Below are 115343 nucleotides of genomic sequence, written 5' to 3' on the forward strand. Positions count from 1 at the left end.
CACAGGCCATTGGTTAACCAATAAGTTCCAGTCGAATAGGAGCTAAGCCCTACCGACTATTTTTTCAGAATATTCAAACACAACTCACACCCGTCTCCCCAATGGATATTCCTACCTTCTTACACAAACTTCTTGACGCTACCCTGCTGAGGGCTAAAATGTCGGTTTTGACTGTATGTTTTCCACTCAAAAGTCGCTTAACAGGCGATTGGGGCCGAGTAGACTGTATGAAATACAGGCAAAACGTCATTTCAGTAGGAGAGGTCGGGTTGTGCTCAGGCTTTGGTGCCAGAGTGGCCAGTCCTGAAAGTGCCGTACGTTAGGAGCATCCCGATTATACACAAAGGACCTCAGCATTTCACTGTAAAGTGAAGGCGGAGGTCCTTTTTAATGAAACCATTTTTTGTGTCTTCCCTGTTTCTTACGCTAGCAGCTCTTGAACCGCTTTGAAGATCGTGTCATACAGTTCTTCCAAGTTTTCTTCCTCGATACAAGAGAACGCGACTCGCAGATCGGTCTCGCCAAGCGCGATTGTTCCGATGCCGTATTCGTCCAGCAGGCGGTTGCGAACAGCTTCAGCTGTAACACCGCTCAGCTTGAGGCACATGAAGTAACCGGAGTYGAACGGATAGTAGCTCAGCACATCGCCGTAACGGCCGCTGTCGAGCAGGGTCTTCACGGTATTGGCGCGGCCTTTCATAATATCGTATTTCTCGGCCCGCTGCTGCTCGAACTCCGGCGATTGCAGAGCGCGAAGCACGAAAGTCTGCGACGGATGCGGTCCGCTCGAAATCGTAGCGCGAATAATGCCGACCGTCTTCTGCTCAAGCGCTGCGAGCGCAGCAGCCGATGAAGATGCGTAGGTAATGAACCCTACGCGGAAGCCCCACACATACTCTTCTTTCGTAGCGCCGTCAACCTTGATCGCAAGCACGCGCGGGTGCAGTTCCGCAAGCTTGGAGAAAAGCGACTCGTGCAAGGAATCCTCGAAGAACAGTCCGAAATAAGCATCATCGGTAACAGCCACAACATTGATGCCAGCTTCCGCAGCATCGCGAATCGCAGCTACGATCTCGTCGCCTTCCTGAGGACCTGGCGTGTAGCCTGTTGGGTTGTTCGGGAAGTTAAGCACGACGATTGCTTTGCCTTTGTCCTTCTGAGCGAGCAACGCTTCGCGAAGACCTTGGCTGTTGAATTTCATTTCATTGTTGTATAAAGGATACTCGACGATCTCAGCGCCACGGCGTACGCCGAAGGTGAGCTCATAGTTTTCCCAGTTTTTATTTGGAATGACTACGGCATCTCCAGCATCGGCGAACAGGTCGGCAACAATGCTAAGGCCGTGCGTCAATGCATTCGTTACAACAGGCGTCCCGAAGCCCTTGGCTTCAAGAGACGGATTATCTTTAATCATCTTCGTGCGCCAAGCAGAGCGAAGCTCCGGCTTGCCGCCAGGAGGTGCATATTCGTAAAGATCCTTCGGATTATAAGCGGTCAGCGTCTCTTGAATCACTTTGAGATGCATAGGCACACCGCCCTCTGTTGCAATTCCGATCGTAGCGTTGAACTTCTTCGCCTTCGTCTTTGCTTCAGCGGATTGGCTGAGGATGCCCTCCTTCGGAAAATAAATCGCTTTGCCTAAAGCCGATAACATGGCGTAGACGTTCGGATTTTCCGTTTGCAACGTCTCATTTAACTGCTGTGCAAGTGGGTTCATTAGACTTCATTCCATCCTTCCGAGATGATTCGTATAAGTTATTATTGGCTAGAACTGCCGGTCTGTGACGCGTTACAGGCCTAATCTTCTTGTCGGGTGCTATTATAACATTTTTTCTAAGGTGCAAACCATTCTCATAGCAAATTTTTTGCGAAATCTAGTCACATTGTTGTACGGCTTGCACAAAACTTTATCGCTGTTGTATGATGACGACATATGTTTGGACGAGCAACAACGGTTGCTGCTCTGTAAGCGTTAGCTGCCTATTATGGGCCCGCGCGACAAATGCTGCTTCGAGATGGGAAGGAAAGCGGTTTGTTTCGCTGGCGGGGGAGGATTTTTATATGCTGCACGTATCGCCTGATTCTTTAGTTTTGCAGCCTGCCTTTGCCAAGATCGTCTGCGAGCCTGGATGGCGCTGGGCAAGACGCGAGAAGCCGATACCTAATTACGATCTATTCTATGTATGGAGCGGCGAAGGGGAAGTAGAAATTAACGGTTCGATCTATGAAGTAAGCAAGGGAAGCTGCTTCTTGTTCCGGCCCGGTGATCACACGAGCGCGACTCATAATCCCCAGAAACCTCTTGTATTGACATATATTCATTTTAAAGTGGATGAAGCTGTCGATTCAGTGCCAGAGCGTCATCGTGTGCTTACGGATACAGTGGATTTCGAATATATGTTATCGCGTTACGTTCGTTTATTTTTAGTACAAACGTATGCGGCGGAAGAAGAAGCGAAGCTTGTGCTTAAGCAGCTCATCATTCATTTGCTGCGCGAGGACAATGCGGCGCCGGTGGAGAAGAAAGCGAGCAATCAACTGACGGAAGCTATCCACGAGATCGCCAATTACGTTCGCCAAAATCCGAGCATCGCGCATCGCGTAGAAGATCTGGCGATGCGGGCGCAGCTTTCGCCGCGGTATTTTTCGATGAAATTCAAGGAAATGATCGGGATGTCTGTTCAGACGTATATGATTCGTACCCGGATCGAACGTGCGCAGCATTTGCTTATGCATGCGGGCATGAACGTCACCGAAGTAGCCGATGCGCTTGGCTATCGAGATATATTTTTCTTCAGCCGCCAATTCAAGCAATATACGGGCAGAAGTCCATCGGAAATACGTTGAGCCTTAATTCCATATTGAATCTTACAATAACGAAGACTTCTTACGATGCCGCCTAGGCTGTCATCATAAGAAGTCTTTTTATTGTTTCTACTCTCGGTTATAGTGGTTGCTTCGGCAATATACGCCCAAGACGTTCGCCCATCTTCACTTTCAGTCCGACCTCGATATCCTCGCGCGGAGCGAAGCTGTCATCTTCCATCAGCAGGACGACGGTAGAGCCGAAGGAAAAGTAGGCGAGCTCGTCACCTTTAGTAACCTCGTCTTGAAGCGGCTCAACGTACTTAATGCTGCTGACGTTCATAGCGCCGACCTTGACGACCGCCGTTTCCCAGAACTCGTTCCGTATGTAGGTAATAAGCCTTTCGTTGCGGCTTAACACTCTTCGCATATGGCGCAATCCGAAGTCGTTGACCGGATACACCTTGCCGGCTATGTGCTCCCGCTCTACGACCGTTCCGCTTACCGGTACATGGATGCGATGATAATCGGTAGGGCTTAAATATAAGACCATGTAATAGCCGCCCAGATAGGAAGAGGCGCGCGGAGAACGATTAAGCAATTCTTCTACGGTGTAGTCCTGTCCCTTGACGTTCATGATCGTCCCGTCCTGAATGCGGCCGGCTCCGGTGATCAGCGCATCTACGGGACTGGCCACCTGGTCTTCGCCGCCATCGATCTGTCTCATGCCGTGCTTAAGCCGGCGGGTGAAAAATTCATTTAACGTTCTATATTCAGAGAGGGGCTTTTCGGCCTCCTCCACCTTTATGCCATACATAGCTGCAAACCTTGCAATTAGATGGCGGCTGGCGGCTGACTGGGCGAATCCTCCGGTCATCCGGGAAATCCATTTGCGCGAGCTTAACTCAGTCATGGAACGAAGCAGCCATATCATCATGCTCTTACCGTCACGTCCTTTCCTTTCCTTTCATGCAGGGCTTTGGATCCGTTTCTTAAGCGCTTGCCCCCAAACAGTGTGACATATCCGAATCCAATTTACAATACACAGGTTCATTATTTGCGTAAGCGTTTATTTCTGAAAAATATCGACGATGCTGGTCAGTAAGAGGTGATCATAGATGATGGTAATGAGCGGAGTCGGACTCGCGGCTGGGGCGCTTCTGCTAGGCTGGATCAGCGGAAGAAACGCCGGCTTGCGGCGGCTGTGCGATGGACTGGCGGTTATTGCATTCTTCCTTTTTTTCGTCATCGCCTCAACGGCAGTGGCGACTACGATAATGAGGGACACCGTCTTTATGACGGAGGTTCATCGGGTGCTTATTAATCCTGTTTTTCTAGTAAGCGGAGCTTATATTGGACCGTATACGCTATGGAAGCTTGCAAGCGTCTTAGCGTTGAAAACGCCGAAAACTCCGTAAGCGGGTTGCGATGGTATTGGCCGCTCCAGTATGATAAGGGCAGCAATGGAACTGGACTACTGGAGGCGAACCTATATAATGAACGAGAAACAGCTTACAAAGCCGGAAGCGGTTATATTTGATATGGATGGAACGTTATTCGAAACGGAAACGCTGCTCGTACAAGTGCATAAACGGCTGTTCGAGACGCTTCGCGAAGAGAAGCTGTATATGAAGGAGACGCCGCCCGTAGACAAGCTGCTTAGCTGTCTCGGCATGTTGCTGGAAGATATATGGCGTCAGATCATGCCTGATAGCTCTGAAGCGGCCAGAAGGCGCGCAGATGAACTGATGCTCCAGTACGAGCTGGAAGGGCTCGAAGCGGGCGAGGGCGAGTTATATCCTTATGTGGAGCAGACACTTGTTTGGTTGAAGGAGCGGGATGTCAAGCTGTTCGTCGCAAGCAACGGGCTGGAGGCTTATGTGAAGGGTGTAGCGGAGTATAAGGGAATTGCCCCTTTATTCGAAGGCTTGTACAGCGCAGGCGAATACGGGACAGCCAGCAAGGTGGACCTAGTTGCCAGACTGCTGAGCGATCATGGCGTCCGGTCGGCATGGATGGTGGGAGATCGCTCCTCCGATGTGGAAGCAGGGAAGGGCAACGGCTTGTCAACAATCGGCTGCGCCTATGCGAGCTATGGCAAGCGCAACGAGCTCGAAGGCGCGGATATTCTTATTTCGGATTTTCGTGAATTGCGAGAATGGATTGAACGGTATTAAAGATATCATTAACGGCCGCCTAGGCTGCGCATCGACGCAGACTGGACGGCCGTTTTGTTCAAATATTCACACCTTGACCGGAGCTCCCAACTCTGCTGTTTTCTCGAAGCGCAGCGTAGGCTTGCCCGTGGGGCCGCGATGCATAGAGACAGCCTTCATACCGAGCTTGAAGCAGATCGCCATGCTTGCGGTATTGTCGACAGCGACATTGCAAGTCATAGAACCGAGACGTCCTATCATCGCTTCCACGATTTTGCCGCCAATGCCCAGTCCTCGAGCATCCGGATGCACGACGACTAGACTGCCCCCTTCGCCGCCATCGGCAGCGAAGCCGAAGCCGACGATGCGGCTGCCGTGGACAGCGACGGCAATGACTGCTGTATACACACCGCTAGCATCTGATTCAAGCGTTGAATCATCCAGCTTGCGCAGCGCATGCATCGTCGCGATAGCTAGCCGCTTATCGCCGAAGCGAAGGGCGAAGCCGATCAGTCTCTTCTTCTCGGTACGCCATCTATCCGGCGCAAGCAGCTCCACTTCCATCGTTACATGCCTCCCGCCGTGCTCGTTTTTTTCCTGGCTAGATAGGAGCTGTAATGAAAAATCCGCTCCAGCGATTTCTGTCTAATATGCGGCTCGTCGAATTTCATTGGCTTTGAGTTCGCTTCGAAAAACCAGATGCTGCCTTCGCTGTCGATACCCAGATCCATCGACATCTCGCCAAGCAGCTGCTTCGATGCCCGTTCAATCTGCTTGGCGATGAGAATCGCTGTCGCTTTCGCTTTTAATAACAGCTTACGCGCGTTATCCTCGTTAAATGTATACACAAGCAGTTTCTCGGGATCTTCAATCATGCCGCCTCGAGGCACATGTGTCGTGATGCTCGAGCTGCCTGCGATACGGGCGCCGATGCCGGTAATATCCCATTGCCCGCGGCTATTCTTCTGGACGAGCACGCGCAGGTCGTAATGGCGATCGTTGAAGGAAGCGAGCTTAATGCCTTGCTGCGCAATGTAAGCTTCTCCGGCGCTTTCCTTCTGGATACGAGTCCATAGCTTCGTAATCGAGCTGCAGCTGTAGGTGGAGCTCTTCTTGCGCTCTTGTATTTTCAACCGATAAGGAAGCTCTCTGGCCGCTTGGAACTTGATCGTCATAATGCCTTTGCCCGCTTTGCCGCTCTCCGGCTTCAAGTAGATAAAGGAATATTTATCCATCATCTGGCCCAGGCTCGACAGCGACATCAGCTTGCGGGTCGTAGGAATGAATGGTTTGGTGGACTTGGAGTCGCGCAGCCACTCGAACATCTCCCATTTGTTGAAGAAGGAAGGATTGAACAGCCTGACGCGAGGGTGCTTCTGGCAGGCAGCGATCTTCTGCTTAACGGCTGGAAGCATCTCATCCTCGCGCTGAGGAATCCGATTGTAGATAATATCAGGAAACGGCAGCAGCCGTGGCAACCAGCTTTCGGATTCCTCGTTGTATACGTAGCCATTCAGGTTGCTCCGGGTTAACAGCAAGTTTTTCACAGTCACGACGTAGACGATAAACCCCATACCTTGACCTACACGAATAATATCGATGAAGTTATTGCGGTTGCCCCGGAAAAGTTGAGTATCGTCATCGATGGTCAGTATAGCGAGTACTGTTCTGCCGGCGCGAAGCTCTCTGATGTCCGTCTCATCCGGAAGCAAGCTCTCCATTAGCCATTACCTCCTTGGAAGTGGCTAAGATACATACAGTGCTCCAAAATGTACGAAACGGAAGCACGACCCTCCGAACGAAGTGCAGGATGCTTGTAGATGGAACGGCCCGGCTTCGCGTTCGCCTCGAACATCCATACTTCACCGTCCTTGTCGATGCCAAGGTCGAGTCCGAGTTCGCCAAGACGATGAGGGTAATTTCGTTCAATCGCTTCAGACAACTTAATCGCGACACTCTTCGCTTTGTCCAGCACAGTATCCGCCTGCGCACCGAACGTCCGGCTAAGCGCCTGTTCCGGCGTCATCAGCTGTCCGCCGTTCTTCACATGGGTTGTCACGCTCCCGCGGCCGGCCTTCTTCGCTCCGATGCCTGCGGGAACCCATTCATTTTTGCCGTTCTTATGCATATGGAAGCGGAAGTCTAGCGGGCAGCTGTCGATCTCAACGAGTCGAATGCCCTGCTGAACGACGTATTGATTAAAGGTATTGCCGTGACGCGCTTGCAGCATGCGCATGAGACTGTTGAAGTTCGGGAAGCGAAGCAGAACGTTCTGCCTGCCCTTGCGATAACGTACGAAATAACCGCGCTTCGAGTGATAAGTCAGCCGATAGATGCCAACCCCAAGACTTCCTGCTGTCGGCTTGAAATATAAAAATTGATGCTTCTCAAGCATCTCCTTCATCTTCTCCGGTGTCGGATTCGATACCGATTCAGGCAAGTGATTCAGCGCCTCGGGATCGTTGTCGAGCAGCTTATACACGTCGGATTTATTGAAGAAGCTCCAGTTGAAAAAAGGGATTTTCCGCCGTACGAACTTCTCGCGCAGCGAGCTGATGGACGTCGAGAATTCGGCCTTGCGGTTCGGCAGGCGGTTGTAGACGACATCGGGCAGCGGAACGACTTTGCGATACCAGCCGCCTTGGGGGCTAAGGAAGTAGCCGTTGACGGTCTCTAGCTGCCAATTAATGTCGCTTGGCGTGAAGCCGAATAAATAAGCTTTATCCTCGCCCATGCGAATAATTTGTTTAATAAAGTTCGTGCGCCCTCCGAACGGATAGCTTTCGGAGTGCACGTTCGAGTCGCTAAGAATGCCTACGAGCGGCCCGATCTGGACTTCGTTCTCGCCGCTGGCGAGCACGTACACGTTGCCTGACTTCGGCACTTTAATCAATTGCCGTACGCCCGCGGACAGATAGAGATGGTTGCCCGGGCGCTTCAACGCCTTGAGCTCGGTCGTGATGACCTCATTGCCTAATTTGAGATGAATCGATTTTTTACCGGCCAGTTTAAGCTGCTTGAGCAACGGGCTCGACAAATAAATGACTTTATCGGACTGTGGAGAGAAGTGCACATTACACGTTGTCAAACTCATCAATGAACCTCCTGAACGTTGAAAGGCCGTAGTCGTTTCGGATCCTGCGCTTGTCGGCCGTTAGCGGATTCATGGACTGCAGCCGTAGCATATAATCGTCTCGCGATAAATCTAGCGTATAAGAGTGGGCGTTCAATGGAATGTCGCTCGGCGCTATCGTCACCGATGAGGCGGAACGAAGCGCGGCCGGGCTTCGAATTGACTTCAAGCAGCCATAGGCGGCCGCCCGGCTCAATGCCGTAATCGAAGCCAAGCTCAGCGAATCTTCCGTAGCGGCCCTCGAGATGCTCAGCTGCCTGCTCACTTATCATATGGATTTGGTCTAGCAAACGTTCGGATTGCGGCTTGCCATAGTTGATTTCAAGCAAGCTTTGCGGTAGCGTGGCGCCGCCTCCGCCGTGCAGGTTAGAGGTTAACGCGCCTTGAGCCCCTCGGCGGGCAGCTATGCCGGTCAAGCGCCAAAGGCCTTGCTCATTCTTCTGAAGCAAGACCCTGATGTCGAAGGGATATCCTTCTTTATCGTTAAGCGGGAAGTAGGGCTGAAGAATATAGGGAGTACGGGCAGTAACCCGATCCAACCAGTGCCACCAGTTGGTTGTTGCTAGGGTGAACGTCTTGGTGAAAATGCGATTGCTTCGCGTACGGCCATTCATGTGTACCGATTGTTCTTCTGTATTCAGCTTTATATGAATGACGCCGATCCCATGCATGCCTGCTCCCGGTTTAAGGACGAGCCCATCCGGATAGGACGCAAGCAGCGGTTCAATCTGAGAAGGGGAACTGTAGGGCAGCGTGGATGGGAGAAACGGCGCCAGCCTATTGTTTTGCTTAAGCGCGTCATAGACTTCGAGCTTGGATGGAAGGCTGCTGTTAAGAAGTATATGCGGCTTAGCTAGCTTTATTTGGGATAAGATATGACGGCTGTTTCGCCGGCTTACCGCATCAGTGCAAAAGCGGCGGTCGTAGACAACGTCGGGCAGCGGACAAGTCTGCTGCTGCCAACGTCCTTCTTGCCAGCGATAGCCGATCAGCTCGCGAGCACCAGGTTGCCACCCCTCTGCTGTGAATACATATAGCAGTATGCAGAGACGCTCCGCAGCAATGGCAAGCTGACGATAGAAGGATGGTTCAGGCAGCTCAGGCTCGAGGTCAGCATTGGCAGTTGGGATGATGGAAGCGACATAGATTCCGATAATAACATTAGGTAGTTTCATGGCAGCCTCCGTCAGAAGCCCGATAAGAAACGGGAATATTGGATTAGAGCAAGCACGGAAGGGCGTATTTTGTTGTCGTTAAGCGGAGTGTTGTCGTTTTTGGACGGCTTGGAGTTGACCTCCAACAGCCAAACTCGGCCATTCGTATCCATGGCCAGATCGATGCCAAGCTCTCCGAAATGCGCGGGAATTTGCGTATCGACGCCCTTGGCAATATGAAGCGCCGCCTGCCGCAGCCTTACGGAGGCTTCCTGCTTGTTGATTCCGTTCTGCAAATTCGATTTGCCGATCGCTTCGGCCGCCGTGCTGAGCGTTCCGCCTCGGGCCAGATTGGATACGAAATGCTGGTCGCCGGCCGTACGAGCGACGATCGAGGTAATCGCCCACGTGCCCTTGGCATTTTTCTGTACCAGCGCGCGGAAGTCGACGGGCCGCTTCTGAATTTCGATCAGTTGCAGACCTTGTTGAATCTGGTAACGAATCGTCTTCATCTTGGTAGAGATCGTCGAGAAGAGCTTCTCAAGATTAGTAAACAATTGCTTGCGGCTGCCGCTCGCAGTGGCGAACATAGCTAAATAGCCGTTATTCGATTCCCCGCGCGTAATGCGGATAATACCCTTGCCGAGGCTGCCTCGAATCGGCTTAAGGAAAACGCTGCTGTAGCGGGAGCACATGGCGTTCAGCATCGTGTAATTGCGCAGCAGATGCGATTCGGGCAAGTAGCGGGCGACGGTCTCGTCTTTTTTTAACGCATCGAATACTTCAGCTTTATCGAGAAACTTCTCGTTGAATACGACAGTAGTATGATGAAGTTTTACTTCATTCAGGAAATGTTGTACGCTGGGTCTGCTCTCCATTTTCCTCGATGTGATGCGGTTATTGACGACATCGGGCATCGGCATGGATGTTTTCATCCAGACGTTATTGAATACCCAGCCGCTGATGGCATTCATGCTGCCAAGCTGGTTCGGCGTGAAGAAGTAGACGAAAGCCCCATGCTCCGTACAAGCATCCACGAGTTCCCGGCAGAACATCGTAATCGAGCCGAACGGCTTATCCGGCATATTCGGATAATCACGGCTGATCAATACGCCGATCAGCGGACCAAGAACAAGGGATGACGTATCTTCCGTGTAACGCAGTCCCACGGAAGCGTTGTGGGAGAGGCCCATCTTCTTGGCGAGGCTCTGGCTCACGCGCATCCCTTCGAACTTAGGAATCGCGATTACTTTGATATTATGACGGAACGAGCCGAACCTTAGCGTAATATGCTGGCCCTGCGGAATTCGGAGACGCTTCATCTGCGCTTCGCCGAGCATGAGCGTATCCTCCGGCAGCATGCCGGAGCTTATGACCTGTACGGATACTTTCGATTTGAGCATCTTAGAGCTCCTTCCAAGCAGGAGATAACGGGTGGTTGGGAACGAAAATAGGTATTTAACACGAATTAATTTATCATATGAGGACATCTAGCCTTTGTGAATCGAAAAAAACGAACGAGGAGTCGATCCAATGAATGTATATGACAAAGCTTATGATCTAGCGAAAGCACTTAAGGATAGCAGCGAGGCGGAGCAGTTGAAGACAGTTAAACGGGCAATGGAGGCCGATCCTGAGGCTTCGCGGATCATGGAAGGCTTCCGGGAGCGCCAGATGGAGCTTCAGCAGAAAATGATGAGCGGCGAGGAACCGACCGAAGCGGAGATGGCGTCGATTACGAAGCTGTATGAAGAGATCGCGGGAAATCCGTTAATTGCCAGCGTCCTAGAGGCAGAGCGGCAGCTTGCGGTCGTATTCGAGGATATTAATCGATTACTGAATGACGTTCTGAAGGCAATCGCGGGATAGAGTCATATCCGGCCAAGCTTGTTCATACCCTAATAATGCGGACGAGGGTTACAGGTCGGACGCATATGAGGATGAAGGAGTTGAAGGCTATGTTTTCGGGGAGAGCCCGTCATGTGCTCTATTTGCTGCTTGCGCTAGCGATGCTCGTCTACGCGCTGCCGCGTCTTGAGCTCGGCGACCCGCTTAGCGTATCAAGCGTCTTCGGATACATCTGGGTAGCGCTCGCGCTGCTGGTCGTAACGGCGAACGTGAACGAATTGCTGCTGATGGACGAGGAGAAGCGCAAGGAGCTGGCGAGAATCAAGAGAGCGAAGTACGTGCTTATGGAGCGGAAGATGATGCAACGGAAATCAGTCGCGAAACAGTCGCGTTAACGGATAAGACATCTTGCGCAGAGCAGTGTCTCGCATGTGGACAAGAAGAAGACCTAGCAGCTCGCTAATAAGCGCTCTAGGTCTTCTTTTTGTTGCAGATATCGTTGTCGGCTTTGAATTTGGCTATCGTTACTATTTGGTATCTTTGAATTGAACGAGCTGCTTTACGAATTTGTATACCGCTTCCTGCTCTCGCGCAGTCAGACCGTTCAATTGAAGGGCGATCTTGTCCGCATAATCGCTGCCGCCATCTGCTGCTTGCGGCAAGGAGTCGTCGATATTAACGATATGCTCAAGCGGCGTCTGGAGCGCGGCTGCAATCTTGGCAAGCACATCGATGGTCGGATTTTTCTCGCCGCGTTCGACTTGTCCCATGTAAGAGGCGTTTATTTCGGCGCGAAGCGCAAGCTGCTCTTGGCTCAGCCCTTTTCTTCTGCGATGCGATCGTATATTTTCTCCGATAAGCTTCGAAATTCCACTCATTTAAGTCACCCCAGCCTAACGATAGTTCTTTCATGCAAGCACAACAACTGTCTATAGAATGTATTTAAAAAAGTGACTATAGTCATTGACGGAGGGAGGGACTCTTTACTATAATTGTGTAAAAAAGTATCACTCTATTATTATCATTGTCTGTTAAGGAGTAATTTACCAATTGAGTTAATAGTGGTAAGATAATGAAATAGGGCCGTTTGGTGGAGGGAGGCTAACAATGGTTGATGAATTCGAGTTTTTCAGAAAAGTACGGGCCTATTATTGCATGGTTCCCTTCGTTGTCAGCTTTAAGTATAAAATGTCGCACAAGGTCGAGAAGGCCGCAACAGCGTTAGGGTCGTTCAGTTGCCGTGTCAATCCACATACACAAATTGTCGAATACATTATGCAATTGAATTCTGATATGATTGCAAGGCCGCATAGCGAGCAAAGCTCATTCCTGTTCTCGAGCGTATGCGAGGAAATTCCGCCGCAGGCTGTTCGAGTCGATAATCACCTTATACATTCGGCTAGATACCCGATTCCTATTGAATATGATTGGCAGAAATTCGTTATGAACGGTGCCGAGGAGGCAATCAGCGTCCAATCGATGAATCAGCTGTTCAAGAAATGGAAGCTGCTCGGTGTGCACGGACAGCAGGTGAACGCGGATATTAAGGTCGAGCGGGTCGAGATCGAGTGGTATCATTAAGCCGACTCCGCTTTACATGACTTTTCACGGTCCTATCTCTTATAATGGAGGAAGACGATGAAAGGTTGGACGGAGGAATAGCAATGACTTCAAGCGGATCTAGCCATGACAACAGCACGAAACACGAGCAAGTGCTGCAATATATTCAGAATTTGAAGATCGGAACGAAATTGTCGGTGCGACCGATTGCGAAGGCGCTTGGCGTAAGCGAGGGCACAGCATACAAGGCGTTTAAGGAAGCAGAGGCTGCCGGTCTCGTCAGTACGAAGGAAAGAATAGGAACGGTGCGCATTGACCGCAAGCGGCGCGAAGCGCTCGATCAGTTGACTTTCGGTGAAGTGGCGGAGATTGTTGAGGGACGTCTGTACGGTGGGGCAGCGGGCCTTGAGAAGACGCTCCATAAATTCGTAATCGGCGCTATGGAGCTTGACGCGATGCTTCGTTATATCGATGAAGGTAGCCTGCTTATTGTCGGCAACCGCGTCGGTGCTCACAGGTGCGCGCTGGAAGAAGGGGCAGGCGTACTCATTACGGGCGGTTTCGAGCCCAGCGAGGAAGTTATTGCGCTAGCGGATGATCGCGCTTTGCCGATCATTTCATCGCGGCATGATACTTTCACTGTCGCTTCGATGATTAACCGCGCGATGTACGATCGATTAATCAAGCGCAAGATTATGCTGATCGAAGATATCGTTACGTTCAGCCGTCCGGCGGATGTACTGCGGGTAGGCGCTACCGTGTTCGATTATCATAAGCTGTCACGCGAGTGCGGCTATTCAAGATTTCCGGTTGTAGACGAGCGGGGCAAGGTAGTCGGCATGATGACGGCCAAGGATGCCGTCGGAGCTCCTGAAGAGGGTGAAGTGGAGCGTCTCATGACGAAACATCCGATCACGGCAGCGCCGAACATTACGGTACCGTCTGCCGCGCATACGATGGCTGCCGAAGGCATAGATCTGCTGCCGATCGTTGACCGGCATCGCAAGCTGCTGGGCGTTGTAACGAGACAAGAGGTGCTTGACGCTATGCGTTTCGCTGGCAAACAGCCGCAGTCGGGCGAGACGTTCGAAGATTTAATGTGGACGGGCTTCATGGCCTCGGCCGTTCAAGGGCAGCATGAGCTTGGCATCATGTATAAGGGTGCGATTACGCCTCAGATGTCGGGAGCGCTTGGCATGGTATCGGAAGGGGTGCTGGCGACGCTAATGACGCAAGCGGCCAGGAAGATGATTAGGGAGACGATCAAGCGGGACTATTCCATGGAGAGTATGACGACCTATTACGTAAGGCCTGTTCAGATCGATCGTGAAATTACGATCATTCCAAGAGCGCTCGAGATGAGCCGCAAGTTTACGAAGCTGGAGATTGAAGTGAACGACAATCAAGGACTGGCCGCCAAGGCGATGATGACGGCCCAGATGATTGATCCGTATTGACGGTCCATCCATGAGGATAGATGAACGCAGTACGGTGCGAGAGAAGGGCATTAGCCCTTCATCGTGCGATATACGCTTAGATTGCGCAAGCCTGCGAATAGATTGAATACGCCAAGCACCAGAAATAACGAGCCGATTACGATGCGCACGGTCGATTCATTCGACAGGAACAATTGAACCAGCGCAATAAACATTAGCATGACGCCCATGCTGATATTCATCTTGGCTGCGTTCATGCCGCGCAGCTTGGCGTCCGTTCCGCGCCGCGATTTGAGGCTGAATACGACGGATAAGACGAGAGTAATGAGAATGCAAGGCAATAACAGCCATTGCAGCAGTTGATCCATTTTGCAAGCCACTCCTTCAAACAAGTTCTTAAGCTACCTTCGATTGTACCACGAATGGCCAATCTATGCCTATGACGGTGATTTCGCCGAGTAGCGCAATTTTACCCATAAATGCAGGACGTTGTCGACGACGAGCATCGTCTTGACCTCAACCGAATAATTCTTCCCATACACATCGTTATAGTCAATTCGTCCGAGCAATCTGCGCGCGAATTGGGCGTCGGAGTCGATTTCATAAATGCTTTTGCCGATATAGGGGGTCAGATCCTCCTTAATGCGCTTAATGAGCTCGGCCTCGGCCACTTTGTCCAAGTTTGGCTTTGCTGAATTTTGCCCTGCCTCGGTCTCGATTCTCGGAATAATGCTCTTGATGACGGTATGCTGATTTTTGAACTCTTTCAAATGCTTAATATCCTGCTCGTATTGCTCCAACTGCACCTCAAGCTCACTCTTCAGGCTTACAATCCTCTCGAATTGCGCGATATAGAACGAATTATATACGATCGCCCCGATTAGCATGCCTAGCATAAGCACCCCGGCCAATTGAAGTCCCCTTACGAAACGGTCGAATGGAGGCAATCGCATCGGCTAAGCGGTCCCCCTGCATATTAAACGAACGAGCTCCGTAGCTAGATGAGCCCCCAGAAATGCAATGATGATGAAGCAAATTTGTTGGGCGGCAGGCGATAGCTGACCTTGTGCGATGTTGCTCTCGATGACGCGAACCGGATCGATTGAGCCGCCGATTGCGGCGACGATTGCCCATATTTTCAGCCTTGCTGCCGTATCCAGCATCGTTACCGCGGGAGGCAGCAACATGAACACGGAACCGATTCCCGCCAGCATCGAGCCTCCGATGACAACGCCGAATGCTATGAAGAAGTCTAGTCCAGCTTTGGACAAAAAGTAACTCATAAGCACGCACACCCTCCTGAAATGTTCTGTTGCAAATCTGCGATCTAAGCAGTCTATTCAACCCTTACATGCGGCCTGTCCTGCTCTTGCTACCATTCTATGGGCGTCTAGGTGTCTATTATGATAAAATAGAGCTAATGATTTCGATTTGGACGAGAGGGGGTGTGCGCGATGAACGAGGTGAGTTCCGCATCTTTCGTGCACTTGCATGTGCACAGCGAATACAGTTTGCTAGACGGAGCAGCGCGCATTCGCGATCTAGTCTCACGGGCGGCAGAGCTCGGAATGAAGGCACTTGCGTTAACGGATCACGGCGTCATGTACGGAGCGATACCGTTCTATCGCGCATGCCGTGCGCAAGGCATTAAGCCGATTATCGGCTGCGAGCTTTATTATACGGCAGGGCATCGGCAGGATAAGGGAACGCGTAAGGAAAATCCGAACTACCACTTGATTGTGCTGGCGAAGAACGAGACCGGCTATCGCAATCTGATGAAACTAAGCTCGATTGCCCACCTGGAAGGTTTTCACTATAAGCCGAGAGTCGATATGGAGTCGCTTCGCGAACATGCGGAAGGGCTTGTATGCCTAAGCTCATGCTTGCATGGCGAAGTCTCGCAGCATCTGCTGTATKACCGTCCCGAGGAAGCGAAGGCAGCAGCGCTGCGCTATCGCGATATATTCGGCGATGACTTCTATCTGGAGCTCCAGGACCACGGCATGCTTGAACAGAAGAAAGTAGCGGCCGCTATGATCGCTTTGTCGAAGGAGACGGGCATCAAGCTTGTAGCTACGAATGATGTACATTATTTGCGTCCGGAGGACGCTGAAGTGCAGGATGTGTTGCTCTGTATCGGCACAGGCAAGACGACCCAAGATACGGACCGGATGCGGATGCTGACGAATCAGCTCTACATGAAGAGCCCTGAGGAGATGGAGATGCTGTACCGCCATGTTCCGGAGGCGGTTGCCCACACGCTTGAAATCGCAGACAAATGCTCGCTCGAGCTGACGCTGGGCCGGGCGCCGCTGCCTGTATTTCGGCCGGTGCCGGCAGGGATGAGCTCGTCTGCTTACTTGGCTGCGTTATGCAGCGACGGGCTGCAAGCCCGCTATGCGGGATTGCCGGAATGGGCCAGTGATGCGGAATACCGCTCCAAGATAGAGAATCGCCTTGCTTATGAGCTGTCCGTCATCGAGAATATGGGCTTCAGCGATTACTTTCTAATCGTGTGGGATTTCATCCGATTCTCGCATGAACGAGGCATTCGGACAGGGCCTGGCCGGGGATCTTCGGCAGGCAGTCTTGTCGCCTATACGCTTCGTATTACGGATGTCGATCCTATCAAATACAAGCTGTTGTTCGAACGTTTCCTTAATCCCGAACGGATCACCATGCCGGATATTGATATCGACTTTAACGATGAGCGGCGTGACGAGGTTATTGCCTACGTGGCCGCTAAATATGGCGAAGAGCATGTCGCTCAGATCATTACATTCGGTACGATGGCAGCGAAGGCTGCGGTGCGCGACGTCGGCAGAGCGATGAGCGTTCCGCTTCATGAGGTAGACCGAGCTGCCAAGCTCATTCCGCAGCAGCTTGGCATTACGCTGGAGGAGGCGCTTCGGACGAGCACGGAGCTGCAAGAAGCTTGCGCGCGGCAGCCGAAGACGGATGCAATGCTCAAGATGGCGATGAAAGTAGAGGGCATGCCGCGTCACGCCTCAACCCATGCTGCTGGCGTTGTCATCTCACGCGAGCCATTGACGCATTATGCGCCGCTTCAGGAAGGCAGCGAGCAGATTCCTCTAACGCAATATTCCATGGAGCATCTGGAAGCGATCGGACTGCTGAAGATGGACTTCCTAGGACTTCGGACGCTGTCGATTCTGGAGCGTACGTTGTCCTGGATTAAGCAGCAGCACGGGAAGGAAATTGACTTCCGTAATGTGAACGACAATGATGAACTGACGTATGCAATGCTTGGTAGAGGTGATACAACGGGGATATTCCAGCTCGAGTCGACGGGCGTTAGACGCGTGCTGCGCGAGATGAAGCCTTCGGAATTCGAGGACATCGTATCGGTGCTGGCACTTTACCGTCCCGGTCCGATGGAGTTTATTCCGAAATATATTCAAGGCAAGCACGGACTTGTGCAGGTTCAATATCCGCATCCGTCTTTGGAGCCGATCTTAGCTGATACGTACGGCATCATTGTGTATCAAGAGCAGATTATGCAGATTGCCTCGCTAATGGCGGGTTTCTCGCTCGGCGAAGCCGATCTGCTTCGCCGAGCGGTATCGAAGAAGAAACGCGAGGTGCTGGACGAGGAGCGGGCGCATTTCGTGAAGGGAAGCTTGTCGCAGGGCTATTCGGAAGCGGAGGCGAACCTCGTATACGATATGATCGTTCGTTTCGCAGATTACGGCTTCCCGCGCGCGCATGCTGCCGCTTATGGCGTATTGGCCTTCCAAACGGCATGGCTGAAGGCGCATTATCCGGTTCCGTTCATGGCTTCCATGCTTGCTTCGGTTACCGGCAACCAGTGGAAAACAGCGGAATATGTCGACGAATGCCGGCGTATGGGCATTGAGGTGCTGCCGCCGGACGTGAACGAGAGCGGCGTTTCCTTCACGCCGGCCCTCCAGTCCGTTCGTTTCGGCTTGGCTTCGATTAAGAACGTAGGCACGCAAGCGATTGAAGCTTTATCGAAGGTGCGCGAGGAACGGCCATTCGACAGCTTGCTCGATTTATGTCGTCGCGTTGACCTGCGCGTTGTGAATAAGCGCGTGCTGGAGTCGCTCATTCAGTCAGGGGCGTGCGATTCGCTGCCCGGTCATCGGTCGCAGCAGCTTAGCGCGCTCGAGGAGACGGTGGAAGCCGCGCAGAAATGGCGCAAAGAGCGGGAAGAGCTCCAAATCGACATGTTCAGCTTCGGCTTCGACGAGGTGCAGAACTGGGATGTGGAAATGCCGGACGTCCCGCCGTATACGACGAGTCAGCAGCTCGATCTCGAGCGTGATCTGCTCGGCCTATACTTGTCGGGCCATCCGCTTGACGCGATGGATTCGCAGCTGGAGCCGCTCGGATTGGAGCGGCTTGTCGATCTGAGCGAGGCGAAGGACGGAGCGGCCGCCATTATTAGCGCAATGATCGTGTCGTTGAAGCCGTTCACGAATAAGAAAGGCAATGCGATGGGCTTCCTTGAGGTGGAGGACCGCATCATGCGGGTTGAGGCCGTCGTCTTCCCTGCCGTATGGAAGCGGTGCGAGAGCAAGCTTGAGAAGGGCGGACTCGTCATTATGCAAGCGACCGTGCAGCAGCAGGATGATGACTTCAAGCTGATCGTGGAAGATGTCGTTCCTCTGGGCCGCCCCGAGCTTAATCTTGCTTACGAGGTTCGGAAGCTGCAGGGACAGGCGGCAAGACGCGCGGCTCGGCCGTATGGGACCGCTCAGACGACAACGAGATCGAGTGCCGCGCCTAGCGTGAACAATAATGCGACCAACGAGAACACCGCTCAGGGTCCTGCTGTCGAACAGCATAAGGCTCAGCCTGCTGGAACTGCCGCAGTGAGCGCTAGCATTCCTGTTAAGCCTGCTCAAGAGCGCAAGAAGCAGCGGGTCTATATTAAAGTAACTGAGGCTAATGATCAGACCGGCACGCTGGATAAACTAAAGGCGGTGCTGACTGCGCACCATGGCACGCTCGATACGGTGCTGTTCTACGAACGCGACCAGAAGTCGCGAGCGCTCAGCGAGGCGTACAGCGTTAAGCCATCGCCGAAGCTTTTCAGCGAAATCGAAGCGCTGCTCGGCGAAGGTGCGATCGTAGTAAGGTAACAGGGTCGGAATGTAAGTTTTGTCCGAGAAATAACGACAGAAATTTTCGCTATTCCGTTGGATAGAGGTCGTATGTCGGAAATAGCGCAAGCTTATTGCGCTATTTTTTTATTTTCATGGCAACGAATCAGCACTTGTCATTTTATTGCTAAACTTTCCCGTCGCGGTATGCACGTAACGGCTTGTACCCGCATATGTTTAGAGATACAAGCGGATATGGCCTGCTATCTAGAACCGATTAGGAGCGGCTGGGCTGCTCGGATCAGCGAGGTTACGTACAAGCATACAAGCATCAGCGGGAGGGATAGCCGTATGACCGGAATAGAGAAATGGCTTCTGAAGCGTGGCGTGGCGGTTGCCGATATAACAGAAATAGTCTATATGCTGCAGCTTCCGTACAATTCCGATTTGACGATGGAAGATTGTGAAGAGAGCGTCAGAGCGGTTCTTGCAAAACGAGAAGTGCAATATGTGCTGTTCACGGGCATTGCGCTTGATGAGCTGGCGGAGAAGAAACTTCTGCCAGAGCCGCTCCAGGCAATTATGGAAACGGATGAGTCATTATTCGGCGTAGATGAGACACTGGCGCTGGGCATTACGAATGTATACGGCATGATTGGGTTGACGAGCTTCGGATATTTAGATAAAGTAAAACCCGGCATTATTCGTCAGTTGAACGTAAAAGGCGAGAAAATTCATGTGTTTTTGGACGATCTGGTTGCGGGATTAGCCGCCGCTGCATCTGCCAGAATCGCCCATCAGGACCCGAAGGCGCTTCGATATGATTTGCCGGATTCGCCATGACTATGGTATCATTGTGACATCATATGGCCTGTTACCGGGAATTAGCTAAGCTTACGAAGTGAACTTTGCGGGCTGCAAAGTTTTCAGGAGGTACCATGATGTGGACGGTCATCTATATCGCACAAACAGCAAAAATCGCAGATAACATCAAGAAGCGGCTGACGGAGGAAGGTTTCCTTGTGAAAATTCGCTCTGTAAATCTGTCCAAACAGCAATACGAGATATTGGTTCCGTCCGGCGAATTGGAAGAAGTGCAGGAAGTGCTTAATTCCATTATGCGTCTGTAACGGATTGCTCTATACTATTGCGCCTTGAGAGGTGTCACACGTGCAAATTAAAGATCTATTTACGAAGAAGAAGTATGCAACCGTTCCATCGGAACGGCCTTCAAAACGCGATATACCTGAAGGATTAATGAATAAGTGTTCGAAATGCGGCAATATTCAGTATAGCAAGGAACTTGAGAAGAACTTAAAGGTTTGTTCCTCCTGCGGGCATCACAATATGCTCAGCGCGTGGGAACGAGTCGCTATGACGCTTGATGACGGGCAATTGACCGAGTATGACGCCAATATGGAATCGGTTGACCCGCTTGGCTTCCCAGGTTATGCAAGCAAGCTGGAGCAGCAGAAGAGCAAGACGAATCTGCGCGACGGCGTCATTACCGGTGAAGGTACAATCGGTGGTTTTCCAGTCGTAATCTGCGTCATGAGCTTTGATTTCTTCACAGGCAGCATGGGCTCAGTCGTCGGGGAAAAAATTACACGCGCGATCGAAGCGGCTCATGCGAAGCAGTTGCCGCTTCTTATATTCTCGACCTCAAGCGGCGCGCGGATGCAAGAGAGTATTCTTAGCCTCATGCAAATGGCGAAAACAAGCGCGGCTTTGTCCCGGTTCCAAGGTGCAGGCGGCTTGTACATTTCGGTATTCACGGATCCGACAATGGGCGGCGTTTCCGCGAGCTTCGCAAGCTTGGGCGATTATATATTGGCCGAGCCTGGCGCGCGCGTTGGCTTTGCCGGACGCGTCGTCATCGAACAAACGATTCGCCAGAAGCTTCCTGACAACTTCCAAACGGCAGAATTCAATCTGCAGCACGGACAGCTCGACAAGGTTGTGCATCGCAAGGATATGAAATCAACGTTAACGAAGCTGCTCGATATGCATTGTGTAAGGGAGGGAGCATCCCATGGCGGGTGAGTTGCCTTTTGAGAAACCGATCTCTGATTTACGCCAGAAAGTAACTGAACTGAAGGCGCTTAGCGAGGAAAAGGGAATTGACTTCACCGATGAAATTCTTATTTTGGAGGAAAAGTGCAAACGGATGGAGCAAGAGCTGTACAGTGATCTGACTCCAGCTCAACGTATGCATATGGCGCGTCATCATCAGCGTCCGACCTCGCTAGATTTCATTAACGCAGTGTTCACCGATTTTATGGAGCTGCACGGTGACCGTCTGTTCGCAGACGATCTTGCGATTGTCGGCGGACTTGCGAAGCTGAACGGTATTCCGGTTACGGTTATTGGTCATCAACGGGGCAAGGATACGCGCGATAACATCGCTCGTTTCTTCGGCAGTCCGCATCCTGAGGGCTTCCGCAAAGCTTTGCGCTTCATGGAGCAGGCTAACAAGTTTAAGCGTCCGATCATTACGTTCATCGATACGAAGGGCGCATATCCGGGCAATACGGCAGAGGAGCGCGGACAATCCGAAGCGATTGCGCGCAATCTCCGCGAGATGGCAAGCTTCGGCGTTCCGATCATTTGTATCGTTATTGGCGAAGGCGGAAGCGGCGGCGCGCTGGCGCTTGGCGTCGGCAACCGGGTGCTCATGCTGGAAAATGCGATTTATTCGGCCATTTCTCCGAACGGAGCGGCATCGATCCTTTGGAAGGATGCCTCAAGAGCGGATGAAGCGGCTGCTGCTATGAGAATTACAGCCAATGATTTGCTGGAGCTCGGCATCATCGAAGATATTATTGCCGAACCGCAGGGCGGCGCTCACCGTGACTTGGCCTTCCAGGCAGAGCAAATTAAGGATAAGCTATGGAAGCATCTTGAACAGCTTCTTGCGCTTACTCCAGACGAGCTTGTCCTAGACCGTTACAATAAATTTAGAAAAGTCGGCCAGTTCCGCGTAAGCGAGCAGCCAGCCGGCGATGAGCCGAGTTTTGGCGGTGGACAAGAGCCTTCTGCGGAAGCGGCGGCGAGTGAATCGGATGATTCCGAGCAGCTCGCGATGCAGGAAGCGCCAACCGTACAATAAGAGGCTGTAAAGACATGATTTTTCACTGTACAAGCAGTAGTGAATCATGTCATTATAAATGAGGAAATAACAATGTATAAGCCAAGCTTATACGTTGTTCATTTTTGCCCATTTCTAAGCATTTATGAGGATTGCTCTTAAGATACTTAGAAACCATTAAGAAACAAACGGCTTGCTTCGCCAAATAAGTTGCTGGAGCGGCCGCATTTGCATGATATCGAATACTAGGCGTTAATCGGAGGAAAATGAACATGCGTAAAACTAAAATCGTTTGTACTATCGGACCGTCCAGCGAATCGTTGGAAAACACAAAGAAATTGATTAAAGCCGGCATGAATGTCGCTCGTCTTAACTTCTCGCACGGCGATTTCGAAGAGCATGGCAACCGTATTAAAAACATTCGTCTTGCCAACGCTGAGCTTGGAACATCCGTAGCCGTTCTGCTCGACACGAAAGGTCCGGAAATTCGTCTGGGCAAGCTGAAGGAAGAGCCGATCGAGCTCATTCAAGGCGACGCAATTACGCTGACGACAGAAGAAATCCTCGGCGACCGTACTCGTATTCCGATTACGTACAGCAATCTGCCGAACGATGTAACGGTTGGTTCCACGGTCCTGATCGACGACGGTCTGATTGGTCTAACGGTTGAATCGGTTGAAGGCACTGAGATTCATTGCCGTATCGTGAACAATGGCCCAATCAAGAGCAAGAAGGGCGTTAACGTTCCAGGCGTGAAAATTTCGTTGCCAGGTATTACGGAGAAGGATGCGAACGATATTATTTTCGGTATCGAACAAGGCATCGACTTCGTAGCGGCTTCCTTCGTGCGCAAAGCAAGCGACGTTCTTGAAATTCGCGAGCTGCTTGAGCGTCATAACGCAGGCCACATCCAAATCATCTCGAAGATCGAGAACCAAGAGGGCGTAGACAACCTCGACGAAATTCTTGAAGTATCCGACGGTCTTATGGTTGCTCGCGGCGACCTCGGCGTTGAGATTCCAGCCGAAGAAGTACCGCTCGTTCAGAAAAATATGATCAAAAAATGTAACCGCGTAGGCAAGCCTGTTATCACGGCTACGCAAATGCTCGATTCGATGCAACGCAATCCGCGTCCAACTCGCGCTGAAGCGAGCGACGTAGCGAACGCGATCTTCGACGGCACGGACGCGATCATGTTGTCCGGCGAGACGGCTGCCGGCAAATACCCGGTTGAATCGGTTCAAACGATGGCTCGTATTGCAGAGCGCGCTGAAGCGGCTCTTGAATACCGTGAGATCTTCACAAAACAAGCGAACGCTCAACAAACTACCGTTACGGAAGCTGTTAGCCAAGCTGTAGCGAACTCCGCTCTTGACCTTAGCGCGAAAGCGATCATCACTTCGACACAAAGCGGCTTTACGGCTCGCATGGTCTCGAAGTACCGTCCAAAATCGCCAATCGTTGCGGTAACGACGGACGAGCGCGTTATGCGTCGTCTTGCTCTTATCTGGGGTGTATTGCCGGTTAAAGGCGAAGACGCAGATACGACGGACGCAATGTTCGAAAATGCCGTAAAAGGCGGTATGAGCACAGGCCTTCTTAGCCTAGGCGACACCGTTATTATTACAGCAGGCGTTCCAGTTGGCCGCGCAGGCACTACGAACCTGATCAAGATTCACCATATTGGTGAGCTGCTTGCTCAAGGACAAGGCATCGGCAGCCAAACGGCTACCGGCAAAATCGTAATCGCGCGCACTGCTCAAGAAGCGATTGAGAAGACGACGAAAGGCTCCATTCTTGTTGCTGTAGCGACAGACAAAGAATATATGCCTGCAATCGAGCTTGCAGCCGCTGTTATTACGGAACAAGGCGGCATTACGAGCCATACGGCAGTTGTTGGTCTTAATGTAGGGATCCCGGTTATTCTAGGCGTTGCTGAAGCGACGGAGTTGCTCAAAGACGGCATGGAAGTAACGGTATACGCTGAGACTGGCGTTATCTACTCCGGTCAATCGAAAGTTCTTTAATGATAAAAGCTGCTTCTCGCGAAGCGGCATATAACGATACGGAAGCGACGGTGAATCTACCGTCGCTTTTTTCTCAATTTAGACGGAATGGAGCAGTAGCTATGAGTGCAGCAACTGGATGGTATATGCATCCGCTGAGGGTTCGTTACCAAGAAACGGATCAGATGGGAGTTGTTTTTCACGGCAATTATGTAACCTGGTTCGAAATTGGACGTACGGAATGGATAAGGAATGCCGGATACGATTATAAGTCGATCGAGGCGCGAGGCTTGCTGCTGCCCGTAATCGATCTGCAATGCCATTATGTACTGCCGGCCCGTTATGACGACATGGTAGTTGTGTGTACGAGAATTGCGGAATGTACGCCGCTGCGTGTTTCCTTCGAATCGCAGGTTCGAAGAGTAGACAAGGAGCATTTCGCTTCAGGCTTGCTGCCTGAAGGCGAAGATCTGCCTGGCGAGCTGCTCGTCCAGGGCGGTACTAAACATGTATGGGTCAATCCGGAATGGCAGCCTGCGCGGCTTAATAAAGTGATGCCTGAGCTGTACGAGCTTATTTGTGCGGGCATTAGCTCCGGCGTATAGGCGCAAAATGTGAACGAATAGGGAGGAATGAATGATGAATAAATGGCTGCTGGCGGCATTCATTGTCATACCGATCATCGAGCTATGGGGAATTTTGCAGGTAGGCGATCTTATTGGCGGTTGGACGACGTTTTTTGTGCTCATTCTGATGGGGCTCGTCGGTTCGTATATGGCCCGGGCAGAAGGGCGCAAAGTATGGGCGGAAGCGCAGCGGCAGATGCAAGCAGGACAAATCCCGGGACAGACGATGCTGGACGGACTATGCGTATTAATCGGCGGCTTGCTGCTGCTCATGCCTGGTTTTTTCTCCGACATCGTAGGGATCACGCTGCTCTTCCCGATAACTCGTCCCTTCTACAGAGCGTATATGCTCGGTTGGATTGAGAAAAGAATGCGGAACGGCAACTTCAAGATTGGCCGATTCTGACTTTCGTATGATTTACGTTAGCTTTACAATTGATTAACATGGAAATAATAGTCGTCGATTACAATAGAAGTAGTGCTAGGAGCACGTTAATGAATTACGGCTATGTTGGATTTTTGCAGGATAGAGTGCCGTTATTCGGCTGGGCTAGCTGCTATATTGGATTTTTGCATCAACTTCGGTCTTGAATGGTCTTAATGGGGCGTTTCGGAAGATAGTTAGTGCAAATATCCAACATAGGTGCTGGAAGGCCTCTAAACGGGCAAAAGTTAATGCAATTATCCATTATAGACGAGCTGTAGAGACGCTAGAGCACCATGATAAGTTTACGCTTACGATGTGAGTTTACTTTGTAAACTCTAAGATTACGCTTACGAAGTCACGCTATTCTACGAATAGCTTGTAGGAGGATCACCTTGACCAAACATTTATCGCAATATGTCAACCGGGATTTAAGCTGGATTGAGTTCAATCGGCGCGTGCTGCAGGAAGCGCAGGATGCAAGAAACCCGCTGCTGGAGCGAGCGAAGTTTCTAGCCATCGTAACGAGTAATTTGGATGAATTCATGAGCGTTCGCGTAGCCGGTATTCAGGATCAGATGCGGGCAGGACTGACGAAGACCGACTTCACCGGCTACACGCCAGGCGGCTTGTGGAAGCGTCTTATTAAACGGGCGACGCAAATGGTGCATGAGCAATATCGTACATATCGCGAAGTATTTCGCGGACTAAGCAAGGAAGGTATTTTTATTCGCTCGTTCGACGAATTGAACGCGACTCAAGCGAAAGTGATTACGGAATATTTTCATCAAATCGTATTTCCGGTGTTGACGCCGATGGCGGTTGACCAGAGCCGGCCATTCCCGCTCKTTCGTACGAAGGAGCTGTATTTGGCTGTGCTGCTGCAAAGAGAGGGCGGATCGGCCGATGAGGAGCCGTTATTTGCCATCGTGCAGGTTCCGTCTATCTTATCGCGCCTTGTGCCTGTTCCAGGCAGAACGAATAGCAAGAAGTCGGAGTTCGTCTTGCTGGAGGATCTGATTGAGCAATTCATCAATACGTTATTCAACGGCTACGAGCCGTTCTCGGTCCATCCGTTCCGTCTTACCCGCAACGCCGACTTAACGCTGGATGAAGAGGGCGCAGAGGACTTGCTCGAAGAGATCGAGAAGGAGCTTCGCCGTCGCCGCTGGGGGATTCCGGTCCGTCTAGAGATCGGCAAAGGGATGCATCCTTATGCGCTTGAGACGCTGCGAGAGGAACTTGAAATCGAGGATAACTTGTTCGAAATCGATGGACCGCTCGATCTGAGCTTCCTTATGAAGTTCGCGAACTCGCTTCCTGGATACGACAGTCTTAGATATGAGAAGATGGAGCCGGTCTATCCGCGTGAGTTCGATGAAACCGACGATATGTTCGAGGTTATTCGGCAGCGGGATGTCCTGATGTACCACCCGTATGAATCATTCGAAGCAGTCAACGACTTCGTCATGCAGGCAGCTTATGATCCAGATGTAATGGCGATCAAGATGACGTTGTACCGCGTCAGCGGCCAGTCTGCGCTCGTGCAAGCGTTAGCGAAGGCAGCAGAGTCAGGCAAGCAAGTCACAGTCGTTGTCGAGCTTAAGGCGCGATTCGACGAGGAGCGGAATATTGCTTGGGCGCGTCAGCTAGAGAAGGCCGGCTGCCATGTCGTCTACGGCCTTGTCGGATTAAAGACGCATGCGAAAATATTGCTCGTCGTCAGACGCGAGCAGAAGACGCTGCGCCGCTATGTCCATGTCGGAACGGGCAACTATAATGACAGCACGGCAATGTTGTACACCGATATTGGTCTATTCACTTCGCATCCGGTTATTGGCGGTGACGCTTCTGCATTGTTCAACGAGGTGACAGGGTATTCGTCCCCTTACGATTGGAAAGCGTTCGGTGTTGCTCCATCTGACCTGAAGGAGAAGTTGTATCGCCTTATCGACCGAGAGCGCGACAATGCGCTGGCAGGCAAACCGGCTCGTATTATTGCGAAGATGAATTCACTGTCGAATCAAGAAATGATCGACAAGCTGTATGAGGCGTCCCAGGCTGGGGTGAAGATCGAGTTGATCGTGCGCGGCGTATGCTGCTTGCGGCCTGGCGTTGCGGGGCGAAGCGAGAATATTCGCGTAATCAGCATCGTTGACCGCTTCCTGGAGCATGCGCGGATTATGTATTTCAACAACGGCGGCGAAGAAGAAATTTATTTGTCCAGTGCCGATTGGATGACGCGCAACCTGACGCGGAGAATCGAGCTGATGTGTCCGGTATTCGATGAATCGTTGCGACAAATATTAATCAATATGCTCAAGCTGAATTTGAATGACAATGTAAAAGCTAGAGAGCTGAAGCCGACTGGTTTATACGAGTCGATCGAGGAAGAGGGAAGAGAGCCGTTCCGAAGCCAGTTCGAAGCGAGGTTTATAAATTCGTGGAAAGGCCGCGCATAGCGCGGCCTCCGTTTTGACGGCGTTGTCAGTCATTAACACCTGTTAAGGAGAGCCCAGGCGATAAGCCCCAAAGCTTCTTGAATTCGGAAGCGAGCTCTTCGATCTCGCGCTGTTCCACTGCCAGTACGCCTCGAGGCTGAATCGGCCGAAGCTGAAGCGATGAACCCGACGCATGAATGAACAGCTGTCCGATCGCTTGTGTCTCGCTGCGGTCAAGCGCAATGGAAAGCTGCAGCAGCGTTCCGAGTTTATAGATAAGCTCAAGGTCGGTATCCTGCAGCAGCTCGCGATATTCGGACATTTGCTGCCTAGCGCGGCTCTTGCTCTTGTAGGAGGCAATGGCGGCAGTCATGATAATCTCCCGATGGGACAAGCCGTTCAGATGCGAATTCACGATTAAATAGAAGGAGTGCCGGGCATATTCGTAATAGTCGATCGAAGCGCCTATTCGGAACAGCTTTGCGGCCGAGTCGAGCAGAACACGGGCATCGTCAGGCAATTGATGCAAATATTGCAGCGAGTCATACAGCTCTACAGCAAGCCGCCCAACCTGCATCACATGCTGCCTTGGCGCTTCGGGATGGAGCGCGCTAAGGTTGTTTAAGCTGAATGCAAGCACGTCGTCTTGCCTAGAATGGTTAGGAAACCGTGTCGCATGGAATAAGCCGTCCCTGAGGCCTGCTCCGCATATCTGATAATGAGTTGCTTTAACAACACGGTACAGAACGCGTAAGATGGCTATTCCAGGTACGACAACGTCCGCTCGGTCCTTGGACAAGCCTGGCAGCTTGCGGCGCTTGTCAAGCGGCAGCTTGCGCATCTGATCGAAGAGCAGATCCGTCTCCTCGCTGTTGATCGTGTAATTATGGGTTTGCGGAAACGGATATTTGTAGGCCGCTTGATGCATTTTGCCGAGCGCCCGCACGGTACCGCCGACTCCGACGAGCGGCATGCCAGGCGACTTGCCTATCCATGGTTCCTGCTTAACCGCATCGCTTACGAAAGCTTCAAGGGACTTCAAGGCATCGTCTGTGAGCATGCCCTTCGGTCCGAACTGCTTGTTCAAGCTGACGCAGCCGAACGGGAACGAAACTGATTTCACTAGCGTGCGATTGCGGAATAAGCTTAGCTCGGTGCTCCCGCCGCCAATGTCGATGAGGAAGCCGTCTCGAATGCTCAGAGAGTTAATCATGCCTAGGAAGCCGTAAGACGCTTCTTCTTCACCGGAAAGCAGCTCGATGTCGAGTCCCGTCTCGTTCTTGATCCGTGATAATATTTCGGCGCAGTTGCTAGCGTTGCGTACTGCAGCCGTAGCGACGGCGCGGATTTGGCCGGTATGATGATGCGCACATATCATAGTGAAATGGCGAAGCGTGACGATAAGCTCATCCAGCGCTGCGTCGTTCAGTCTGCCGTTCTCATCGATTCGCTCGCTAAGGCGGGCAGCCCGCTTGCTTCCGTCCGAGACGCGATGAGCGCCATTCGCGGTTCTTTCGTATACGACGAGCCGGACGGAGTTCGAGCCGATGTCGATGATTCCGATGCGTTGTCCTGTCATGATGCGCCTCCGTTCCGGCAACTTTCGCCTGCCGATTCTCTTTTGGACATTTTACCATTATATACGACTGAATAAAAATAGTTTTCTAGGACGGCTAAAATGGGAGCAAATGGGGAAAAATGCAGCAGGAGCTAAAGAGAATAGGTACTGCGATAAAATATTTGATAATGCCGATAAAGCATTTTTATGTCCAATTTTGTTCACTTCACCCGCAAAATCATTTATGATTAAGAGCGACGGTAAAGAAACGAACGTTTTTTTATGAACCAATAGCAAATATTTGGTTAAAGGAGAGAGAACGATGACAGCAACTAAAGGTCTAGAAGGAATTGTCGCCGCGGCGTCGTCCATCAGTTCGATTATTGATGGAGTACTGACGTATCGCGGTATCGATATCGATGATCTAGCAGCAAACGCAACTTTTGAAGAGGTCGCATATCTGCTTTGGTACGGTAAGCTACCTAATCGTTCCGAGCTTGCAGGACTGCAGAAGCAATTGGACGAGTACGCAGCCGTGCCTGCAGCCGTTCTTGATCAAATCAAGCTGTATCCGAAGGATACGAATTCGATGGCCGCTCTCCGCACTGCTGTATCCAGCCTTGCTCTGTATGACAGCGCTGCTAACGAAATGACAGCGGAAGCTAATCAGTTGAAAGCGATTAAGCTTCAAGCTCAGCTTCCTACACTTATTGCTGCTTTTGCCCGCATCCGCGAAGGCAAAGAGCCGGTTGCTCCAAAGAAAGGCGTTTCTATCGCCTATAACTTCTTGTACATGCTAACAGGCAACGAGCCTGCTGAAGTAGCGATCAAAGCTTTGGATCAAGCGCTAGTGCTACACGCTGATCACGAGCTTAACGCTTCCACATTCGCTGCGCGCGTTACGGTTGCAACGCTTTCCGACATATACTCCGGCGTTACTTCCGCGATCGGCGCTTTGAAAGGCCCGTTGCACGGCGGTGCGAACGAAGCGGTTATGGTTATGCTTGAGGAGATCGGTTCTTTCGGCAACGTAGAGAGCTACATCAACAACGCGCTTGCGAACAAGCAAAAAATTATGGGATTCGGACACCGTGTATACAAAAACGGCGACCCGCGCGCGAAACATTTGCAAAAAATGTCCCGCGAGCTTGGCAAGCTGACCGGCAACATGGAATTGTACGAAATGTCCGTTAAGATCGAAGAATTGGTTACGGGTCAGAAGGGTCTTAAGCCTAACGTCGACTTCTATTCCGCTTCGGTGTACACGACGCTCGAAATTCCGCGCGATCTGTTCACGCCAATCTTCGCGATCAGCCGTGTATCCGGCTGGTGTGCGCATATTCTTGAGCAATACCAAGACAACCGCCTCATTCGTCCGCGTGCGGACTATGTTGGACCGGTTAATGCAAAATATATTCCAATTGACGAGCGCTAGAATCGTTAGCAGGGTATAATGGAGTGTGCGAGGACGGGCTATTACGTCAATATGTCCGTTCTCTTCGCTCAGTGTATAATCATATATAGGCTTCACACTAGGCTTGCTAAGCAGGCAACATTTTGAAGGAGGATTTTATTCATGGCTCAGTTCGAAAAATACGCGCTTCCAACAGAAGGCGACCAAATTACGATTGACAACGGCGTGCTTCAAGTGCCTAACAACCCTATTATTCCATTCATCGAAGGCGACGGCACGGGCCGCGACATTTGGCGCGCTTCGAAACGCGTACTTGATGCAGCTGTAGAGAAAGCTTACAGCGGCAGCAAACAAATCGCTTGGTACGAAGTATTTGCCGGCGAGAAAGCATTCAACACATACGGCGAGTGGCTTCCTGCCGACACGCTGACAGCAATTCGCGAATACATCGTGGCGATCAAAGGACCTTTGACTACGCCAATCGGCGGCGGTATCCGTTCCCTGAACGTAGCGCTTCGCCAAGAGCTTGACCTGTACACTTGCCTTCGTCCAGTTCGTTACTTCGCTGGCGTACCTTCCCCAGTTAAACGTCCTGAGCTGGTTGACATGGTTATCTTCCGTGAGAACACAGAGGACATCTACGCGGGTATCGAGTACCAAGAAGGTTCCGCAGAAGTGAAGAAAGTAATCGAGTTCTTGCAAAAAGAAATGGGCGTTAACAAAATCCGTTTCCCTGAAACTTCCGGTATCGGCATTAAGCCAGTATCCAAAGAAGGCTCCCAACGTCTTGCCCGCGCTGCGATCGAATATGCAATCAAACACGGCAAGAAAACAGTTACGCTTGTACACAAAGGCAACATCATGAAATATACAGAAGGCGCGTTCAAGAACTGGGGCTACGAAGTGGCTGAGCAAGAATTCGCTGAGCAAACCTTCACTTGGGGTCAATACGACCGCATTAAAGATGCTGAAGGCGCTGACGCTGCTAACAAAGCACAAGCAGAAGCTGAAGCTGCTGGCAAAATCGTCGTAAAAGACGCAATCGCCGACATCGCTTTGCAACAAGTATTGACTCGTCCAACTGACTTTGACGTTATCGCAACGCTTAACCTGAACGGCGACTACTTGTCCGACGCTCTGGCTGCACAAGTTGGCGGTATCGGTATCGCTCCAGGCGCGAACATCAACTACTTGACTGGCCACGCGATCTTCGAAGCTACGCATGGTACAGCTCCGAAATATGCGGACAAAGACGTTGTAAACCCAGGCTCGGTTATCTTGTCCGGCGTTATGATGCTTGAGCACCTTGGCTGGCAAGAAGCGGCTGACCTTATCTATAAAGGTATGGAAAAGTCGATTAATAACAAAACTGTAACGTATGACTTCGCTCGTCTGATGGAAGGCGCTACAGAAGTGAAATGCTCGGCATTCGCTGACGAAATCATCAAAAACATGTAGTCCAGAACGCTGGCCTACGCCTACAAAATAATATCATAGCTTGATTGAAAGGGGACTTTGGGGTCCCCTTTCGGTTTGCTATCAATCGGGAGGATTGATCTAATGGCTATCAAACGTAACAAGATTACAGTTGTTGGTGCAGGCTTTACTGGTGCGACTACAGCGCTTATGCTTGCTCAGAAAGAGCTTGGCGACATTGTTCTCGTTGACATCGCGCCGCTTGAGAACCCGACGAAAGGCAAAGCGCTCGACATGCTCGAAGCGACTCCTGTACTCGGCGTTGATGCTAACATCATCGGTACTTCCAGCTATGAGGATACGAAGGATTCCGACGTCGTTATTATTACGGCTGGCATCGCCCGCAAGCCAGGCATGAGCCGCGACGATCTCGTTAACACGAACGCCGGCATCGTCAAGTCCGTATGCGAGAACGTAAAGGCGACCAGCCCTAACGCTTACGTGATCATCCTTAGCAACCCGGTTGACGCTATGACTTATGCTGCATTCCAAACGCTTGGTTTCCCTAAAAACCGCGTAATCGGCCAATCCGGCGTGCTCGATACAGCTCGCTACTGCACGTTCATCGCGCAGGAGCTTAACGTTTCCGTTGAAGACGTACGCGGCTTCGTGCTTGGCGGCCATGGCGACGATATGGTGCCGCTCGTTCGATATTCGAACGTCGGCGGTATTCCAATCGAGAAGCTGATCTCCGCTGAACGCATTGAAGCGATCGTGCAGCGCGCCCGTGTTGGCGGCGGAGAGATCGTTAACCTGCTTGGCAACGGCAGCGCCTATTATGCGCCTGCAGCTTCGCTTGTCCAAATGACAGAGGCGATTCTGAAGGACAAGAAACGCATCCTTCCTGTTATTGCATTGCTGGAAGGCGAATACGGCTATAACAATCTGTTCATGGGCGTACCGACCATTATCGGAGGAGACGGCATCGAGAAAGTGCTTGAGCTCGAACTGACGTCTGAAGAGAAAGCAGCGCTTGATAAGTCTGCTGAATCCGTGCGCAACGTGATTCAAATCGTTACAGCAGGTTAATAAGGATTAGGCTAGCATATAACATTTCGTTCGGGAGGACCCTGACAGACAACTGCCAGGGTCTTTCTTTGCACATGTGGGGGAGGGATTCGGATTGGAAATGATCGAAGAAGCTAAGCAGGCGCTTAAGCGGGTATATGGATATGATACGTTCCGCAAGGGGCAGGAAGATATTATTGCAGGCATATTGAATGGGAGAGATACGCTTGCTATATTGCCGACTGGCGGAGGCAAGTCGATCTGCTACCAAATTCCGTCTATGCTGCTGCCGGGAACGTCGCTTGTCATATCGCCGCTCATCTCGCTAATGAAGGACCAGGTTGACGCGCTTCGCCGCGTAGGGGTTTCTGCGGCTTTCTTGAACAGCTCGCTTAGCGCGTCAGAATATAGGGATGTTATGCGCAGCGCCATGCAAGGCGAATACAAGCTGCTCTATGTAGCGCCGGAGCGGCTCGATGCGCCGATGTTCCAATCGTTATCGGAGCAGCTGGCTATTCCGCTCATCGCGATTGACGAAGCGCATTGCGTATCGCAATGGGGCCATGACTTCCGCCCGAGCTATCGGCAGCTAGCGGGCTGGATAGCCAGGATGGCGAATAGGCCGCTCGTAGCGGCCTTCACCGCTACCGCTACGACGGAAGTGGCGGAGGACATTTCGGCGATGCTGAAGCTGCGCGATCCGAGCGTCTTCGTTACCGGCTTCGCGAGACCGAATCTATCGTTGTCCGTCGTGACGGGCGTAGATAAGAAGAAGTTCCTAGAGAAGTTCCTTTCGGGTCGCAAGGAGCAGTCGGGTATCATCTATACGGCTACCCGCAAGGAAGCGGAGGAGGTATGTGCTTCCTTGATTCGCAGCGGTATCGCGGCCGGCAAGTACCACGGAGGACTATCCGATGCGGAGAGGGCAGATACGCAGGAGAAGTTCCGGTTCGACGAGCTGCGCGTCATGGTTGCAACGAACGCTTTCGGCATGGGTATCGACAAGCCTAACGTTAGATACGTACTTCATTGGCAAATGCCCGGCGATCTGGAGTCGTATTATCAGGAAGCAGGCAGAGCGGGACGCGATGGCGAGGAGAGCGAATGCATTTTGCTGTTCGAGCCTGCCGATATGCAAGTTCAGCGCTTCCTGATTGAACAGGGAACAGGCGATACCGATCGCAAGTCGATTCAGCTGTCGAAGCTGAACACGATGATGAATTACAGCCGGACGCAGCGCTGCTTGCAGCAGTTCATCGTCGATTACTTCGGCGAGACGGGCGTTGAAGCGTGCGGTAAGTGCAGCAGCTGTCTCGATAAGAGTGAACCGGTCAATCGCACGGAGGAAGCGAAGATGGCTCTCTCCTGCGTTGGCCGGATGAAAGGGCGCTTCGGCGTGATGATGGCCGCCAAAGTGCTTAAGGGCTCGCGTGACAAAAGACTGCTCGAATTCGGATTGGATCGACTCTCTACCTACGGCCTTATGCGGAATATGGCCGAGAAAGAAATTGCCGATTGGCTGTATTGGCTCGTAGCCGAAGGCTATTTGCGGCTTAGCGACGGACAATTTCCGACCGTCTCGCTTACAGCCAGCGCGCTCCCTGTGCTTGAAGGGCGCGAGATGATCATGCAGCGGATGCGGACGACGGTTCGTCAGACCGCTTCTGCGGACAGCTTCGCGGCATCGCCTCTATTCGATGCGCTCAAGCAATGGCGCAAGGAGCGGGCGTCAGCCGAAGGCGTGCCGCCGTTCATGCTGTTCTTCGACGCTACGCTGAAGGAGATTGCGGTCGCGCACCCGCTTAGCGTAGATGAATTGCTGAACGTCAAAGGAATCGGCGCCGCTAAAGCGGACAAGTACGGTGCGGAGCTGCTAGATATTCTTCAAAGCTTCGAAGGGGGCGTAGAGGGACAGACAGCAGCCCGAAGTGCGACGATATCAGCTGCACCTGCTCCTAAGCGTTCGCCGCAAGGCGATGACGAGCAGCCAAGCCATATCGCGACACTTGCGCTCTTCCAAGAGGGCTTGGAGCCGGACGCGATTGCGAAGGAACGTGGTCTCAGTAAGGTAACGGTGGAGGGTCATATTATCCGCTGCGCCGATGAAGGGCTGGAAGTAGACTGGAGCCGTATTATTCCTGAAACCTACGAGCAGCAGATCGTGGATGTGATCGGTGAGATTGGAACGGAGAAGTTACGTCCTATTAAAGACTTATTGCCCGAGGACGTGACCTACTTCGCGATTCATGGCGTCATGAGCAAGTACGGCTTCAAATCATAAGCGGATCGAAGCTAACCAGCTAACCTATGTATCCTCGCTCACGCTGCAACGGCATTTTGGGCAACTAATTGGTATGCTTCTTGTTGAAATGGCCCTATAGTTCGATTTCGGGCAGCTAAATCGCTATTTGAGTGATAGAACTTGATAAATGGTGAAATAGTTCTACGAAATGCCGCTATTGGAGCTTGTTCAGCATAGAGGTTGAATATAGTTCGACGAAATGCCGTTATGACAGTTTTCCGAGTGATGGAGCTGGGTTTCTTGGAATAACTAGGTCCGAGGCGACCTCAAAAACGGGCACCATGCGCGCTATGCATCGAAAGTTCGTTAATGTTTCACAAATGAAGTCAGAAAAGCTGTAATTCTGACCTTTATACCAGCGTATTTCTTTGAAAACAATCTCGTATCTGATAAACTACATGTTAGGTATAAGTTTGAAAGAAGCGGACAAAGACTGAAATATTACTCGCTTCGCGAACCATAAGAGGAGGAAAAATAATGTCTAATGTAATGTGGTTTATCCATTTGCTTGGCGCAATCGGAATGGGCTTCTATATCGTGCTTCCGATCATGCTGGGCAGAGCAACAAAACTGGCAGGAGCAGGGCAAGAGGGCCTTGCTGACGGGCTGCTGTCTGCGAACCGAATCGCGCAATATTTTCTCGTGATTCAACTGCTTACAGGCGGTTATATGATGTCCCAAGGCGATTATGCAGTTGTCTGGATGATCATCATCACGCTGTTGTTCTTAGGAATCGCTGCTATCGGAGGTATCGTAACGAAGCCGCTTAAGCTGATTGTTTCCTCGATCCAAGAGGGCAAGAGCGCAACGGCTCATATCCAAAAAGCGCGTGTGCTGAGCTTGATCGTACTCGTTCTGTACATTGTAATTATTTACTTCATGAGATTTCCGATTACTCCATAAGTATACCGCGAACATAAACGTGAATAAGCTGTAGGGGGATTGCACTATGCATGAATCATCACCGCAAATTGTTACGTTTGGCGAATCCATGGCCTTGTTCATGCCAGGAGAACATAAATCAATCGAAAGAGCTTCTTCGCTGGAGCAAAGCTTCGGAGGGGCTGAGAGCAATGTCGCGATTGGACTTGCTAGACTCGGCTCTTCCGTAGGCTGGTTCGGCGCGCTAGGCGATGATCCGTTCGGCAAGCTCATCTTGAAGACGCTCCGCGGAGAGGGCGTAGATATATCGCGTGCAAAGCTCGATGGCAGCGCTCCGACCGGCATGATGTTCCGCGAGCATGTGGCGGGCAAGCTTGCGGTACATTACTTCCGCAAGCATTCCGCAGCGAGCAAAATGACGCCGGACAAGCTTGACGAGCAATACATACGCGGAGCGGAGCTGCTCCATGTGACTGGCATTACTGCCGCTATAAGCGAAGAGAGCAGAAATACGCTTAAGCGCGCGGTAGCCGTTGCGAAGGAAGCAGGCGTGAAAATCAGCTTTGATCCGAATTTGCGGCTAAAGCTATGGTCGATCGAGGAAGCGCGCGAGACGCTGTTGCCGATTGCCGAAGACGCGGATTATTTCCTGCCAGGCTGGGATGAGCTGAAGCTGCTGTACGATACGAACGACTATGAATTTGTTAAAGGCAAGCTTAAGCAATTGAAAGCGATCAGTATTATCAAAGGCATGGGCGATACGACTGTTGTATTGAACGGCGATCAAGAGGACAGCCTTCCATTCTATCCGGCCGAGCAGGTCGTCGATACGGTTGGTGCGGGTGATGGGTTCTGTGCCGGTTTCCTTGCAGGCATTATGAAAGGCATGACGCCGGTTGAAGCGGTACGGCTTGCCAGCATTAACGGTTCGCTCGTCGTGCAAATGCGCGGTGACTGGGAAGCGCTGCCAGAGTGGGACATTGTGGAACAGCGATTATCGGCGAAAGCCTGGGTGGAACGCTAATAATGGCGAATACGAGCGGCTCCAAAGGACAGCGCCGGCGCGATGCGATCCTGCAGCATCTTAAGCAGCAGGGAAGGATCACGATTCAAGAGCTCGTAGAGCGGTTTGGTGTCTCGGAAGCGACTGCTAGGCGCGATCTGGAGCAGATGGAAGGCGACTATCCGGTGATTCGCACGATTGGCGGTGCCATGTATGACGGCATGCACACCGTTCGAGAGCTTCCTTTTGCCGAGAAAGAGGGCTTATCGATTCTAGAGAAGGAACGGATTGCCGAGCTGGCTACCTCGCTTATCGTCGAAGGAGACGTGATCGGCCTCTCCGGCGGTACGACGAACTTCCTTATGGCTAAGCTGCTCAAGTCACGGAAGGGCATAACGGTCGTTACGAACGCGGTCAATATCGCGATGGAACTGGCTGGGAGCCCGATTCAAGTCGTTGTGACCGGAGGGATCATGCGTCATAATAGCTTCGAGCTGTGCGGACCGCTTGGCGAAGGCATGGTCGGACATTTACATATTGGCAAAATGTTCATCGGCATCGATGGCATCTCGGCAGCTGGCGGCATTACGACGTATTCCGAGCAGGAAGCCCAAATTGCCAAAGCACTCATCAAACGATCCCATTCTACTTATGCGGTATTCGACCATACGAAGACGGATCGAACATCCTTGTTCTCCATTGCGCCCATTGCTGATCTTGGCGGCGTCATCACCGACGTTCCGCTCGAGGGCGAATTGGCAAAGCTGCTGGAAGAACAGCGTATAGCGGTATATGTGACCGGTTAATCTAGTAAAAACAGCCCGATAAGATCTAATGATCTTATCGGGCTGTTTATTATGTTACTCGTTACTTGCGAAAACCGATCTTCCCTGCACCCACGTCTGGCGCACGTTCAGCTCGGCGTCTGTCAGTACGAGGTCGGCTTGCTTGCCGATTGCAATCGAGCMTGTACGATCGTCGATGCGAAGCTGTCTTGCGGCGTTACCGCTCGCCATGACGCTGATCTGCGGTAGCGTCAGGCTCGTATTCGCGAGCATGAAGCGGATCGCGCCGATCATCGTCAGGCTGCTGCCTGCGAGCGCGCCGCCTTCTGCAAGGCGGGCGACGCCGTCCTTTACGACGACAGGCAGCTCGCCGAGCTCGTACTGGCCGTCAGGCATACCGGCTGCCGACATGGCATCGGTGATTAGAATGACTTTATCCTCGGGTTTTGCCGCGACAAGCAAGCGAATGGCAACGGGATGCACATGATGACCGTCGGCAATAAGCTCGGCATGGATCCGGTCGTCGGTTAATACGGCGCCCAGCGTGCCCGGCTCGCGGTGGTGAAGACCCCGCATCGCGTTATACGTATGCACCGCTTGGGACAAGCCGGCATTAGCCGCAGCTTCGATCTCCGTATACAGCGCATCCGTATGGCCGCATGCGGTTACGATGCCGTTCTGCGACGTCCATGCAATCGTCTCTACGGAGCCTTCTTTCTCCGGAGCTAGCGTTAGTTGGCTAATGAGGGCAGGCCAACGCTCCGCCCACTCTTGCAGCCAACTAAGCTGCGGCGTGCGAATATGGGCAGGGTTCTGCGCGCCCGGCCACTTCTCGCTAATGAACGGCCCTTCCAGATGAACGCCGTGCAAGGCTGCATATGGCATTTCAGCCGATCGGTATGCAGCTACAGCTTCAAGAACGGCGTCGATGGATGACTTAGAAGCCGTCATCGTCGTGGCCAGCATTGTCGTTGTGCCGTTCGCGGCGTGGAAACCGGTGATTTTGTCATAGCTGTCACGACTGGCGTCCATGAAGTCGGCGCCGAAGCCGCCGTGAACATGCATGTCGATGAAGCCCGGCAGCACGTAACCGCCTTCGCCGTCAATGACAGCACTGCCATTGACCGCTTCAGCATTGCTTCCAATTGCAATACTTTCAATAAGGCCGTCAGCGATAACGATGCTGCCTGCCTCAACGCTATCCTCTAAGACGATACGGACATTGCGTATAGTGAAGCGTTTTGTATCATCGTGTTCTTTCATTTAGTTCAACATCCTTCCTGCCTCTCGGTCGAGGAGAACAATGACGCGCGGATGTGTCTGAAGCAGGGAGGCGGGTACGCTAGTCGTAATAGGTCCGGTCAACGCATCCTTGACGATCTGCGCCTTGTCTGCACCGCGAACAGCCAAAATAATCGTATTGGCTTTCAGAATCGAGCCTACGCCCATCGTCACCGCATATTCAGGCACATCGTTCATGGAATCGAAGAACCGGGCATTCGCCTCGCGAGTTTCCTGCTTCAGCTTCACGACATGAGTGCCGCCGGAGAGGTTTTGATCGGGCTCGTTGAAGCCGATATGTCCATTATGTCCAAGGCCGAGCAGTTGTACATCGACGGGTTGTTCCGCCAGCATCTTGTCATATTGGATGCACTCGGCTTCAACGTCGTCGGCCATGCCGTTCGGCAGATGCGTCTGCTCAGCAACAATATCGATGCGGGAGAACAGATGACTGTTCATATAGTAGGCGTAGCTTTGATCGTTCTGCGGTTGCAGACCGACATATTCGTCGAGGTTATACGTCGTCACCTGCTTGAAGCTGACGCGCTCATCATTGTGTATTTGTACTATTTTGTCATAAATTCCGATCGGTGTCGATCCTGTGGCCAGTCCCAGCACAGCTTGCGGCTTTTCTTTAACCAGGTTCGTAATATATCGCGCTGCATAAGAGTCCAGCTCCTGCTGCGTATCGAATTGAATGATTTCCATCACGTAGCCTCCTTTAAAATAGGGGTTGAGCGTATTTGCTATTTTAAGTGTAAAACATTTTCGACGGATAAACAACAAAATTATGATTAAAAAAGTCAAAATAATGATTGTAAAGATCATATAAATAATAAACCAACGCATGTCCGCCAAATATCCCGATGCGGAAGCGCGAAACGAAAATGTATGCTATGCTAGTTCTATATGTCTAATTGGCGAAGAGGGCTGCTCGCTCTTAGCGGGGGGCAATAGCTTGCATAGATGAAGTTATGGCGTGGGAGGAAAGTCGTATGGCGGTGGAGCAGCAGGAGGCAACAGCAAGGCGGAAAGGTGAGCATATACGAATATGCTTGCAGGAGAAGGTGAACGGTGTCGGTATCGAGACAGGCTTCGAGCGTCTGCGCTTCAAGCATAACGCGATGCCGGAGCTGTCATTCCGAAGCATTAGCCTCGAGACAGAGTGGTTCGGCAAGAAGCTCGGAGCACCTTTGCTCGTCAGCTCCATGACCGGCGGCACGGATGAAGCGGGAGCGATTAATCGCCGTCTTGCGATTGCGGCGGAAGAGCGAGGCTKGGCCATTGGTCTAGGGTCGATGCGGGCGGCGATCGAGCAAGAGGAGCTTGCGGCCTCATTCAAGATCCGTAAGGAAGCGCCTACTGTACCGGTTATCGCCAATATTGGCGCGGTGCAGCTTAATTACGGATTCGGACCGGAAGCGTGCCAACGGGCGGTTGATCTATCGGAGGCTGATGCGCTCGTCCTGCATCTGAACAGTATGCAGGAGGTGTTCCAGCCGGAGGGTGATACGGACTTTAGTCACTTGTACGCCCGAATCGAGCAAGTGTGCCGGTCGGTCTCCGTACCTGTTGGAATTAAAGAGGTTGGTTGGGGCATCGACGGAGAGACAGCGTCCGCGCTTGCAGGCGTCGGCGTTGCATTCATTGATGCCGCAGGCGCAGGGGGCACGTCATGGAGTCAGGTGGAGAAGTTCCGCTCGAAGGACATGATGCGGCGCGAAGCGGCTGAAGCTTTCGCCGATTGGGGAATTCCTACGGCGCTCAGTATTGCTGAGATCCGCAGCGCTTTGCCTTCTATGAAGCTTGTCGCAAGCGGCGGCTTGCAGCATGGCGTTGATGCGGCTAAGTCGCTTGCGCTTGGCGCAAATATGGCAGGCTTCGGCCGGGTGCTGCTTCCGAAGGCAGCCGGCGGCAACAGCGAAGTATCGGTACGGGAACTGCTGGAGCAGTTCGAACGGATTGAATTCGAGCTCCGCACCGCCATGTTTGGTATTGGAGCCGGTACGATTGAGGAGCTTCGTAATACGAATCGACTTATTGCTATTTAATATACAAATAAGCGTAATCAAGAATAAAGCACGGCTAGGTAGTAACGACTTCACTCGTTGCTATTTAGCCGTGCTTTATTGAATTAACCCCGTGCCTTCAATATTTATTTTCGTATCGAATTTGAATTCGACGCCGGGATAAAGGGACAGCCATTTCTCGTATGCCTCATTTGGATTGTTAGTATGATGGTTCGCGCGATACCGAAGACCGAAGCCGAACGGATCGACGCCGGCGCGCTGAATTTTCAGAAGGAGCGCTTCCGATTGCTGCGAGAAGTCTTTGCTCAGCTTATTCTCAATTGTTTGCCATTCATGCTGATACAAGTTCTCTGGAGCGTCCTCGAGCACAATGCTTAATTTGACGTTGAACGTAATGACGACCTTATCATCTTCGCTTTTCATACGGTACTTCGAACGAATGTCGTTTACTGCTCCAACGATCTGAACGCCCTCGTAAGTTCCGTGAATCGATGATTTGGCAAAGCTTTGGTCAAGCTGATTGAACAGCTGCGTTTCTTCGGGCGATAGCAACGCGCTTATTTTGTTTTTATCGAGTAGAGCTGTTCGGTTGATAATGTAACTTTTTTTGGAATCGGAAACGATAATCGGTAGCAGCGGGTCTAATCCCTTCTCGAAAGCTCGCTTCGAAAATTCGGACAGCGGCTGGACGTACGAGAATGGCGAATCGGTCCCGTCAGCTCCGAAGCTTAGGAAAAGAGTATTACCCGGATAACGTTCGGATACGGGCGTAATGCCAAGCAGCGATTTAGCATCGGGTTTTGCCACGGCAATGTCGGCCACGCTCTGGATGTCCCTTCTTCGCCGCATCCACTGCAAGAGGCCGGTATAGTCGGTTCGGGCTAGGTTCTCCCCAAGCAGAAAAAGTTTGCAATGACCGAAATCGAGTTCTTTGTCAACATAGGACTTCAGCATTCGAACCCCTTCAGCTATGCTGCTGGCCTCGATCGTTTCCAGTTGTACTTTGGATGCGCCTGGCTCGATCTTGGGAGACGGAACGGCGAGCTGTAGGGTAATGCGATAGGGCTTTTGCTCGTTATCGGACTTATCGATCCCCGTCGCTACTACAAAGAAACGTTTGTCGATGTCTTTGAAGCCGCAACCACCTGCGAAGCAGAGAAGCACGAGCAGAATGAAGCACTGAATCAATTTTCTCATGCGGATCTCGGTCTCCTTCGACTTAACATAAACAGCCCGATGACAAGAGGGATTTCGACGAACAATCGGACAATAAACCAATACCTGGAAATGACCATGTTCATCTTCTCGTTCGTTATGAACATGTAGACGAAAGTAAGGGCGATGAATATGCCGACGATAACATAATTGGCGGTCGGCGCTTGCATGCTGTCCACCTCGGGCTTATGACTCGACATCGTACTCTTGACGAATTCCATAGCCTGATGCCAGCCGGACATCGTAAAGATGAGCGTAAGGTTCAAATATATGATGAGGAACAGAAACAATACACGCTCGATGAAGCCGTATTGCATGAGGAGCGCGTCGGCTGTAATACTCCAAATGTAAATGTAATGACCAACGGTCTCCGTGCCGTGAATGCCGATCGGGACGAAAAAAGTAGTAAGCATGATCAAAAAACCGACAAGCGGAAATATCCAGCGGTGCCGGAAGCGGAAGTTGGACGGCATTAATCGGTTGAACAGCGACATGCTAATGTATCCGGTGAAAATATAAGACGCAGCCGCGACGGACTGCAGCGTCGGCGTTTTCGTTACGTAGTTGGCTATAATACGTATCGCATCCCAGTTCAAGTGAGGGTTGCTGCCGGCTTTGAACAATACAAAAAAAATGATCGGCGCATTCACAATCAAGCCAATCTCGATGACGAGCATAACGGTCATCGTAGAACGGGTGGCCGCATACCCGCAAGCGAGAACGAGCATGCCCAATATAAGAGCGACATGCACGTCGGGATTGAAAAAACGGTTGATCATAATAGCAAAGGCGATGATTGCGATCGACGTTGCATATAGCCACAACAGAGCAAAAAAGATGATCAGCGTATTAGCGATCCATTTCGGCAAATGCAGCTTCAATATTTCTGGCAATCCTTTGCCAGGATACCTTGCCAGGGCGCTCGTATACATATACAGAAGGATCGTCCCGATCAATGCGCCTATAATAAGCGACATGACGGCGCCTTTATAACGATCAGCAACAAGAATATGCGGGACATACAGCATGAGATTAATGAAGCTTACGAGTATAAAGTTGTAGAAAAAGTAACGGTTCACTTATGCTTCACCTGCCCGATATCGCCTTCTGTCGGCTGAAGTTTGCCGAATACGCGGAAGTACGGCTTGCCGAAGCTGCGCAGATTGCATAAGTACGTCATGTAGACGAACATACCGACCGCAACGCCTGATATGCCGAAGAAAATCGCGATCACGATTAACGGATATTTCAAGAATCGAATCGCGAACGATAAGGAGCTGACCGGAACGACGAAGTTCGCTATCGCTACGACCGAAGTAACGATAATCATAATGCTGCTGACAAGGCCGGCTTGCTGCGCGGCTTGTCCTAGGATGAGACCGCCGACGGTCGTCGCCGTCGAGCCGATATACCTTGGCAACCGTATGCTCGCTTCAATAAGCGTCTCAATCATGAACAGCATGATGAATACTTCGATGAAGGAAGGATAAGGAACGGCCGAACGGCTGCCGGCGATCGAGAACGCAAGCTGGACGCGGAACAGCTCCGGATTGTAGGAGACGACGGAAATATAGAGGGCTGGCAGCGTGATTGTAAGCAAAATAGATGTATACCGCAGGAAAATAAGAAATCTCGTCATCCAGAATGCCTCGTAATTATCCTCGACCGCATGCATGAAGTCGAAAAAAGTAGCAGGCAATATAAGCGCGAACATGCTGCTTTTCATTAGTAGGATGACTTTGCCCTTGGCGATTGCTTTTGTAATCCGATCGGGACGTTCCGTTATGAGCACCGTCGGAAACAAATGCTTGCGCTTGCCGATAAGCAGCTTCTCCAGTTCGCCCGCCGCATTAACCATCTCCACGTGAAGGGTCGTTATTTTGTCGCGAACGCTGTCCAGAACGGAAGGGTCAACGCGCCGTTGGTCGAATACGACCATGATGGGTGTTTGGGATACATAGCCGATCGTATGCTCCTCTACGGATAAATCAGCCGATTGATACATGCTCCGAATGAGGTTCAACGACTTGCTTAAGTCTTCGCTTAAGGCAAGCTGCGGGCCTTGTATGGCGCTCTCTACCTGCGTCTGCGGGCTTTCGTTGCAGATGATGCGAGCGGTGTATAACGAATAGACGGTACCGTCCGCCTCGATAAGCACATTGCCGCGCAGCAGCAGACTACGCCATTTGGCTACGTCGTCAACAACCTTATATTCGGCAATCGTATGAAGCAGTTCGCGAAAAGGCTTTTCCTGCTTAGCGAACGGTATGAATATGTAATCGCTGATCATTTTCTCTTCGCACATCGGAGCGAGGTAGGCGACCTGAATGGTCATATCGCCATTGCTCAGCTCCTCGAGCTYCATGTCGACCGCTTCCGCGAACATCAGCCTTATGCGTTCGTTCATTACAGATTACCTCCCCTTTCGCAATTTGGATAAGCTACCATAGTTTGTGCAAGGGGACGTATATTATGCTATATGGCTGCCCGATGCATCGTTTTGCGAGGAGTAAAGAATTCAAGTACAATGAGTAATCATGACGATCCGCGTATAGCAGCAGGCGATAATGAAGGAGTAAGAGTGAATGAAACCTTGGTATGAGACAAGCTTCGGCAACGATTATATGCTCGTCTATAAGCATCGAGACATGGAGGCCGCTAGGAAGGAAATCGAGCGAATGATTCGCTTGCTTGGTTTGCCCCAAGGGTCCAAAGTGCTCGATATCGGCTGCGGAATGGGGAGGCATTCCGTTGCGTTGTCCGATCTGGGCTTCGCGGTTACGGGCGTTGACTTATCGGACGATCTGTTGGAGGAAGCAAGGCAGCATGATGCGAATGGAGAAGTCGAGTGGATACACGGGGATATGCGCGAGCTGCCTTTCGAGGATGGAAGCTTCGATGCGACCGTCAATTTGTTTACTTCCTTTGGTTATTTTGCGCGAGAGTCGGATAATATTGGCGTGCTGCGCAATATTAGGCGCGTACTCCGTTCAGGAGGGCTTTGCCTCATCGATTTCTTGAATCCAACCTACGTCGCGGAGCATCTCGTTCCCCATTCCGTAAGGGAGGATGAGGAAGAGGGCGTTCGGATCGAGGAGGTGCGGAGGATTGACGGCGAATGGGTGAAGAAGGAAATCACGATAACGGAGTTAGATTTCAAGGACGGCAAGGATGCGAAGCGGCAGTATGTGGAGCGTGTTCGGCTTTATGAGCTGGATTGGTTCAGGGATCACTTCACAAGCTCGGGTTTAGATCTGATAGGTGTATATGGCAATTATGACGGTACTCCCTACCGGGAGGCCGATTCTAATCGATTAGTCATGATAGGAAGGGCGATATAATGGGGGAATTACATATCTTAAAGCTTGCGAATGGGTGGCTGCAGGTGAAGGTGCCGCTGCCATTTTCACTGAGGTGGGTCAATAGCTATGTCATACCGGAGGAAGACGGTTATACGTTGATCGATCCAGGATTGCGGACAGATGAGGCGATTGCAGCTTGGGAAGCAGCGCTGACGGAGCATGAGCTCAAATGGACGGATGTTACGCGCATTTTATTAACGCATCAGCATCCTGATCACTACGGCCTCGCCGGTTACGTGCAGGAGAAAAGCGGCGCGCCGGTCTACATGTCGAGGAAGTCGCATGCCTATGCACAGCGGTTATGGGGCGAGGACAGCCGGTACGCAGAGGAGCTCCAATCGCTGTTCGCCGAGCACGGCATGCCGGCGGAGTTGATAGACGCGATTGGACATAATCTGTCCAGCTTCGTGAAGATGGTATCGCCGCAGCCGCAAGTCGCTTATATAGAAGCAGGCAGCACGATTGCATTAGGCGGCCTGGACTGGCTGCTCATAGACGCTCCTGGACATGCATCCGGTCAGTTATGCTTCTATCAACCGGAGCGCAAATGGATGATATGCGGCGATCAAGTATTGCCGCATATTACCCCTAATGTGAGCGTCGTGCCTGGCGAGGATGAGAAGCCTCTTAATTTATTTCTTACAAGTCTGAAGGAGCTTGCCGGCTATGAGGTGGAGATGGCATATCCCGGACATCGCGATCCATTCGGCGATTTCTCTGGACGAATAGCAGAGCTTATCTCCCATCATGGACGCCGACTCGAGCGGATGGCCGAGATGCTCGCAGAAGAGCCTCGCACAGCTTTCGACATGTGCGAGGCTCTATTCGGCAGCAGACTGCGAGACAATCCGCATAATCTGCGATTTGCGATGGCTGAGACGCTTGCCCATTTGTACGAGCTTGTTCAGCGGGGACATGCTACTTATAGTCCCGCGAACAGCTGTACCAGCGGCGTATACTATGCCGTAACTCCCTCGTAATAATATATGATTATCTGTCGCGGAATTCTTGAGGCGTAATGCCGTAACGATCCTTGAATACTTTGATGAAATAGCTTGTTTTCAAATAACCGATTTTGGCGGCGATCTCGTAGATCTTCTCGTTGGAGGAGCGAAGCAGATGAGCCGCCTTTTCCATCTTCAGCCTCGATAAGTAATCGCTTATGCCTTCCCCGGTCTCAAGCTTGTACACCTTTGACAGATAAGAGGGGTTCAGATAGACATTCGCCGCAATCGTCTGGAGAGAAGCGTCCTCGAGGTGATTCGAGACGTATTCCTGAACCTTCTGGACGATGCCGGAACGTGAGTCCCGATTTTTCGAACTCATCTGGCTACGGTAAGCGCCTAACACATCCTCGGTCCATGCCCGAAGCTGCTTAATCGTATGGAAATGCGGTCCGCCGAGCAGTTGGTTGAAGTTGTCCTTCATAATGTCGGCCATCCACAGCTTGTTTTTATGAATCGAAAAGCTGAGCGAACTTGCGATATTGAAATAAGTCTCCAAGATGTGCTCATGTGAATCGCCCCATTTATGCTCCAATTCCTCAAAAGCGCCGTTCAGCTTGTCGGTAATAGCGTCCCATTGTCCCGCCTCGAGCAAATGATGGAGAAGCGGCGGATTGTAAATTTGCGTCAGCGAATTGGCTTCGCCTTGGTCGCTTTCATCCGCAAGCGAGAACATAAAGCCGCGGTCGCTACCAATCCGCTGTCTGAAGCTGTAGAGACAACGCTCGTACGTATCTCTGACTTCATCGGGGAACAAGGCTTGCTTGCTCAGCACGAGCGAGATTGTCCCTTTCAAATAAAGGCTCACATAATGCTGAAGCTGAGCGACCTTAGATTCGACCTGCTGCAGGTTAAGCTGCTCGCCCGCGGTGTCGATCGTCTTGCTGCTCGTTTTGCGCACAATCAGGAAGACGAGATAACCGTGATCATCCTTCAAGTGCCACAATGTATACTCGTCGGCGAATATTTCTTCGGCGATGTTGCATACGGCGAACTCGAGCAAGGAATTATCCCGCTCTGACTGCTCATCGAAGTAGTCCTCCATGCGCAGCAGCATAATGCAAAACGGCGAGCCTGCCGTATGAGGCAGTTGGAACATGTCGAGCTTCTGCTGCAGCTCTTCGGATGCGGCAAAGGTTTTGCCATGCAGCAGCGAAGCGAGCAGATGCTTCCGCAAAACGGGCAAATTTTCTTTCATTGAGGTCAGCGACTTATGCTGCGAGGTTACCGCGCTCCAATGCTGCTCCAGCTCGGTGACCGCTTTCTTCACCGCTTCAAGCAGCTCCTCATCCTCCGCTGGCTTAAGCAAATAATCGGTCGCTTGCTGCTGCAGCGCCCGCTTGGCGTATTCGAAGTCGTTGTAGCCAGTAAGCAGAATACATCTTACATTGGTCCAAGTGCCGCGAATCTGTTCGATGAGTTCAAGCCCCGATAGACCGGGCATATGAATGTCGGTAATGACGATGTCAATCGGCGTTTCGTTCATGATGGCAATGGCGTCTTGCCCCGAATAGGCTTGATGCACGTTATCGATGCCTACCGTGCTCCACGGCAAGTTATGGGCCAGATCTTCAACCAGATCGGGCTGGTCGTCAACAATTAACAATTGATACAAGGCTGTGATGCACCTCCAATGGTGAAGTATGTGTCTGATCGTCTAACTGTTATGCGGCCAAGTGATCGATACGGCAAGTCCGCCTTCAGGCTGGACGCGGAAAGTCAGCGATGCCTCGGCGCCGAATTGGTATATCATCCGTTGTCGGATATTCCATAGCGCACATCCGGTACTATCGTTCGGCGGATTCATTACGCTCATCTCCAGCTTCCTCATCCCATCCTCGGTAACGCCTATGCCGTTATCCGCAATGGTGATCGTATAGTAACGATCATTGCTCTCTCCGGTAATCGTAATAATGCCATCGCCTTCGAAACGTTCAATGCCGTGAAGGACCGCGTTCTCGGCAAGCGGTTGAAGCAGCAGTCTAGGAATTTCTAGATGATGCATCGTTTCCGGTACGTGAATCTCATAGGACAAATGCTGAATATGGAATTGCTGAATTTCCAAGTAGCTCTCGATCAGATCAAGCTCTTCTTTAATAGTAGCGGTTTGCTTCTCTACCCTCGTCGTATAACGATAATATTTGGACAGATGCATCGCTAGCTTCATAACCGACTCTTTCTTGTCCAGTCTTGCCAAGCTGCGTATAAGCGCGAAGCAATTATACAGGAAATGCGGGTTGATTTGCGACTGCAACTGCTTCACATTGGCTTCGCGGGTTCGTATTTCTTCCGCATACAGCTTCTGAATCAATTGCTCCGTATTAGCTGCCATGTCGTTGAACCGATGGAATAGGTACGTAAATTCATTTTTTGGATTTGCTGTAATCCTCGTCGAATAGTTGCCGTCCTGCAGCCGCTTCACGCTGCGGATGAGCAGGCCGATCGGCCGCTGAACGTTCCGATAGAGCAAGTATCCGGCCAACAGGCTCATGACAAGGAGCAGACCCACAGATCCATAGAACAGGTTCTGGCTTTTGACGATCGGCTTGAGAATGTCGGCTAGCGGCACATAATCGACAAGATACCAGTCTAGCGTTTCTATATGCGCGGTCGTCACTAGGAAGTCGTTCCCGTGTACTTTTATGATGCTGTTGGCGGCAGTATCCGATGTGATGCTAGGGAGAAAGCTTTGAATCGAATCGGTCATCTCTTTGTCCGCGTTACGATTCTGAATGACCGCGCCGTCCTTATGGACGAGGAAGGGGTCTCCTTTGCCTGCAAGCTTGAACGTATCGAGGTCTTTAATGAGATGCTCCTCGGGAAAAGAGATTTCGACGATGATGCCGGCGTTCTCAAGGTCGTTTACTTTATTGTTCGGTTTAACAATATGGCGTACGAACCGCTTCTGTTTTATGTTCTGAATAATCATTTCTTCATATTTCCATTTTGGCGCATAAATTTGCTTGACGTAATCCAGATCGTAACCAAGGTATATGTTGGTTGATACGAACTCTTTGCTTGCGGGCGCTAGCACCGAATATTGCGTATCCCAGCGCTGGGATACGTTTAGCAGCCGAAGGCGCTCGATGATGCGCAGCTTCTCGTCATTGCGCACGTAGGCGCTTTCGATCAAATGCAAAGTTTGCAGCTGTTGAATATGGATATCCTCGCTAAGCAAAAAACCGAGCGACGAAAGCGTCGTTACACTCCGATCAATCTCGCTGGCTAAGAAGGCGACATCCTTCTGCTTCAAGGACTTCATCTCTTCCTTAATAACTTCGATGCTTGTCCGAATCGAAAGCGTATACAAGACGATTATCGGAATGAGGAGCAAAACGATTAACGTCATGATTTTGGTGAACGTATTTTCTCGTAAACGCATGGTCAACCTCACTTTTTTGTTTAAATAGCGATAGATAAGTCAACAAAGTGGCATGCTTCCAAAGAACGTGGTCTATAGCACAGGAGATACTGCTGATAAAATTAATCATACAGGAGAGCTGATAAAACACAAATCAATTTTTGTTTGGAAAGGGGCAACAGGAGTGGATAGCGCATTAAACAAACCGCTGCCGCAAGCAGAGAAACAACTGCAGAAGCGGGAGAACAAAGGTAGAGAGAAAATAAGACTCACTTGGCCCTTGCATCTGATGCTGCTGCCGGCAGTTATCGTAACGTTCATCTTCGCTTACGTGCCGATGAGCGGTCTCATCATGGCATTTCAGGATTTTAAGCCGTATGACGGCATTTCCGGATCGAAATTCGTCGGCCTGGAGCACTTCAGGTTTATGTTCGAATATCCGGACAGTAAGCAGGTTATATGGAACACGCTTATTATTTCAGGATTAAAAATCGTATTCGGTCTCATTGTACCGTTCACATTCGCAATATTGCTTAACGAGGTTCGCAAAATGCTGTTCAAGCGCGTTGTACAAACGCTTGTCTATCTGCCTCACTTTATTTCTTGGGTTATTCTCGGTGCGATATTGACCGATATGCTCGGCAACAAAGGTATCGTCAACCAGACGCTGAATGCGATCGGTTTGTCTAACGTATTCTGGCTTGGCGACGGGGACTGGTTCCGCTTTACGGTCGTTGTCAGCGATATTTGGCAAAACTTCGGCTTCAACACGATCGTCTTCCTGGCCGCGCTGTCCGGCGTTAACCCGTCTTTGTACGAAGCAGCGGAAGTCGACGGCGCAACGCGCTGGAAGCAAACGATTCATATCACGATCCCGTCGATGATTCCGATTGCGGTCGTTGTCGGCACGCTGTCGCTTGGTAACATCCTGAACGGCGGATTCGACCAAATCTTCAACCTTTATAATGCGCTTGTCTACGACAAAGGCGACATCATCGATACGTTCGTATACCGCACGGCTATCCTCAACGGTCAATACAGCTTTGGTACAGCGGTCGGCTTGTTCAAATCGATTATCGGCTTAATCATGATCGTATTCTCTTACCGGATGGCATACAAATTCGCTGGTTATCGAATTTTCTAATAAAGGATGAGATTTCATGTATCATAAAACAGCAGGCTACAAAACGTTTTCTGTATTCAATTACGTACTGCTCGCGATTATCTGCATTACTTGCGTCATACCGCTCATTCATATTCTCGCTGTCAGCTTCAGTGCAAGCTCGCCGGCGAACGCGAATCTAGTCAAGCTTTGGCCGATCGGATTCAATCTCGACGCTTACTCGAAGACGTTGAATAATGCGAACTTCTTCAATGCGCTAAAGGTCGGCTTATGGCGTACTGTGCTGGGTACTGTGGTCGGTATGAGCCTTATGATTCTTGCCGGCTACTCCTTGTCCAAGGACAATCGTGTTTTCCGCAGCCGGTCGATCTATACGTGGTTCTTCTTGTTCACGATGCTGTTCAGCGGCGGTATCGTACCGGGCTACATGCTGATCCGCAACTTGGATCTGATGAATTCAATCTGGGCGCTCGTCTTGCCAGGCGCGATCAATGTATTCAATATGGTATTGTTAATGAACTTCTTCCGCGCAGTTCCGAAGGAGCTGGAAGAGGCGGCAACGATCGACGGCGCAGGCCAGTTCCGGACGCTTTGGAGTGTCTTCCTTCCGATCTCCATGCCGGCCTTGGCGACGATCTCGTTGTTCACGATGGTGACGCACTGGAACTCCTGGTTTGATGGTTTGTTGTATATTACAGATTATAGAAAATATCCGTTATCAACATTTTTGCAAACGATAATTGTACAACAAGATTTCAATAAAATTAATCCGGATATCAATGAGCTCAAAAACATTTCTCAGCGTACGGTAAAGTCGGCCCAAATATTCATAGGGACACTCCCGATCCTACTTGTATATCCGTTTTTACAACGTTATTTCGTGAAAGGCATCATTTTGGGAGCAGTTAAAGAATAGGCGAGAAAATGGCATCGATAACAAAATAATGGTCTTTCGTAGTGATTAATATGGCATTATAGTTAAATTATAGCGATATGAAATATCGTTATAAATAACATAATATTACTTATGGGGGTAGAGCAATGAAAAAGTGGTTGTCTGTACTATTAATTCTTACTTTTATGCTGGCGATTGCGGCATGCTCGGGTAACAACAACGGCAACAATACGAATACGGGAACGAACGGCGGTAAAGCAAGCAACACGCCGAAAGAAACCGAAGCGGCAGCAGAGGAGAATTTTAAGGACGGTAAATACACGACTCCTATTACGCTGTCGACGGTTTGGGGACTTAACCAAAACGGTTCGGTCTTCAAAGAAGGCGAATCGATCGAAGATAACGTTCATACACGCCTTATCAAAGAACGTCTTGGCATTGACATTAAGTATGATTGGGTTGTAACGAACACGAATGACGCTTACAAAACAAAGCTTCGCCTGATGCTCTCCTCCGGTGAGAAAATGCCGGATGTCGTTGTATACCGCGGCGATCTTGAGACGGTCAACATGCTGATCGACTCCAACCAATTCATGCCGGTTGGCGATCTTGTTGACAAATACGCGAACGAAACATACAAAGCTGGTCTTGAGCTCGATCCGACGATCTGGCTGCCAATCAGCCGTGATGGCGAGAAAATGGCATTGCCGATTCTCGACTATGCATACAACGGTGACCATGTTATGTGGGTTCGCCAAGACTGGCTCGATAAGCTAGGTCTGAAAGCGCCTACGACGATTGCTGAATTGGAAACGGTTATGGATGCATTCACGAACCAAGATCCAGACGGCGACGGACAGAAAAATACGATCGGTCTGGCAACAGGCTTCAAGAACGGCTTCGCGAACTGGATGACGGACATCGGCTTCGTGTTCGGCGCTTACGGTTCCGTGCCAGGACAATGGAATCTGACTGCGGATGGCACTCTGGAGCACGGTTCGGTTAACCCTGCAACGAAAAACGCGCTTTCCAAGCTGAATGAATGGATGAACAAAGGCTACATCTCGAAAGACTCGGCATTGTTCGACGAAACGAAAGGTTCCGAGCTGTTCACGAAGGGCGAAGCGGGCATTATCTTTGGACCTAACTGGCTGCCGGCATGGCCTTTCCCGGATCTGAAAAACAATGTTCCAGGCGCTTCGTACAAAGCATACGGCGTACCTGCAGGTCCAGACGGCACGATCGGTTCGCAAGGCGGAAACCCGCCGGCTAACGGTTACATCTTCATCAACAAAGATTCGAAAAATCCGGAAGCGATTCTTCACTACTACAACTGGTTCTTCGATAACCTTGCTAACCCGCAACCGGGCAGCGAATTCGAGAAAGGTTTCGCGGAAGGTTATGACTATGCGACTCTTCCAGACGGATCGATCACAGCGGATATTGCCAAATACCCTGATCTGTTCCCTGGCTTGAAAGACCAAACGGCACCGCCGCTTTACTACACGCTGACTTATGAAGGCGCACGTATCCCTACGTTGTATGCTGATACGCATGTCAAGCTTGCAGGCGGCGCAGAGCCAGTAACGCCTTACGAGAAACAAGAATTCAATACTCGTCTGAAAGAAAATACAGACGCAATGAAAGTAGTTATGGACCAAGTATCGATTCGTAAGAAAAACTACTACATGGGTCCATTGACRGAAACGATGCAAAGCAAAAATGAGCTTCTGAACAAGCTGCTCAACGAAACGTACAGCAAAATCATTTACGGTCAACAACCAATCGACTCGTTCGACGAGATGGTTGAAAACTGGAAGAAATCCGGCGGGGAGCAAATTACGAAGGAAGTTAACGACTGGTACAACAGCGTTAAGTAATATTGCCTCCTAGAACTTACACCTAGAGCATGAACGTCGCACATCAGCCTGTTACCTGCAGTGTCATTATCGAACTGTAAGAGCAGGCTGATTTTTTATGCCTAATAACGGCTTAATCGATGGATTTGAACGAGAAAGGACGGAAAGTAATGACGAAAAAACTGATTTCGCTGGCACTCGTTTTCCTTATGCTTGCGTCATATATTCCTACAGTATCCGCACAGTCCGCAAGCAACGGGGAATCGGCGCATTGGGGTGAGGCTCTTCTAACCAAGTGGGTAGACAAAGGGCTGCTGACCGGGTATCCCGACGGCAGCCTGCAGCCGGATCGCAGCGTGACGCGGGCGGAGTTCGCCAAGCTGATTCAAGTTGTGTTCGGGTTGAAGGGAAGCGGGAAACTGCCGTTTGTCGATGTGCCAGAAAAAGCGTGGTACTACAACAGCATTGCATCCGTGTGGAAGGCAGGGGCGATCAATGGTTACCCGAGCGGATTATTTAAGCCGGATGCTCCGTTGACGCGACAGGATGCGGCGATGGTAGCTGCACCGTTGTTCAAGCTGCCTGAAGTTGCAGCAGGAGGTTTAGCCGGATTTAAAGACACTGATAAGGTAAGCGCTTACGCAAAAGCTTCGCTTGAGAAGATGATAGCCGGAGGGTATATGAAAGGATATCCGGACGGCAATTTGCGGCCGCTGCGTCCGATTACGAGAGCAGAGGTTGTAGCCGTACTGGATCGGCTTGCCACGGTTATTATTAATGAGGCAGGCACAGTGGATCGTTTTGATTCTACTGGCAATGCGGTTGTAAATACGGACGGCGTTACTTTGTCCGGCGGGACTATTGCGGGTGATCTCTTCTTGTCCGCGGGTATTGGTGAAGGAAGCGCCTATGTGAAGAATATGACGGTGAAAGGCACGGTATATGTAAATGGCGGCGGAATCAACAGTATTCATTTTACGAATTCGTTGGTGGGTTCGATCATTATTCATAAGCCGGATGGTCCGGTTCGTGTCGTAATCGACGGGCAATCCTCGGTTAATCGCGTTACAGTACAAACAGGAGCAAAAGTGGAGGTCGGAGAAGGCTCGACGATCTCGGAGCTGACGATTGGGGAAGAAGCATCTGATACGGAGCTAACGATTGATGGGTCTGTTGAACATATAGACAATAACGGCGACAATACGGAGCTTAATGGCGCCCCGTTAAATAAAGGTGAAGAGGCTTCCGTTAAGAATGGTGTTGTAACGAAAGGCAGCAATCAAGGAAGCGGCACTGGAGGCGGGGGAGGAACAGGCGGCGAGCAGCCGGATGAGTGGGAGCTCGTTTGGAATGACGAATTCGACGGCACAGGTAACATTGTCGATACGAATGGAGTCAATCTCGACAAATGGGCTTATCAGAACGGTACGGGTTCGGATTATGGTCTAGACGGTTGGGGCAATAACGAGCAGCAGTACTACCGTCCGGAGAACATTGAAGTGGTGGACGGCAAGCTGACGATTACTGCGGACGACGATGGTTACGGCGGCAAGCCATATACGTCGGGCAGGCTGTTCACGTCTCCGACGTTCACGAAGACATACGGCAAATTCGAAGCGAGCATCAAGATGCCAGTAGGCGAGGGCATATGGCCTGCGTTCTGGATGATGCCGCAGGACAGCGAGTACGGCGTATGGGCGTCATCGGGCGAGCTTGACATTATGGAAGCAAGAGGCAGACTGCCGGAGGAAGTGGGAGGTACGATTCACTACGGCCGCAATTGGCCGAACAACAAGTCCACCGGCGATGAATATCATTTCCCGGAAGGCGAAGACATTACGGGTTACCATACGTATGGCGTCGAGTGGGAACCGGGTGAGATTCGTTGGTACGTTGACGGCAATCTGTATCAGAAGCTGAACAACTGGGACAGCATCGGCGCGGATCAGCCGGCCAAGTATGCGTACCCTGCGCCGTTCGACAAGCCGTTTTATATGATTTTGAACTTGGCGGTAGGCGGGAATTACGACGGAGGACGCACGCCTGACCCGTCTCTGCTTCCGGCCAAGATGGAAGTCGATTACGTACGTGTATACGAATTGACGGGCAGGCCTTACAAGCAGCCGGTCGAGCCGAAGTTCGAAGCAGAGCCGTATCCAGATACATACAAGGAGCCGGTGAACGGCAACTTCGTATACGATGCGGCATTTAACCAGCCGTTCACGACAATAGCCGAGCCGAATGTGACGCTGAACGAGCAGTATTGGAATTTTGCCCATATCAGCACATTCCTCGGTAATGGCTCGATATCTGTCGATCCGATTGACGGTGTCAGGTACGCGAAGGCAGCCATAACTTCTGGAGGCAACGCGGCTCATGCCGTACAGCTGATCCAGAATGTTACCTTGGGCAAAGGCAGATGGTATAAGCTGTCGTTCGACGCGAAGTCGGACGCGAACCGGACGATGACCGTCAAGTTCGGCGGCGGGGAAAGCAGAGGGTGGACGACGTATTCCGATACGCTGGAAGCGAGATTGTCCGGCAGCCTGCAGTCCTATGAGATGACGTTCCAAATGGGAGCGGATACCGACCTGCTCGCGCGACTCGAGTTCAACATGGGTCTAAGCACGAATCCAATCTGGCTTGGCAACGTGAAGGTGGAAGAAACGACAGCGCCGGATCCTTACAATGAAACTTCGCCGAAAGAACCATTGGGCGGCAACCATGTGTATAACGGCAGCTTCGATCTCGGCCGGCTGGATCGGATGACGTATTGGAACTTGAAATCGGCATCAGGCGCGAATGCTTCTGCATCGGTTAATCCGAGCGCAAGAGAACTTCTCGTTGATGTGAAGACCAAAGGGAATTCGGCTGGCGCAGTCGAGCTGACGCAGCCAGGCATGAACTTGATTAAGGATAATGATTATAAAATCAGTTTCAAAGCACGCGGGACTGCCGCAAGGAATATAAGCGTAGCTGTTCGGAGTGCGGACGGGACGAATTATGCAGCTCCGCAATCCATTTCGCTTACGACATCGATGGATACGCATGAAGTGTTGTTCACGATGGCGAATGATACGGACGTGGCAGGGGTGCTCGTATTCCAGCTTGGCGGCGAGCAAGCCGATGTGTACATCGATGACGTATCCATGATAAGACTGACGAACAACAATGCGGGCGAGCTGTCCCTTAACGACCAGTTCCCGGTGAAGAACGGCGATTTCTCGAACGGCACGGCTGGCTGGGCGGAGCATGTGCAGGGGCGTTACGACGGATACGGCTCGAATGCAGCTTTCTCGGCCGCGGCTGGAGAATTGAAGATGGCAGTCACGAATGAAGGTACGGAGCCATGGCATGTCATGCTGATGCAGACCGACTTCGAGCTGTTCAAGGATCAGACGTATACCGTATCGATTGATGCGAGAGCGTCGGTGAACCGTGAGATCGAGATCGTGGTTGACGAGAGCAACAGCAACCGTCTGTTGTCGGAGAAGGTGCAATTGACGGGCGAAATGCAGACGTTCACGTTCGAAATGGCAATCGGGCAAAACACGACCGCATCCCTCAAGCTGCTTCTCGGCAAGCTTCAGGGTGCAGCTGCGATCGGCGCGCACGACATTTATTTCGACAATGTGCGGGTCGAACTGAAGGAATCGCGGAGTAAGGCGTTTCTCTTGCAGAACGGTTACTTCGATGAGGAGTTGACTGGCTGGAGCGCTCATATCCAAGGCGTATATGACGGACCGTCAAGCGCAGAGGTTACGGCGGACGAAGATGCGCTGAAAGTAAGCATTGCGCATTCGGGCATCAATGCGTGGGATGTTCTCGTTCAGCAGCTTTCCATGGCATTTGCCAAAGGCAAGACTTATATCTTGTCATTCGATGCACGCTCGACCGTGCCGCGTACAATTGAAGCGATCGTCGAGAACGGTACTTATTTCCGTTATTTCGAGACGGATGTGGAGCTTGACGAAATAACGAAGTCGTTCAGCTACGAATTCACGATGGCCGAGGAGGACATTGCCGGCCTGAAGTTCCTGCTTGGAAATCAAGACGGGGCACCGTCTCCCGATGCCGACCATCATATTCTGATCGATAATGTGCGGCTTGAGCTTAAAGGTGCGAAGGAAGCGACCGGCGAGAAGGTCAGATCGGGCAACGATATCAGATTGCCGGCTGCTCCGATTCTAACGCCAGATGCCGCTGACAACGCGATAGGCGAAGAGGTTGAGCTGACGTTCGCCAGCAATGCGGCTTGGGAAGCGGCCGTTCGCACGGTGTCTATTGACGGCGTGGCTTTGGCAGCCGGCGATTATTCGCTGGAGCCGGGCAAGCTGACAATCGATGCCGGCAAGTTCACTGCCGCGAAGACGTATGTGATAGCGATTCGGGCAACCGGCTTCGAGCCGGCCGAATTACGGCAGGAGATGCAGGCTGAGCTCATGTGGAGCTTAACCTGGTCGGATGAATTCAACGGATCGGGCGGCGGAAATCTCGATACGAATGGCGTCGACCTGAGCAAATGGGCGTACCAGGAAGGCAATGGCACGGAATATGGCGTTCCATCTTGGGGCAATAACGAGGAGCAGTACTACCGCAAGCAAAATATTAGTGTAGCCGATGGGCTGTTGTCGATCGAGGCCAAGAAAGAGAGCTTCGGCGGCAAAAACTATACGTCAGGCAGATTATGGACATCACCGACGTTCAGCCAGGCGCATGGGAAGTTCGAGGCGCGCATCAAAATGCCAGTAGGGCAAGGGATATGGCCGGCGTTCTGGTTAATGCCGAAGGATCAGGAATACGGAGGCTGGGCATCTTCAGGCGAGATTGACATTATGGAAGCKAGAGGCAGGCTGCCGGGCGAGGTGGACGGTACGATCCACTACGGCAAAGGCGCTCCGAACAATAAAGCGACAGGCGCGAAATACGAATTTCCCGAAGGAGAGAGCATTGCCGAATTCCATACGTACTCCGTGGAGTGGGAGCCTGGCGTAATCCGCTGGTACGTAGACGGCAATCTGTTCCAAGAAATTAATGATTGGCATAGCTGGGGAGTGGATCAGCCGGAGAAATACGCGTTCCCGGCTCCATTCGACAAAGAGTTCTATATCATTCTGAACCTAGCTCTCGGCGGCAATTACGACGGCCAACGAGCTCCCGACGATTCGAAGCTTCCTGCGAAGATGGAGGTCGATTACGTCAGAGCTTACGAGCTGACGGGTCGCCCATACCAGCAGCCGGCCGAGCCGCTGCTGGTGAAGGAGCCGTTCCCGCAAGGCGGCAAGCCGGCGGTTGGCGGCAATCTGGTCTATGACGCCGATTATGCGCACGGCATCAAGGATGTTAACGCTGCGTCTCCGGCGATGGATCCGCAGTATTGGAACTTCGTGCACGGTGCCGACTTCGGCGGAGCCGGAACGGCATCGGTGGAGCCGGTCGGCGGTGTTCCGCACGCGAAGCTCGACGTGACCAATGGCGGCAACGCGCCGCACGCCTTGCAGTTCATTCAGTATGTGACGCTCGTCAAAGGCCATGCGTATAAGCTTAGCTTCGACGCGAAGTCTGCCGCGGCTCGCAGTATTGCGGTCAAGCTGGGGGGAGACGAGGACAACGGTTGGTCCGCATACTCGGACAGCTTCGAGGCAGCGCTTACGACAGAGGCTGGACACTATGAATACCGCTTCCTGATGACGGCGGATACGGATAAGACAGCCCGGCTTGAGATTAATATGGGCTCGAATCCAAACGATGTATGGATTGGCGGCGTGAAGCTGGAAGAGATCGAGGTGCTGAACGATCCGAACGGTCCTAAATCTCCGCTCGGAAGCGGCAACCATGTGTACAACGGGGGCTTTGACCTTGGCACGATGGATCGGATGGTCTATTGGAATTCAGTAATTGGCGAGACGGCGGATGCGTTATTATCCGTTGATCCTGCCGAGCGTCAATTGTCGGCCGTCATCGAAGACGGTGGTTCAGATGCTGCACAGATCAAGTTGATCCAGCAAGGAATCAATTTGCTGCAACAGGATGAATATAAGCTGACCTTTGACGGTTCGGCAGAAGCGCCGCGTACGATCGGGATTGCTTTCGTCAGCAAGAACGGCAGCGTGACGTATTCCGGTCCGCATACGATTGCGCTGGATACGGTAAGTGACTCGCATTCGGTAAGCTTCACCATGCCTGCCGGAATCACCGACGAAGAGGCTCAGCTCGTCTTCCTGCTCGGCGGCGAGGATGCGGATGTAAGGCTTGATAATGTGAAGCTGCTAAGGCTTACGAACTTGAATGTCGATTTTACAGGCATTGATCTATTCCCGCTGAAAAACGGAGATTTCGCTTTCGGAATTGACGGCTGGGAGCCTTTCGTGCAAGGCGGCAACGCGCAATTCAGCGGAACGGACGGCGCGGCGAAAGTTGCGGTGGCAAGCCGCGGCAACGAGGCTTGGAATGTCATGCTTAACCAATCGGGACTGCAATTATCCAAAGGAATGACGTACACGCTGTCTTTTGACGCTAGCTCTACCGCCGCCCGTGATATCKAAGTCGCATTGGAGAATGCGGGTTATACGAGACGCTTCTACTCCGGTCCGTTAATGATAGGTCCGAGTATGCAGCGCTTCTCGTTCACGTTCCGAATGACGACGGACGATTCGCTCGCGCTGAAATTCCTGCTCGGCAAAACCGTACAAAGCCCAGACGGAGCGCATGACATCTTCATCGATAACGTCGTGCTTGAAGTACAAGGCGCGCCGGTCTTAAGACCGCCAACGCTTGCTGCGGACGCAACGAATAATCGCGTAGGCCAGCCGGTGGACATTCGATTCGCGGCTAACGAGACGTGGAGAGAGGCGATAACATCCATCGAAGTAGACGGAGAGACGCTTGATCCGGAACAATACGAGGTAGAATCAAGCAGCATCATGATAGGTTCGGATGTGTTCGCTGACGATAAGCTTTATGCGATTGTCATCAAAGCGGCTGGTTATGGCGATGCCGCGGTCAGTCAGCAGCTAATGCCAGGCGACGGCAATCTGGTATTGAACGGCGATTTGTCGAGCGGTTTTGCTTCTTGGGAGAATTGGGTTGGCGAGGGAGGCGTGGCCGACCTGACGGCCCACAACGAAACCGCCAAGATCGACGTCCACTATCCGGGCAATGCCAGTTGGGCGATCCAGCTTATGCAAAGCGGCATCATGCTGCAAGCAGGCAAAGCCTATGAGCTGAGCTTCAACGCTTGGTCGACGGCGAGCCGTCCTATTGAGCTCGAGCTTACCGGCTACAACAACAATCAGAAGATTAGCTACAATATTACAAGCGATTCTAATGCTGTATACAAGAGAAGCTTATTGCCCGGCGCAAATGTAAACCTAACACTGAAATATTTGCTCGGTAATGTAACGAATGCAGGTGGAACGACACCGATGCCGCCTCATACGATCTACATCGATAATGTATCGATCACGGAAGTGACGCCGGGTCCTGCATTAACGCCGGATACGACGGACAACAAGATCGGGCAGCCGATTGTCGTCACCTTCGCCGATAATACGGCGTGGCGAGCAGCAGTAACGGGCGTTACCGTTGACGGTATCGCTGTCGAGGCGGAACATTATTCGCTGACTGCAGGTCAGCTTACGCTGAACGCGAGCTTGTTCCCGTCGATCAAGACGTACACGATTGCTATAGAAGCGCTTGGTTACGGCGCAGTCATGGCTGAGCAGCGCGTATTGACGGCTGCGAACAATATTGCGCTTAACAAGTTAGCGGCATCGTCACTATCTAACGCGACGATGCCGGCTAGAAACGCGTTCGACGGGACGCTCGGAACCAGATGGGAATCTGCCTTCGACGATAACAGCTGGGTAGCGGTCGATCTTGGTGCGATCTATTCATTGGATAACGTTGTCTTAGCCTGGGAAGGGGCATATGCCTCATCCTACAAACTTCAAGTATCGAGTGCAGCGGTTCCAGGGGAAGCAGACTGGACCGACGTCCATGTCAATCCGAACGGTACAGGCGGCACGGAGAACATTCCGCTGGCCGTGGAGGAAGCTCGCCATATTCGTATGCTTGGCGTAGACAGAGCGACCCCATGGGGATACTCTCTGTAYGAATTTGAAGTGTACGGCGATTGGATACGTGATGTTGAAGGCGGAAGCGGGCCGGGCACGGACCCGGGTCCGGGTACCGATCCAGCGGGCGCGAACTACRCCCTGGATAAATCGGTTACCGCCTCGAGTATCGGTGAAGGCTTCACAGCCGACCTGTTGACCGACGGCGACCTGGGAACGCGTTGGTCGGCCGACTGGGCCGCCAATCAAGACGGGGCGATGCGTCCGGAATGGGTGTATGTCGATCTCGGTCAGTTGCGGACTATTGAAAAGTTTGTGCTTGCTTGGGAGACTGCATACGGCAAAGCCTTTGAGATTGCGGTGGCGCAAGAAGGTGACGATTTATCTGCTGTCAGCGAGGACTGGGTAGTCGTCCATGCCGATAATCGAACGCTTGCCGCAGATGAGCTGACGGAAACGATTGAACTGGATGAAAGCGTGCAAGGTCGTTATGTACGGTTGTATATGACGGAGAGAGGTTTCCAAATCTATGGCCCATCGTTAATCGAGCTGGAGATTTATTAGAATGAACGGGTGACAAAAGAGCCGGAGCGGCTGGAGTTCCGGCTCTTTTTGTCGTCTCAATAGAAGCGTGATGGAGTAAGTAAACGTTCTATTTGCTGATATTGTGGGATGATAATCTGTTTATGACGGTTAATGATCATTTAATGAACATAATCAATTATATATTGCGTCATATATAAATTTATGATACATATTAAATAACGGAAACAAAAATGGAGAGCCATACGCATGATTCCGTAACATTAGAGCAGGGGAGAAGAGTCGATTATGGAGAGAGAGTTAGCGCTTGAAATCGTACGTGTAACGGAATTGGCGGCTCTGGCGTCTGCGCCTTGGATGGGCAGAGGAGATAAGAATAGTGCGGATGGCGCAGCGACTTCCGCGATGCGCGCGATGTTCGACTCGGTATCTATTCGCGGAACGGTCGTTATCGGCGAAGGGGAAATGGACGAAGCGCCGATGCTCTATATCGGGGAAGAGGTCGGCAGCTTGAACGGACCGGAGGTCGACGTAGCGGTGGATCCGCTCGAAGGTACGGAAATCGTGGCTAAAGGGCTTAATAATGCAATGTCCGTCATCGCTGTAGCCCCCAAGGGGCAGTTGCTCCATGCGCCGGATATGTACATGGAGAAGCTTGCATTCGGTCCTGCATTAGTTGGCAAGCTTAGCATTACGGATCCGATGGAAGTAACGCTGGAGAAGGCGGCGGACGCACTGAATAAGAAAGTTTCCGATCTTACGGTTATGATTCTAGACCGCGAACGGCACGAGGAGCTCGTTAAGGTGCTTCGCAAGGTTGGGGTGCGCATTAAGTTCCTATCGGACGGGGACGTAGCAGGTGCTATGGCACCAGCATTTCCCGAGGCGGGCATCGATCTCTATGTAGGCTCTGGCGGAGCACCTGAAGGCGTGCTTGCCGCGGCTGCGCTCAAATGCTTGGACGGTGAGCTCCAAGCTAGACTTATGCCAGCTGATGATCAAGAGTATAACCGTTGTATCCAAATGGGCATCTCCGACCCTTACCGCGTCCTGACAATGGACGATATGATCGGTACGGGGGATGTCATATTCGCAGCAACAGGCGTTACGCCGGGCGAGTTCTTAGGCGGCGTTCGCTACTTGTCGGACCAGCGTGCCGAGACCCACTCCATTGTCATGCGCGCCAAGACGAAAACGATTCGTTTCGTCAAATCGCTCCATTACTTGCCGAACAAGCCGCTGCTCGATGCCGCTTTGGTGAATGTGGGCAATGAGCAGTCCATGCCGATAAGCGTTGGGGAGTAGTTGAACCTAAGGAAAGAAGACACCGGCGAGGTGTCTTCTCAGATTGTCCTATTGTCGCTGAAAGCATTGCGATTAAGCCTCAGGGATGGTTTCCTCTAGACTCGACACGACATCATGAAGCTCGGCTTGAACGCTATCGTACTTGGAAGCAAGCGTCCATGCAAATACTTGGTGGTAATGTGTATCGGTTTCGATCGTTGTAACAATGTACGCAATCTTCATACCGTCATACTCCGACTCGAAGCTGAGCTGGTAGGCAGGATAGTTGCCGATAAATGTCTCGGCGGTCGGATAATAGATCTTGTCGGATGCTGTAAGCTCTAGCGCAGCCTCCATATCTTGATGGTAGTCGGACAAGGTATAGCCTTCCTCAAAATCGCTTTTGCTCTCCGACAATACAAATAGGTATTTCTCTGAAAACAGGTTAGAGATTGAAATGTCGGCCTCGTCATTCAAGCTTGTGTCTTTGCGCCAATCCGCGGGAGCGGTTATTTGAAACTGCCCGTCCACGCTAAGAAATCGTTCTGGTTCTTTAGGCGTAGTATCGATGTTGGCTAAGGCCATAATAGTCAACACAAGCACCAAAACAGCGTAGACAGGGAAAGCAATCGTCATCACTATCGTTTTTTTTCTGCTAGTGGGAGGCAGGTCTTTCACTTTAACTACATAGGTATTGGCTGCCATATCGCCAATCCGTTGTTTCTTTCTTGTTGCAAGAACGCTAATGCCGGCAGGCAGTCCGCCAAACAGTACCGGATTAGTATCGACGAGGCGTAAAAGCGTTCTGATCAGTCCTTTGACGAAGCCAGGAGGTTGTCCATTTGCGTTTACCGCTTGAATTCGCAATGCGAATTTTCCTGCCGTGTATCCGGTTAAGCCTTCTAGCAGCAAATAATAACAGATGGCGATCAATAGCTGAGCAAGCACAAGCAACTGCGGAACTTCTTTGAATAAATAGGCAGCAGCGCCGGTTGTTAATGCGATGAGCAGGAAATCGATGATCGTAGCTGCCCATCTTCTAAAAAAGATAGACGAGCTGTAGGTCGAGCTGAGTTGCTCCATATTGCCCTTATTATCAAAGGCATATGGATTTACGTATGCATCATTCGCAGATGCGGTCGGAAATTTGTTCACTGGGATTTGTTCCATCAATTACACCTCATAAATAGTAAATGTAGTTAATTTTAAACATCCCATAATTCTCTTGTCAACCTTTATTTTCCTAATTATTAGGATGGAGAATATCCGTTTCACTATATATTTCCTTGATTAATATGGTTTTTAGTTGCTTGGTTGCGAAAAAAAAGGGACTGTTTACAAGGTCGAATATGACCTTTATAAACAGTCCCTTCTATCGTTGTTAGTCGAGCGGAGGCGTCGTTACGCCTTCGCGTTCCGCTTGTTTGCGGTGAGCGATGCGGCTGGCAGCCGATGCGGCAATCGCTCCGACGATATCGTCGAGGAACGTATGGCAATCCCCGTCCGACTTGTCGTTCAGCTTAACGAGAATGCCCGGCTTGAGCTTGTCGATATATCCAAAGTTCGTGAAGCCGATGCTGCCGTATACGTTGACGATCGACAACGCCAATATTTCGTCGCAGCCGTACAGTCCTTCGTCATGCTTGATCATATCCTGCAGCGGAGCCATCAGCTTGCCTTCTTCGGCAAGAATGTCCAACTGGATTCCCGTTAGTACGGCATTTTGCACCTCGCGCTTCGATAGGACGGCGTCAACGTGAACCATGCAATCCTCGGGCGTTAAGTCCGGGAAGTAATCCTTTTGCAGAAAATGAACGAGTTCGGCGATCGCTTCCTTCTTCACACCGCGCTTCAATAGCCATTCATTCGTCGCCTCGGCCACTTTGCGGCTGTTCAGGCTGTATTTCTCCGTATTGCTCATTCGTATATACCCCCTCAGAATTTGTGGACAAAACTGGTCTAAAACAGGGAAGGGCTCGTATACATAGTACTACAAATAAGGAGTTGTACAAAGCCGACAGGCAAAAAATGATTGGGGAGGAAAGGTTAATATGGTTCAAAAAAGTTGGATTCGTCGCACTGCGCTCACGGGTGTGTTGGTGCTGCCCATACTGACGGCGGGGTGCGGGCTGTTCTCGCAGGAGACAGGGAAATCGATTGATCCCCCGCAAGTGGAAGAGAATGCGAACGGCACAGACAACGGTCAGACGGGACAGGCTGATCCGCAGGGACAAGGTACGCATATGACTGTTTATTTGCAGGATCGGAACGGTTACTTGGCACCGGTATCGATTAGTACATCGCTTGCCGCGAACGAGGCGGCCGGACAGAGAGCGCTGGAGATGATGGTAGAGGACGGTACCTATGCTAATCTGCTGCCAGAAGAATTCCGCGCCATGATCCCGCAAGGCACTCAAATTAAGTCTTTCAAGGTGGACAAGGAAAACAAGCTTGCGCTGGTCGATTTCACCGAACCGTTCGCTAACTACAACCCGCAGGATGAGAGGGCGATCGTCGAAGCGATTACTTGGACGTTGACGGCAATTCCGGGAATTGAGAACGTCGAGCTCTCGCTTGAAGGCGAGAAGCTGTCCGAGATGCCTATGGATGCATTCCCGCTTGATCTGGCGCTTAATCGCGATATCGGTATCAACATCGAAACGGCTGATGGCGTGAACTATATGCAGTCAACGCCGGTTACGCTGTACTTCTCGGCTAAGACGCTCAGCGACGATCAATACTATGTACCGGTTACAAGGCTGATTAATAACGACAACGATATGCCGACTGCGGAAGCAGCCATGGAGCAATTAATCGCAGGCCCTCTTAATAAGAAGGAACTTACGAGCATCATCTTGCCAGAGGTTAAGGTAACGAGCGTCGAGACGAAGGACGACGTCGTTACGGTCGATCTGGAAGATGCAACGTACGAGGCGGGCCAACAGATGCCTTCCGAAATGCTGCAGGCCGTCGTTCTGTCCATCACGGAGAACACGGGGGCAGCCCAGGTTCAAATTCTAATCAACGGCGAAGCGAATGTCGTCGACGATCAGGAGAAATCCTATGTCACGCCGGTAGGCCGTCCAAACTACGTGAATGCCCTCAAATCTTAACACTGGTAAGAGTCGTGTAAAATAATCGCAAGACGGTACAGGAGGTTGCTCCTGTACCGTCTTTTTCTATTTCGAATAATGGTGAGCCATGCTACAATGGATGCATGAAGTAAACCGCTTAACCTAAAAATTCCACATCTATTTGATAGCGCTTACAGAATAGACGGTTACTGGCAGGAGGTTGTATATGCTTAAGCTTAACAACTGGTATTTCCGGTTGCTTGTATCTTATTTTCCGATTTTGGTGCTTACCGTATCGATGATCATCTTTTTGTCGTTCATCGCGGTCAATGAAATATCGCGCTCCGAGACGGCGAAGGCAGACAGCATAACGACTGGTTATGTAGTGGACAGCATCGAACGCGCCATCCGTGAAGTTGAGTTTAATGCGCTGAATGAAGCCGTGAAAAATAAGAGCTACACCGCGTATTTGAATGGCTCGTCCGATACAAACGACCGATACAATGTTGTCCATAGTTTGCGATCGCTTGTTGAGGATAGCGATTTGCTCGATTCCATCTATTTGTACAGGCAGTCCGATGACATCGTATTGACGTCAAGCGGGCAGACCGAGCTGGCGGATTTCGGAGACCGGGAGTTCATTTCCCGCGCGAAGGAAAACCGCAATTTTACGGGATGGTCGGCATCCCGGGAGTACCGGGAATATGATCAGCTTAAGCCGGTCAGGGTCATCACCATGTATAAACAGACGCCGCTTCCATTCGGGAAGGACGGTATCCTTGTCATTAATATCGATTTGTATGTAGTCGATCAATTGATTGGAAGCATGACGAATCACCAATTTTCGTTCATGCGGATAACCGACGGTGCCGACCAGCGGATTTATCCCGCATACAATGGCGATGAAGAAGAGGCAAGCGGCGATGTACTGACGACGATCACCTCGAGTTCACTTGGCTGGACCTTCGAGAGCGGCATCCAGGCTGGGCAATTGCTTGGCTGGGTATCCGTCGTTTCTTATGCATGGGTGATCATTGCGGTTTTAACATTTGCGGTCGCGATCATTTATATTATTTGGGTAACACGCCGCAACTATAAGCCGATCCGTCTTATGATGAATCGGATCCAGGCGCTCCAGCTGCGAAGCAGCGACGGGAAAGCGGTAAGGATGGATGACTTGACGGTTATTGACCGCGCGCTCGAGAATTTAATCGATCAGTCGCAAGACTATGAGAAGGGGCAGCGAGAGAGCGTTATGCTCCAGCGCAGGCAGCTGTTTAACGAGCTCATTAGCGGAGAACGAAGCCAGCAAACGATCGAGCGGATGCGTAAGCTGAACCTTCTTCCGAATGCCGGGCGGTATGCGGTTATGATCGTTAGGCTGAACAGGTACGATGATTTCCAAACCGAGAACAGTCTTAACGAGCAAAATGTATTGAAATTCGCGCTTAGCAATGTCATGCAGGAACTTGCCTCGGGCGAAGGGTTGATGGGATGGGGGGAATGGACGGCACCGGACCGGATCGCTTTTGTGTTCGCCGTACCCGATACCGATGCTCCGATGCTGGAGCAGCTTCACACGACAGCTTCCGTTGCAAGGCAATGGGTAAGGGAGCACTTGCGCTTCATATTGTCGTTCGGAATCGGATCGATTGTAGACGACTGGAGCCGAATTGGACAATCGTACCGCGACGCCTTGTCCGGTATGGAATATCAATTGTCAATCGGCAAAAGCGCGATCACGTTCAGCGGCGATATTCCGAAGAACAATCAGCCAGGGATGTTTAATTATATGCAGATGTGCACGGACTGCGTGCAGGAAATCAGACAGACGAACGAAAACTGGCAGCCAACGCTCGAGCAATTATTCAAGCAACTGGAGACGGATACGCTGAGGGATGAAGATATTCATTCGCTGATGCAATTATTCGTGCAGATGCTGACCCGCGAGCTGAAGGATTTATCAGCTGCGTTGAACGAATGTTTGGAGGACGATAAGACGTCTGCCCTGCTTGACAAGCTAAAGGCTTCGTCGTCCCTGACCGAGATGAAAGAGCTGCTGCTCGATTATTTGTTGTATGTCTATGAGACGTATGTGGCGATGAGCGAAACGAAAAGCTACAAAACGATGATAACCGAGATGAGAGTATATATTCAGGAAAACTTTGCGGATCCGGACTTGTCTCTCAAGCATTTGAGCGACCGGTTCCAAATATCGGGCAAGTATGCGAGCTATCTGTTCAAGCTGGAGTACGATATGAAGTTTGTCGATTTTCTTGTGCAACTGCGGATGCAGCAGGCGGAGCGTTTGCTGGCCGAGACGGATGAGACGGTGCAAAGCATTGCGCTTCAGGTTGGTTATGCGAACTCGATTACGTTCGGGCGGGTATTCAAACGTATCATTGGCGTTACGCCGGGTGAATTCCGTAAGCTTAAGATGCGGCCCTCCGCCCTGACATAGTTGTCTAGGGAGTGAAGTTGTTAGTAAGTAATATTATGATGAGTTGTTTACGGCAGCGGCAGTCCGAATAAGGAGCTACATTCGGACTGCCGCTGTATTTGTTTCCAATGATTATAGTTTATCGTCGGAATCCGCTTTATTACGGCCTTTTCGAACGCGTATGGAAAACGGTTTATGTAGGGAAAATAATCTATTCTAGTTGGATAAAGCCTTATACAACAAGGTTTTGGAGGAACGGTTTGCCACGCCGAAACTGGTTTATTGTCATTGATTTGCAAGTCGTGCCATACTGAGGCCACTTCCCAAACACGGGCCGCAAGCCACGATTGAAAGCGCGAACATTTCCGGGGGACAGGAAGCAAATTGATGGGGAAGAAAGAGGGGTTGGTATCAAATGGTAAAGGTTGCAAACGTAAAAAAGAAAGCCAGTACGCTCCTAGCACTCACACTCGCATCTACAATGATTCTAAGCGCATGCGGCAACAACAATGACAACAAAGGCAGCGAATCAACAGGGGGCGAAGGCGCCTCCGGCAAACCGGTAACGCTTAAGGTAGAAGTGTTCGACCGGGGCAATTCGCCTTCCGGATCGACCATTACGAAGAACTATCTAACAACCTACGCACAAGACAACTTCGGCACGCCGAACAACATCAACCTGGAATACGTACCAGTTCCGCGGTCGGAAGAGATTCAGAAGCTTAATGTACTGATGGCGAGCGGAAGCGACGTACCGGATATTGTATTCACGTATGATTCGCCAACCTTTTATCGTTACGCGCAGCAGGGCGGTCTGACCGAGCTCGGCGAGCTTCTCGATCAGTACGGTCCTAACCTGAAGAAATTTCTGGGTGAAGACACGATTGCTTACGGCCAATACGACGGCAAACAGTATGCGCTCCCGGCAAAGCGTGCGCATCTAGGCAAATACTCGTCGTTCATTCGTCAGGACTGGCTCGACAAGCTCAACCTTCCAGTGCCGCAAACAACAGATGAACTATACAGCACGTTAAAAGCGTTCAAGGAAAAAGACCCGGGTCAAACGGGGGGCAAAGTCATCCCGCTTGGTATGGCGCTTGCTTCGGCGCAATACGAACCGCTCATATGGTCGTTTATTCAGCCAACGACAGAAGAGCAGCGCTACACGTTGACGCAGCAGCTTGGCTCGAATGATTATCCTACGCTGCTTCCGGGGTTCAAGGATGCTTTGCAATTCATGAACAAGCTCTATAACGAAGGTCTGATGAGCACCGACTTCAGCCTTGATGAGGATAAGAAAAAGCTGGGTGAAGATGCAGCTAAAGGTCTGGTCGGGTTCTTCAGCGAAGACGATATGAACCCGTTCTATGCGGACGGCCTATACGCTACGCTTCAGAAGAACATTCCGGATGCGAAGCTCTCCTCGGTTGATGTGTATTCGAACTCAGAGGGCAAACATCCGAAACCGGAATATGCGCCGGTAGGTCTCTACCTGATGATTCCAAAAAGCAGCAAGAACGCCGTAGAAGCAATCAAATACTTGGATTGGATGGCTTCCGGCGACAACCTGCTGAACATGCAAAACGGTGTGGAAGGCGAGAACTACACGCTTCAAGACGGCGTTCCGGTTTCAAAAGCCGATGCTACCGAAGAAGCGAAAAACCGCATCTACAACTTTGGCGACATGGCCATCATCTCGAACGGCAAGCAGCTTGGCGAGACAGAGAAAAACGTTGAGGCTTACGTATTCGGCATGCCGGAACAATTCCGCGATGAGACGCGTAAGGCGTTAACGATCTCTAGAAGCGATACGATCAAGCCTGTCCAGTTCGATCGTCCGATTGAGTCACAGAGTAAATACGGTACGGCGCTGCGCGATAAGTTCCACGAAATGATCGTCAAAACAACGATGGTGAAGCCGGACCAATTCGAGAGCACGTTCGAAGCGATGTTGAAAGACTACATGGCGGGCGGCGGTCAAGCGATCTTGGATGAACGCACAAAAGCTTATGAGGCTATGAAATAAGCGTAAGCGACGACATCAAGCAGCTCGGAGACGAAAAGCCACGCGTGGCTCCCGTCTCCGGGCAACACCGTAAAGAGATAGGAGTGGATTGCATTGAACGCGATCGCGTATTTACGTAGATATTGGCAATTGTATGCGTTGCTCATTTTACCGGTCAGTTACTTCATTATTTTCAAATATGGACCGATGTACGGCATTATTATCGCGTTTAAAGATTTTAACTTTTTCCAGGGCATTAACGGAAGCGAATGGATCGGGTTCGACGCTTTCAAGGAAGTATTCGCGATGTCGGACTTTTACAAGACGCTGCGCAATACATTGATGCTTAATGGCTTGGATTTACTCGTATCGTTCCCGGCCCCTCTACTCTTGGCTATTATGCTCTATGAGCTGAATATCATCTGGTTCAAGAAGCTATCGCAAACGATCTTGTACATTCCGCATTTCATTTCATGGGTTATCATCGGCGGAATCGTCTACCAAGTGTTCGGTACGCAGTCCGGCATGATCAACAACATCATCACCTCATTAGGCTTCGACGCCATTCCTTTTCTGACGAATAAGAGCGATTGGCTCATTACGTATTTGGTCGTTGGCGTGTGGCAGAGCGCAGGCTGGGGAACGATCATTTATTTGGCGGCGTTAACCGGCATCAACCGGGAATTGTTCGAAGCGGCCGACGTTGACGGCGCGGGTCGACTGAGAAAGATTTGGAGCATTACGCTGCCATCCCTGAAGCCAACGATCGTTACGCTGCTCATTATCAATGTGGGCCACATGATTGCGATCGGATTTGAACGACCTTACATCATCGGCAATACGGCCGTTCGGGATTATTCGGATGTGCTCAGCACCTTTGTATACCGCATCGGCATCGAATCCGGCCAATATACGCTTGCTACGGTTGTCGGCTTGTTCCAAGCAGTTGTCGGACTTGTCTTCGTACTAGGCGCTAACTATTTTTCCAAAAAATTGGCGGACCAAAGCATTCTATAACAACAAAACAACCTTCTGTTCTCGAAAATTGGAAAGGAGCGATAGACATGAGGGATCGACAAGCAAGCCGATCATTCGATGTTATCAATGTGATCGCTATAATATTTTTCGTGCTGCTGTGTCTGGCTCCATTTCTTCATATACTGGCTATCTCCTTAAGCTCGTCGCGTGCCATTATGTCGGGCGAGGTCAGCCTTATTCCAGTCGAACTTAATTGGAGTTCCTACAAGCAGGTGTTCTCCGACGTTTCGATGATCCGCTCGCTTGGATTTACGATCATGATGACGCTGCTGTTCACCGTGTTATGCATGCTGATGACGATCGCGGCGGCTTATCCGCTTGCCAAGACGAAGCTCAAGGGACGCAAGATCGTCATGTTCATTATCGTCATTACGATGTTTTTCAGCGGCGGGATCATTCCTGAATATATGCTTGTGCGCAACTTGAACTTGCTTGACTCGATCTGGGCGCTTGTGCTGCCCGGGCTAATCAGCCCGTTCTACTTGATCATACTTATTACGTTCATGCAAAATATTCCCGATTCGCTGGAAGAATCCGCAGAGATCGATGGCAGCTCGTACTTCCGCACCTTGGTCAGCATTATCGTGCCGCTGTCGCTGCCTGTTATCGCAACGTTAAGCCTGTTCTACGGCGTCGGCCGTTGGAACGGATTTACCGATACGCTTATGTACATTACAAGTCCAGAGATGTACCCGCTGCAGTTGAAGCTCTATCAGCTTGTGCAGAACAACATGGTTAGCGAGCTMATGCAAATGGAAGGGGCAAGCGGGCAGTCCATGCTTCAGCCGGAAAGCTTGAAAGCAGCGAGCGTCATCTTCGCAACCGTGCCGATCTTGCTCGTCTATCCGTGGCTGCAGCGGTATTTCGTCAGCGGGGTGATGCTTGGAGCGGTGAAAGGTTAACGTACAGATCAGCAGGCATATTCACCGGTTCACGCCATTGCTCCAGCTCGTTCCCTACGAGCTGGAGAAGCGTGAGCCATTGTTCGTTTTCATGTGAAGAAGGAGGAAGAGGACGATGTACAAGAAGCTGGTTGCCGTCAACGATGGCTGGGTCGCGCAAGGAATGGACAATCAAATAATGGACAGCGGCAGCCGCTTTTATGGCGGAGTTGCCGATCATGACAACGGCATCGCTTGGGCGACCCATACGGGAACGACGGCGGTTATGTCGATATGGGCATGTGCGCTTGTATGCGAAGATTCGCGTTATTATCAAGACGAGCTGCTGCGGGAGCGTCTGGAGCTTGCTGCGGCGTTTATCGTTCGCGCGCAGCACGAGGACGGAAGCATATCGCCCGGCTGGACGAATATGCATTCTCCGCCGGATACCGCATTTGCGGTCGTCGGTCTTGCCCAGCAGCTAGAATTGTTGGAGAGGCATGATTGGTCGGCGCTGGAGGGCATTCGCGTCAACCTACGAACATTCCTGCAACGCTCGGCACAGGCGCTGCTGACAGGCGGTTGCCATACGCCGAACCATCGGTGGGTGCTGACGGCGGCGCTTGGCTTCGTGCACAGGCTGACCGGCAATGAGAAGCTAATCGCCCGCGCCGATCAATGGCTGGCCGAAGGGATCGACTGCACGGAGGACGGAGAATGGACGGAGCGCAGTAATGGCATCTACAACGGCGTTAGCGACATTATGCTGTTCCATACGGCGGAGCTGCTTGGGAGGCCTGAGCTGCTTGCGCCGGTTCGTCGCAACTTGAGGATGATGGCTTATCTGATTCATCCCGACGGGGAAGTCGTCACCGATTACTCCGGTCGGCAGGACTTCGGACATAAATTCGATATGTCGAGTTACTTTCAAGTATCCAGCATTATGGCGCATCGCGATCAGGATCCGTTGTTTGCCGCCATCGCAGCGCTCGGAGGAGAAGCATTGGACCGCCCGGACGCGAGTTCGAACAACGGTTTTATCGGATATTTGCTATATCCGGAGCTGCAAAAGTCCTCTGTCGAACGGGGCAGTCTGCCAGACCATTATCGGGTCGTTATTAACGGACAGTTTCCTCGGGCTCGCTATTTAAGCGGGATGGATGCCGCGGGTCACGGCGGCAAAATTTATCATAGCCGCCTTCATCCTGAGTTCGGCGCTCCCGTTGCCCGGCAGCGGGAAGGCAAGACGAGCGTTACGGTCATGACGGAAACCAATTCGTTCTTTGCGCTTCGGCATGGCAACGCGCGTCTGCTTGGCGTGCAGGTCAGCAGCTCGTTCGAGCCAGGTTTCGTTAAGATGAACGAGCTTGCGCAGCTTGAATCCGGCTACTTGTTGTCAGGGACCGAAACGAAAGGATATTACGGTCCGATTGCAGGCGATCGCTTACCCGTTACGGCCAGCGGTCCGGTCAGCCCTTGGTATTTGCTGCCGCATCAGCTGCGCGAAGTAACCCATTTGCAGGAGCATCATGTGCAAATCGAGCTGGCGGAATCGCAAGGCGGCTGGCAACTGCGCGTTAGATGCGACATGCCGGACGTGCTTTTGACCCAGATTTCGTTCGTGTTCGGGAAGGAAGGGGCGTTTGTAGGCGGCGAATTGGCTCCTGCCGAGACGGGTACGCAATTTTGGAAAGAAGGCACAGTACGGTATTCGGCAGGCAATGAGTGGATTGAGGTGGATGGCGGAGCGCATGAGCATAGAGCCCGTTCGATTCGCGGGGCTTCTTTCCCGCCAGACTGTCAGACGCTCGTCGTTAACGTGCTGACACCGTATGACAAAACGTTCGATATTCGGCTTTCGCCAACGAGATAATCATTGAAAGCGATCTCCATAGCGCGCATAATGGAAATGAAAGCGATAACAAGCGAATGGAGAACGTTGTCATGAAAGCGACCATATATGATGTTGCCAAAGAAGCAGGTGTATCCATTGCTACCGTATCTCTTGTCATCAACGGCAAGGGCAAGATCAGCAAACAACGCCGTGAGGAAATTAGGAGCATTATGGTGCGCATGGGCTATAAGCCTAGCATGATCGCTTCTGCGCTTACGGGCAAGAAGACATATGCGCTTGGCTTGTTAGTACCGGATATCTCTAATCCCTTCTTTGCCGAAATCGCGAGGGCGGTCGAGGATGAAGGACAGCGTCATGGCTACAGCGTCTTTATATGCAGCACGGATAATAAGGACGAGAAGGTAGGGCACTATGCCGATCTGCTGCAGCAAAAAAACGTGGACGGGGTAATTATCGGCACAGGCATCAAGGAGCTGTCGGTGCTGGAACCGCTGCTGAACGGCGGCGTACCGATTACGTTTCTTGCCCGTGAATTTCCTTCCGTTGAGGTGCCGTCCGTCGTTGTAAACGATTATGAGGGCGGATTTGCAGCGGCGGAACATTTGATTGCGCTTGGCCACCGCCGTCTTGCCGTATTAGCCGAACAGGATTCGATCAGCAGCAGCAGGGAAAGAGTGCGAGGATTCAGGCAAGCTGCTGAAGCCATGGGCCTGTCTCTCGATCCGGCGCTTGTGCTGAGCAGCAGCGTCAATGAAGGCAAGACAAAGGCTATGGAGCTGTTGCAACGACATGATCGTCCTACCGCCGTCTTCTGCTGCAACGACTTGCTTGCGATCGGCACTCTCCGGGCTGCCAAAGAAATAGGTCTTCGCATTCCGCAGGATTGCTCGATTATCGGGTTCGACGATACGGTGCTTGCTTCCGTTACGGATCCGCCGCTTACAACGATTGCCCAGCCGATCGAACAGATGGGGCAGATTGCCGTACAGCTTCTGGTCCGAAATATCGGACAGCGTGGTGAGCGTCCCGAGCGAATCGTGCTCCGTCCTGAATTATCGGTTCGACATTCGACGATGGCCCCCTGAGAAGATGTTTACTTTTAATTGAACCCCTGCTATTCGCTATATAGGCGGATAGCTGGGGTTTTTGTTTTATATATAAGAAGTTCCGACCTCTTACTGAGATTACGTTTTGTCTGTATTTCATACAGTCTAATCGATCCCAATCGCTATTAAGTGACTTTTGAGTGGAAAACATACAGGCAAAACGGGCATTTTAGCCCTCAGCAACCTTTTTTGATCCATTTGACTGCACAAAATCCAATCAAACTCTTATAAAAATGTAAGAGGTGCTTTTCACCATTCACTTTGGTAAAATAGGAAGGATTGCACGAAGAGGCATTCCATGAGTTGAAATATGAGAGCGGTTCAGGAGGAAGACACGAATGAGATTGGACGGACGTCAGACTAACCAGCTTCGGCCGGTAACGATAACGACAGGCATTAACAAACATGCAGAAGGCTCGGTGCTCATCGAGGTCGGCGACACGAAAGTGATTTGTACGGCGAGCGTAGAGGAACGCGTTCCTCCATTCATGAAAGGGCAAGGAAAAGGCTGGATTACGGCCGAATACGCGATGCTTCCGCGCGCAACGCATTCCCGCAACATTCGCGAAGCGGCAAAGGGCAAGTTGACCGGCAGAACGATGGAGATACAGCGTCTGATTGGGCGTGCGCTGCGTTCGGTTGTTGATTTGAAGGCGCTCGGCGAGCGCACGATAACACTCGACTGCGACGTTATTCAAGCGGATGGCGGTACAAGAACAACCTCGATTACCGGCGCGTTCGTTGCGCTTGCGATTGCAGTTAATAAGCTGGCTGAGAATAACGCCAAGTTCGATAAATATCCGATTACTGATTTTCTTGCATCCGTCAGCGTTGGCGTTATCCAGGAGCGAGCGCTGCTTGATCTGAACTACGAAGAGGATTCCAAAGCGAAGGTCGACATGAACGTCGTTATGACCGGCAGCGGCAAGTTCGTAGAGGTGCAAGGCACTGGCGAAGAAGCTCCGTTCACGCGCGAAGAGCTTAACCAGCTGCTGGCGCTGGGCGAAGAGGGTATTAGCGAGCTGATCGTGAAGCAGAAGGAAGTGCTGGGACCGATCGCAGCGCGTATCGGAGGCTGAGTACATATGGCTAATTCTTTTTTGGCGGCAAGCAACATTGTCGTCGTTGCTACGAAGAACGCAGGCAAAGTGAAGGAGTTCGCTCACGCGCTGAGCAAGCTGGATAAGGAAACGACAAGCTTGCTCGATTATGCCGATTTTCCTGATATCGTCGAGGACGGCGACACGTTCGCGGCCAATGCGCGAATTAAGGCGAAGACGGCAGGAGATACGCTCGGCGTGCCAGTGCTAGCCGACGATTCGGGGCTGCGCGTCCATGCGCTTGGCGGCGAACCGGGTGTTTATTCGGCGCGATATGCCGGCGAAGGAGCGACGGATGCGGACAACAATGAGAAGCTGCTTCGCGAGCTGTCACGGCTCGAGAGCGAAGGCGTCATCCAGGTCAACGAAACGCTTGCCGATGGCTCCAAGCTGCTGAGCGGTGCTCAGTTCGTCTGCGCGCTCGCGCTGTATGATCCGGCAACGGGGCAGTTTCTGGAGACGGAAGGGACGGTTGACGGCTGGATTACGGACAAGGCGCATGGCAACGGCGGCTTCGGTTATGATCCGCTGTTCTGGCTGACAAGCCTTGGCCGCGGGATGGCCGAGCTGTCGACGGAGGAGAAGCAGCAAATCAGTCATCGCGGCGATGCATTGAGGAAGCTCATTGCCTTGCTAGAGGAATAGCGAACGAACATATGAATGAACTAACCCCGCTTGCGCAATGCTTCGTAAACGAAGTGACGCGCGAGCGGGGTTTTTTAAATTGTAGTGCGGTCTGTACTGACCTTTAATGCTGGTTTATTCTCTTACCTCTCACCAATACGGACTCAGCGGACGCTGGCTGTGTCAAACAGCGCTAATAAGTATGGGGAAGGATCCAATAGAGTCTCTTCGGTCCGCAACCGCGCGTAATGATCGTAATACAGCCTATTAGCGTCGCTTGTGTCCATATTCGATAGGAACTGAGAGGGCGTGGCTTAGCCGATCACGACTTTATAATGCTTCAGCCACAGATTAACTTGATACAGATAGGCGAATAATTGAGGTCCGGACATGAGCTGGCCGAACCAAGGAATATTGGATCTCGCAGCATCGGATTCCGCAAGTTCTCTCACCTTCTTCACGTTGATAAGCGGGAGCAGCGGAGAGGAAGGATCATTCAACACATCAAGCAGCAGGCCTTTGACCGCGGCCAGATAGTTCGGGTTATGCGTCTTTGGATATGGGCTCTTCTTGCGCGTAATGACGTCATCCGGCAGTACGCCCTTCAGCGCTTTGCGCAGAATTCCTTTCTCCCGGTCGCCCGAAGTCTTGATTTCCCACGGAATGTTCCACACATATTCAACAAGCCGATGATCGCAGAAAGGGACGCGCACTTCCAGTCCTGCTGCCATGCTCATCCGGTCCTTGCGGTCGAGCAGCGTCGGCATGAAGCGGGTAATGTTCAAGTAGGACATCCTCCGCATCTTCTGCTTCTGCTCATCTTCGCCATCCAAATGCGGAACCTCCGCAATGGCTTGCTCGTAACGATCGCCGATGTAATCCAGCGGCTTTATCCACGCCGCTACATCGGGCGCGAGCAGATCCGCTCGCATATTCGAAGCGAGCGACCAAGGGAACGTGTTCGCGCTAAGCGCATCCTCGCGGTGGAACCACGGATAGCCGCCGAATATTTCGTCTGCGGCTTCGCCGGAAATCGCGACGGTAGCGCCTTTCTTAATCTCATGGCAGAAGAGGAGCAACGAAGCGTCGACGTCGGCCATACCAGGCAGGTCGCGTGCGAAGGTGGCGGCTTGCAGCGCGTCTACAAGCTCCGGCGTATCGAATTGAATCGGGTGGTGAATGGTGCCGAGATGGGACGTCATCCGCTCAATCCACGGCGCATCGCTATTCGGCTGGAACGCATGCGCCTGGAAGTGCTTGTCGTTATCGGTATAGTCGACCGAATACGTATGCACATTCCCTTGCCCGTTCGCATCGTAATAGCGGACAGCGAGTGTCGTCAGGGCGCTGGAATCGAGCCCGCCCGACAATAACGTACAGACGGGCACGTCCGAAACGAGCTGTCGTTCAACTGTATCCTTCAGCAGCTCGCTTACATGCTCTGCTGTTTCGGCGATATTTTGCAGATGAGGGCTGCTTTCCAGCTTCCAATACGTAATGGTCTTAACGCCGGCGTGGGTAACAGACATACAATGGCCTGGCTTCAGCTCGCTAATTTGTTTATATACGCCATGACCTGGTGTCCGCGCGGGGCCTAAAATGAAGATTTCGGCCAATCCCTCCGCGCCGACCTCTGGCTTCACTGCCGGATGGGCTAGAATAGCTTTCTGCTCCGATCCGAAAATAAACAAGCCGTCCTGCGTACTATAAAACAGCGGCTTCACGCCAAGTCTATCTCTTGCCAGAAACAGCTCCTGCTCGGCTGTATCCCATATGGCAAAAGCGAAAATACCGTTAAACCTTTCCAAGCATGACTTGCCCCATTCCATATAAGCGACGAGCAGCACCTCTGTATCGCAATTCGTCGTAAATGTTCGGCCTCTGCTCTCCAATTCCTTGCGCAGCTCCAGCGCGTTATATAACTCGCCGTTATAGACGATGACGTATTTGTCATCGCCGGTATGGCGAATCATGGGCTGAGCGCCGTTCTCGGGATCGATGACGGACAGACGCCGATGTCCCAAAGCGCAATGCGCCGAGATCCATGTGCCCGATGCGTCAGGTCCGCGGGGCGCTAGCGTGTCGGTCATCTTCTCCAGGCTAATGCTTTCCTTGGTCAGGTCACGGGTCCAATCGATCCAGCCGGTAATTCCACACATCCGTCTCATTCCTCTCTATTGCTGGACTCCAGTAGCGATAATAACAGTTATATGCTGAAAATAGGCATAAAATGTCTGTCCATAGGGGGAAGCTAGAGGAGGCTGATACAGCTTGTGCAAGGTAAGCATGAAGGAAGCGAGGCTGGGTAGGATGTGGAATGAGGAAAGCAATGAAGAAGAGCGAACGACATATTATGTGTCCGTTCAAGCGGGCCAAATATTAGCCGATCCGGAAGCGGCGGCCTACGAACTTGTCATACAAGCGAACGATGAGGAGATTGGAAAGCTTCACGAGCTGTTCAAGGAGCTTGCCGCAGCGGACAACGGAGGAGTAAGGACTATGGCTGCCAATCCTTATCAAGCGGATAGCGACGAGCAGAACAATTCGGATTATGATTATTGGCTGAAGCAGGTGTATAAGCAATTGTATGATTGCGGAACGGATACAACGAAGAATCATATTGAATCGATGCATTTATGGTAATGAGAAGAAGGGCTTACCTCGCTATCTGTCACGGTCAGTGACAGATAGGATGAGGTAAGCCCTTTGTTTCGCCTAATGAAGTCTGATGCTATTGCCCAATCTTGCTTATAAGCTGATCGATTCGTTCGGATAAGAGCAGCAATCTGGCGCAAGTGTCCGCAAGATGATCCGTCAACTCGACCTGCTTCTCCGTCAAGCGGCCGATGACCTTCGTTTCCTCCAGGGAGTCGACCGAGAATTGCGCCATCTCGTCCATCGTAAGGGAGACAAGACGTGTGCCGGCGGCAACTTGAGCCGAGGAAGCAGCCGCTTGAAGGACTTGCTCTTCGACGATATGAATCTGATTCACAATATGCTTGAATGAGGAGTTGGTCTGGCCAATGCTGTCTATCATAGTCCGCGTTCGTGCAACGCAGGCTTCTGTCCATTCCGCACATTCGCGAACGGAATGCTGAACGCCCTCAAGAACTTCTTTGATCGAATAGGCAGACTCACCAGACAGATTAGACAGTTTACGAATTTCCCCTGCAACGACTGCAAATCCTTTGCCTTGCTCCCCCGCTCTAGCTGCTTCAATAGAAGCATTCAGCGCGAGCAGCTTCGTCTGCTCGGCCATCGCGGATATGATGTCGACGAACGCTCCAATTTGATCCGATTTCCCGCTAAGCGCAATCACGCTGCTGCTCATGGAATCAAGAGCGCGGGTTACATCGTCCATTTGCTCAATCGTATGCTCGATATGCCGGCTGCCCTCATCCGCGGTATGGCGGGATAGTTTAGCGTTATGCGCCACGCTTTGGAACGCGCCGTTCATGCCGTTCATCTCGTCCGACATTTGATTCATATCGTTCATACTGCGACGGGAGTCTGCTGTCTGGGACGCCAGCCCGCTTGTCAGCTGATTGACAGCCGCGGCGATGCCGTTGATCGATTCCGCCGTATGGCCGCTTTTGTCGACAAGTCCTGCTGTCACTTCCCTCAGCTGTTTGGAGGTCTCCGTTAACTGCCCAACAATCGTCTCGAAGAGCTGTTTGCTTTCTTGGTTCTGTTCGTCAACGCCCTTCATAACCATCAACTTATTCGCAATTTGAAGAATCGTGGCCAAGGAGGTAAGCAACAGGAAAACAGCATGAATCGCAACCATGCCGATTGTATAATCTTTCGTTCCGAATACGTAGGTTGGAAATAAATAAAGCCCGGCGACGTGCTGTACGGCGAATAATACAGTCATCACAACAATAAGGCTTATTCGCTCATAATAAGCGACTATGGCAATGACCATGAATATAGAAAAATGGAACTCTACCGCTCCGCCTGCCCCTGCAATGACAGAGAAGCTGGACAACGTTAACGATAGTGCATTAAGGAGTGGAATTTGAACATGATTCCGATCGCGGCGATAAAGCAGGATAGCGATGATCCACGCCGCAAAGGGGAGAAAGGCTAGAAGATTCATAACCCAATCGTTCGTTTCCGGCATTGAAGGTTCATGGCCGTTCATATGATGACCGGCTATCGCGACTTGGAAGGAGCGTGTAAGCAGATGGATGATAGCGGCGAGAGAGGCTGCGGAAAGGCTCATTTGCAATATCAGTTTATTTTTTTGGTTCATGGTGTTGAATCACCTCGGTTGTTAGTAATAGGTTAATCATACCATCCTTATGCGCGAAACGAGCAAGGACTATTCTATGAAAACCTATGAAAAGATGATATAATGCATCAAAAAAGTAGTGGAGGCACATTTTTTTGCAAAAATTAATCTTCTTTGTAGGCGTAGCAGGCACAGGCAAAACAACGGTAGCAAGGAAGCTATCATCTCGAATTCCGGCAGCATTCCTGGATCGCGACACGATTGGCGGAAGATTCGTGGAGGCAATCCTCGAAATGAACGGTTTGGATAAGAATGATCGGGATTCCGATTACTATAAACGCAATTTGCGTGACCTTGAGTACGACACGGCTAAGGATGTATGCATCGAGAACCTTGCCGCAGGCCAAAATGTGTTCATGATTTCTCCTTTTACAGCTGAGCTCAGAAATGAACAATGGATCGAGGACGTCCTTCAAGCGGCCGGCCGCACCAAACAATCCGTTGACGTGAAAGTCGTCGTCGTTACTTTGTCTGACATCGCGATGCAAAAAAAACGGATTATCGGCAGACAGACCGTACGCGACCAGTGGAAGCTCGACAACTGGGGCGACTTCGAGAAAAGAGTCGACTTCGTGCCGCAGATTAATTGGAATATTCCGGCCTCATCCATCCTCGTCTTCGACAATAGCGGCGAGCTGACCGAGGAGAAGTCGGAGCTTCTCTTCCAGTTCGTGACAGAAAGTCAGGCATCGCTTTCGGTATAGCATAGCAGCAAATTCAGAGAGACCATATCCTTAACTAGGATAATGGTCTTTATTTGTGACTGAGAATATGCTGCAAATGTCCCGATCTAACACTTTTCAAAAACTTTATCCGATAAGCCGTCTAATTTATCACTTTTCAAATAACTTCCATGGAATTTTTCTAACAACTCTCATTTAGTATGGTGAATATAGAAGTTCGCCATTTCAGTCGGCTTAACCGATAAAGGAGGTCAGGGTCATTCCTAAGAAAAGATCGATGATTGTAGAGGTAATCACATCCAGGCAAACGACAGCTGTGGACCGACAAGAGAAACGGCATATTCGAATACTAATCGGCAAAGAGCTTGAATCCTGTGACCGATGCGAACATCGATTCAATTCTTTAAAGGGAGACCAGGTACCGGCGCCGTGCAGAGAGTGCCCGACAAGTCTTCGCATGCAGCAATTGGTATCGAAGCTTGAGACGGCAAACGTATAACCTATTCATAACCAATTCATAATGAGGTAGGAGGTAGTGTTCATATGTACATGCAAAGAACGGATGCCAAAGCCCGAATCGAAAGCCTTCGCAAACGGATGGTCGAACTCTATATGCAGTCAGGATCGTTGACATCATCGCAAGTGGTTAAGGCAAGCCAAGAGCTGGATGAGGCGCTTAACTACTACAGCAATAGCGCAGGGACATGGCAGATTTAGCAGCATATAAAAAAAGCCCCACCGCTTACAGCGGTTAGGCTTCGATTGCGTACATATAATGGCGTCCCAGAAGAGATTCGAACTCCCGACCGACGCCTTAGAAGGGCGTTGCTCTATCCAGCTGAGCTACTGGGACACGAGTAATAATATAACATGAACGTTTTTAGTATTGCAAGTCATTTTTTGGATTTTGTCGAAAAAATAGTTGGTTGCACCTGCCGAGCGGTCTTCTAGCAGCTTTTGTTTTTTTCTTTCCTCAGACCGTGGTATAATCTTACGCAAGCTTGCGAGAAGCATGAGATGGCGTATACGAAGGCGGTGTTAGCATTACAACTCCCATTGACCCACAAGGCGACAACAAGGATAACGTATATTTGTTCCCTAGCATGCTGGATCATTATCAAATTCATCTTACCCGAATGCTGGAATCGGAGCAGTACGGGGAGGCTAAGGAGCTATTGCGTTTCCTGCTGCAATGCCAAGGGGAGGACGAACGCCACTATGAGGAGTGGAACAGTCTTCTCACATGGCTCGATATGGCTTTTCCTGAAGGAGGAGGCGGAGACGACGGTACAGGCTATGTGCTCGCGATGCCCGAGAAGGAGCCGAGCGAGGATACGATTCGCGCGGAGCTGCTGAACCCGCCTGAGCAGGATGAGACATACATTAATCAAGTGATGTACATTATGCAGAATCATCCTATGATTGATCAGCAGATGCTTGCGCTTGAAAGAGCGGCATACATACAAAGCGAACAGGTGGACGCGACGATTGTGAATTGGCTCGTAACGAAGCCGGTTCATCCAGTCGTGCAATTCAAAGCGCTGCAATGCTTGCGAAAGCGCGGTGCTCAAGGCTCTTTGACAATTGAAAGGCTCGATGAGCAAGTTCAGCTGGAGCTCGACGAAACGCCGCTCTCTTTGGACGACTTTCCGAGTCAAATCAACCAAATTTTGGAGCGGGCTGAACAGGTGGCCGAAGTCGATGATCCGACGCTGCCTCATTTTGCCAAAGAGCTTTGGAAGGAAAGTCTGCAGTTCTTGTATGGGACGGCGGCTTACAAATGGATGCTTAGAGAAGATGAAGGAACCGTCGATTGCTTTGCTGCGGCGCTACATCTTACGCTATTGCTGACCGTATACGGATCGGCGAACGACGATGATATACGCGATACATACGGCATTACCGAATCGTTAAGATTTCAATATGAGCAAGCTTGCAGAGCGCTTAGGCAGGTTGCGGTATTGCAGCCGTCAGAGCCAGATGAACCTCAGCCTTGAAAAGCTCGTCCATCTTGTTTATAATGGAATGGTTTATGGAACGTGAAAATAAGCGAAGTACGTGCAATTTTGGAGGGGAAGGCATAAAATGAAAGCAACTTKGGAAAAAATAGACAAGAACATCGTGTCTATCGATGTTGAGGTTGAAGCGGAGCAAGTCGCAACAGCGCTGGATCAAGCGTTTAAGAAAGTCGTAAGTAAAGTGAATGTACCTGGATTCCGTAAAGGCAAAGTACCTCGCGGTATCTTCGAATCCCGCTTTGGCGTGGAGAGCCTGTACCAGGATGCAATCGACATCCTTCTTCCTGACGCTTACACAGCAGCAGTGAACGAGAACAATCTTCAGCCGGTTGACCGTCCGGAGATCGATGTTGAGCAATTCGCCAAAGGCCAATCGTTCAAATTCAAAGCGAAAGTAATCGTTAAGCCAGAAGTAACGCTTGGCGAATACAAAGGCCTTGAAGTTGAAGCAGCAGCGGCTGAAGTAACAGAAGAAGAGATTGCGGCCGAGCTTGAGCGTCTGCAACAACGCCACGCTGAATTGTCGGTTGTAGAAGAAGGCGCTACTCAGAACGGCGACATCACGGTTATCGACTTTGACGGTTCCGTTGACGGCGTTCCATTCGAAGGCGGCAAAGCAGAACGTTATTCCCTTGAGCTCGGATCGAACTCGTTCATCCCTGGCTTCGAGGATCAAGTAGTCGGCATGCAGCTTGGCGATTTCAAGGACGTTACCGTAACGTTCCCTGAAGACTACCATGCTGAGAACCTTGCAGGCAAAGCAGCGGTATTCGCTGTTAAACTGCACGAAATCAAGCGCAAGTCGCTTCCGGCTTTGGATGATGAGTTCGCGAAGGACGTTAGCGAGTTCGACACGCTTGACGAGTACAAAGCAGACTTGTCCAGCAAGCTGAAAGAGCGCAAAGAGAAAGAAGCTGAGCAAGCCCGCGAAGTTGCTGTCGTTGACAAAGCTACTGCGGCTGCCGAAGTTGAAATCCCTGAAGCGATGATCGTAACCGAGACGGACTACATGATCAAAGACTTCGAGAACCGTCTTCAAATGCAAGGCATGAACATGGATCTGTACTACCAGTTCTCTGGCCAGAACGAATCCGTGCTTCGCGAGCAAATGCGTTCCGACGCCGAGAAACGCGTTCGCAACAACTTGGTGCTTGACGCAATCGCGAAAGCTGAAGGCTTCTCCGTAAGCGAAGAAGATCTGACGGCTGAGCTTGAGACGTTATCCAAATCGTACAACCGCCCAGCAGAAGAGCTGCGCGACATCTTCACTCGCAACGGCAACATTGCGAACCTGCAAGAGGACGTATTGCTTCGCAAAACGATCAAATTCTTGCTTGATAACAGCAAAACGGTTTAATACGCATAATCAATCTACAACAACATAAGCAACACCCTCAGAATAAGGCGCGTAATATACGTGCCTTATTTTGACCCTACATATGAAAATGTGCTTGACTCGGAGGCTAATCTCCGTACATATCGAACGGCCGACATCGTATACTGTATTATTGGAAAAATGACATCACTACGATGACGTGTTACAATAAGGAAGTACTTAAAGCCATAAACGAAAAGAGGTTGGTCGCATGAATCTGGTACCTGTCGTAGTCGAACAAACAAACCGCGGGGAGCGTTCTTACGATATTTACTCCCGCTTGCTGAAGGACCGCATCATTTTCCTTGGGAGCGCAATTGATGATGACGTTGCAAACTCCGTTATTGCACAACTGCTGTTCCTGGCGGCCGACGATCCGGAGAAAGACATCCATCTGTACATTAACTCTCCTGGCGGATCTGTAACCGCTGGTATGGGTATTTTCGATACGATGCAATATATTAAGCCTGAAGTGTCCACGATCTGCATGGGCATGGCAGCAAGTATGGGTTCGCTTCTCCTGACTGCGGGAGCGAAGGGCAAGCGCTTCGCGCTTCCCAATGCGGAAGTCATGATTCACCAGCCGCTTGGCGGCGTTCGTGGTCAAGCGTCCGATATTAAGATTCACGCGGACTGGATCTTGAAGACAAAGCAGAAGCTTAACAATATTTACGTTGAACGTACGGGTCAACCTTATGACAAGATCGACCGCGATACCGACCGCGACAACTTTATGAGCGCGGAAGACGCACTCGCTTACGGTCTGATCGACAAAGTCATTACTTCGCCTGTAGTGTAACGATTTAATTGAAGGGGTGATTCCATGTTCAAATTCAACGACGAAAAAGGCCAGTTGAAATGTTCTTTCTGCGGCAAGTCGCAGGATCAAGTGCGCAAGCTGGTAGCCGGTCCCGGCGTATATATATGTGATGAGTGCATCGAGCTATGCACGGAAATCGTAGAAGAAGAGCTCGGTAACGAAGAAGAGCTTGATCTGAAGGATATTCCGAAGCCGAAAGACATTCGCGCTATTCTTGATTCGTATGTTATCGGTCAAGAGTTCGCTAAGAAATCGTTGTCCGTTGCGGTTTACAACCACTACAAGCGGATCAACTCCGGCAGCAAGATCGAGGATGTCGAGCTTCAGAAGAGTAATATTTTGCTTCTAGGCCCTACAGGCTCGGGTAAGACGCTATTGGCTCAAACAATGGCGAAAATTCTGAATGTTCCGTTCGCGATTGCGGATGCGACTTCGCTTACGGAAGCTGGTTATGTAGGCGAGGACGTAGAGAACATTTTGCTCAAGCTTATTCAAGCCGCCGACTATGATGTTGAGAAAGCGGAACGCGGTATTATTTATATCGACGAAATTGATAAAGTAGCCCGCAAATCGGAGAATCCGTCCATTACGCGCGACGTATCCGGTGAAGGCGTACAGCAAGCATTGCTGAAGATTCTAGAAGGTACGGTTGCATCCGTTCCGCCGCAAGGCGGACGCAAGCATCCGCATCAAGAGTTCATTCAGATCGATACGACGAACATTTTGTTCATTTGCGGCGGCGCGTTCGACGGCCTGGAGCAATTGATCAAACGCCGTATCGGCAAGAAGGTTATCGGCTTCAACTCCACTGGCGAATTGACAAAGGACTTGAAACCGGGCGAATACCTATCGATGGTATTGCCTGAAGACTTGCTCAAATTCGGGCTAATCCCTGAGTTTGTAGGACGTCTGCCGGTTATCTCTACTTTGGAGCCGCTTGATGAGCCGGCACTCGTTCGGATTCTGTCCGAACCGAAGAACGCGCTCGTGAAGCAGTACCAGAAGCTGCTTGAGATGGATAATGTGAAGCTCGACTTCGAACCGGCTGCGCTTGATGCGATCGCGAAGGAAGCGATTAAGCGTAATACCGGCGCGCGCGGCCTGCGTGCGATCATCGAGGGCATCATGCTGGAAGTGATGTATGAGGTTCCTTCCCGTGACGATGTGCAGAACTGCCTGATTACGGAGCAATCCGTGCAGGAAAAGATGATGCCTGAGTTGACGGCGAAGAAGGGCAAGAAAAAGGAAGAGAGCGCGTAAGCTACCTTTTCAAATAACAAACGTATGATATAGAGCGAGATTACCGTCATTGTTTCCACCTTGCTAGCTGCGGCTTTTTTCGCCATAAGCTTGCGGGGTGGACTTTGACGTTCATGGGAGAGATTGGTAATATGTACAAACGTCAAGATACGGTAGCGGTGAAGGTCGGCGATCTGACGATCGGCGGCAGCAATGAAGTCATCATTCAAAGCATGTGTACGACGAAGACCGCCGATGTGGAAGCGACTGTAGCTGAAATACTGCGTCTCGAGGAGGCTGGCTGCCAGGTTGTCCGGGTAACCGTCAATAACAAGGAAGCGGCGGATGCGATTAAGGAGATTAAGAAACGCATCCATATTCCGCTAGTTGCTGACATTCACTTCGATTACCGCTTGGCGCTTGCGGCGATCGAGAACGGCGTCGACAAGGTGCGTATTAACCCAGGCAATATCGGCCGCCGCGAGAAGGTTGAGGCGGTTGTTAAAGCGTGCAAGGAGAAGGGCATTCCGATCCGGATCGGCGTCAACGCCGGCTCGCTGGAGAACCATCTGCTAGAGAAGTATGGTTATCCAACGCCGGAAGCGATGGTCGAGAGCGCTTTGTTCCATATCGGCATTCTTGAAGAGCTCGATTTCCATGATATTATCGTGTCGCTTAAGGCGTCCGACGTACCGATGGCGATAGCGGCTTACTCGATGGCAGCAGAGAAGATCAAATATCCGCTGCATCTTGGCATTACCGAGGCGGGCACCCTGCACACGGGTACGATCAAGAGCTCGGCAGGCATCGGCGCATTGCTGGCGCTTGGCATCGGCAATACAGTTCGGATCAGCCTAAGCGCAGATCCGGTTGAAGAGGTTAAGGTCGCTCGCGAGCTGCTCAAGACCTTCGGTTTGATTACGAACGCAGCGACGCTGGTCTCTTGTCCAACCTGCGGCCGTCTTGATATCGACTTATTCTCGATCGCGAATGAGGTCGAGGACTATATCTCGAAGATCAAGGTGCCGATCAAGGTTTCGGTGCTCGGCTGCGCGGTTAACGGCCCAGGGGAAGCTCGTGAAGCGGACATAGGCATTGCCGGCGCTCGCGGCGAAGGGATGCTGTTCCGTTACGGGGAAATGATCCGTAAAGTACCGGAGGCAGAACTGCTGAACGAGCTCAAGAAGGAAATCGACGAAATCGTACGTGTATTCGAAGCGACCGGCGAGATCCCGGGCCGCAAACATCATACGCACGCTTAAATGTTATTGGGCCTATGCCGACTCTATTCGTCGGGTAGGCCCTTTATTTATGAGGTCAGCCAGAATGCTCTGGTTGGCCTCTTTTTATTTTGACGTCACTTCGAAAGCACGCAGTAAGTACACATATGCTCTTGGATGCGAATAATTTCCATGATTGGTGGCAAATTAAGGATTGCAGCTACGACAAACGCAAAAGGTGGGAGCGGGTTGGAGCGAATTAGTCTGAATCAGTTAGGATCGATGATCGTTTTGTTTCTAATCGGCAGCTCATCGTTGTTCTTGCTTGCAAGCGATGCGGGCAATGATGCATGGCTGGCCGTCTTCGTCGGTATGCTGGGCGGACTTGCCCTGCTCTGGGGCGTTAACCTTATGATTTTCCGTCATGCGCCGAATAGCAACCTTATCGAAATCATTAACGATCATTTTGGCAAATATATCGGTTTCCTGTTGTCGTTGGGATATGTCTTCTATTTCTGCTACAAATCCATAAGAAACGTCAGAGAGTTCGGAGATTTGACGTCGATGCTGCTTTTGCCGAACACCCCGATTAGTGTCCTCATGCTTATTATTTGTGCGATGGCTGCTTATACCGTCATGAGCGGGGTTGGCGTTTTTTTTCGCATGGCTGAGTTTATATTGCCGCTCATTATTGCGATCTACGTCATCCTGTTTCTCGTTATCGCCTATGCGGATCTGCTTCAGTTCGACAACTTGCTTCCGGTTCTGGACAAAGGGTTGAAGCCGATTCTCAAAGCTGCGTTCCCTGGGCTTATTTCATTTCCTTTCGGAGAATTGATTTTGTTTCTGATGTTCTGGAAATATGCCGAACAAGAAGGCCATCACATGGTAAGCATTACGATCAAATGTTATCTGTTCTCAGGTTTATTCATTATGACAACGAATCTGCTTATATGGGCTGGGCTTGGCAAGCTGGCTCCGGTTATCACGATACCGTTCATGCAAATGACGACGTTCATACAAATCGCCAAAATATTGGAGCGCATCGATCCTTTCGTAGCGTTGCTATTGTTCACGGGTGTTTTTTTCAAGCTGACTGCTTATTATATGGGCGCGGTGCTTGCCGTACGTTATATGACTAAGCTTTCAAAGGCGTATGCGGTGCTGATCGTAGGCGCAGCGATTTATTTGGGGTCGTGCTTCATATTCAAAAGCTACATGGAACAGGTGTCGTTTGGCTTCAACCTTAACGTGAAATACCATTTTCCTATTTTCCAGATTGCTTTTCCACTGTTGCTACTGATTGTTGTGCTCGTCAAAAAAAGATGGAATGAAAAGGTGCATAATCATGAAGAAACGGAGTAACGAAACAAGCTCTCAAGATACAGAGCAAGTGAAGCGGCTATCTAGCGATATCGAGGCTACTATTCGTTACGCGCAAGAGACACTCGGTACGGGGCCGGATATTTTAATACGGCGTATGCATCTATTCGAGTCGAGCGAAGCTGCTGTTATGTCAATTGCGGGCATATCGGATAAGACAAGCGTCAACCTGCTTATAGACAGCATGCTGTCGGAGCCTAGAGAGCAAGGCGCATTGGCAAGAGAGGGTGATCCCTTTCAAGCGCTCATCTACCGCACGCTGGCTGTAGGAAGCATTCGCAAGCTGGAGACGCTGGACGATATCGACGTCGCCATGCTGGAAGGGTATACAGTCGTTTTGCTTGACGGTTATGATCGAGCCATTGCGGTAGATACGAGCGGCGGAGAGCGGCGTGGCGTGGAGGAACCTAGTACACAAACCGTTGTCAGAGGGCCGAAAGAAGGCTTCACCGAGAGCATCTCGACGAACATCTCTCTTCTGCGCACGAGAATCAAATCGTCTAACCTGCGAATCGAGTACAAAATAATCGGTCGTGAGACACGGACAACGATTGCAATTGCTTATATGAAAGGAATTTCTGAGGAAAAGGTGGTGACAGAGATTCATCGCCGATTGGACGCAATCGATACCGACAGCATTCTGGAGAGCGGCTATATCGAAGAGTTCATTCAAGAGAGAAAATATTCGCCGTTTCCCATTGTCCAAAACTCCGAGCGGCCCGATGCGATCGCTGCCGGTTTGTTGGAAGGACAGGTAGCCATTATTGTCGACGGAACGCCCTTCGCCTTGCTTGCTCCCGTAACGTTCGTTAAGTTCTTTCAATCAAGCGAGGATTATTACCAAAGCTATGATATAGCGACTTTCCTTAGGATCATTCGTTTCGTTTCGTTCATTGTTTCTATGCTGCTGCCATCGCTGTATATCGCCATTACGACGTTTCATCAAGAAATGCTTCCGACTCCGCTGCTGATCAGCGTCGCCGCGCAGCGGGAGGGCGTTCCATTCCCGGCGATCATCGAGGCGCTGCTCATGGAGCTGACGTTCGAAATATTGCGCGAAGCGGGGGTTCGGATGCCGCGCATTATTGGACCCGCGATATCGATTGTCGGTGCGCTCGTTATCGGACAAGCAGCCGTACAGGCAGGCTTGATCTCAGCGGCCATGGTTATCGTCGTATCGTTTACAGCCATTGCCAGTTTCGTTATTCCCGCGGTCAATATGGGTACCTCGGCCAGGCTTATACGGTTCGCAATGATGATCTTGGCGGGCTCCTTCGGCGTATTTGGAATTATGGCCGGACTGATGGTCCTGTTGACGCATTTGTCGGGATTACGGTCATTCGGCGTTCCGTATCTGACGCCGCTCTCGCCGCTCGTGAAGAGCAACTTAAAGGATGTGTTCATAAGGGTGCCGTGGTGGGCGATGAATACGCGGCCTGCAATGTTCGGCAAAGAACCGAGCAGAAGACAAGGCCAACCTCAGAAACAGCATGAATCAGAGCCGCCAGGAACTTCAGGAACATCGGAGAAGGAGGAAGAGTGACAATGACGTCATCGACGCAGCGAATATCGACTGGCCAAGGGATTGCCATTGTTATCAATGCTATTGCGCCAAGCGCATTGCTGCAGCTGCCGGCTCATGTCGTCTCGATTACGAGACAGGACGGATGGTTGACCATTCTCCTTTCTCTGCTGCTAGGTTTGGTATACGCCTTGATTATCGGCAGAATCTGCTTGCTCGGTAACGGCAAGCCGTTATTGGAATGGCTCGAATCCCGATTTGGCAAGGCAGTCGCCCTATTGATCGGGGTTATATTGTGCGGTTATTTTTTTATGGGGGCAACAAGCGTAATTAGGCAGTTCACGAATTTCGTGCAGGAGCAATTGCTTAGGACGACACCAATACTTGCTATCGCCCTCGTCATTGCACTCGTTTCCGTCTATGCCGTATGGCAAGGGATAGAGGCGATTGGAAGAATTCATTTTATTGTATTTGCGTTTGGTTTGATGCTTATGATGCTTAATTTCGCCTTGTTATGGAGTCACTATAATTGGACAAATTTCATGCCGTTCTTCGAGATATCCGTACCTAAGCATATGTCGGCTGTGCTCCTTCCCGCGGGATGGCTATCTGAAATATCGATCGTTTTGTTCTTGCTGCCATATTTTGAGAAGCCGTCGCAAGCGGCGAAGTCCGCGATGTGGGGAACGGTTGTCTCAGGTGTGATGATTCTGACGATGGTCGTCATGATTATTGCGGTATTCGGCGTAAGAATCGTAAATGTGCTTTCTTATCCGAGCTTCGCCGCTCTCGGCATGGTGGAGGTTGGGAAGTTTTTGGAGCGAATCGATGTTTTTCTGCTGACGGCATGGATCGCATCGATGTTCACGAAGGTTTCTATTTATTTATTTTGCTTGTTCCAAGTCATGGACTATCTCTTCCGAATTCGGAGTCGCTCAAGCCCATTAAACGCATTTGCGATATCCGCGTTCATTAGCGCCTCGTCGATTTATTCCTGGTCACGAAATAGTAATTTCATTGAATACATCTTTACTTCGCTGTCTGCTTATCTGCTTATAAGCAACTACGGGTTATTTCTTCTTATATGGGGCGGGCTCAGCTTGACTCGAAGGAAGACGGATGCCATAGAGGGAGGGGGGGCTGTATGAAATCTTGGCGGATAAYGGCGGTAGCTATGCTGATTCTACCATGTGCGTTGTTATTGACAAGCTGCTGGAGCCGAGTAGAGTTGAACGAGCTTGCTATTACTTCCGCAACGTCAATTGATCGCGAAGGTGAAGACTGGGTGCTCACGTATCAAGTGCTTATCCCTTCCTCGATCTCCACGGGCATCGGAATTATGGGCGGAGCGAATACTTCTCCGGTCATCGTTTATTCGACCAAGGGAAGAACGATTCGTGAAGCGGTGCTGCATAGCGTATACGAAAGCCCGCGTAAGCTTTATTTTGCCCATAATCAAGTCATTATCATTAGCGAAGAAACGGCGCGCCGAGGTTTGAACCCACTCCTTGAAGTGTATTTACGCAACCCTGATGCCAGGGAGACTGTCGATGTGCTCATTACGTCGGGTAAATCTCGGAAAATTCTCGAACAGATGATGCAGATTCAGAAAATTCCAGGCGATGGCATGCGAGAGATCAATGCCATCGAAGCCCGGTATTCTTCGGCGCTGCCAGAAGTGAGAGTATACGAGCTCGCGATGGATCTTGCAAGCGATTCGGCCAGCGCCCTGCTTCCGGAAATAACTTTGTCGGGAAGTAAAGATACCTCCAAGCTCTCGKATTTCGAGAACACGACGCTTCCGTCCAAGCTGAGACTCGGTAGGGCAGCGGTCATCAAGAAGGACAAGATGGTGGGATGGCTTTCCCGCAAAGAGGCATTAGGCGTCGCTTATATGAAAGATACCGTTAAGAGCTCAATCGTCACGATCGCTTGTCCTGACGGAAGCGGAAACCATTCGACAATCAGTATCCAAAGCTCTTCATCAGAGCAAAAGCCGTCGATCATCGAAGGCAATCTAAGTGTGAAGGTAAATGTCAAAGCAAGAGGAGAACTGGTCCAGACCGATTGTCATTCTCAGGACCTCTATAAGCCAGAGGTCATCAAGCAGATGGAGAATGCTGCCGAGAAAGAAATTACGGGATTCATCATGTCGGGCTGGCAATCTCTGCAAAAGCTGAATGCAGATGCGGTAGGCTTCGCCGACCTCGCGCACCGAACCTACCGCAAGGAATGGCGGAGCTGGCAGAAGGATTGGGATGTGGTATTCGCGCGTATCCAGATTAAGCCTGTTGTACGTGTAACCTTATCCAATGTAGGTCTTAGCAATCAGCCTATGAATGTAGAGAAGCTGAACGAGGGCAAGAAATAAGGTGATAAAGAGAAAGAGGAGCAGATCGACTATGGAATTAAAAGAGGCAATCGGCGCGGCGCTGCTAATCGTTGTGTTAGGGTTAGGCGTCGCGAAGCTGTTAAAGAAAGGTTTGGTGCGCGAATATATCGTGTATGCTTCGGCCGTGCTATGGACGGGCTATCTCCTTGCCTCGCAGAGCTATAATTGGATCGTTGTATCGCCGGTTACGATCATCAGCGTAGCAATTAAGCCGCTAGGTTTATGGCTCAAATATACCGGGATACTTACGTGATGCGGCAAGGTAGAAATACTTGAGCCGAAGTTTTACCAAATGCGATTATTCCTATTGCCAAGAGGCAATACTGACATAATACGGATGCCTTCGAGAAACAGGCGGTATGAGAGGAGCGGAAATAAATGAGTTTAAGTGTCGTGTTAATGTTGATTCAAGTGTTTTTTGCCGTCGTTATCGGCTTGTATTTTTGGAATTTGCTGCGTAATCAGAAGACGAACCGCTCTGCGGTCGATCGGGAATCGCGCAAGGAAATGGATAAGCTGCGCAAGCTGCGCTCAGTTTCGCTTACGAAGCCGCTCGCGGAGAAGACGCGCCCGCAGGCCATGCAGGACATTGTCGGTCAGCGCGATGGGCTAAGGGCGCTTAAGGCTGCACTATGCAGCGCGAACCCGCAGCATGTTATTATCTATGGACCGCCTGGAGTCGGTAAGACGGCTGCCGCGCGTGTCGTATTGGAAGAAGCGAAGAAAAATCCAAGCTCGCCATTCCTTCCAGAGGCGAAGTTCACCGAGATCGATGCGACGACAGCGCGCTTCGATGAGCGGGGTATTGCCGATCCGCTGATCGGGTCTGTTCATGATCCGATCTACCAAGGCGCAGGAGCGATGGGGGTAGCGGGCATACCGCAGCCGAAACCCGGCGCGGTTACGAAAGCCCATGGCGGCATTCTGTTCATTGACGAAATCGGAGAATTGCATCCGATTCAAATGAATAAACTGTTAAAGGTGCTGGAAGACCGCAAAGTATTTCTCGAGAGCGCCTATTACAATTCTGAGGATGCGAACATTCCTGTCTATATTCATGATATATTCCAGAATGGGCTGCCGGCAGACTTCCGTCTCGTAGGCGCAACAACGCGTTCGCCTCAGGAAATTCCGCCGGCTATTCGCTCGCGCTGTATGGAGGTATTTTTCCGCCCGCTGCTGGCAGATGAAATTGCACTAGTCGCTGAGAATGCAGTGAAGAAGATCGGCTTCGCACCATGCCCGGAAGCGATCGAGGTCGTGAAGCGTTATGCGACAAACGGTCGCGAAGCGGTCAATGTTATACAGCTAGCAGCAGGAGTAGCCTTATCCGAGAAGCGGGATAGTATTTCGGCAGGTGATATCGAATGGGTTGTGAACAGCAGCCAAATCCCGCCGCGTCCGGACCGCAAGGTGCCTGCGGCGCCGCAGGTCGGCTTCGTGAACGGGCTTGCCGTATACGGACCGAATATGGGCACGCTGCTTGAGATCGAAGTTAGCGCCATTCCGGCAGCAGCAGGACGCGGCCAATTCACGATAACAGGTGTCGTGGAGGAAGAAGAGCTAGGAGGCGGCTCCAGGACGCTTCGCCGTAAGAGCATGGCGAAGGGCTCTGTCGAGAATGTGCTGACTGTATTGCGCCGTATCGGGCTTAATCCGCAAGACTTCGACCTTCATATCAACTTCCCTGGCGGAACGCCGATTGACGGCCCGTCAGCAGGTATTGCAATGGCAACGGCGATTACGTCTGCTATCAAAGGCTTGCCAATCGACAATAAGCTGGCGATGACCGGAGAAGTCGGCATACACGGCAATGTAAAGCCTGTAGGCGGCGTGCTGGCGAAGGTCGAGGCTGCTTTCCAAGCAGGCGCTGAGAAGGTTATTATACCGCGAGAGAACTGGCAGGCTATCTTCGCAGACTTGAACGGGCTTAAGGTGATACCTGTTGAGCGCGTCGAAGAAGTATTTGGCATTGTTTTCCCCGAGTCGACTATTGCGGAGAAGACCGTGGATGCGCCGATCGGCACAGAGCTGTTCATCGCATCGGGGGTTCCTTATTTGCAAGCTGAATCAGCCGAATAATAAGGAATTCGCCGGCATTTAGATTTTGTACTTTGCGATGTGGTAATATAGGGTAGACGTATACAATTGGAGGTGCTGGAATGGGACCTAATAAATCGAAAGGTCGTCGTCGGCTGCCCCTGCTTCCGTTACGGGGGCTACTCGTTTATCCCAGCATGGTTCTCCACCTTGATGTGGGCAGGGACAAATCGGTTCGGGCACTAGAGAGGGCAATGGTCGAGGAAAATATGATCTTGCTCTGCTCACAATCCGAAGTAAACATTGAGGAGCCGACGGAGGAAGATATATATAAGGTCGGTACGATCGCGAAAGTAAGGCAAATGATGAAGCTGCCGAACGGAACGATCCGTGTGCTGGTTGAAGGCGTTGTTCGCGCGGAGATACAGGAGTATCTGCCGAACGATGAATTTTACGAAGTAGCGGTGAAAGAGCTGCCGGAGCAGGAAACGGACGATCCTGAGGTCGACGCGCTTATGCGTACGGTGCTTAGCCAGTTCGAGCACTATATCTCGTTGTCGAAGAAGGTAACGCCGGAGACACATGCGGCCGTGTCCGACATTGACGAACCAGGCAGGCTCGCAGACGTCATCACGAGCCACCTCTCGCTGAAGATTAAGGATAAGCAAGATATCCTAGAGACGATCGGCGCCCGGGAGCGGCTGGAGAAGCTGCTCGACATCTTGAACAACGAGCGCGAGGTGCTGGAGCTGGAGCGCAAGATTAACCAGCGCGTCAAGAAGCAGATGGAGAAGACGCAGAAGGAATATTATTTGCGCGAGCAGATGAAGGCGATCCAGAAGGAGCTTGGCGAGAAGGAAGGCCGCGCCGGCGAGATCGAGGATTTGCGCAGTCAGCTTGCCGAATCCGGCGTGCCCGAGTCTGTGAAGGAGAAGATCGAGAAGGAGATCGATCGGCTCGAGAAGATGCCTGCCTCGTCCGCCGAAGGCGGCGTTATCCGCAATTATATCGATTGGCTGTTGTCGTTGCCTTGGGATAAGCAGACGGATGACGATCTCAGCATTAGCAAAGCTGAGGAAGTGCTGAACGACGATCATTACGGTCTCGAGAAGCCGAAGGAGCGTGTGCTGGAGTACTTAGCCGTACAGCAGCTCGTGAAGAAGCTCAAAGGGCCAATCCTCTGTCTAGTAGGACCTCCGGGTGTCGGCAAGACATCGCTTGCCAGGTCGATTGCGAAGTCGCTCGGACGCAAGTTCGTACGTATCTCGCTCGGCGGCGTACGCGACGAGGCTGAGATTCGCGGTCACAGGCGGACATACGTCGGCGCGATGCCGGGTCGTATTATCCAAGGAATGAAGACGGCCGGTTCGCTTAATCCGGTATTCCTGCTTGATGAAATCGACAAGATGGCGATGGACTTCCGCGGGGATCCTGCTTCTGCCTTGCTAGAGGTGCTTGATCCTGAGCAGAACAGCAACTTCAGCGACCACTTCATCGAAGTTCCATTTGATCTGTCTAACGTCATGTTCGTTACGACCGCGAATGCGATGCACAACATTCCGCGTCCATTGCTTGACCGGATGGAGGTACTCTACATTCCGGGCTATACGGAGCTAGAGAAGCTGCAGATCGGTACGCGGTATTTGCTGCCGAAGCAGAAGAAGGAACACGGTCTTACGGAAGAGCAGCTTCGCATATCTGAAGATACGCTGCTGCAATTGATACGTGGATATACCCGTGAATCCGGCGTGCGGAACCTGGAGCAGCAGATAGCGTCGATATGCCGCAAAGCAGCGAAGTTCTTCGTCTCGAATGAAGAGGCGGAGACGCTGGAGGTAACAAACGATAAGCTTACGGAATGGCTTGGACCTTCCAAGTTCCGTTACGGCTTAGCGGAAAGCGAGAATCAGATCGGCGCCGTTACAGGCCTCGCTTGGACGGAGGTCGGCGGCGATACGCTCGTCATCGAAGTGACCGTTATGCCGGGCGGCGGCAAGTTGACATTGACGGGCAAGCTCGGGGACGTAATGAAGGAATCCGCCCAAGCGGCATTCAGCTTCACGAGGTCGAAGGCGATCGAGCTTGGTATCGATCCAAGCTTCCACGAGAAAAACGATATTCATATTCATATTCCGGAGGGCGCTATTCCTAAGGATGGCCCTTCCGCAGGCATCACGATCGCGACAGCGCTGATCTCGGCGTTAACGAATCGGTATGTGAACAAGGAAGTGGCGATGACCGGCGAGATTACGCTCCGCGGCCGCGTGCTTCCGATTGGCGGATTGAAAGAAAAATCGTTGGCGGCGCATCGCGCGGGCATTAAGACCGTGCTGCTGCCAAAAGACAATGAACGGGACTTGCGGGATATTCCCGATAGCGTGCGCAATGATCTGCAATTTATTCCTGTCGCTCATATGGATGAGGTGCTGCAGCATGCGCTGCTTCCAGTTCTAACGGAACAGAAAGCAGGTACAACTATTTCATGAAGATTATGGATGCACAATTTATTATTAGCGCGGTTCAGCCTCACCAGTACCCGGAGGACGCCTTGCCAGAGATTGCTCTGGCAGGGCGTTCCAATGTCGGGAAATCGTCACTCATCAATAAGCTGATTATGCGCAAAAACTTAGCTAGAACGAGCTCGCAGCCGGGCAAGACGCAGCAGCTCAATTATTATCGCGTGAATGATATGGTCTACTTCGTCGATTATCCAGGCTACGGTTATGCGAAGGTGTCCAAAACACAGCGCGAGAAGTTCGGCACGATGATCGAGACCTATATTAGGGACCGCAAGCAGCTAAAGCTGCAGCTGCTCGTCATCGATATTCGCCATGAGCCGTCCAAGGACGATCAGCTTATGTACGACTGGCTTAAGCATTATGAAATACCTACATGCATCGTCTGCACGAAAGCGGACAAGATTCCAAGGTCGAAGTGGGACAAGCATGTGAAGATGGTCAAAACAACGCTTGGCGTCGACCCGCGAGATTCTATCATCTTATTCTCTTCGGAAACAGGGCTTGGCCGTGAGCAGCTCTGGGACGTTATTATGGAGACGATTGCTACTTAAGGTAGCAAGTGCAGCAACTTCTGCTCTAAAGCAGAGGATTTAGGGAGAAATGCGGCATTCCTCGTGAATTCCTGCGTTATTTTCAGTTATATGCAAGAATATCGCGTGCGGACGGCAGGAATATATTGACGGGATCACGTATAATATACTTAATCTAACGAACCGACGTGAACGATGAATCGCGCGGAGAGACGCGTCGATCGATTCGGGCAAGTCAAAGAATTGAGGAGATTTTTATGGCTAAGCGGCTAGCCACAGAGTATGTAAATGCCAAACTGCAGTTAACGGCCACGGAGATGGCGGGATTCATTCGATTGTTCGAAGAGCAGCAAATACACCTTCAGGTGCGCGTGCTCGAAGGCGGCAATCAGGAGCTCGTTCTCGAAGACGTAGCAGGGAGGGAAGAGGTCAGGTTGACGTTTGAGCGTCGACAAGACTATTACGTATGTGTTCTTTCTTGCCGACTTGTAGGACCTAGGCTGACAAATGCAATGCGCAAAGCGGTCTCCGCTTTCCGAGGCAACGCGATCGTMAACCGGATTTATAGTCATTATACGATGATCTATCATTATAGGAATGGTTCCGTCATGAGCATTGTGGAACAAACCGCTGCAGGCGAGCGTCTCGTATTTGAATACAAAGATACGGCTTTGCAGCTTGAGAACGTATACCGCAGCCGCTTAATCGAGCGAGAGATTGGATTGATTAACGGTGCAGTCAACGAGCTTCTTGACCTTCGCAATCAAGCGACGGCAGCCGAGGAGATCGGCAGAATTGACGAGCGCTTGGCGGATATGACCAAGAAGTTGTTTATTTTAGAAGCGTAATGTTTAATAAGGGATAAGCAGGAGGCCGCTTGCGCGGCTTCTTTTTTTATATCGGAAAAAACTGGATCATTCCGAGTAACTGTAACCTCATGACCGGTTTGATCGTCTAAGATTTGTCGCAAGTTTTTCATACGATTTCGATTAGCATCACAGAGATTACACAAAAGGAGCTGGAACAGAGATGAATCCTTCGAAAAATTTCAAAAAGTTTGCGGTCGGCATTACCTTTTCAGTCGCATTGGCGCTATCCGCTTGCAGCAATGCTAATAATGGAGAAAACGGCGAGCAGCCGGACCCAATCGTAAGCGAAGCTCCGTCCGAGGCTGAGCAGACAAGCCCTAGTCAAGACGTCGCTCCGAGCGCAGAGCCTTCAGAAACGCCGAATGGGACGGGCGAACAGAACGGCGGCAGCCATACTCCATCCGACGGTGATGAAGCAGCGGTAACGGTCGGATCTCTCGTCCAACTGGCCAAGAAGGGCAAAGTGCCGAATTGCCAATACGCGGCACATACGGACCTCTTCGACGATATCGAGAAAAAGTGGGGGAAACCGGACAGCAACAATGCAGCTGGAAAGGGTCTTTATGCGGAGTATAAGGATAAAGGCATCACCTTCGGTTACAACAAAGGCATGGTGGTGTTCGATGTCCGTTCCTATGCAAGCGAGCTGCGCACCATCGCTTTGAAAGATATCGAGAAGGCGCTTGGCAAAGCGGATGAACAAACAAAAAACGGTTCGGACGATATTTACACCTATGAAGTAAACGAGCAGTACCAGCTGAAATTCGTTGTATCTGAAAAGACCGGAAAGGTTGATCATATCTCGGTATTCAGCCCGCAGGACACCAAAAATAATATGGCTGGCTGACAAGCATTTCTGTTTCGCGACAAGCCTGACAGTCATACATTGAAAACGGGGCCGGCGACGATATTTTGGTCGAAAAAAACCTGTTGCATTTCTCCCGGATAGATGTTATTTTTAGATTCGTTGAAAACATTGTTGCAATTGAATAATAGGAACCAGGATTCACTCAGGACATGGTTATGTTGCGAGAGATTAATCCCTCGAGAAGTGAATGACGTAGGTCCTAGCGGATGAAATTTTTCAAACATTTTATTCCTAGGAAGGGGGAACCGAAGGATGGAATATTCAACTTTCGGAAGACACGTTKCTGTTGATACTTGGGGTGTAGATTTTGAACTGCTGAACAGCGCTGAATTTTTGCAAAACCACATGGTGGAGGCTGCCGAAGCTTGTGGTGCTACTGTACTTTCGGTGCAAGCGAAACAATTCGATCCTCAAGGCGCAACCGTTCTTGTCATGCTGTCGGAGAGTCATCTCTCGATTCATACGTATCCTGAGAGAGGATTTGCCGCGCTGGACTGCTATACCTGCGGTGATACTGTAGATCCACAACTTGCGATTGATTACATGCTCGCTGTGCTTAAGCCGAAGTCGACTTATGCGAAGAAGCTTGTACGCGGAATGGGCGAATTGCAAGTCGTTGAACAAAAAATGAAACAAATCGAGCTTGTCTAAGAGCTTTGGGCCGATTGGCATATCGAAATAACCATGGATCTAATCCATGGTTATTTCTTTGTATGAAAAGGGAATAATGGATAGGAGTTTTTCAAACATTATTCATAAATGAACATTTTCTGAAAGTCGAACTATGTTATAATAAGCGATAACATCAAGGTTATGACGGACAAGAGAAGGAGGCAGGTGATCGCGCATGCACATTATCGCAGTAGGACTCAATTATCGGACGGCTCCAGTTGAAGTGAGAGAAAGATTCGCATTCGCGGAACGGGAATTGCCGGGTGCGCTTAAGCAGCTCATTCAAACGAAGAGCATCATGGAGTGTGTCATTGTAGCAACCTGCAATCGTACGGAAATGTATGCAGTCGTTGACAGGCATCATCTATGCGGTCATTATATTCGCAGCTTTATGGAGAAGTGGTTCAATCTGCCGAGACAGCAGTTCACGAACCATTTATATATGTATGAAGATGACAAAGCGATTGAGCATTTATTACGAGTAACAAGCGGGCTTGATTCGATGATTATTGGCGAAACGCAAATCTTGGGTCAGGTGAGAGACGCGTTTCTGCAGGCTCAGCAGCTCAAGACGACGGGAACGCTGTTCAATCATCTGTTCAAACAAGCGCTAACGATGGCGAAGCGGGCGCATACCGAGACGACGATAGGCGAATCGGCTGTATCCGTCAGCTACGCAGCAGTAGAGCTTGGCAAGCGGATATTTGGACAATTCAACAAAAAGACGGTTATGGTGCTAGGTGCGGGCGAAACAGGCGAGCTGACAGCGAAGCATCTGTACGCGAACGGCGCTGAGAGAGTTATTGTAGTGAATCGGACTTACGAACGTGCTGTGCAGCTGGCGGACAAGTTCAACGGCGTGGCCTACTCGATGGAGGAAGCGGCGCAGCGGCTGCATGAAGCGGATATCGTCATTAGCTCCACCGGAGCTGAGAACTATGTCCTCACCCGCGGGCAGGTTGCTGAAGCGATGAAGCGCAGAAAGTCGAAGCCGCTTTTCATGATCGATATTGCTGTTCCGCGGGATCTTGAGCCGTCGATTGCGGCGGTAGACAACGTCTTTTTATATGATATTGACGATTTGGAGGGCATTGTGGAGAGTAATCTGGAGCAGCGCCGCCTTGAAGCAGCCAAGATCGAAACGATGATCGTCGAAGAAATCGGACTGTTCGAGCAATGGTACAAGACGCTGGGCGTCGTGCCGCTCATTCGTGCTCTTCAGACGAAGGCCGCCGATATTCACGAAGAAACGATGAACAGCTTGACGAACAAGCTGCCGGATCTCGATGAGCATCAGTTGAAGGTGATCCGCAAGCTGACGAAAAGCATCGTCAATCAAATGATGCAGGACCCGATCCTGCGCATTAAGGAAATGGCAGGCGAGAAGAAAGCGGACGAAGCGATGGATATGTTCGTCAAGCTGTTCGCGCTTGAGGAACAAATGACAAAAACGCGGCAAACAGAGCTTCAAGCGGCATCGGGGCCTGTGACTGCAACACAAACCAAAAACGTACAAGACCATGCACCTGCCGCGGCGCTGGCACCTGCTATTCAGTAAAGGATGCCCGCGAAATTTAGTTGAGGGCCGCAATATGGAGGCGCTATGGTTACACAAAATGTACTGTACGACGCGATACTTTATGTTTACGCCCTGAGCCTTCTGTTTTACTTCTCCGACTTCATGAATGCGAGCCGGAAAGCGAAGCGGATAGGTACAGGGCTGCTTATTTTTGTTTGGGTTTTGCAGACTGCTTACGTTACGGTAAGAACCGTATCGCATTTTCAGCTGACGCCCGTATCTACTTTCGAATATTGGCTTTGGTTCTCATGGCTGCTCGTTACGGTGTCGCTCGTTATAAGCCGGTTTTTCAAAATCGACTTTATCGTCTTTTTCGTAAATGTGATCGGATTCGCCGTACTTGCTCTTAATCTGTACAGCAGTACGAACAGCGGTCAGTCGTCCGAGCTGTGGCAGACAACAAGAGAGCTGCTCTATGTTCATATTAGTCTCGTATTATGCGCTTATGCGGTATTGACCTTCGGGGGTCTGTTTGCCGGCATGTACCTGTTTCTTCATAAACGTCTGAAGAGCAAGCAGTGGACCAAAGCGGTTCGCAGGCTGCCTAGCCTGGAAATGATGGAGCGATATATGGATCGTGCAGTGATCGTTGGCGTACCGCTGCTTGCAATGTCGCTTGCGATAGCGGCAGTGTCGTTAATCGTAGAAGGAAGATCCGCGCTGCTGCTGGACTTTAAGGTGCTGACATCTGTTGCGACGCTAGTTTTATTTATCATTTTCGTCTATCAACGTGCCGCGCAGAAGCGGCCGGGACCGCAGATGGCATGGCTTTATATTGCTTCATTCCTGATGTTGCTTATTAATTTGCTCTCCAATTACGTTTCAAGGTTTCATTAATGATCATTTCGGTCAATCCTATGGGGGATCAAGCATGAATGGCTATTACCCGGTCGTGCTCCAATTGCGCGGCAAAAAAATCGTCGTTATCGGCGGCGGCGGCGTAGCAGAGCGAAAGGTTATCGGCTTACTGGAAGCCGGGGCAGACGATGTAAGGATCGTCAGTCCAGCGGTTACGGAGCGACTGGCCGGTCTTGCCGAGGAAGGCAAGCTGCGGATTGAGCTTAGAGGGTACAAAGAGAGCGATGCAAGCGGAGCGTGGCTATTATTCGCGGCGTCAGGAAATAAGGAAGTTAACGCTGCTGTTGCAGCTGACGGCAAGCGTTATGGCGCGCTAGTGAATGCGGCGGATTCCTACGACGAAGGCGACTTTCTCGCACCATCCGTCATTCGCCGGGGCGAGCTGTTGCTGTCTGTGACGACAGCCGGCGCAAGTCCATCGCTAGCGGCAGCGATAAAGAAGGAGCTGGAAACGCAATACGGGGAAAGTTACATAGAAGCAGTGGACCGTCTGCGCCGTTTGCGAACAATTGTCATGAACAGTGAGATAGATCGAGTAGCTAAACAGGCTATACTGAAGCTAGCGGCGGAAGAGGCGGCTGAGGACGCGAAGAGCGGTGCTTCAGTCGCGGATAGCGGGGAAGAAGTAGAAGGCAGCGACGATGAATGGCTGAACAGCCTGCTGCGTCGCATCGGAATAACGGGAGGCATACATAATGAAGGAAACAGCTAATGCACATCGAGTGATCGTTGTAGGAACGAGACAGAGCGCGCTTGCGCTTACGCAGACAGGACAAGTGATCGATCAATTGCAGCAGCTCAGCGACGAGCAAGGCTTCTCTTATACGTTCGAGGTAAAGAAGATCGTGACGAAGGGCGACCGGATTCTCGATGTTACGTTGTCCAAGGTAGGCGGCAAAGGGTTGTTCGTTAAGGAAATTGAGCAAGCACTCATTGATGGCGATATCGACTTGGCGGTACACAGCATGAAGGACATGCCCTATGAATTGCCAGAAGGTTTAATGAACGGAGCCATTCCGCTGCGCGTCGATCCAAGGGACTGCTTGGTTATGAAGGACGGCCTGCATAGCCTGTCAGACTTGCCGATTGGAGCGCGTGTAGGAACGAGCAGCTTGCGCCGCTCTTGCCAGCTCAAGAACGCTAGACCGGACCTCAAGCTCGAGTCGATCAGAGGCAATATCGATTCCCGTATCCGTAAGCTGGAGACGGAAGGTTTCGATGCGGTTGTGTTGGCGACGGCTGGGTTGACAAGAATGGGCTGGCAGGATCGCATTTCGGCAGCCGTACCGGTTGATGTCTGTATCCCTGCGGTAGGCCAAGGGGCACTTGGCATCGAATGTCGGAGCGATGATGCACAGATCAGAGAGTTGCTTGCACTGTTGAACGATAGAGAAAGCGAGCTGGCCGTCCGCGCAGAGCGCAGTTTCCTTGGCGCGCTGAACGGAGGCTGCCAAGTGCCGATCGGCGCATATGCCGTATTGGTGGATGACGCTGGAAGCGAGCCGCTGTTGGAGCTGACCGGCATGGTTGGTTCGCCAGACGGAGAGACCTTGCTTAAGGAGCAGTTAAGGGGGACGAATCCCGAACAGCTTGGACGGGATGTGGCGGCAGCGCTTATCGCGCGCGGCGCTGATCGTATTTTAGCGGAAATTGGGGGATGACCGGTGAATAAGGGGAAAGTTTATTTGGTCGGGGCCGGTCCCGGCGATCCGAAGCTCATTACCGTTCGCGGGCGCGAATGTCTTGAGCTGTGCGATGTCGTCGTGTATGATCGGCTTGCCAGCCCTCGGCTGCTGCGTCATGTGAAGCCGGGCACGGAGAAAATTTATGTAGGCAAGCTGCCTGACCGACACACGATGAAGCAAGAGGAAATCAATCAATTGCTCGTCGATTTGGCGCTTCAAGGCAAGACCGTTACGCGCCTTAAGGGCGGCGACCCGACGATATTCGGCCGCGTGGGAGAAGAGGCCGAATTGCTGTACGATAACGGCGTCGAGTTCGAGATCGTGCCAGGCATTACATCGGCGATTGCCGTACCAGCGTATGCGGGCATACCGGTAACGCATCGCGATCTTGCTTCGTCGCTGTCGATCATAACGGGCCATGAGAGTCCGGATAAGCTCGACCGGTCGATTCATTGGGACAAAGTGACGAATGCGACAGGAACGCTCATCTTCCTGATGGGCGTTGCGAAGATCGGATATATCGCCGATCAGCTGATCAAGCATGGCAAGCCGCCGCAAACGCCAGTTGCGCTTGTCCGCTGGGGGACGAGAGTGGAGCAGCAGACGATCGTCGGTACGCTCGAAACGATCGAAGCCATCGTCCGCGAGGCGAACTTCCAGCCGCCGGCGGTCATCGTTGTGGGCGAGGTTGTACTGCAGCGGGAGAAGCTGAGATGGTATGAGAACAAGCCGTTGTTCGGCATGCGAATACTGGTTACCCGAGCACGGGCGCAAGCAAGCGAGCTCGCCGACCAGATCGAGAGCTTAGGCGGCGAGCCTTGCGAGTTTCCGGTTATCGAGACGCAAGAGCCTTCGAATGCAGAAGCGATAGGTATGCTAAGAACGCATCTAGAGCAAGCGGAGAGCTATAGCTGGGTCATGTTCACGAGCGTGAACGGCGTCGATTATTTCTTMCGCTGGCTGCAGCGGTTCGGCATCGACATTCGGCGGTTCCACGGCGCTCGTCTTGCTGCCGTCGGTCCAAAGACGGCCGAGGCGCTGCGTATGCGCGGCTTGACGTTCGAAGAACTCCCTGTTCAATTCCATGCTGAGGGACTGCTGGAGCAGCTCGATCCGCACTTGAAAGCCGGCGAAAGAGTATTGCTGCCGCGTGGCGATTTGGCACGCGAGGTGCTGCCAAGAGAGCTTCAGTCTAAGGGACTTGAAGCAGTGGAGATTGATGTCTACGAGACCGTGCTGGCGGATACGCAGGACGAGCTGGCATTGGAGTGGTTACGCGAGAAGCGGATTCATATGATTACGTTCACCAGCTCGTCTACGGTAACGAATCTCCTTGAATTGCTTAGACGCAGAGGCATTGAGGATCCGGCTGAACATCTCGCAGGCATACCGATCGCGAGTATCGGTCCAATCACATCGAAGACGGTAATAGATGCGGGACTTTCCGTAACGGTTGAGCCTGAACATTCGACCATAGACAGCTTAATAGACGCTATTGCCGCCTATCGCGCGGCCAAAGCGAACGTGTAGAGGAGGAACTATTCAGATGAGCTTTCCTATAGTGAGAAATCGCAGATTGCGCCGCACAGCCGGCCTTCGCAGCCTGGTGCGCGAGACGGTGCTAAGCGCTAATGACTTTATATATCCGCTTTTTGTAACGTATGGCGTGAACGTAAAGGAAGAGATTCCTTCAATGCCGGGCGTATACCATTACTCGATGGATCGCCTTGAGGAAGAAATTCGCGACGTTGTCGCAAGCGGCGTTCAGTCGGTGCTTATGTTCGGCGTTCCTGAGCATAAGGATGCAGTCGGCACATCGGCTTACGACGCTAACGGCATTATGCAGCAAGCGATCCGTGCGATTAAGGGATGGGCGCCTGAGCTTGTCGTTATTGCCGATACATGCTTATGCGGGTTTACCGATCACGGCCATTGCGGCGTCGTTCATGTCGACGAGCATTCCTGCGAGGCTACCGTAGATAACGATGCGTCACTTGAGCTGCTTGTGCGTACGGCAATTTCGCAAGCCGAAGCGGGAGCCGATATTATCGCGCCTTCGAATATGATGGACGGCTTCGTCCATGCGATTCGCGGCGGGCTTGATGAAGCGGGCTACAGCGATATCCCGATTCTGTCTTACTCCGTGAAATACGCATCTGCGTTCTATGGTCCATTCCGTGACGCGGCACATTCCGCGCCGCAATTCGGAGATCGCAAGACGTATCAGATGGACCCGGCCAACGTACGCGAAGCGCTGCGCGAAGCGGAATCGGATGTAGCAGAAGGCGCGGATATGCTCATGGTGAAGCCGGCACTGGCTTACTTGGATGTCGTGCGTTTGCTGAAAGAAAACTATGATTTGCCGGTTGTCGCTTATAACGTAAGCGCTGAATACTCGATGGTGAAGGCAGCGGCAGCGAACGGATGGATTAACGAAAAGGCGATTGTGCTGGAGACGCTCACGGGTATGAAGCGCGCAGGCGCTGATATTATCATTACGTACCATGCAAAAGACGCTGCGCGCTGGCTGAAAGGGGAGGCTTAACCAGATGAGCAACCAATCTCGTATCGCTAACAACGCGCGTTCCGTAGAAGCATTCACAAGGGCGAAGAAAGTAATCCCCGGCGGCGTGAACAGTCCGGTGCGCGCATTCAAGTCGGTAGATCTTAATCCCGTCTACATGGAGCGCGGCGAAGGCAGCCGCGTCTACGATATTGACGGCAACAGCTATATTGATTACGTCGGTTCATGGGGGCCGCTTATTATGGGTCACGCGCATCCGGAAGTGATTGAAGCGATCAAGCGTACAGCCGAGAAAGGCACGAGCTTCGGAGCTCCGACCGAGCTGGAGACGCTGATGGCCGAGCTTGTCGTAGAGCGTGTGCCATCGGTGGATATCGTCCGTATGGTCAACTCGGGAACGGAAGCGACGATGAGCGCCCTGCGTCTCGCGCGCGGTTATACGAAACGCAGCAAAATACTGAAGTTCGAAGGCTCTTACCACGGCCACGCCGACAGCTTGCTGATCAAAGCGGGTTCTGGCGTCGCAACGCTTGGACTGCCGGACAGTCCGGGTGTCCCGGAGCATGTCGCTTCGCATACAATTACCGTCCCGTACAACGATCTGGCATCTGTGAAGCTGGCGTTCGAGAAGTTCGGCGAGGAGATCGCTTGCGTTATCGTGGAGCCGATCGCCGGCAATATGGGCGTTGTACCGCCGCTGCCCGGCTTCCTGCAAGGACTGCGCGATGTGACGGAGAAATACGGTACTATTCTTATTTTCGACGAAGTAATGACCGGCTTCCGTGTCGGCTACAACTGTGCGCAAGGACTGTACGGCGTAACGCCGGATCTGACTTGCTTCGGCAAAGTGATCGGCGGCGGCTTGCCGGTCGGCGCTTACGGCGGCAAGCGCGAGCTCATGGAGCAGATCGCGCCAAGCGGCCCGATCTACCAAGCAGGTACGCTATCGGGCAATCCGCTGGCTATGGCGGCTGGCTATACGACGCTTAAGCTGCTAACGCCAGAAGTGTATGAGCAATTGGAACGCCAAGCTGTGAAGCTGCAGCTCGGCTTCGAAGCGAACGCCAGTAAGCACGGTATTGCGAATACGATTAACCGCGTTGGCTCGATGGTTTGTCCATTCTTTACGGACAACTTCGTCATTAACTTCGAGACGGCAAAGACGTCTGATATTACTCGCTTCAAGGCTTACTTCGCAGCTATGCTTGACCTTGGCGTCAATATTGCGCCATCGCAATTCGAAGGTATGTTCGTATCGGCTGCTCATTCGGATGAAGACATTGCTGCAACGATTGCTGCGCATGATATCGCATTCAGCAGATTGTAGCATATGAGATATAACTAGCTCGCCACACACCCTCTTAATTGCATTGCATAGCAGCAGGCATTAGGAGGGTTTGTTGTGGGACGAGATGAACATAGGAGGCGGCAATGAGAATGGAACAAGCAGTTCGTAATGGAGAATGGCTCGAGCTAGACTGGTCGGCGCTTGCTGATGCCGATAAGGGAGCAGGGGAGCTTGCGCAGCCAGCAGCCGGAAGCCATCCGCATGAAGTGAGGAAATGGCTGCTTGCTAGAGGACTCTTTTCGGAAAAATGGGTGAATCGGCTGTTCTCGGTCGGCGGCATTAAGTGGGAAGGCGATAAGCTGCGTTTGCTTACGTTCCCGGCTGTTGATCCGAAGACGCATCCTTTCTATCGTCAGGCGATTTCGGGACCGACGATCGATATTCCCCCTGTGCTATACGAGGACGACTTCTGCGTCGTGTTCCATAAGCCGGCAGGGATGAAGGTTCATGAGACGTATGCGGGGGAGCGGGGAACGCTGGATGAAGCTGCCGCAAGGCATGCGCTGAAAGCGAAGGATCCATTGCCGCTGCGCCATATTCATAGGCTTGATGATTACACGTCTGGACCGGTACTCTATGCGAAGTGCGACCTGGCTCAGTGGAATCTCGATGAAGCGATGCGGGACAAGGCGATTGACAGGCAATATATTGCGGTCGTTCAAGGCAAGCTTGCGAAGCGGGCTGGAACGATTGACGAGCCTATCGGCAAGGATCGTCATCATAGAGCTAGGCGCATGGTAACGCCATCGGGCGAGCATGCCGTTTCTCACTATGAGAGAGTGGAGGCGTATGGGAAAGCTTCGATTGTCCGCGTTCGGCTAGAGACGGGACGGACGCATCAAATTCGTGTTCATATGAGCTATATAGGTCACCCGGTCATTGGCGATGAGATGTATGGCGGAAACACGCGACTGCTAACCCACCAAGCGCTGCACGGTGAGCGGCTGCTATTCCCTCATCCATGGACTGGGGAGACGATAGAAGTCGTTGCACCGTGGCCGTCTTGGCTGGAAAAGCTCGTATCATCCGTCAGCGGCATGTAAATAAAAGTCATGCTCTAGCCTATCCAACCATATAGATAAGTAGTGAATGTAACTTTAAATATAAGTGAGGATAAGCTTTGTGCCCATCCTCATCTTATATGGCTTGCGTAACGGTCTTCTTGCCGTCCTGCGGAAGGCGGTAGCCGTTAACGCTTCCGAGCATTCAGTACGAGAAGGGAGGACTTAGGCGTGTCGGAACAAACGAGTGGGTTACGCTTTGATGTGTATGAGCGCGTTCATCTGCCGGACGACGTTGCGGCTATCGATGAGTTGGAGGAAATCGAGCTGGTTCCACGCATCCAAGTGATCGATCAGGGGGATCATGCGGTATTGAAGGGCCAGCTGCTTCTAAGCGGCGTATATCGGGGGCAAAATGCGGAAGAAGCGCCGCTTGTGCTGGAGCACTGGATTCCGGTTGAAATTACGCTGCCGATGAACCGAATTTCACGGCTGGACGATATCTCCATCGATATCGACAACTTTGATGTGGATTTGCTGTCAGCCAGAACGTTGAACGTTACTGGCGTCTTGTCGTTGCGCGGCATCTCCGTCGATCCTGTGGAAGAGCCTGAGGAGGCTTGGAGAGAAGAGCCGATTACGGTCGTTCATGAACGGAGTTTCTATGGTTCGCAGCAGCCCGGAGAGGAACAGGGACACGAACAGGAACAGGGACACGAACAGGAACAGGAACAGGAGCCTATACGGGACAATTCATTCCAACAAGAGGCGCCGGCGTACATAGCAGAGGACGAGTCCTTCTATGCGTCAGCGGAGGGCTTCGAGCAACAAATCGCCGAAGCACAAGCACAAGCGCAGGAACGGGAGAATGAGAATGAGATTGAGCGTGAGCGTGAGGCAACCGTGTCGATTTCCTCATCTCCTAATGATTCAGGCTGGTCGTCTTCACAGCTATTCGCGGTGAACGACAGACAGCCTCAGGAGGAGCAGCGGGAGATTACGCTTGCCTCACAGCAGAATAGCGATGACGGGTGGCTCGCCTCTTCATCTCAATATGTGGACGAACCAAGCGAGATCACCGAGCAGGATCGGAATGAAGAGCTGGAGCAGGCAGAGGAGCAAGCGGAGGAAGAGGCTGCTTTCGCCGAAGCGTATGCGCTGCTGGCGCTTGAAGAGCAAGCTCAGCGCGAGCTTGAGGCGGAGCTGGAAGCTCTGCAAGCATCTCAGCAAGCTGTACAGCAAGTCGTGCAGCAGCCTGAGAAGCAAGAGCCGCGCGTCGCGCTCTCAAGCAAACCTCCGGAGGAGCAGGCTGAACAGCCGCCTAATGTCGGCATTATGACGCTGCTCCAGACGAGCCGCCGCGAGCAAGCTGCGCGTCAGGCAGCCGAGCAAGAGATCGCCACTCAGCAAGCGGCTGAGGATGCGCGTGCGCTGTCGTCCGGCGACGAGATTGAGTGGAAGAACTTATTCCTCGGCCGCAATGCAGAGGAGAATGAATTCCGCAAGATCCGGTTATGCATCGTTCAGCGCGATGAGACGCTTGATGCGATTGCGCTTCGCTACAGCATTAATCCTCGAGAAATATTAGTTCGCAATAATCTTAATGAATCGGCCGTGACGGAAGGGCAACTGCTTTATATTCCGTGAAACACCTATTCCTTAATCAATAAAAATGGGTCCTTTCACTCGTTCATTCGTGAACAGTGAGGGACCTTTTTCATGAAACGTACTATGCGAACGTAATCGAACTTCGTATCTTCGCTGTAAGAGCCTATATGCACATACAGGGGATCACAAACCCAGTCTCTCACTGTAAGACTATATATGCTCTTACACGAGGCATGCGTGTGTAATCGAACTTCCTAATCGTGCTGTAAGAGCCTATATGCACTTTCAGAGGCGATCCCACACCCAGCTTCTCTGTGTAAGAACAAATATGCTGTTACACGAGGTGAGATTTATGTCAACATGATGGGTTTTTCACCCCTTAAAGTTGACTCTAGCGCATAACAACGGTATTATGTATACATATAAGTGTCATAATGACGTTGAAGGGGAATAGTACGCAGTGAAGCCTTCAGAGAGCGGAACCGTTACGCTGAGAGGTTCTGCAGGAAGTGACTGCTACGGGTCGCCCCGGAGTTGCCTGGATCAAGCGGAGAGTTTGCGAAACAATGCATCTCTCGCCCGCCTAAGTCAGGCCGGCTGCAGCCGTTATCTGTTCGAGTGTCGCGCGAATCATCTTTTTTTGCGTGAAACAAAGGTGGTACCACGGAAGCTAAACCTTTCGTCCTTTATATGAGGGCGAGAGGTTTTTTTGTATTTATATCGATGTATGGAGGATGGAATGAATGTCAGAAAATCAAACAACGACTACGTCTACGGAAATGCCGACGACTTACGATCCGAAGGCAGCCGAGCAGAAATGGTATGACTATTGGCAGCAGGGCAAGTTTTTCGAAGCGGGCAAGCGTCCTGACGCGAAGCCTTATACGATTGTTATTCCGCCGCCGAACGTAACCGGCATGCTGCATATCGGGCACGCGCTCGACTTTACTTTGCAGGACATCTTGATTCGCACGAAGAGAATGCAAGGCTATGATGCGCTTTGGCTGCCGGGAACAGACCATGCCGGCATTGCGACGCAGACTCGCGTTGAGAGCAAGCTGCGAGAACAGGGCATTAGCCGCTACGATCTCGGACGCGAAGCATTCTTGGAGAAGGTATGGGAGTGGAAGGATCAATACGCGAACACGATTCGTGATCAATGGGGCAAGATGGGTCTCTCGCTTGACTACTCCAGAGAGCGTTTCACGCTTGATGAAGGTCTCTCCAAGGCGGTTCGAGAAGTATTCGTCCGTCTGTACGAGAAAGGCCTCATCTACCGCGGCAAAAAAATTATCAACTGGGATCCTGCGGCACGCACGGCGCTCTCTGATATCGAAGTAGAATACAAAGAAGTGAACGGCAACCTGTACCATCTCCAATATCCGCTTAAGGACGGCTCGGGCTTCATAACGGTCGCAACGACTCGTCCGGAGACGATGCTTGGCGATACGGCTGTAGCGGTTCATCCGGAAGACGATCGTTACAAGCATCTTATCGGCCAAATGCTCATTCTGCCTATCGTTGGACGCGAGATTCCAATTATTGCGGACGAATATGTGGAGAAGGACTTCGGCTCCGGCGCGGTTAAGATTACGCCTGCTCATGACCCGAACGACTTCGAGGTCGGCCAGCGTCATAACCTGCCGCAAATTATTGTCATGGACGAAACGGGCACAATKAACGATCAAGCAGGTCCTTATGAAGGTCTGGATCGTACGGATTGCCGTAAGAAACTCGTGAAGGACTTGCAGGAGCAGGGCATCTGCATCCGCATCGAGGAGCATGTGCATCAGGTTGGCCACAGCGAGCGCAGCGGTGCCGTTGTTGAGCCGTATTTGTCKACGCAATGGTTCGTTGCAATGAAACCTCTTGCCGAAGCGGCAATTGCGGCCCAAAAATCGGGTAAGGGCACGAACTTTATTCCTGAGCGGTTCGAAAAGATCTATATG

General features: G+C 51.3%; 93 protein-coding genes, 1 tRNA gene and 1 other annotated feature (1 of these 95 running past the window's edge). Of the genes, 70 read left to right on the top strand and 24 right to left on the bottom strand.

What is annotated here, in order from left to right; genetic code table 11:
* Positions 1-421: 421 nt before the first annotated feature.
* Positions 422-1717 carry an aminotransferase class I/II-fold pyridoxal phosphate-dependent enzyme gene (locus AC1DF0_RS21940; RefSeq protein ID WP_477575322.1) on the bottom strand — a complete coding sequence of 432 codons (1296 nt, stop codon included), beginning with the start codon at positions 1715-1717 and terminating at the stop codon, positions 422-424.
* 344 nt (positions 1718-2061) lie between these two features.
* Here AC1DF0_RS21940 and AC1DF0_RS21945 point away from each other — a divergent pair, with 344 nt between their 5' ends.
* Complete coding sequence (locus tag AC1DF0_RS21945) at positions 2062-2847, top strand: AraC family transcriptional regulator (protein WP_337099628.1); 786 nt, start codon at positions 2062-2064, stop codon at positions 2845-2847.
* 97 nt (positions 2848-2944) lie between these two features.
* Here the strand turns inward: AC1DF0_RS21945 and asd are convergent, their stop codons facing one another.
* Positions 2945-3742, bottom strand: a complete 798-nt coding sequence (gene asd / locus AC1DF0_RS21950; RefSeq protein WP_442050472.1) for an archaetidylserine decarboxylase — start codon at positions 3740-3742, stop codon at positions 2945-2947.
* 181 nt (positions 3743-3923) lie between these two features.
* Between asd and AC1DF0_RS21955 the strand changes: the two genes are divergently transcribed.
* Positions 3924-4223 carry a hypothetical protein gene (locus AC1DF0_RS21955; RefSeq protein WP_477575323.1) on the top strand — a complete coding sequence of 100 codons (300 nt, stop codon included), beginning with the start codon at positions 3924-3926 and terminating at the stop codon, positions 4221-4223.
* A gap of 78 nt (positions 4224-4301) precedes the next feature.
* A complete protein-coding gene (locus AC1DF0_RS21960) occupies positions 4302-4982 on the top strand; it encodes an HAD family hydrolase (RefSeq protein ID WP_442050474.1) in 681 nt (226 codons plus the stop codon).
* Between the two features lie 66 nt (positions 4983-5048).
* Here the strand turns inward: AC1DF0_RS21960 and AC1DF0_RS21965 are convergent, their stop codons facing one another.
* Genes AC1DF0_RS21965 through AC1DF0_RS21985 form a run of 5 tightly spaced genes read right to left on the bottom strand, consistent with a single transcriptional unit; the run spans position 5049 to position 10651 of the window.
* Complete coding sequence (locus AC1DF0_RS21965) at positions 5049-5525, bottom strand: GNAT family N-acetyltransferase (protein WP_442050475.1); 477 nt, start codon at positions 5523-5525, stop codon at positions 5049-5051.
* Between the two features lie 2 nt (positions 5526-5527).
* Positions 5528-6682, bottom strand: coding sequence for a YheC/YheD family endospore coat-associated protein (locus AC1DF0_RS21970; RefSeq protein ID WP_442050476.1), 1155 nt, complete (start codon positions 6680-6682; stop codon positions 5528-5530).
* Positions 6682-8055: a YheC/YheD family endospore coat-associated protein gene (locus AC1DF0_RS21975; protein ID WP_477575324.1), complete on the bottom strand. Its 1374-nt coding sequence runs from the start codon at positions 8053-8055 to the stop codon at positions 6682-6684. The genes AC1DF0_RS21970 and AC1DF0_RS21975 overlap by 1 nt, the downstream gene beginning before the upstream one ends.
* Positions 8055-9269 carry a YheC/YheD family endospore coat-associated protein gene (locus AC1DF0_RS21980; protein WP_442050478.1) on the bottom strand — a complete coding sequence of 405 codons (1215 nt, stop codon included), beginning with the start codon at positions 9267-9269 and terminating at the stop codon, positions 8055-8057. Before AC1DF0_RS21980 ends, AC1DF0_RS21975 begins: the two co-directional genes overlap by 1 nt.
* 11 nt (positions 9270-9280) lie before the next feature.
* Positions 9281-10651 (bottom strand): YheC/YheD family endospore coat-associated protein, encoded by a 1371-nt coding sequence (locus tag AC1DF0_RS21985; protein ID WP_477575325.1) that lies wholly within the window; start codon positions 10649-10651, stop codon positions 9281-9283.
* Positions 10652-10781: 130 nt separating this feature from the next.
* Between AC1DF0_RS21985 and AC1DF0_RS21990 the strand changes: the two genes are divergently transcribed.
* Both AC1DF0_RS21990 and AC1DF0_RS21995 read left to right on the top strand, forming a co-directional pair.
* Complete coding sequence (locus AC1DF0_RS21990) at positions 10782-11117, top strand: YlbF family regulator (protein ID WP_442050480.1); 336 nt, start codon at positions 10782-10784, stop codon at positions 11115-11117.
* A gap of 89 nt (positions 11118-11206) precedes the next feature.
* A complete protein-coding gene (locus AC1DF0_RS21995; protein WP_442050481.1) occupies positions 11207-11491 on the top strand; it encodes a hypothetical protein in 285 nt (94 codons plus the stop codon).
* A 132-nt stretch (positions 11492-11623) separates the two neighbouring features.
* On the opposite strand, the gene AC1DF0_RS22000 is transcribed toward AC1DF0_RS21995, so the two are convergent.
* Complete coding sequence (locus tag AC1DF0_RS22000) at positions 11624-11974, bottom strand: helix-turn-helix domain-containing protein (RefSeq protein WP_442050482.1); 351 nt, start codon at positions 11972-11974, stop codon at positions 11624-11626.
* Between the two features lie 229 nt (positions 11975-12203).
* Between AC1DF0_RS22000 and AC1DF0_RS22005 the strand changes: the two genes are divergently transcribed.
* Positions 12204-12677 carry a hypothetical protein gene (locus AC1DF0_RS22005; protein WP_442050483.1) on the top strand — a complete coding sequence of 158 codons (474 nt, stop codon included), beginning with the start codon at positions 12204-12206 and terminating at the stop codon, positions 12675-12677.
* A gap of 83 nt (positions 12678-12760) precedes the next feature.
* A complete protein-coding gene (locus AC1DF0_RS22010; protein ID WP_442050484.1) occupies positions 12761-14113 on the top strand; it encodes a DRTGG domain-containing protein in 1353 nt (450 codons plus the stop codon).
* Positions 14114-14163: 50 nt separating this feature from the next.
* Here AC1DF0_RS22010 and AC1DF0_RS22015 read toward each other — a convergent pair whose 3' ends face one another.
* The 3 genes from AC1DF0_RS22015 to AC1DF0_RS22025 form a co-directional block, all read right to left on the bottom strand.
* Positions 14164-14460 carry a YtpI family protein gene (locus tag AC1DF0_RS22015; RefSeq protein WP_442050485.1) on the bottom strand — a complete coding sequence of 99 codons (297 nt, stop codon included), beginning with the start codon at positions 14458-14460 and terminating at the stop codon, positions 14164-14166.
* Between the two features lie 69 nt (positions 14461-14529).
* Positions 14530-15045 carry a sporulation membrane protein YtrI gene (locus AC1DF0_RS22020; RefSeq protein ID WP_477575326.1) on the bottom strand — a complete coding sequence of 172 codons (516 nt, stop codon included), beginning with the start codon at positions 15043-15045 and terminating at the stop codon, positions 14530-14532.
* Positions 15046-15048: 3 nt separating this feature from the next.
* The gene (locus tag AC1DF0_RS22025; RefSeq protein WP_337099612.1) at positions 15049-15375 is read right to left on the bottom strand and encodes a YtrH family sporulation protein; all 327 of its coding nucleotides are present in this window, start codon (positions 15373-15375) and stop codon (positions 15049-15051) included.
* 171 nt (positions 15376-15546) lie between these two features.
* On the opposite strand from AC1DF0_RS22025, the gene AC1DF0_RS22030 reads away from it, so the two are divergent.
* From AC1DF0_RS22030 to ppk1, 9 genes are all read left to right on the top strand, one after another.
* On the top strand, positions 15547-19218 hold the full coding sequence (locus AC1DF0_RS22030; protein WP_477575327.1) for a DNA polymerase III subunit alpha: 3672 nt from the start codon (positions 15547-15549) through the stop codon (positions 19216-19218).
* Between the two features lie 312 nt (positions 19219-19530).
* Positions 19531-20022 (top strand): phosphatidylglycerophosphatase A family protein, encoded by a 492-nt coding sequence (locus AC1DF0_RS22035; RefSeq protein WP_337099610.1) that lies wholly within the window; start codon positions 19531-19533, stop codon positions 20020-20022.
* 98 nt (positions 20023-20120) lie between these two features.
* Entirely contained in the window at positions 20121-20309 is a 189-nt protein-coding gene (locus AC1DF0_RS22040) for a glutamate decarboxylase (RefSeq protein ID WP_307200428.1), read from the top strand.
* A 40-nt stretch (positions 20310-20349) separates the two neighbouring features.
* Entirely contained in the window at positions 20350-21222 is an 873-nt protein-coding gene (accD, locus tag AC1DF0_RS22045; protein ID WP_337099609.1) for an acetyl-CoA carboxylase, carboxyltransferase subunit beta, read from the top strand.
* On the top strand, positions 21212-22288 hold the full coding sequence (locus tag AC1DF0_RS22050; RefSeq protein WP_477575328.1) for an acetyl-CoA carboxylase carboxyltransferase subunit alpha: 1077 nt from the start codon (positions 21212-21214) through the stop codon (positions 22286-22288). Before accD ends, AC1DF0_RS22050 begins: the two co-directional genes overlap by 11 nt.
* A gap of 251 nt (positions 22289-22539) precedes the next feature.
* Positions 22540-24294, top strand: coding sequence for a pyruvate kinase (gene pyk, locus AC1DF0_RS22055; protein WP_442050491.1), 1755 nt, complete (start codon positions 22540-22542; stop codon positions 24292-24294).
* A 101-nt stretch (positions 24295-24395) separates the two neighbouring features.
* Positions 24396-24878, top strand: a complete 483-nt coding sequence (locus AC1DF0_RS22060; RefSeq protein WP_477575329.1) for an acyl-CoA thioesterase — start codon at positions 24396-24398, stop codon at positions 24876-24878.
* A gap of 31 nt (positions 24879-24909) precedes the next feature.
* Positions 24910-25305 (top strand): FxsA family protein, encoded by a 396-nt coding sequence (locus AC1DF0_RS22065; RefSeq protein ID WP_442050493.1) that lies wholly within the window; start codon positions 24910-24912, stop codon positions 25303-25305.
* Positions 25306-25718: 413 nt separating this feature from the next.
* Positions 25719-27785, top strand: coding sequence for a polyphosphate kinase 1 (gene ppk1 / locus AC1DF0_RS22070; protein ID WP_477575330.1), 2067 nt, complete (start codon positions 25719-25721; stop codon positions 27783-27785).
* Between the two features lie 25 nt (positions 27786-27810).
* Here the strand turns inward: ppk1 and AC1DF0_RS22075 are convergent, their stop codons facing one another.
* Positions 27811-29343: a Ppx/GppA phosphatase family protein gene (locus tag AC1DF0_RS22075; protein WP_477575331.1), complete on the bottom strand. Its 1533-nt coding sequence runs from the start codon at positions 29341-29343 to the stop codon at positions 27811-27813.
* On the opposite strand from AC1DF0_RS22075, the gene AC1DF0_RS22080 reads away from it, so the two are divergent.
* From AC1DF0_RS22080 to AC1DF0_RS22115, 8 genes are all read left to right on the top strand, one after another.
* Positions 29312-29608, top strand: coding sequence for a hypothetical protein (locus AC1DF0_RS22080; protein WP_477575332.1), 297 nt, complete (start codon positions 29312-29314; stop codon positions 29606-29608). The two genes, AC1DF0_RS22075 and AC1DF0_RS22080, sit on opposite strands and share 32 nt — an antisense overlap.
* A 36-nt stretch (positions 29609-29644) precedes the next feature.
* Positions 29645-30757: a citrate synthase gene (gene citZ, locus AC1DF0_RS22085; protein ID WP_477575333.1), complete on the top strand. Its 1113-nt coding sequence runs from the start codon at positions 29645-29647 to the stop codon at positions 30755-30757.
* Between the two features lie 141 nt (positions 30758-30898).
* Positions 30899-32194 carry an NADP-dependent isocitrate dehydrogenase gene (gene icd / locus AC1DF0_RS22090; RefSeq protein WP_442050498.1) on the top strand — a complete coding sequence of 432 codons (1296 nt, stop codon included), beginning with the start codon at positions 30899-30901 and terminating at the stop codon, positions 32192-32194.
* 102 nt (positions 32195-32296) lie between these two features.
* Positions 32297-33241, top strand: coding sequence for a malate dehydrogenase (mdh, locus tag AC1DF0_RS22095; RefSeq protein WP_442050499.1), 945 nt, complete (start codon positions 32297-32299; stop codon positions 33239-33241).
* Between the two features lie 100 nt (positions 33242-33341).
* Complete coding sequence (recQ, locus tag AC1DF0_RS22100) at positions 33342-35501, top strand: DNA helicase RecQ (protein ID WP_477575456.1); 2160 nt, start codon at positions 33342-33344, stop codon at positions 35499-35501.
* 498 nt (positions 35502-35999) lie between these two features.
* Positions 36000-36425 carry a hypothetical protein gene (locus AC1DF0_RS22105; protein WP_442050500.1) on the top strand — a complete coding sequence of 142 codons (426 nt, stop codon included), beginning with the start codon at positions 36000-36002 and terminating at the stop codon, positions 36423-36425.
* Between the two features lie 46 nt (positions 36426-36471).
* Entirely contained in the window at positions 36472-37428 is a 957-nt protein-coding gene (locus AC1DF0_RS22110) for a sugar kinase (protein WP_477575334.1), read from the top strand.
* Between the two features lie 2 nt (positions 37429-37430).
* Complete coding sequence (locus AC1DF0_RS22115) at positions 37431-38213, top strand: DeoR/GlpR family DNA-binding transcription regulator (protein WP_477575335.1); 783 nt, start codon at positions 37431-37433, stop codon at positions 38211-38213.
* Between the two features lie 54 nt (positions 38214-38267).
* On the opposite strand, the gene nagA is transcribed toward AC1DF0_RS22115, so the two are convergent.
* Complete coding sequence (nagA, locus tag AC1DF0_RS22120; RefSeq protein WP_477575336.1) at positions 38268-39455, bottom strand: N-acetylglucosamine-6-phosphate deacetylase; 1188 nt, start codon at positions 39453-39455, stop codon at positions 38268-38270.
* The gene (gene nagB / locus AC1DF0_RS22125) at positions 39456-40181 is read right to left on the bottom strand and encodes a glucosamine-6-phosphate deaminase (RefSeq protein WP_442050503.1); all 726 of its coding nucleotides are present in this window, start codon (positions 40179-40181) and stop codon (positions 39456-39458) included.
* A gap of 287 nt (positions 40182-40468) precedes the next feature.
* Between nagB and fni the strand changes: the two genes are divergently transcribed.
* The gene (fni, locus tag AC1DF0_RS22130) at positions 40469-41524 is read left to right on the top strand and encodes a type 2 isopentenyl-diphosphate Delta-isomerase (protein ID WP_477575337.1); all 1056 of its coding nucleotides are present in this window, start codon (positions 40469-40471) and stop codon (positions 41522-41524) included.
* Between the two features lie 75 nt (positions 41525-41599).
* On the opposite strand, the gene AC1DF0_RS22135 is transcribed toward fni, so the two are convergent.
* Genes AC1DF0_RS22135 through AC1DF0_RS22145 form a run of 3 tightly spaced genes read right to left on the bottom strand, consistent with a single transcriptional unit; the run spans position 41600 to position 45125 of the window.
* Complete coding sequence (locus tag AC1DF0_RS22135) at positions 41600-42700, bottom strand: Ger(x)C family spore germination protein (RefSeq protein ID WP_477575338.1); 1101 nt, start codon at positions 42698-42700, stop codon at positions 41600-41602.
* A complete protein-coding gene (locus tag AC1DF0_RS22140; protein ID WP_477575339.1) occupies positions 42697-43797 on the bottom strand; it encodes a GerAB/ArcD/ProY family transporter in 1101 nt (366 codons plus the stop codon). Before AC1DF0_RS22140 ends, AC1DF0_RS22135 begins: the two co-directional genes overlap by 4 nt.
* A complete protein-coding gene (locus AC1DF0_RS22145; RefSeq protein ID WP_477575340.1) occupies positions 43794-45125 on the bottom strand; it encodes a spore germination protein in 1332 nt (443 codons plus the stop codon). The genes AC1DF0_RS22140 and AC1DF0_RS22145 overlap by 4 nt, the downstream gene beginning before the upstream one ends.
* Positions 45126-45303: 178 nt before the next feature.
* Between AC1DF0_RS22145 and AC1DF0_RS22150 the strand changes: the two genes are divergently transcribed.
* Positions 45304-46059: a class I SAM-dependent methyltransferase gene (locus tag AC1DF0_RS22150; RefSeq protein WP_477575341.1), complete on the top strand. Its 756-nt coding sequence runs from the start codon at positions 45304-45306 to the stop codon at positions 46057-46059.
* The gene (locus tag AC1DF0_RS22155; RefSeq protein ID WP_477575342.1) at positions 46059-47060 is read left to right on the top strand and encodes an MBL fold metallo-hydrolase; all 1002 of its coding nucleotides are present in this window, start codon (positions 46059-46061) and stop codon (positions 47058-47060) included. The genes AC1DF0_RS22150 and AC1DF0_RS22155 overlap by 1 nt, the downstream gene beginning before the upstream one ends.
* A 10-nt stretch (positions 47061-47070) precedes the next feature.
* On the opposite strand, the gene AC1DF0_RS22160 is transcribed toward AC1DF0_RS22155, so the two are convergent.
* Together AC1DF0_RS22160 and AC1DF0_RS22165 are read right to left on the bottom strand one after the other, a co-directional pair.
* Complete coding sequence (locus AC1DF0_RS22160) at positions 47071-48699, bottom strand: response regulator transcription factor (RefSeq protein WP_442050510.1); 1629 nt, start codon at positions 48697-48699, stop codon at positions 47071-47073.
* Positions 48700-48741: 42 nt separating this feature from the next.
* A complete protein-coding gene (locus AC1DF0_RS22165) occupies positions 48742-50466 on the bottom strand; it encodes a sensor histidine kinase (RefSeq protein WP_442050511.1) in 1725 nt (574 codons plus the stop codon).
* A 268-nt stretch (positions 50467-50734) separates the two neighbouring features.
* Here AC1DF0_RS22165 and AC1DF0_RS22170 point away from each other — a divergent pair, with 268 nt between their 5' ends.
* The 5 genes from AC1DF0_RS22170 to glpX all read left to right on the top strand — a co-directional run bounded on the left by AC1DF0_RS22170 (position 50735) and on the right by glpX (position 64245).
* A complete protein-coding gene (locus AC1DF0_RS22170; protein WP_337099833.1) occupies positions 50735-51589 on the top strand; it encodes an ABC transporter permease in 855 nt (284 codons plus the stop codon).
* Positions 51590-51605: 16 nt separating this feature from the next.
* Positions 51606-52484, top strand: coding sequence for a carbohydrate ABC transporter permease (locus AC1DF0_RS22175; protein ID WP_477575343.1), 879 nt, complete (start codon positions 51606-51608; stop codon positions 52482-52484).
* A 125-nt stretch (positions 52485-52609) separates the two neighbouring features.
* Positions 52610-54343 (top strand): extracellular solute-binding protein, encoded by a 1734-nt coding sequence (locus AC1DF0_RS22180; RefSeq protein WP_442050513.1) that lies wholly within the window; start codon positions 52610-52612, stop codon positions 54341-54343.
* Between the two features lie 149 nt (positions 54344-54492).
* Entirely contained in the window at positions 54493-62961 is an 8469-nt protein-coding gene (locus AC1DF0_RS22185) for a carbohydrate binding domain-containing protein (RefSeq protein ID WP_477575344.1), read from the top strand.
* A 267-nt stretch (positions 62962-63228) separates the two neighbouring features.
* A complete protein-coding gene (glpX, locus tag AC1DF0_RS22190; protein ID WP_477575345.1) occupies positions 63229-64245 on the top strand; it encodes a class II fructose-bisphosphatase in 1017 nt (338 codons plus the stop codon).
* A gap of 72 nt (positions 64246-64317) precedes the next feature.
* Here glpX and AC1DF0_RS22195 read toward each other — a convergent pair whose 3' ends face one another.
* Positions 64318-65394 carry an RDD family protein gene (locus AC1DF0_RS22195; RefSeq protein WP_477575346.1) on the bottom strand — a complete coding sequence of 359 codons (1077 nt, stop codon included), beginning with the start codon at positions 65392-65394 and terminating at the stop codon, positions 64318-64320.
* Positions 65395-65605: 211 nt separating this feature from the next.
* Positions 65606-66145, bottom strand: a complete 540-nt coding sequence (locus tag AC1DF0_RS22200) for a phosphatidylglycerophosphatase A family protein (protein ID WP_442050517.1) — start codon at positions 66143-66145, stop codon at positions 65606-65608.
* Between the two features lie 130 nt (positions 66146-66275).
* Between AC1DF0_RS22200 and AC1DF0_RS22205 the strand changes: the two genes are divergently transcribed.
* The 9 genes from AC1DF0_RS22205 (at position 66276) to rdgB (ending at position 78368) form a co-directional block, all read left to right on the top strand.
* Positions 66276-67337 (top strand): GerMN domain-containing protein, encoded by a 1062-nt coding sequence (locus AC1DF0_RS22205; RefSeq protein WP_477575347.1) that lies wholly within the window; start codon positions 66276-66278, stop codon positions 67335-67337.
* Between the two features lie 187 nt (positions 67338-67524).
* Positions 67525-69759 carry a helix-turn-helix domain-containing protein gene (locus tag AC1DF0_RS22210; RefSeq protein WP_477575348.1) on the top strand — a complete coding sequence of 745 codons (2235 nt, stop codon included), beginning with the start codon at positions 67525-67527 and terminating at the stop codon, positions 69757-69759.
* 394 nt (positions 69760-70153) lie between these two features.
* Positions 70154-71764 (top strand): extracellular solute-binding protein, encoded by a 1611-nt coding sequence (locus AC1DF0_RS22215; RefSeq protein WP_442050520.1) that lies wholly within the window; start codon positions 70154-70156, stop codon positions 71762-71764.
* A 102-nt stretch (positions 71765-71866) separates the two neighbouring features.
* Positions 71867-72760 (top strand): ABC transporter permease subunit, encoded by an 894-nt coding sequence (locus AC1DF0_RS22220; protein WP_475820875.1) that lies wholly within the window; start codon positions 71867-71869, stop codon positions 72758-72760.
* Positions 72761-72807: 47 nt separating this feature from the next.
* On the top strand, positions 72808-73683 hold the full coding sequence (locus AC1DF0_RS22225) for an ABC transporter permease subunit (RefSeq protein ID WP_475819773.1): 876 nt from the start codon (positions 72808-72810) through the stop codon (positions 73681-73683).
* 115 nt (positions 73684-73798) lie between these two features.
* On the top strand, positions 73799-75535 hold the full coding sequence (locus AC1DF0_RS22230; protein WP_477575349.1) for a hypothetical protein: 1737 nt from the start codon (positions 73799-73801) through the stop codon (positions 75533-75535).
* 71 nt (positions 75536-75606) lie between these two features.
* Positions 75607-76602 (top strand): LacI family DNA-binding transcriptional regulator, encoded by a 996-nt coding sequence (locus tag AC1DF0_RS22235; protein WP_477575350.1) that lies wholly within the window; start codon positions 75607-75609, stop codon positions 76600-76602.
* Positions 76603-76961: 359 nt separating this feature from the next.
* Positions 76962-77702: a ribonuclease PH gene (rph, locus tag AC1DF0_RS22240; RefSeq protein ID WP_442050950.1), complete on the top strand. Its 741-nt coding sequence runs from the start codon at positions 76962-76964 to the stop codon at positions 77700-77702.
* Between the two features lie 6 nt (positions 77703-77708).
* Complete coding sequence (gene rdgB, locus AC1DF0_RS22245; protein WP_442050951.1) at positions 77709-78368, top strand: RdgB/HAM1 family non-canonical purine NTP pyrophosphatase; 660 nt, start codon at positions 77709-77711, stop codon at positions 78366-78368.
* A 293-nt stretch (positions 78369-78661) separates the two neighbouring features.
* Here the strand turns inward: rdgB and asnB are convergent, their stop codons facing one another.
* Positions 78662-80506, bottom strand: coding sequence for an asparagine synthase (glutamine-hydrolyzing) (gene asnB / locus AC1DF0_RS22250; RefSeq protein ID WP_477575351.1), 1845 nt, complete (start codon positions 80504-80506; stop codon positions 78662-78664).
* A gap of 112 nt (positions 80507-80618) precedes the next feature.
* Between asnB and AC1DF0_RS22255 the strand changes: the two genes are divergently transcribed.
* The gene (locus AC1DF0_RS22255; protein WP_442050953.1) at positions 80619-80990 is read left to right on the top strand and encodes a hypothetical protein; all 372 of its coding nucleotides are present in this window, start codon (positions 80619-80621) and stop codon (positions 80988-80990) included.
* Positions 80991-81078: 88 nt separating this feature from the next.
* On the opposite strand, the gene AC1DF0_RS22260 is transcribed toward AC1DF0_RS22255, so the two are convergent.
* Positions 81079-82602, bottom strand: a complete 1524-nt coding sequence (locus AC1DF0_RS22260) for a methyl-accepting chemotaxis protein (RefSeq protein ID WP_477575352.1) — start codon at positions 82600-82602, stop codon at positions 81079-81081.
* A 134-nt stretch (positions 82603-82736) separates the two neighbouring features.
* On the opposite strand from AC1DF0_RS22260, the gene AC1DF0_RS22265 reads away from it, so the two are divergent.
* Together AC1DF0_RS22265 and AC1DF0_RS22270 are read left to right on the top strand one after the other, a co-directional pair.
* Entirely contained in the window at positions 82737-83345 is a 609-nt protein-coding gene (locus tag AC1DF0_RS22265) for a P-loop nucleotide/nucleoside kinase family protein (RefSeq protein ID WP_477575353.1), read from the top strand.
* 522 nt (positions 83346-83867) lie between these two features.
* Positions 83868-84041 (top strand): aspartyl-phosphate phosphatase Spo0E family protein, encoded by a 174-nt coding sequence (locus AC1DF0_RS22270; RefSeq protein WP_337099568.1) that lies wholly within the window; start codon positions 83868-83870, stop codon positions 84039-84041.
* 59 nt (positions 84042-84100) lie between these two features.
* Here AC1DF0_RS22270 and AC1DF0_RS22275 read toward each other — a convergent pair.
* Positions 84101-84177, bottom strand: a tRNA-Arg gene (locus AC1DF0_RS22275).
* Between the two features lie 238 nt (positions 84178-84415).
* On the opposite strand from AC1DF0_RS22275, the gene AC1DF0_RS22280 reads away from it, so the two are divergent.
* The 26 genes from AC1DF0_RS22280 to AC1DF0_RS22405 form a co-directional block, all read left to right on the top strand.
* On the top strand, positions 84416-85321 hold the full coding sequence (locus AC1DF0_RS22280; protein WP_475819781.1) for a hypothetical protein: 906 nt from the start codon (positions 84416-84418) through the stop codon (positions 85319-85321).
* Between the two features lie 88 nt (positions 85322-85409).
* Entirely contained in the window at positions 85410-86699 is a 1290-nt protein-coding gene (gene tig / locus AC1DF0_RS22285) for a trigger factor (protein ID WP_477575354.1), read from the top strand.
* A 229-nt stretch (positions 86700-86928) separates the two neighbouring features.
* A complete protein-coding gene (gene clpP / locus AC1DF0_RS22290) occupies positions 86929-87516 on the top strand; it encodes an ATP-dependent Clp endopeptidase proteolytic subunit ClpP (protein ID WP_337099565.1) in 588 nt (195 codons plus the stop codon).
* A 24-nt stretch (positions 87517-87540) separates the two neighbouring features.
* The gene (gene clpX, locus AC1DF0_RS22295) at positions 87541-88797 is read left to right on the top strand and encodes an ATP-dependent protease ATP-binding subunit ClpX (protein ID WP_337099564.1); all 1257 of its coding nucleotides are present in this window, start codon (positions 87541-87543) and stop codon (positions 88795-88797) included.
* A gap of 131 nt (positions 88798-88928) precedes the next feature.
* Positions 88929-90038, top strand: coding sequence for a flavodoxin-dependent (E)-4-hydroxy-3-methylbut-2-enyl-diphosphate synthase (gene ispG / locus AC1DF0_RS22300; RefSeq protein WP_442051015.1), 1110 nt, complete (start codon positions 88929-88931; stop codon positions 90036-90038).
* A 207-nt stretch (positions 90039-90245) separates the two neighbouring features.
* Positions 90246-91361, top strand: coding sequence for a GerAB/ArcD/ProY family transporter (locus AC1DF0_RS22305; protein ID WP_477575355.1), 1116 nt, complete (start codon positions 90246-90248; stop codon positions 91359-91361).
* Positions 91345-92922: a spore germination protein gene (locus tag AC1DF0_RS22310; protein WP_477575356.1), complete on the top strand. Its 1578-nt coding sequence runs from the start codon at positions 91345-91347 to the stop codon at positions 92920-92922. The genes AC1DF0_RS22305 and AC1DF0_RS22310 overlap by 17 nt, the downstream gene beginning before the upstream one ends.
* Positions 92923-92924: 2 nt before the next feature.
* Positions 92925-94049 (top strand): GerAB/ArcD/ProY family transporter, encoded by a 1125-nt coding sequence (locus AC1DF0_RS22315; protein ID WP_477575357.1) that lies wholly within the window; start codon positions 92925-92927, stop codon positions 94047-94049.
* Positions 94046-95272, top strand: coding sequence for a Ger(x)C family spore germination protein (locus tag AC1DF0_RS22320; protein ID WP_477575358.1), 1227 nt, complete (start codon positions 94046-94048; stop codon positions 95270-95272). The genes AC1DF0_RS22315 and AC1DF0_RS22320 overlap by 4 nt, the downstream gene beginning before the upstream one ends.
* 31 nt (positions 95273-95303) lie before the next feature.
* Positions 95304-95546 (top strand): hypothetical protein, encoded by a 243-nt coding sequence (locus AC1DF0_RS22325; RefSeq protein ID WP_442051020.1) that lies wholly within the window; start codon positions 95304-95306, stop codon positions 95544-95546.
* A gap of 125 nt (positions 95547-95671) precedes the next feature.
* Complete coding sequence (lonB, locus tag AC1DF0_RS22330) at positions 95672-97375, top strand: ATP-dependent protease LonB (RefSeq protein WP_442051021.1); 1704 nt, start codon at positions 95672-95674, stop codon at positions 97373-97375.
* Positions 97376-97455: 80 nt separating this feature from the next.
* Positions 97456-99819 carry an endopeptidase La gene (gene lon, locus AC1DF0_RS22335; RefSeq protein ID WP_442051022.1) on the top strand — a complete coding sequence of 788 codons (2364 nt, stop codon included), beginning with the start codon at positions 97456-97458 and terminating at the stop codon, positions 99817-99819.
* Complete coding sequence (gene yihA / locus AC1DF0_RS22340) at positions 99816-100403, top strand: ribosome biogenesis GTP-binding protein YihA/YsxC (protein ID WP_442051023.1); 588 nt, start codon at positions 99816-99818, stop codon at positions 100401-100403. The genes lon and yihA overlap by 4 nt, the downstream gene beginning before the upstream one ends.
* Positions 100404-100639: 236 nt before the next feature.
* Positions 100640-101230 (top strand): non-ribosomal peptide synthetase module, encoded by a 591-nt coding sequence (locus tag AC1DF0_RS22345; RefSeq protein ID WP_477575359.1) that lies wholly within the window; start codon positions 100640-100642, stop codon positions 101228-101230.
* A 181-nt stretch (positions 101231-101411) separates the two neighbouring features.
* Complete coding sequence (locus AC1DF0_RS22350; RefSeq protein ID WP_442053549.1) at positions 101412-102098, top strand: YjgB family protein; 687 nt, start codon at positions 101412-101414, stop codon at positions 102096-102098.
* A 273-nt stretch (positions 102099-102371) separates the two neighbouring features.
* Positions 102372-102770: an adenosylmethionine decarboxylase gene (speD, locus tag AC1DF0_RS22355; RefSeq protein WP_477575360.1), complete on the top strand. Its 399-nt coding sequence runs from the start codon at positions 102372-102374 to the stop codon at positions 102768-102770.
* Positions 102771-102966: 196 nt separating this feature from the next.
* Entirely contained in the window at positions 102967-104349 is a 1383-nt protein-coding gene (gene hemA / locus AC1DF0_RS22360) for a glutamyl-tRNA reductase (RefSeq protein WP_442048900.1), read from the top strand.
* 45 nt (positions 104350-104394) lie between these two features.
* Entirely contained in the window at positions 104395-105207 is an 813-nt protein-coding gene (locus tag AC1DF0_RS22365) for a cytochrome C assembly family protein (protein ID WP_442048901.1), read from the top strand.
* Between the two features lie 34 nt (positions 105208-105241).
* The gene (locus tag AC1DF0_RS22370) at positions 105242-105940 is read left to right on the top strand and encodes a precorrin-2 dehydrogenase/sirohydrochlorin ferrochelatase family protein (RefSeq protein WP_442048902.1); all 699 of its coding nucleotides are present in this window, start codon (positions 105242-105244) and stop codon (positions 105938-105940) included.
* Entirely contained in the window at positions 105924-106889 is a 966-nt protein-coding gene (gene hemC, locus AC1DF0_RS22375) for a hydroxymethylbilane synthase (RefSeq protein WP_477575361.1), read from the top strand. The genes AC1DF0_RS22370 and hemC overlap by 17 nt, the downstream gene beginning before the upstream one ends.
* A gap of 3 nt (positions 106890-106892) precedes the next feature.
* On the top strand, positions 106893-108443 hold the full coding sequence (gene cobA, locus AC1DF0_RS22380; protein WP_477575362.1) for a uroporphyrinogen-III C-methyltransferase: 1551 nt from the start codon (positions 106893-106895) through the stop codon (positions 108441-108443).
* 16 nt (positions 108444-108459) lie between these two features.
* Positions 108460-109458: a porphobilinogen synthase gene (gene hemB, locus AC1DF0_RS22385; protein ID WP_442048905.1), complete on the top strand. Its 999-nt coding sequence runs from the start codon at positions 108460-108462 to the stop codon at positions 109456-109458.
* A 4-nt stretch (positions 109459-109462) separates the two neighbouring features.
* Positions 109463-110764 (top strand): glutamate-1-semialdehyde 2,1-aminomutase, encoded by a 1302-nt coding sequence (gene hemL / locus AC1DF0_RS22390; protein ID WP_477575363.1) that lies wholly within the window; start codon positions 109463-109465, stop codon positions 110762-110764.
* Between the two features lie 110 nt (positions 110765-110874).
* Positions 110875-111828, top strand: a complete 954-nt coding sequence (locus AC1DF0_RS22395) for an RluA family pseudouridine synthase (protein WP_442048907.1) — start codon at positions 110875-110877, stop codon at positions 111826-111828.
* Between the two features lie 189 nt (positions 111829-112017).
* Positions 112018-113433 carry a LysM peptidoglycan-binding domain-containing protein gene (locus AC1DF0_RS22400; protein WP_477575364.1) on the top strand — a complete coding sequence of 472 codons (1416 nt, stop codon included), beginning with the start codon at positions 112018-112020 and terminating at the stop codon, positions 113431-113433.
* A 392-nt stretch (positions 113434-113825) separates the two neighbouring features.
* Positions 113826-114084, top strand: a binding site (T-box leader).
* Between the two features lie 53 nt (positions 114085-114137).
* Positions 114138-115343 carry the 5' portion of a valine--tRNA ligase gene (locus AC1DF0_RS22405; protein WP_477575365.1) on the top strand. It continues 1455 nt past the right edge of the window, so 1206 of the gene's 2661 nt are visible here — the first part of the coding sequence; its start codon is at positions 114138-114140; its stop codon lies beyond the right edge, outside the window.

This window comes from Paenibacillus sp. 05T425, from assembly GCF_056396205.1.

Coding starts and splice junctions, on each gene's coding strand:
- AC1DF0_RS21945 (WP_337099628.1), top strand. CDS start 2,062: ATGCTGCACGTATCGCCTGATTCTTTAGTTTTGCAGCCTGCCTTTGCC.
- asd (WP_442050472.1), bottom strand. CDS start 3,742: ATGATGATATGGCTGCTTCGTTCCATGACTGAGTTAAGCTCGCGCAAA.
- AC1DF0_RS21955 (WP_477575323.1), top strand. CDS start 3,924: ATGATGGTAATGAGCGGAGTCGGACTCGCGGCTGGGGCGCTTCTGCTA.
- AC1DF0_RS21960 (WP_442050474.1), top strand. CDS start 4,302: ATGAACGAGAAACAGCTTACAAAGCCGGAAGCGGTTATATTTGATATG.
- AC1DF0_RS21965 (WP_442050475.1), bottom strand. CDS start 5,525: ATGGAAGTGGAGCTGCTTGCGCCGGATAGATGGCGTACCGAGAAGAAG.
- AC1DF0_RS21970 (WP_442050476.1), bottom strand. CDS start 6,682: ATGGAGAGCTTGCTTCCGGATGAGACGGACATCAGAGAGCTTCGCGCC.
- AC1DF0_RS21975 (WP_477575324.1), bottom strand. CDS start 8,055: ATGAGTTTGACAACGTGTAATGTGCACTTCTCTCCACAGTCCGATAAA.
- AC1DF0_RS21980 (WP_442050478.1), bottom strand. CDS start 9,269: ATGAAACTACCTAATGTTATTATCGGAATCTATGTCGCTTCCATCATC.
- AC1DF0_RS21985 (WP_477575325.1), bottom strand. CDS start 10,651: ATGCTCAAATCGAAAGTATCCGTACAGGTCATAAGCTCCGGCATGCTG.
- AC1DF0_RS21990 (WP_442050480.1), top strand. CDS start 10,782: ATGAATGTATATGACAAAGCTTATGATCTAGCGAAAGCACTTAAGGAT.
- AC1DF0_RS21995 (WP_442050481.1), top strand. CDS start 11,207: ATGTTTTCGGGGAGAGCCCGTCATGTGCTCTATTTGCTGCTTGCGCTA.
- AC1DF0_RS22000 (WP_442050482.1), bottom strand. CDS start 11,974: ATGAGTGGAATTTCGAAGCTTATCGGAGAAAATATACGATCGCATCGC.
- AC1DF0_RS22005 (WP_442050483.1), top strand. CDS start 12,204: ATGGTTGATGAATTCGAGTTTTTCAGAAAAGTACGGGCCTATTATTGC.
- AC1DF0_RS22010 (WP_442050484.1), top strand. CDS start 12,761: ATGACTTCAAGCGGATCTAGCCATGACAACAGCACGAAACACGAGCAA.
- AC1DF0_RS22015 (WP_442050485.1), bottom strand. CDS start 14,460: ATGGATCAACTGCTGCAATGGCTGTTATTGCCTTGCATTCTCATTACT.
- AC1DF0_RS22020 (WP_477575326.1), bottom strand. CDS start 15,045: ATGCGATTGCCTCCATTCGACCGTTTCGTAAGGGGACTTCAATTGGCC.
- AC1DF0_RS22025 (WP_337099612.1), bottom strand. CDS start 15,375: ATGAGTTACTTTTTGTCCAAAGCTGGACTAGACTTCTTCATAGCATTC.
- AC1DF0_RS22035 (WP_337099610.1), top strand. CDS start 19,531: ATGACCGGAATAGAGAAATGGCTTCTGAAGCGTGGCGTGGCGGTTGCC.
- AC1DF0_RS22040 (WP_307200428.1), top strand. CDS start 20,121: ATGTGGACGGTCATCTATATCGCACAAACAGCAAAAATCGCAGATAAC.
- AC1DF0_RS22050 (WP_477575328.1), top strand. CDS start 21,212: ATGGCGGGTGAGTTGCCTTTTGAGAAACCGATCTCTGATTTACGCCAG.
- pyk (WP_442050491.1), top strand. CDS start 22,540: ATGCGTAAAACTAAAATCGTTTGTACTATCGGACCGTCCAGCGAATCG.
- AC1DF0_RS22060 (WP_477575329.1), top strand. CDS start 24,396: ATGAGTGCAGCAACTGGATGGTATATGCATCCGCTGAGGGTTCGTTAC.
- AC1DF0_RS22065 (WP_442050493.1), top strand. CDS start 24,910: ATGATGAATAAATGGCTGCTGGCGGCATTCATTGTCATACCGATCATC.
- AC1DF0_RS22080 (WP_477575332.1), top strand. CDS start 29,312: ATGTCGATGATTCCGATGCGTTGTCCTGTCATGATGCGCCTCCGTTCC.
- AC1DF0_RS22075 (WP_477575331.1), bottom strand. CDS start 29,343: ATGACAGGACAACGCATCGGAATCATCGACATCGGCTCGAACTCCGTC.
- citZ (WP_477575333.1), top strand. CDS start 29,645: ATGACAGCAACTAAAGGTCTAGAAGGAATTGTCGCCGCGGCGTCGTCC.
- icd (WP_442050498.1), top strand. CDS start 30,899: ATGGCTCAGTTCGAAAAATACGCGCTTCCAACAGAAGGCGACCAAATT.
- mdh (WP_442050499.1), top strand. CDS start 32,297: ATGGCTATCAAACGTAACAAGATTACAGTTGTTGGTGCAGGCTTTACT.
- recQ (WP_477575456.1), top strand. CDS start 33,342: ATGATCGAAGAAGCTAAGCAGGCGCTTAAGCGGGTATATGGATATGAT.
- AC1DF0_RS22105 (WP_442050500.1), top strand. CDS start 36,000: ATGTCTAATGTAATGTGGTTTATCCATTTGCTTGGCGCAATCGGAATG.
- AC1DF0_RS22110 (WP_477575334.1), top strand. CDS start 36,472: ATGCATGAATCATCACCGCAAATTGTTACGTTTGGCGAATCCATGGCC.
- AC1DF0_RS22115 (WP_477575335.1), top strand. CDS start 37,431: ATGGCGAATACGAGCGGCTCCAAAGGACAGCGCCGGCGCGATGCGATC.
- nagB (WP_442050503.1), bottom strand. CDS start 40,181: ATGGAAATCATTCAATTCGATACGCAGCAGGAGCTGGACTCTTATGCA.
- AC1DF0_RS22135 (WP_477575338.1), bottom strand. CDS start 42,700: ATGAGAAAATTGATTCAGTGCTTCATTCTGCTCGTGCTTCTCTGCTTC.
- AC1DF0_RS22150 (WP_477575341.1), top strand. CDS start 45,304: ATGAAACCTTGGTATGAGACAAGCTTCGGCAACGATTATATGCTCGTC.
- AC1DF0_RS22155 (WP_477575342.1), top strand. CDS start 46,059: ATGGGGGAATTACATATCTTAAAGCTTGCGAATGGGTGGCTGCAGGTG.
- AC1DF0_RS22165 (WP_442050511.1), bottom strand. CDS start 50,466: ATGCGTTTACGAGAAAATACGTTCACCAAAATCATGACGTTAATCGTT.
- AC1DF0_RS22170 (WP_337099833.1), top strand. CDS start 50,735: ATGCTGCTGCCGGCAGTTATCGTAACGTTCATCTTCGCTTACGTGCCG.
- AC1DF0_RS22175 (WP_477575343.1), top strand. CDS start 51,606: ATGTATCATAAAACAGCAGGCTACAAAACGTTTTCTGTATTCAATTAC.
- glpX (WP_477575345.1), top strand. CDS start 63,229: ATGGAGAGAGAGTTAGCGCTTGAAATCGTACGTGTAACGGAATTGGCG.
- AC1DF0_RS22195 (WP_477575346.1), bottom strand. CDS start 65,394: ATGGAACAAATCCCAGTGAACAAATTTCCGACCGCATCTGCGAATGAT.
- AC1DF0_RS22200 (WP_442050517.1), bottom strand. CDS start 66,145: ATGAGCAATACGGAGAAATACAGCCTGAACAGCCGCAAAGTGGCCGAG.
- AC1DF0_RS22205 (WP_477575347.1), top strand. CDS start 66,276: ATGGTTCAAAAAAGTTGGATTCGTCGCACTGCGCTCACGGGTGTGTTG.
- AC1DF0_RS22210 (WP_477575348.1), top strand. CDS start 67,525: ATGCTTAAGCTTAACAACTGGTATTTCCGGTTGCTTGTATCTTATTTT.
- AC1DF0_RS22215 (WP_442050520.1), top strand. CDS start 70,154: ATGGTAAAGGTTGCAAACGTAAAAAAGAAAGCCAGTACGCTCCTAGCA.
- AC1DF0_RS22230 (WP_477575349.1), top strand. CDS start 73,799: ATGTACAAGAAGCTGGTTGCCGTCAACGATGGCTGGGTCGCGCAAGGA.
- AC1DF0_RS22235 (WP_477575350.1), top strand. CDS start 75,607: ATGAAAGCGACCATATATGATGTTGCCAAAGAAGCAGGTGTATCCATT.
- rph (WP_442050950.1), top strand. CDS start 76,962: ATGAGATTGGACGGACGTCAGACTAACCAGCTTCGGCCGGTAACGATA.
- rdgB (WP_442050951.1), top strand. CDS start 77,709: ATGGCTAATTCTTTTTTGGCGGCAAGCAACATTGTCGTCGTTGCTACG.
- asnB (WP_477575351.1), bottom strand. CDS start 80,506: ATGTGTGGAATTACCGGCTGGATCGATTGGACCCGTGACCTGACCAAG.
- AC1DF0_RS22260 (WP_477575352.1), bottom strand. CDS start 82,602: ATGAACCAAAAAAATAAACTGATATTGCAAATGAGCCTTTCCGCAGCC.
- AC1DF0_RS22270 (WP_337099568.1), top strand. CDS start 83,868: ATGTACATGCAAAGAACGGATGCCAAAGCCCGAATCGAAAGCCTTCGC.
- clpP (WP_337099565.1), top strand. CDS start 86,929: ATGAATCTGGTACCTGTCGTAGTCGAACAAACAAACCGCGGGGAGCGT.
- clpX (WP_337099564.1), top strand. CDS start 87,541: ATGTTCAAATTCAACGACGAAAAAGGCCAGTTGAAATGTTCTTTCTGC.
- ispG (WP_442051015.1), top strand. CDS start 88,929: ATGTACAAACGTCAAGATACGGTAGCGGTGAAGGTCGGCGATCTGACG.
- AC1DF0_RS22310 (WP_477575356.1), top strand. CDS start 91,345: ATGAAGAAACGGAGTAACGAAACAAGCTCTCAAGATACAGAGCAAGTG.
- AC1DF0_RS22315 (WP_477575357.1), top strand. CDS start 92,925: ATGACGTCATCGACGCAGCGAATATCGACTGGCCAAGGGATTGCCATT.
- AC1DF0_RS22325 (WP_442051020.1), top strand. CDS start 95,304: ATGGAATTAAAAGAGGCAATCGGCGCGGCGCTGCTAATCGTTGTGTTA.
- lonB (WP_442051021.1), top strand. CDS start 95,672: ATGAGTTTAAGTGTCGTGTTAATGTTGATTCAAGTGTTTTTTGCCGTC.
- lon (WP_442051022.1), top strand. CDS start 97,456: ATGGGACCTAATAAATCGAAAGGTCGTCGTCGGCTGCCCCTGCTTCCG.
- yihA (WP_442051023.1), top strand. CDS start 99,816: ATGAAGATTATGGATGCACAATTTATTATTAGCGCGGTTCAGCCTCAC.
- AC1DF0_RS22350 (WP_442053549.1), top strand. CDS start 101,412: ATGAATCCTTCGAAAAATTTCAAAAAGTTTGCGGTCGGCATTACCTTT.
- hemA (WP_442048900.1), top strand. CDS start 102,967: ATGCACATTATCGCAGTAGGACTCAATTATCGGACGGCTCCAGTTGAA.
- AC1DF0_RS22365 (WP_442048901.1), top strand. CDS start 104,395: ATGGTTACACAAAATGTACTGTACGACGCGATACTTTATGTTTACGCC.
- AC1DF0_RS22370 (WP_442048902.1), top strand. CDS start 105,242: ATGAATGGCTATTACCCGGTCGTGCTCCAATTGCGCGGCAAAAAAATC.
- hemC (WP_477575361.1), top strand. CDS start 105,924: ATGAAGGAAACAGCTAATGCACATCGAGTGATCGTTGTAGGAACGAGA.
- hemB (WP_442048905.1), top strand. CDS start 108,460: ATGAGCTTTCCTATAGTGAGAAATCGCAGATTGCGCCGCACAGCCGGC.
- hemL (WP_477575363.1), top strand. CDS start 109,463: ATGAGCAACCAATCTCGTATCGCTAACAACGCGCGTTCCGTAGAAGCA.
- AC1DF0_RS22395 (WP_442048907.1), top strand. CDS start 110,875: ATGGAACAAGCAGTTCGTAATGGAGAATGGCTCGAGCTAGACTGGTCG.